The organism is Taklimakanibacter albus (assembly GCF_016595235.1).
In the GTDB taxonomy this organism is placed as follows: domain Bacteria; phylum Pseudomonadota; class Alphaproteobacteria; order Rhizobiales; family Aestuariivirgaceae; genus Taklimakanibacter; species Taklimakanibacter albus.
The window spans coordinates 1011416-1124063 of the sequence record NZ_JAENHL010000006.1 but is presented as its reverse complement, the minus strand read 5'-3'; the positions used below and the strand labels follow the sequence as shown (position 1 = coordinate 1124063).

111 protein-coding genes, 1 tRNA gene and 2 riboswitches (2 of these 114 cut by a window edge) are annotated in these 112648 nt (G+C 63.5%); of the genes, 35 read left to right on the top strand and 77 right to left on the bottom strand.

Annotated elements, in window-relative coordinates:
* Positions 1-1040, bottom strand: partial view of a bifunctional proline dehydrogenase/L-glutamate gamma-semialdehyde dehydrogenase PutA gene (putA, locus tag JHL16_RS10160; RefSeq protein WP_200184710.1) — the start only. It extends 2113 nt beyond the left edge of the window; only the first 1040 of its 3153 coding nucleotides appear in the window; the start codon lies at positions 1038-1040; the stop codon falls past the left edge of the window.
* A gap of 57 nt (positions 1041-1097) precedes the next feature.
* Between putA and panC the strand changes: the two genes are divergently transcribed.
* Positions 1098-1940 carry a pantoate--beta-alanine ligase gene (gene panC / locus JHL16_RS10155; protein ID WP_200184709.1) on the top strand — a complete coding sequence of 281 codons (843 nt, stop codon included), beginning with the start codon at positions 1098-1100 and terminating at the stop codon, positions 1938-1940.
* Here panC and JHL16_RS10150 read toward each other — a convergent pair.
* Both JHL16_RS10150 and JHL16_RS10145 read right to left on the bottom strand, forming a co-directional pair.
* Positions 1937-2392 (bottom strand): GNAT family N-acetyltransferase, encoded by a 456-nt coding sequence (locus JHL16_RS10150; protein ID WP_200184708.1) that lies wholly within the window; start codon positions 2390-2392, stop codon positions 1937-1939. The two genes, panC and JHL16_RS10150, sit on opposite strands and share 4 nt — an antisense overlap.
* On the bottom strand, positions 2389-2805 hold the full coding sequence (locus tag JHL16_RS10145; protein WP_200184707.1) for a DUF1489 family protein: 417 nt from the start codon (positions 2803-2805) through the stop codon (positions 2389-2391). Before JHL16_RS10145 ends, JHL16_RS10150 begins: the two co-directional genes overlap by 4 nt.
* Positions 2806-2917: 112 nt before the next feature.
* Between JHL16_RS10145 and JHL16_RS10140 the strand changes: the two genes are divergently transcribed.
* The gene (locus JHL16_RS10140; RefSeq protein ID WP_137854832.1) at positions 2918-3121 is read left to right on the top strand and encodes a dodecin family protein; all 204 of its coding nucleotides are present in this window, start codon (positions 2918-2920) and stop codon (positions 3119-3121) included.
* Between the two features lie 2 nt (positions 3122-3123).
* On the opposite strand, the gene JHL16_RS10135 is transcribed toward JHL16_RS10140, so the two are convergent.
* The 7 genes from JHL16_RS10135 to JHL16_RS10105 all read right to left on the bottom strand — a co-directional run bounded on the left by JHL16_RS10135 (position 3124) and on the right by JHL16_RS10105 (position 9174).
* On the bottom strand, positions 3124-3780 hold the full coding sequence (locus JHL16_RS10135) for a glutathione S-transferase family protein (RefSeq protein WP_200184706.1): 657 nt from the start codon (positions 3778-3780) through the stop codon (positions 3124-3126).
* A gap of 16 nt (positions 3781-3796) precedes the next feature.
* The gene (locus tag JHL16_RS10130; protein WP_200184705.1) at positions 3797-4204 is read right to left on the bottom strand and encodes a rhodanese-like domain-containing protein; all 408 of its coding nucleotides are present in this window, start codon (positions 4202-4204) and stop codon (positions 3797-3799) included.
* Positions 4205-4461: 257 nt separating this feature from the next.
* On the bottom strand, positions 4462-5661 hold the full coding sequence (locus JHL16_RS10125) for an MFS transporter (protein ID WP_200184704.1): 1200 nt from the start codon (positions 5659-5661) through the stop codon (positions 4462-4464).
* A 105-nt stretch (positions 5662-5766) separates the two neighbouring features.
* Positions 5767-6516 (bottom strand): ATP-binding cassette domain-containing protein, encoded by a 750-nt coding sequence (locus JHL16_RS10120; protein WP_200184703.1) that lies wholly within the window; start codon positions 6514-6516, stop codon positions 5767-5769.
* Positions 6506-7492, bottom strand: coding sequence for a FecCD family ABC transporter permease (locus JHL16_RS10115; RefSeq protein WP_200184702.1), 987 nt, complete (start codon positions 7490-7492; stop codon positions 6506-6508). Before JHL16_RS10115 ends, JHL16_RS10120 begins: the two co-directional genes overlap by 11 nt.
* Before the next feature lie 31 nt (positions 7493-7523).
* On the bottom strand, positions 7524-8462 hold the full coding sequence (locus tag JHL16_RS10110; RefSeq protein WP_200184701.1) for an ABC transporter substrate-binding protein: 939 nt from the start codon (positions 8460-8462) through the stop codon (positions 7524-7526).
* Positions 8449-9174, bottom strand: a complete 726-nt coding sequence (locus tag JHL16_RS10105; RefSeq protein ID WP_200184700.1) for a (2Fe-2S) ferredoxin domain-containing protein — start codon at positions 9172-9174, stop codon at positions 8449-8451. The genes JHL16_RS10110 and JHL16_RS10105 overlap by 14 nt, the downstream gene beginning before the upstream one ends.
* Positions 9175-9230: 56 nt before the next feature.
* Positions 9231-9439, bottom strand: a riboswitch (cobalamin riboswitch).
* Positions 9440-9523: 84 nt separating this feature from the next.
* Between JHL16_RS10105 and JHL16_RS10100 the strand changes: the two genes are divergently transcribed.
* Positions 9524-10906 (top strand): cation diffusion facilitator family transporter, encoded by a 1383-nt coding sequence (locus tag JHL16_RS10100; protein WP_200184699.1) that lies wholly within the window; start codon positions 9524-9526, stop codon positions 10904-10906.
* 13 nt (positions 10907-10919) lie between these two features.
* Entirely contained in the window at positions 10920-11504 is a 585-nt protein-coding gene (locus tag JHL16_RS10095; RefSeq protein ID WP_200184698.1) for a HutD/Ves family protein, read from the top strand.
* On the opposite strand, the gene JHL16_RS10090 is transcribed toward JHL16_RS10095, so the two are convergent.
* A complete protein-coding gene (locus JHL16_RS10090; protein ID WP_200184697.1) occupies positions 11479-11937 on the bottom strand; it encodes a GNAT family N-acetyltransferase in 459 nt (152 codons plus the stop codon). The genes JHL16_RS10095 and JHL16_RS10090 overlap by 26 nt on opposite strands.
* 80 nt (positions 11938-12017) lie before the next feature.
* Between JHL16_RS10090 and JHL16_RS10085 the strand changes: the two genes are divergently transcribed.
* Both JHL16_RS10085 and JHL16_RS10080 read left to right on the top strand, forming a co-directional pair.
* Positions 12018-12917: a DMT family transporter gene (locus tag JHL16_RS10085; RefSeq protein WP_200184696.1), complete on the top strand. Its 900-nt coding sequence runs from the start codon at positions 12018-12020 to the stop codon at positions 12915-12917.
* A 62-nt stretch (positions 12918-12979) separates the two neighbouring features.
* Complete coding sequence (locus tag JHL16_RS10080; protein WP_200184695.1) at positions 12980-13978, top strand: 2Fe-2S iron-sulfur cluster-binding protein; 999 nt, start codon at positions 12980-12982, stop codon at positions 13976-13978.
* Positions 13979-14041: 63 nt separating this feature from the next.
* On the opposite strand, the gene JHL16_RS10075 is transcribed toward JHL16_RS10080, so the two are convergent.
* On the bottom strand, positions 14042-14296 hold the full coding sequence (locus JHL16_RS10075; RefSeq protein WP_137854845.1) for a heavy-metal-associated domain-containing protein: 255 nt from the start codon (positions 14294-14296) through the stop codon (positions 14042-14044).
* 117 nt (positions 14297-14413) lie between these two features.
* Positions 14414-14809, bottom strand: a complete 396-nt coding sequence (locus JHL16_RS10070) for a cupin domain-containing protein (protein WP_200184694.1) — start codon at positions 14807-14809, stop codon at positions 14414-14416.
* 113 nt (positions 14810-14922) lie between these two features.
* Here JHL16_RS10070 and JHL16_RS10065 point away from each other — a divergent pair, with 113 nt between their 5' ends.
* A complete protein-coding gene (locus JHL16_RS10065) occupies positions 14923-15189 on the top strand; it encodes a hypothetical protein (RefSeq protein ID WP_200184693.1) in 267 nt (88 codons plus the stop codon).
* Positions 15190-15261: 72 nt separating this feature from the next.
* Here JHL16_RS10065 and JHL16_RS10060 read toward each other — a convergent pair.
* Positions 15262-15346 (bottom strand) — tRNA-Leu (locus JHL16_RS10060).
* Positions 15347-15446: 100 nt separating this feature from the next.
* On the opposite strand from JHL16_RS10060, the gene lipB reads away from it, so the two are divergent.
* The gene (lipB, locus tag JHL16_RS10055; RefSeq protein WP_200184692.1) at positions 15447-16124 is read left to right on the top strand and encodes a lipoyl(octanoyl) transferase LipB; all 678 of its coding nucleotides are present in this window, start codon (positions 15447-15449) and stop codon (positions 16122-16124) included.
* A gap of 204 nt (positions 16125-16328) precedes the next feature.
* On the opposite strand, the gene JHL16_RS10050 is transcribed toward lipB, so the two are convergent.
* Both JHL16_RS10050 and JHL16_RS10045 read right to left on the bottom strand, forming a co-directional pair.
* A complete protein-coding gene (locus tag JHL16_RS10050; RefSeq protein WP_200184691.1) occupies positions 16329-16607 on the bottom strand; it encodes an acylphosphatase in 279 nt (92 codons plus the stop codon).
* The gene (locus JHL16_RS10045; RefSeq protein ID WP_200184690.1) at positions 16604-18604 is read right to left on the bottom strand and encodes an acetyl-CoA carboxylase biotin carboxylase subunit; all 2001 of its coding nucleotides are present in this window, start codon (positions 18602-18604) and stop codon (positions 16604-16606) included. The genes JHL16_RS10050 and JHL16_RS10045 overlap by 4 nt, the downstream gene beginning before the upstream one ends.
* Before the next feature lie 130 nt (positions 18605-18734).
* Here JHL16_RS10045 and trmFO point away from each other — a divergent pair, with 130 nt between their 5' ends.
* Complete coding sequence (gene trmFO, locus JHL16_RS10040; protein ID WP_200184689.1) at positions 18735-20144, top strand: methylenetetrahydrofolate--tRNA-(uracil(54)-C(5))-methyltransferase (FADH(2)-oxidizing) TrmFO; 1410 nt, start codon at positions 18735-18737, stop codon at positions 20142-20144.
* On the opposite strand, the gene JHL16_RS10035 is transcribed toward trmFO, so the two are convergent.
* From JHL16_RS10035 to yajC, 8 genes are read right to left on the bottom strand one after another with little or no spacing between them, the layout of a single operon-like run.
* Positions 20128-21846, bottom strand: coding sequence for a DUF4153 domain-containing protein (locus JHL16_RS10035; protein ID WP_200184688.1), 1719 nt, complete (start codon positions 21844-21846; stop codon positions 20128-20130). The genes trmFO and JHL16_RS10035 overlap by 17 nt on opposite strands.
* Positions 21843-23591 carry a DUF4153 domain-containing protein gene (locus JHL16_RS10030; RefSeq protein ID WP_200184687.1) on the bottom strand — a complete coding sequence of 583 codons (1749 nt, stop codon included), beginning with the start codon at positions 23589-23591 and terminating at the stop codon, positions 21843-21845. Before JHL16_RS10030 ends, JHL16_RS10035 begins: the two co-directional genes overlap by 4 nt.
* 49 nt (positions 23592-23640) lie before the next feature.
* Positions 23641-24480, bottom strand: coding sequence for a phytoene/squalene synthase family protein (locus JHL16_RS10025; protein WP_200184686.1), 840 nt, complete (start codon positions 24478-24480; stop codon positions 23641-23643).
* Positions 24477-24863, bottom strand: a complete 387-nt coding sequence (locus JHL16_RS10020) for an Mth938-like domain-containing protein (protein WP_200184685.1) — start codon at positions 24861-24863, stop codon at positions 24477-24479. The genes JHL16_RS10025 and JHL16_RS10020 overlap by 4 nt, the downstream gene beginning before the upstream one ends.
* A 28-nt stretch (positions 24864-24891) precedes the next feature.
* A complete protein-coding gene (secF, locus tag JHL16_RS10015) occupies positions 24892-25887 on the bottom strand; it encodes a protein translocase subunit SecF (protein WP_200184684.1) in 996 nt (331 codons plus the stop codon).
* Between the two features lie 12 nt (positions 25888-25899).
* On the bottom strand, positions 25900-27522 hold the full coding sequence (gene secD, locus JHL16_RS10010) for a protein translocase subunit SecD (RefSeq protein ID WP_200184683.1): 1623 nt from the start codon (positions 27520-27522) through the stop codon (positions 25900-25902).
* Position 27523: 1 nt separating this feature from the next.
* Entirely contained in the window at positions 27524-28597 is a 1074-nt protein-coding gene (locus tag JHL16_RS10005; RefSeq protein WP_200184682.1) for a SecDF P1 head subdomain-containing protein, read from the bottom strand.
* Positions 28598-28649: 52 nt separating this feature from the next.
* A complete protein-coding gene (gene yajC / locus JHL16_RS10000; RefSeq protein WP_137854869.1) occupies positions 28650-28994 on the bottom strand; it encodes a preprotein translocase subunit YajC in 345 nt (114 codons plus the stop codon).
* A 161-nt stretch (positions 28995-29155) separates the two neighbouring features.
* Here yajC and JHL16_RS09995 point away from each other — a divergent pair, with 161 nt between their 5' ends.
* Complete coding sequence (locus JHL16_RS09995) at positions 29156-30031, top strand: ATP-binding protein (RefSeq protein ID WP_200184681.1); 876 nt, start codon at positions 29156-29158, stop codon at positions 30029-30031.
* Between the two features lie 63 nt (positions 30032-30094).
* On the opposite strand, the gene JHL16_RS09990 is transcribed toward JHL16_RS09995, so the two are convergent.
* The 3 genes from JHL16_RS09990 to JHL16_RS09980 all read right to left on the bottom strand — a co-directional run bounded on the left by JHL16_RS09990 (position 30095) and on the right by JHL16_RS09980 (position 32587).
* On the bottom strand, positions 30095-30757 hold the full coding sequence (locus JHL16_RS09990) for a glutathione S-transferase family protein (protein ID WP_200184680.1): 663 nt from the start codon (positions 30755-30757) through the stop codon (positions 30095-30097).
* Between the two features lie 92 nt (positions 30758-30849).
* The gene (locus JHL16_RS09985) at positions 30850-32208 is read right to left on the bottom strand and encodes a LysM peptidoglycan-binding domain-containing M23 family metallopeptidase (RefSeq protein WP_246770850.1); all 1359 of its coding nucleotides are present in this window, start codon (positions 32206-32208) and stop codon (positions 30850-30852) included.
* A 121-nt stretch (positions 32209-32329) separates the two neighbouring features.
* Positions 32330-32587 carry a hypothetical protein gene (locus JHL16_RS09980; RefSeq protein ID WP_137854873.1) on the bottom strand — a complete coding sequence of 86 codons (258 nt, stop codon included), beginning with the start codon at positions 32585-32587 and terminating at the stop codon, positions 32330-32332.
* A 114-nt stretch (positions 32588-32701) separates the two neighbouring features.
* Between JHL16_RS09980 and JHL16_RS09975 the strand changes: the two genes are divergently transcribed.
* From JHL16_RS09975 to JHL16_RS09965, 3 genes are all read left to right on the top strand, one after another.
* Entirely contained in the window at positions 32702-34129 is a 1428-nt protein-coding gene (locus JHL16_RS09975; RefSeq protein WP_200184679.1) for a homospermidine synthase, read from the top strand.
* A gap of 144 nt (positions 34130-34273) precedes the next feature.
* The gene (locus JHL16_RS09970) at positions 34274-34915 is read left to right on the top strand and encodes a DUF6915 family protein (RefSeq protein WP_200184678.1); all 642 of its coding nucleotides are present in this window, start codon (positions 34274-34276) and stop codon (positions 34913-34915) included.
* The gene (locus JHL16_RS09965; RefSeq protein ID WP_200184677.1) at positions 34912-35961 is read left to right on the top strand and encodes a hypothetical protein; all 1050 of its coding nucleotides are present in this window, start codon (positions 34912-34914) and stop codon (positions 35959-35961) included. The genes JHL16_RS09970 and JHL16_RS09965 overlap by 4 nt, the downstream gene beginning before the upstream one ends.
* On the opposite strand, the gene JHL16_RS09960 is transcribed toward JHL16_RS09965, so the two are convergent.
* The 8 genes from JHL16_RS09960 to JHL16_RS09925 all read right to left on the bottom strand — a co-directional run bounded on the left by JHL16_RS09960 (position 35958) and on the right by JHL16_RS09925 (position 44090).
* Positions 35958-37466: an aldehyde dehydrogenase family protein gene (locus JHL16_RS09960; RefSeq protein ID WP_200184676.1), complete on the bottom strand. Its 1509-nt coding sequence runs from the start codon at positions 37464-37466 to the stop codon at positions 35958-35960. The two genes, JHL16_RS09965 and JHL16_RS09960, sit on opposite strands and share 4 nt — an antisense overlap.
* A 2-nt stretch (positions 37467-37468) precedes the next feature.
* Positions 37469-37744, bottom strand: a complete 276-nt coding sequence (locus tag JHL16_RS09955; RefSeq protein ID WP_246770904.1) for a cupin domain-containing protein — start codon at positions 37742-37744, stop codon at positions 37469-37471.
* Positions 37745-37987: 243 nt separating this feature from the next.
* Positions 37988-38353: a cupin domain-containing protein gene (locus tag JHL16_RS09950; protein WP_200184674.1), complete on the bottom strand. Its 366-nt coding sequence runs from the start codon at positions 38351-38353 to the stop codon at positions 37988-37990.
* Entirely contained in the window at positions 38353-39744 is a 1392-nt protein-coding gene (locus JHL16_RS09945; protein WP_200184673.1) for a glycosyltransferase, read from the bottom strand. Before JHL16_RS09945 ends, JHL16_RS09950 begins: the two co-directional genes overlap by 1 nt.
* Before the next feature lie 34 nt (positions 39745-39778).
* Complete coding sequence (locus tag JHL16_RS09940) at positions 39779-40543, bottom strand: ABC transporter permease (RefSeq protein ID WP_200184672.1); 765 nt, start codon at positions 40541-40543, stop codon at positions 39779-39781.
* A complete protein-coding gene (locus JHL16_RS09935; RefSeq protein WP_246770849.1) occupies positions 40536-41396 on the bottom strand; it encodes an ABC transporter permease in 861 nt (286 codons plus the stop codon). The genes JHL16_RS09940 and JHL16_RS09935 overlap by 8 nt, the downstream gene beginning before the upstream one ends.
* A 51-nt stretch (positions 41397-41447) precedes the next feature.
* The gene (locus tag JHL16_RS09930; protein WP_348647191.1) at positions 41448-42503 is read right to left on the bottom strand and encodes a polyamine ABC transporter substrate-binding protein; all 1056 of its coding nucleotides are present in this window, start codon (positions 42501-42503) and stop codon (positions 41448-41450) included.
* A 381-nt stretch (positions 42504-42884) separates the two neighbouring features.
* Positions 42885-44090 (bottom strand): aromatic ring-hydroxylating oxygenase subunit alpha, encoded by a 1206-nt coding sequence (locus JHL16_RS09925; protein ID WP_200184671.1) that lies wholly within the window; start codon positions 44088-44090, stop codon positions 42885-42887.
* Between the two features lie 123 nt (positions 44091-44213).
* Positions 44214-44428, top strand: a riboswitch (cobalamin riboswitch).
* A 43-nt stretch (positions 44429-44471) separates the two neighbouring features.
* On the opposite strand from JHL16_RS09925, the gene JHL16_RS09920 reads away from it, so the two are divergent.
* The 5 genes from JHL16_RS09920 to cobO are packed head-to-tail and all read left to right on the top strand — an operon-like array spanning position 44472 to position 50784.
* Positions 44472-44645 carry a CbtB domain-containing protein gene (locus tag JHL16_RS09920; RefSeq protein ID WP_137854881.1) on the top strand — a complete coding sequence of 58 codons (174 nt, stop codon included), beginning with the start codon at positions 44472-44474 and terminating at the stop codon, positions 44643-44645.
* Between the two features lie 12 nt (positions 44646-44657).
* The gene (locus tag JHL16_RS09915; RefSeq protein ID WP_200184670.1) at positions 44658-45413 is read left to right on the top strand and encodes a CbtA family protein; all 756 of its coding nucleotides are present in this window, start codon (positions 44658-44660) and stop codon (positions 45411-45413) included.
* A gap of 3 nt (positions 45414-45416) precedes the next feature.
* Positions 45417-46454, top strand: a complete 1038-nt coding sequence (cobW, locus tag JHL16_RS09910) for a cobalamin biosynthesis protein CobW (RefSeq protein ID WP_200184669.1) — start codon at positions 45417-45419, stop codon at positions 46452-46454.
* A gap of 47 nt (positions 46455-46501) precedes the next feature.
* Positions 46502-50182, top strand: a complete 3681-nt coding sequence (cobN, locus tag JHL16_RS09905) for a cobaltochelatase subunit CobN (RefSeq protein ID WP_200184668.1) — start codon at positions 46502-46504, stop codon at positions 50180-50182.
* Positions 50179-50784 carry a cob(I)yrinic acid a,c-diamide adenosyltransferase gene (gene cobO / locus JHL16_RS09900; RefSeq protein ID WP_200184667.1) on the top strand — a complete coding sequence of 202 codons (606 nt, stop codon included), beginning with the start codon at positions 50179-50181 and terminating at the stop codon, positions 50782-50784. Before cobN ends, cobO begins: the two co-directional genes overlap by 4 nt.
* A 157-nt stretch (positions 50785-50941) precedes the next feature.
* Here cobO and JHL16_RS09895 read toward each other — a convergent pair whose 3' ends face one another.
* Both JHL16_RS09895 and JHL16_RS09890 read right to left on the bottom strand, forming a co-directional pair.
* A complete protein-coding gene (locus JHL16_RS09895; protein ID WP_200184666.1) occupies positions 50942-51442 on the bottom strand; it encodes a hypothetical protein in 501 nt (166 codons plus the stop codon).
* Entirely contained in the window at positions 51442-52296 is an 855-nt protein-coding gene (locus JHL16_RS09890; protein ID WP_200184665.1) for a hypothetical protein, read from the bottom strand. Before JHL16_RS09890 ends, JHL16_RS09895 begins: the two co-directional genes overlap by 1 nt.
* Before the next feature lie 256 nt (positions 52297-52552).
* On the opposite strand from JHL16_RS09890, the gene JHL16_RS09885 reads away from it, so the two are divergent.
* The 7 genes from JHL16_RS09885 (at position 52553) to JHL16_RS09855 (ending at position 59093) form a co-directional block, all read left to right on the top strand.
* A complete protein-coding gene (locus JHL16_RS09885; RefSeq protein ID WP_200184664.1) occupies positions 52553-53632 on the top strand; it encodes a sirohydrochlorin chelatase in 1080 nt (359 codons plus the stop codon).
* Complete coding sequence (locus tag JHL16_RS09880) at positions 53629-54258, top strand: precorrin-8X methylmutase (protein ID WP_200184663.1); 630 nt, start codon at positions 53629-53631, stop codon at positions 54256-54258. The genes JHL16_RS09885 and JHL16_RS09880 overlap by 4 nt, the downstream gene beginning before the upstream one ends.
* Positions 54255-55460 (top strand): precorrin-6y C5,15-methyltransferase (decarboxylating) subunit CbiE, encoded by a 1206-nt coding sequence (gene cbiE, locus JHL16_RS09875; RefSeq protein WP_200184662.1) that lies wholly within the window; start codon positions 54255-54257, stop codon positions 55458-55460. Before JHL16_RS09880 ends, cbiE begins: the two co-directional genes overlap by 4 nt.
* On the top strand, positions 55457-56158 hold the full coding sequence (cobI, locus tag JHL16_RS09870; protein WP_200184661.1) for a precorrin-2 C(20)-methyltransferase: 702 nt from the start codon (positions 55457-55459) through the stop codon (positions 56156-56158). The genes cbiE and cobI overlap by 4 nt, the downstream gene beginning before the upstream one ends.
* Positions 56152-57921, top strand: coding sequence for a precorrin-3B C(17)-methyltransferase (gene cobJ / locus JHL16_RS09865; RefSeq protein WP_200184660.1), 1770 nt, complete (start codon positions 56152-56154; stop codon positions 57919-57921). Before cobI ends, cobJ begins: the two co-directional genes overlap by 7 nt.
* Positions 57918-58691, top strand: a complete 774-nt coding sequence (cobM, locus tag JHL16_RS09860) for a precorrin-4 C(11)-methyltransferase (protein WP_200184659.1) — start codon at positions 57918-57920, stop codon at positions 58689-58691. The genes cobJ and cobM overlap by 4 nt, the downstream gene beginning before the upstream one ends.
* A gap of 144 nt (positions 58692-58835) precedes the next feature.
* Entirely contained in the window at positions 58836-59093 is a 258-nt protein-coding gene (locus JHL16_RS09855; RefSeq protein ID WP_200184658.1) for a hypothetical protein, read from the top strand.
* A gap of 78 nt (positions 59094-59171) precedes the next feature.
* Here the strand turns inward: JHL16_RS09855 and JHL16_RS09850 are convergent, their stop codons facing one another.
* The 14 genes from JHL16_RS09850 to argS form a co-directional block, all read right to left on the bottom strand.
* A complete protein-coding gene (locus tag JHL16_RS09850) occupies positions 59172-59651 on the bottom strand; it encodes a DUF1203 domain-containing protein (RefSeq protein ID WP_200184657.1) in 480 nt (159 codons plus the stop codon).
* A 45-nt stretch (positions 59652-59696) separates the two neighbouring features.
* Positions 59697-60251, bottom strand: a complete 555-nt coding sequence (locus JHL16_RS09845; protein WP_200184656.1) for a methylated-DNA--[protein]-cysteine S-methyltransferase — start codon at positions 60249-60251, stop codon at positions 59697-59699.
* 46 nt (positions 60252-60297) lie between these two features.
* Positions 60298-61308 (bottom strand): alpha/beta hydrolase, encoded by a 1011-nt coding sequence (locus JHL16_RS09840; protein ID WP_200184655.1) that lies wholly within the window; start codon positions 61306-61308, stop codon positions 60298-60300.
* Between the two features lie 61 nt (positions 61309-61369).
* Positions 61370-62011 carry a protein-L-isoaspartate(D-aspartate) O-methyltransferase gene (locus tag JHL16_RS09835; RefSeq protein WP_200184654.1) on the bottom strand — a complete coding sequence of 214 codons (642 nt, stop codon included), beginning with the start codon at positions 62009-62011 and terminating at the stop codon, positions 61370-61372.
* The gene (gene surE, locus JHL16_RS09830) at positions 62008-62772 is read right to left on the bottom strand and encodes a 5'/3'-nucleotidase SurE (protein ID WP_200184653.1); all 765 of its coding nucleotides are present in this window, start codon (positions 62770-62772) and stop codon (positions 62008-62010) included. The genes JHL16_RS09835 and surE overlap by 4 nt, the downstream gene beginning before the upstream one ends.
* Entirely contained in the window at positions 62772-64049 is a 1278-nt protein-coding gene (gene serS / locus JHL16_RS09825; protein WP_200184652.1) for a serine--tRNA ligase, read from the bottom strand. Before serS ends, surE begins: the two co-directional genes overlap by 1 nt.
* Positions 64050-64133: 84 nt before the next feature.
* Positions 64134-64934 (bottom strand): twin-arginine translocase subunit TatC, encoded by an 801-nt coding sequence (tatC, locus tag JHL16_RS09820; RefSeq protein ID WP_200184651.1) that lies wholly within the window; start codon positions 64932-64934, stop codon positions 64134-64136.
* A 148-nt stretch (positions 64935-65082) separates the two neighbouring features.
* On the bottom strand, positions 65083-65541 hold the full coding sequence (gene tatB / locus JHL16_RS09815) for a Sec-independent protein translocase protein TatB (RefSeq protein WP_200184650.1): 459 nt from the start codon (positions 65539-65541) through the stop codon (positions 65083-65085).
* Positions 65542-65583: 42 nt separating this feature from the next.
* The gene (locus tag JHL16_RS09810; RefSeq protein WP_137854901.1) at positions 65584-65808 is read right to left on the bottom strand and encodes a twin-arginine translocase TatA/TatE family subunit; all 225 of its coding nucleotides are present in this window, start codon (positions 65806-65808) and stop codon (positions 65584-65586) included.
* 119 nt (positions 65809-65927) lie between these two features.
* Entirely contained in the window at positions 65928-67055 is a 1128-nt protein-coding gene (locus tag JHL16_RS09805; RefSeq protein WP_200184649.1) for an ABC transporter ATP-binding protein, read from the bottom strand.
* A 54-nt stretch (positions 67056-67109) separates the two neighbouring features.
* Positions 67110-67985 (bottom strand): SMC-Scp complex subunit ScpB, encoded by an 876-nt coding sequence (gene scpB / locus JHL16_RS09800; protein WP_200184648.1) that lies wholly within the window; start codon positions 67983-67985, stop codon positions 67110-67112.
* 16 nt (positions 67986-68001) lie between these two features.
* Positions 68002-68829, bottom strand: a complete 828-nt coding sequence (locus tag JHL16_RS09795; protein ID WP_137854904.1) for a segregation and condensation protein A — start codon at positions 68827-68829, stop codon at positions 68002-68004.
* A 160-nt stretch (positions 68830-68989) separates the two neighbouring features.
* Positions 68990-71545 (bottom strand): SPOR domain-containing protein, encoded by a 2556-nt coding sequence (locus JHL16_RS09790; RefSeq protein ID WP_200184647.1) that lies wholly within the window; start codon positions 71543-71545, stop codon positions 68990-68992.
* A 16-nt stretch (positions 71546-71561) separates the two neighbouring features.
* Complete coding sequence (gene argS / locus JHL16_RS09785) at positions 71562-73295, bottom strand: arginine--tRNA ligase (protein ID WP_200184646.1); 1734 nt, start codon at positions 73293-73295, stop codon at positions 71562-71564.
* A gap of 195 nt (positions 73296-73490) precedes the next feature.
* Here argS and JHL16_RS09780 point away from each other — a divergent pair, with 195 nt between their 5' ends.
* Positions 73491-73922: an SH3 domain-containing protein gene (locus JHL16_RS09780; protein WP_200184645.1), complete on the top strand. Its 432-nt coding sequence runs from the start codon at positions 73491-73493 to the stop codon at positions 73920-73922.
* A 6-nt stretch (positions 73923-73928) separates the two neighbouring features.
* Here the strand turns inward: JHL16_RS09780 and JHL16_RS09775 are convergent, their stop codons facing one another.
* Positions 73929-75491, bottom strand: coding sequence for a B12-binding domain-containing radical SAM protein (locus tag JHL16_RS09775; RefSeq protein ID WP_200184644.1), 1563 nt, complete (start codon positions 75489-75491; stop codon positions 73929-73931).
* Between the two features lie 56 nt (positions 75492-75547).
* Positions 75548-76735 carry a deoxyguanosinetriphosphate triphosphohydrolase gene (locus tag JHL16_RS09770; protein WP_200184643.1) on the bottom strand — a complete coding sequence of 396 codons (1188 nt, stop codon included), beginning with the start codon at positions 76733-76735 and terminating at the stop codon, positions 75548-75550.
* A gap of 55 nt (positions 76736-76790) precedes the next feature.
* Here JHL16_RS09770 and erpA point away from each other — a divergent pair, with 55 nt between their 5' ends.
* Complete coding sequence (gene erpA, locus JHL16_RS09765) at positions 76791-77120, top strand: iron-sulfur cluster insertion protein ErpA (protein ID WP_200184642.1); 330 nt, start codon at positions 76791-76793, stop codon at positions 77118-77120.
* Positions 77121-77122: 2 nt separating this feature from the next.
* Positions 77123-78076: an aldo/keto reductase gene (locus JHL16_RS09760; RefSeq protein WP_200184641.1), complete on the top strand. Its 954-nt coding sequence runs from the start codon at positions 77123-77125 to the stop codon at positions 78074-78076.
* A gap of 4 nt (positions 78077-78080) precedes the next feature.
* Here the strand turns inward: JHL16_RS09760 and JHL16_RS09755 are convergent, their stop codons facing one another.
* Entirely contained in the window at positions 78081-78665 is a 585-nt protein-coding gene (locus JHL16_RS09755; protein ID WP_200184640.1) for an alpha/beta hydrolase, read from the bottom strand.
* Between the two features lie 165 nt (positions 78666-78830).
* Here JHL16_RS09755 and JHL16_RS09750 point away from each other — a divergent pair, with 165 nt between their 5' ends.
* Complete coding sequence (locus JHL16_RS09750; protein ID WP_200184639.1) at positions 78831-80423, top strand: PAN domain-containing protein; 1593 nt, start codon at positions 78831-78833, stop codon at positions 80421-80423.
* 96 nt (positions 80424-80519) lie between these two features.
* Positions 80520-81290 carry an exodeoxyribonuclease III gene (gene xth / locus JHL16_RS09745; protein ID WP_200184638.1) on the top strand — a complete coding sequence of 257 codons (771 nt, stop codon included), beginning with the start codon at positions 80520-80522 and terminating at the stop codon, positions 81288-81290.
* 6 nt (positions 81291-81296) lie between these two features.
* Here xth and JHL16_RS09740 read toward each other — a convergent pair whose 3' ends face one another.
* The 13 genes from JHL16_RS09740 to ilvD all read right to left on the bottom strand — a co-directional run bounded on the left by JHL16_RS09740 (position 81297) and on the right by ilvD (position 96117).
* Positions 81297-82196, bottom strand: a complete 900-nt coding sequence (locus tag JHL16_RS09740) for a LysR substrate-binding domain-containing protein (RefSeq protein WP_200184637.1) — start codon at positions 82194-82196, stop codon at positions 81297-81299.
* 35 nt (positions 82197-82231) lie between these two features.
* A complete protein-coding gene (locus JHL16_RS09735) occupies positions 82232-83050 on the bottom strand; it encodes an alpha/beta hydrolase (protein WP_200184636.1) in 819 nt (272 codons plus the stop codon).
* Complete coding sequence (locus JHL16_RS09730) at positions 83047-84153, bottom strand: zinc-binding dehydrogenase (RefSeq protein ID WP_420884533.1); 1107 nt, start codon at positions 84151-84153, stop codon at positions 83047-83049. The genes JHL16_RS09735 and JHL16_RS09730 overlap by 4 nt, the downstream gene beginning before the upstream one ends.
* 6 nt (positions 84154-84159) lie before the next feature.
* Positions 84160-85383 carry an NAD(P)/FAD-dependent oxidoreductase gene (locus JHL16_RS09725; RefSeq protein ID WP_200184634.1) on the bottom strand — a complete coding sequence of 408 codons (1224 nt, stop codon included), beginning with the start codon at positions 85381-85383 and terminating at the stop codon, positions 84160-84162.
* A 7-nt stretch (positions 85384-85390) separates the two neighbouring features.
* Positions 85391-86383: a fatty acid desaturase gene (locus JHL16_RS09720; protein ID WP_200184633.1), complete on the bottom strand. Its 993-nt coding sequence runs from the start codon at positions 86381-86383 to the stop codon at positions 85391-85393.
* A gap of 107 nt (positions 86384-86490) precedes the next feature.
* Entirely contained in the window at positions 86491-87984 is a 1494-nt protein-coding gene (locus JHL16_RS09715; protein ID WP_200184632.1) for a sugar ABC transporter ATP-binding protein, read from the bottom strand.
* A 12-nt stretch (positions 87985-87996) separates the two neighbouring features.
* Positions 87997-89547, bottom strand: a complete 1551-nt coding sequence (locus JHL16_RS09710) for a xylulokinase (RefSeq protein WP_200184631.1) — start codon at positions 89545-89547, stop codon at positions 87997-87999.
* 10 nt (positions 89548-89557) lie between these two features.
* Positions 89558-90583, bottom strand: a complete 1026-nt coding sequence (locus JHL16_RS09705; protein ID WP_200184630.1) for an ABC transporter permease — start codon at positions 90581-90583, stop codon at positions 89558-89560.
* Positions 90580-91572 (bottom strand): ABC transporter permease, encoded by a 993-nt coding sequence (locus tag JHL16_RS09700; RefSeq protein ID WP_200184629.1) that lies wholly within the window; start codon positions 91570-91572, stop codon positions 90580-90582. The genes JHL16_RS09705 and JHL16_RS09700 overlap by 4 nt, the downstream gene beginning before the upstream one ends.
* A gap of 41 nt (positions 91573-91613) precedes the next feature.
* Positions 91614-92918 carry a sugar ABC transporter substrate-binding protein gene (locus JHL16_RS09695; protein WP_200184628.1) on the bottom strand — a complete coding sequence of 435 codons (1305 nt, stop codon included), beginning with the start codon at positions 92916-92918 and terminating at the stop codon, positions 91614-91616.
* Positions 92919-92978: 60 nt separating this feature from the next.
* Positions 92979-93323: a non-heme iron oxygenase ferredoxin subunit gene (locus JHL16_RS09690; protein WP_200184627.1), complete on the bottom strand. Its 345-nt coding sequence runs from the start codon at positions 93321-93323 to the stop codon at positions 92979-92981.
* A 171-nt stretch (positions 93324-93494) separates the two neighbouring features.
* Positions 93495-94379 (bottom strand): tetratricopeptide repeat protein, encoded by an 885-nt coding sequence (locus JHL16_RS09685; RefSeq protein ID WP_200184626.1) that lies wholly within the window; start codon positions 94377-94379, stop codon positions 93495-93497.
* A gap of 13 nt (positions 94380-94392) precedes the next feature.
* Positions 94393-96117, bottom strand: a complete 1725-nt coding sequence (gene ilvD / locus JHL16_RS09680) for a dihydroxy-acid dehydratase (RefSeq protein WP_200184625.1) — start codon at positions 96115-96117, stop codon at positions 94393-94395.
* A gap of 232 nt (positions 96118-96349) precedes the next feature.
* On the opposite strand from ilvD, the gene JHL16_RS09675 reads away from it, so the two are divergent.
* Both JHL16_RS09675 and JHL16_RS09670 read left to right on the top strand, forming a co-directional pair.
* Positions 96350-97471 carry a YjgN family protein gene (locus tag JHL16_RS09675; protein ID WP_200184624.1) on the top strand — a complete coding sequence of 374 codons (1122 nt, stop codon included), beginning with the start codon at positions 96350-96352 and terminating at the stop codon, positions 97469-97471.
* A gap of 2 nt (positions 97472-97473) precedes the next feature.
* Positions 97474-98547, top strand: a complete 1074-nt coding sequence (locus JHL16_RS09670; protein WP_200184623.1) for a M48 family metallopeptidase — start codon at positions 97474-97476, stop codon at positions 98545-98547.
* A gap of 42 nt (positions 98548-98589) precedes the next feature.
* Here JHL16_RS09670 and JHL16_RS09665 read toward each other — a convergent pair whose 3' ends face one another.
* Both JHL16_RS09665 and JHL16_RS09660 read right to left on the bottom strand, forming a co-directional pair.
* Positions 98590-98898 (bottom strand): chorismate mutase, encoded by a 309-nt coding sequence (locus JHL16_RS09665; RefSeq protein WP_246770847.1) that lies wholly within the window; start codon positions 98896-98898, stop codon positions 98590-98592.
* A gap of 12 nt (positions 98899-98910) precedes the next feature.
* Positions 98911-101055, bottom strand: a complete 2145-nt coding sequence (locus JHL16_RS09660; RefSeq protein ID WP_200184622.1) for a ComEC/Rec2 family competence protein — start codon at positions 101053-101055, stop codon at positions 98911-98913.
* Between the two features lie 82 nt (positions 101056-101137).
* Here JHL16_RS09660 and gltX point away from each other — a divergent pair, with 82 nt between their 5' ends.
* Complete coding sequence (gene gltX / locus JHL16_RS09655) at positions 101138-102562, top strand: glutamate--tRNA ligase (protein ID WP_200184621.1); 1425 nt, start codon at positions 101138-101140, stop codon at positions 102560-102562.
* A gap of 97 nt (positions 102563-102659) precedes the next feature.
* Complete coding sequence (gene gltA / locus JHL16_RS09650; protein ID WP_200184995.1) at positions 102660-103955, top strand: citrate synthase; 1296 nt, start codon at positions 102660-102662, stop codon at positions 103953-103955.
* A gap of 173 nt (positions 103956-104128) precedes the next feature.
* Here the strand turns inward: gltA and fabZ are convergent, their stop codons facing one another.
* From fabZ to pyrH, 7 genes are all read right to left on the bottom strand, one after another.
* A complete protein-coding gene (fabZ, locus tag JHL16_RS09645; protein WP_137854935.1) occupies positions 104129-104605 on the bottom strand; it encodes a 3-hydroxyacyl-ACP dehydratase FabZ in 477 nt (158 codons plus the stop codon).
* Positions 104606-104682: 77 nt separating this feature from the next.
* Positions 104683-107052 carry an outer membrane protein assembly factor BamA gene (gene bamA, locus JHL16_RS09640; RefSeq protein WP_200184620.1) on the bottom strand — a complete coding sequence of 790 codons (2370 nt, stop codon included), beginning with the start codon at positions 107050-107052 and terminating at the stop codon, positions 104683-104685.
* A 107-nt stretch (positions 107053-107159) separates the two neighbouring features.
* Positions 107160-108287: an RIP metalloprotease RseP gene (gene rseP, locus JHL16_RS09635; RefSeq protein WP_200184619.1), complete on the bottom strand. Its 1128-nt coding sequence runs from the start codon at positions 108285-108287 to the stop codon at positions 107160-107162.
* A 251-nt stretch (positions 108288-108538) separates the two neighbouring features.
* Positions 108539-109387 carry a phosphatidate cytidylyltransferase gene (locus JHL16_RS09630; RefSeq protein ID WP_200184618.1) on the bottom strand — a complete coding sequence of 283 codons (849 nt, stop codon included), beginning with the start codon at positions 109385-109387 and terminating at the stop codon, positions 108539-108541.
* A 2-nt stretch (positions 109388-109389) separates the two neighbouring features.
* On the bottom strand, positions 109390-110124 hold the full coding sequence (locus JHL16_RS09625) for an isoprenyl transferase (RefSeq protein WP_200184617.1): 735 nt from the start codon (positions 110122-110124) through the stop codon (positions 109390-109392).
* A gap of 41 nt (positions 110125-110165) precedes the next feature.
* Positions 110166-110732 (bottom strand): ribosome recycling factor, encoded by a 567-nt coding sequence (frr, locus tag JHL16_RS09620; RefSeq protein ID WP_137854940.1) that lies wholly within the window; start codon positions 110730-110732, stop codon positions 110166-110168.
* 6 nt (positions 110733-110738) lie between these two features.
* The gene (gene pyrH / locus JHL16_RS09615) at positions 110739-111458 is read right to left on the bottom strand and encodes a UMP kinase (protein ID WP_200184616.1); all 720 of its coding nucleotides are present in this window, start codon (positions 111456-111458) and stop codon (positions 110739-110741) included.
* Positions 111459-111554: 96 nt separating this feature from the next.
* Between pyrH and JHL16_RS09610 the strand changes: the two genes are divergently transcribed.
* On the top strand, positions 111555-112136 hold the full coding sequence (locus JHL16_RS09610; protein ID WP_200184615.1) for an ASCH domain-containing protein: 582 nt from the start codon (positions 111555-111557) through the stop codon (positions 112134-112136).
* Positions 112137-112142: 6 nt separating this feature from the next.
* On the opposite strand, the gene tsf is transcribed toward JHL16_RS09610, so the two are convergent.
* Positions 112143-112648 carry the 3' portion of a translation elongation factor Ts gene (tsf, locus tag JHL16_RS09605; protein WP_200184614.1) on the bottom strand. Its footprint extends 421 nt past the window's final position, so the window shows 506 of its 927 coding nt (coding positions 422-927); the start codon falls outside the window, past its right edge; the stop codon is at positions 112143-112145.

The following is a 112648-nucleotide window of genomic DNA, read 5'->3' as shown; positions in this document are numbered from 1 at the left end:
TTGCGGCCCGTCTGGCTCGCGACATCGGCGAGCCACTGCAGCACCGGCTTGGCGCGTTTGCCATAGGCCTGGACCGCAAGGCCCAAGCCGTTCCAGCCTTTGAGCGAAGGATCGTGGGCGAGACGGCCGAACAATTCGAGAGACAGATCGAGCCGGTTCACTTCCTCGGCGTCGACAGTGAGGCCGACATCGAGCGCCTTGGCCTGACGGGCGAGCTCGACGACACGCGGCAGGAGCTCGGCCATGGTCCGGGCTTCCTGCTTCTCCTCGTAACGCGGATGCAACGCCGACAATTTCACCGAGATCGACGGCTTGCCGAAGATGCCGTCGGCGCCGCCCGAGCCGGCGCGTGATCCGACCACCTTGAGGGCATTCTCATAGGCCTTCAGATAACGGCGCGCGTCCTCCGCCGTGAAGGCGGCCTCGCCCAGCATGTCGAAGGAGAAGCGGTAGTTCTGCGCCTCGAGCGGCTTCGCTATGTCGAGCGCTTCATCGATGGTGCGGCCGAGCACGAACTGCTTACCCATGATGCGCATCGCATGCTTCATCGCATTGCGGATGAAGGGCTCACCCGAGCGCGAGACGAAGCGCTTCAGATAGCTGCCGATATCGGTGGTGGTGCCCTGCCCCAGCTGCACGAAGCGGCCGGTGAGCATGAGGCCCCAGGCGGAGGCATTGACGAAGAGCGATTCCGACTGGCCGATATGGCGGTCCCACTGCTTGCCGCCGATCTTGTCGGCGATGAGCTTGTCGGCCGTCTCGCCATCGGGAATGCGCAAAAGCGCTTCCGCAAGGCACATCAGCACGACGCCCTCTTCGGAAGAGAGCGAATATTCCTGCATGAAGGCGTCGATACCGCCCTGCTGGCGCCGCCCGGCCCGGACCGCCGCGACGAGCTGGCGGGCGAGCTCGGCCACCTGGCGCGACTGCTCGGGCGTCAACCTTGCGTCAGCGCTCAACGACTTGACGAGGGCGGTTTCGTCCGCAAAGAGAAGTTTCGAGATCGGGGCGCGGCTGGGAAGGACTGGGATAGTGGTCATGATGCCGAATGATGCTGTGCGGGGGCCACTGGTTAGCATCTCTGAGGCAAATCGGAAATGACTCTGAACATCGTCCGTAACATTCTAGATTTGCGCAAAGAAACGGCTGGCTGGCGGGCTGAGGGGCTCACTTATGCCGTCGTCCCGACCATGGGCGCGCTGCATCAGGGCCATATCACCCTGGTCAAGGAAGGCCTCAAACATGCCGACCGGGTGCTGACGACGATCTTCGTCAATCCGAAGCAATTCGCCGCCCATGAGGATCTCGGCCGCTATCCGCGCACCGAGGCCGCCGATGTCGCGATGCTCGCGGAAGCGGGCGCGCATCTGGTCTTCGCGCCGGCGCCTGAGGACATCTATCCGCCCGGCTTTGCGACCAGCGTCGTCATGGCGGGGCCCGCCAAGGTCGGGCTCGAGGACAAATACCGCCCGCAATTCTTCGACGGTGTCGCCACCGTCGTCGCCAAGCTCTTCACCCAGTCCGGGGCCGATTTCGCCATGTTCGGTGAGAAGGACTATCAGCAACTGATGGTGGTGACGCGCATGGCCCGCGACCTCGATCTGCCGATCAAGGTCATCGGCGTGCCGACGGTCCGCGAGGAAAGCGGCCTCGCCCTCTCCTCGCGCAATGCCTACTTAAGTAAAACCGAGCATCATCAGGCGGCGGGCCTGCATCAGCGGCTCGTCAATGCCGCCCGCAAGATCAATGCCGGCCAGAAGCCGAGCCGCGCCACGGCGGCGGCCAGGCGGTCGCTGGCACTGCTGGGCTTCAAGGTCGATTACGTGGCGGCCCGCAATGCCGAGACGCTCGCCCTGCCCAAAAGCCCCGACGAGCCTCTGCGCCTCCTTGCGGCGGCCTGGCTCGGCACGACGCGGCTCATCGACAATATCGCGGTTTAGAGTGCCTTGGCCAGGATCAGCCGGCCTTCACTGCCGAAGCCCAGGCCTTCATAGAACTTGCCGAGATCGTGGGCGTCACGCGCATAGGGTGTGACGGTGACCTGGTAGAAGCTGGCACCGCGGTCTTTGAGGAAGTCCTCGATCGCCTGGACAAGCCGGCGCGACACGCCTTTGCCGCGCCAATCGGGCAGCACATAGAGATCGCCCATCTCCGCACCCCAGCCGAATTCGACGCCGAATTCGAGCGACACGGTGGCGACGCCGATGGTCCGACCGTCCGCCTCGGCGATGAACAGGCCGCAGGTGTCGAGGCCGGCCAGGGTGGCGGTGTTCCGCTCAATGATTTCGTCCGGCGTGTCGAACTGCTCCTCGCGGAAGAAGCGGATGAGAAGCTTCGTTGCCTCGCTTAGATCATCCTTTACCGTCAACTGGCGGATTTGGGCGGCGCTCATAGGAGGCCGAGCTCGAGGAGCTCCTTGCGCATCTTGGGCGGAATGTCCTTGGCCCGATCACCCTTGGGCAGATCGCGCGGGGCGTCCTCGTCCTTGAAATAGCGCCAGCCCTGGAAGGCGCGGCGCGGTATCGGCTGGACCGGGAATATCTGGTGCTTGAGCTCGATGCGGCAGCGCTCGATGCCGTCCTTGCCGGTCACCGGCACGAGGTCGGCGATCGGTGTGCGGCAGAGTACGGCGCCGCGGATCACCCAATAGAGTGAGCCGCCGGGGATGATCTCCTCCTTCCGGCGCGGAAACATGCGGGTCGTATGGCTGAACTCGTCGCGCCCGGCTTTCGAGTCCTTGAGCCATTTATACATGTCGTCGATGTCTTCGCTGCCGACGGAGAGCTTGATGATGTGGAGAGGCATGGTCCGGTCAAAATCTATGAATGGCCGGATATTATGCTACGATCCGCCCCCGCGGACAAACGCCCGCCTTCGGGTTTTCCGCAAATTGGTGTGAATAACCGGGAGATTGACCATGAGCGTCGCCAAAGTCATCGAACTCACCAGCGCCTCCTCGAAAAGCATCGAGGACGCCATCGAACAGGGCATCAAGCGCGCCGATCAGACGCTCGACCAGGTCGAGGGCGTGTGGGTCCAGGACATCAAGGCGACGGTCAAGAACGGCAAGATCGCCGAATGGCGCATCAATATGAAGGTGACGTTCCTGTTGAAGAACTAGCTTCAGGCAACCTCGACGTCGTCCAGGACCCATTTCTCCTGGAGCGCCGCCTTCTTCCAATTCTGGAATGCGGGCGTCGCCAGGACGGCATCCATATAGGCGCGGCTTTCGGGCGACACCTTGATGTCATAGGTGTCGAAGCGGGTCACCACCGGCGCATACATGGCGTCGGCATTGCCGAAGGCGCCGAACAGGAATCTGCCCTTTTTGCCGTAGGACTTCCGGCAATCACGCCAGAGGCCATCGATGCGCGCGATGTCGGCCTTGACCTCCTCGCTCAACGAGATCGCCTTGCGCGGCCGCTTCAGATTCATCGGACAGGCGTTGCGCAAGGCGGCGAAGCCGCAATGCATCTCATTCGCCATCGAGCGCGCCGCGGCGCGGGCGGCCTTGCCGTCGGGCCACAGCCGGCGGTCGGGAAACATCTCGGCCAGATATTCGAGGATGGCGATCGATTCCCAGACGGTGAGCTTGCCGTGCTTCAGCACAGGCACCTTGCCCGCTCCCGAATGCTCGCGGATGCGCCTTTTGGTGTCGGGGCGCTGGAGCGGGATGATCGATTCCTCGAAGGGAATATGCGCCATGCTCAGTGCCATGAAGGGCCTGAGCGACCAGGACGAATAGTTCTTATTGCCGATGACGAGATGGAGCTTCGCCATAGGACCTCCCCTTTTGTTATTTGCGGGCCGGCAAGCTTTCGATCGTGCCGCCCGCCGCTTTCCAGGCGGTGAAGCCGCCTTTGAGGTTCTTGACCGGCTTGAGACCCATTGCGGTCAGCGTCGCGCCGGCGAGCAGCGAGCGCCAGCCCGAGGCGCAATGGATGATGAAGGTCTTGTCCTCGGCGAAGATGGGCTTGTGATAGGGGCTTTCGGGATCGACCCAGAATTCGAGCATGCCGCGCGGCGCATGGAAGGAGCCGGGAATGCGGCCCTCGCGCTCGAGCTCACGGATGTCGCGGATGCAGACGATCACGACGTCGTCGCGTTTCGCCAGGGCGATCGCCTCGGCGGCGCTGACGCTGTCGACTTCGGCCTCGGCTTTCGCCATCAGCGCCTTGTAGCCCTGGGTGATGTTTTGCGGCATGGAGGACCTTTTGGAAGGCGGCTACACTCGCGCTTCCGATGGGTCCCGGTCAAGCGGGAAGAAGATCAGATATGCCCGATGCGGCCCACGACCACGAGGGCCATGGCGAGGACGGCCACCAGATAGAGATAGAAGATCGCCGGGACCCTGGCGCGGGCGTGACGCATACGCAACATGACACACACTCCTGAGACCGCCCTTATCTCACGAGAATGTTAAGCAGAAGTTCAGACACGCTTAACCGGTTGTTCACCCTATCACATGGTGCGCGGCAGATAACGCCAGGCGACGAAGCCGACGACCGCCATGAGGGCGCCCAGTATGTAGAACACGGTGCCGAGCGGAAAATAGAGCAGCACGAAGGAAAAGATGAAGGACGGCAGGAGATCGGAGAGATCGACGTAACTTCGATAGACGCCGGTCATCTGCGGGCGCTCATGGGCGCGCACCGAGCGCAAGTATGGAATGCCGCCAACGCCATCGAGCGCCGAATTGGCGATGGCGCCGACGAGCAGAAAGGCGCCGGCGAGGATGGGCGCCTCAGTCCCGGCATATCCGGCGGCAATGGCCGCGACCGCCGCGACGGCGAAAGAGAGCGAGATCACCTTGCGCACGCCGGTGCGCTCGGAGATCTTGCCGAAGAGATAAGCGGTGCCGAGCACGAGCTGGCTGAGCGAGATCAATATTCCGCTCGCCTCCTTGCCGAGGCCACCCTCGATCATCAGAAGCGCGCCGTAGATGAAGAAGGTCGACCAGAAGCAGGAGCGGCCGAACGCGATGAACCAGGCGAGCCTGAGGCGCGGCTGGCTGACGAAGCGGCCGACATTGGCGAGCGGGTTCTGCGGGCCTGAAGTGGCGGCGCGGATGACCGGATGCGCGTTGAGCCTCAGATACCAGAAGAAGGTGAGCACCAGGATGCTGCTGGCGATGCTCAAGGCCTGCGGCGCCCAGGCGCCATAGGTCTCATAGAGCCACACGCCGAGAAACGGGCCAATGGTCCAGGACGCCGCCGAAAAGGTGAGCCGCATCGGCTCGGAGCGGACGAGATCGGCCTTGCGGATATGATCGAGGATATAGAGCGACAGCGAGATGTTGAGCGTCGCGGTGCCGATATTGCGCAGATACATGCCGCCGACCTGGCCCGGCAGCGTGTGCAATGCGAAAGCGAGCGAGGCGACGATGAGGCCAATGATACCGATCGTATAGATCCAACGGCGCGGCACATGGCGGAACAGGATGGGCAGGCTCAGCGTCGAGACGAGGACGGCGATGCTCACGCAGGTGAACAGTACGCTGACCTTCTGGCTGCTCAGCAAGAGATCATGCGCCTGGACCGAAACCACGGTGGCGACGAGCGCCCGGGCAAAGGACTCCATCGCAAAAAGAGACGCGAAGGCGAAGGCCCCTCGTCTCGGCGGCGCGGCGGTCCAGATGGCAGGGGAGGCTTCGGAAGCCATAAAGGGGGAACTCGAATAAGGTCCCGACACAAGCCCGGCGCGCCCGGATTCGCAAGGAAATTCCGGACAGATCATGCATGCGCCGCCCTCATGGCTTGAAGGTGGTCAGATAGGCCCGGAAATCTCCAGCCGCCCCGCCTCGAATGTTCCCGCGACCCGGTAGGTTTTGGCGAGACTCCGCCGGTCGAGCACCCTCGCCATCTCGCCCTGCCCGACCAGCCGGCCGCCGTCGAGCAGCATCACCTCATCGCAATAACGGACCGCCAGTCCGATATCGTGGAAGGAAGCGAGCACGGTGCGCTGCCGCCGTTTGACGATGTCGAGCAGCTTGTACTGGAAATGCAGGTCAAGATGATTGTTCGGCTCGTCGAGGAGATAGATATCGGGATCGAGCGCCAGCAATTGCGCGAAGAACAGGCGCTGCTGCTCGCCGCCCGAAAGATGCGCCGCATCCTCCCCGGCGCGATGGGCGAGATCGATCATTCGCAGCGCATCGTTGGCGCGCTCGCGCACTTCGCGGCTGGGCAGCGCCAGCGGCAGAAGACCGAGCTCCACAACTTCGAGGAGGCTCATGCCCGAAAGCGACACCTTCTCCTGCACCAGGGCGCCCACTTTCGCCGCATAGACGCGCCGGCCCCAAGCATGGACCGGCCGCCCGTCGAGCTCGACCTTGCCGGCATTTGCCGTCTCGGCGCGGTAGAGGATCTTGAGCAGGCTCGATTTGCCGGCGCCATTAGGCCCGAGCAGCCCGTAGAAGCGGCCACGCTCGAGCGTGAAGGAGATATCCTCGAGCAGGATCGCCCTGCCCTTGCGCAGTGAGATTCCGGAAACCCGCAGGATGGGCTCAGACGCCACGGCGCATCCTCCTGAGAATGATGATGAAGGGCGGTGCCGCGAAGAGCGCCAGGAGTACGCCGAGCGGCAGTTCCTGTGGCGCCAGCACGGTGCGGCAGAGGAGATCGACCAGCACCAGCACGATGGCGCCGATGAGCAGCGCCAGCGGGATCAGCCAGCGATGCGTCGCCCCGATCAGGAGCCGCGCCAGATGCGGCACGATCAGCCCGACGAAGCTGACGATGCCGGCGGCGGCGACCGCGAGCCCGGTGAGCAAGGCGGCGGCCGAGAAGAAGCCGATGCGCAGCAGGCCGACCGGCACGCCGAGCGCGGTCGCACGCTCATCGCCGAGCAGCACCGCATCGAGCATCGGCGCGCACAGAAAGGCGACAATGGCCAGAAGCGGCAAGGTCACGGCGAGCGGCAGGAGGTCCGGCCATTTGGTCCCCGCCGCCGAGCCCATCAGCCATTGCAGCGCCTGCTGGGTCACATGCGGCTCGGCGATATGGAGAAAGAAGGCGGTGATCGATTGGAAAAACAACGACACCGCTGTCCCCGACAGAATGAGCATGAGGCGGTCGAGATTGCGGCCCGGCGAGAAGGACAGGCCGAGCGCGACGAGGAAGGCCAGCATGGCGCCGCCGAAGGCCAGCACCGGCAGGCCGATCACCGAGACGAAGACGCCAGGCAGCCAGATGATCGCCGCCGCAGCTGCCGCCGAGGCGCCCGAGGACAGGCCGAGCAGATAGGGATCGGCGAGCGGATTGCGCAGCAGCGCCTGCATCAGGAGGCCGGCCAGCGTCAGCGCGGCGCCGACCAGCGCCACCATGAGGACACGCGGCAGGCGCCACTCCCACACGATGAGCTGCAAGGCGGGCTTTGCGTCGGGCAACCTGAACAGCGCCTTGAAACGGTCGTCCCAGGTGAGATCGGCGGTGCCCCAGAAGACCCCGGCCAATCCGGCGAGGAGCAGCGCCATGACGACGAGCGCGAACAAACCGGGGCTTCTGAATGAGGCGACGGTCACCCTATTTCAGCGCCGCAAGATCGGCGCCGAGCTTTTCCACGCCTTCGACGAAACGCACGCCCAGCAAGGTCTGCGAGAACGGGAGCACGATGAAACGTTCGGCCTTGACCGCGTCCAGCTGCGAGAGCACCGGATCGTTCTTGAGATGCTTGATCTTCTCTGCAGCTGTCGACCATTCCGCCTCGATCAGCACGATCACCTGCGGATTGGCGGTGACGACTTTCTCCCAGGCGAGATCGGCCCAGCGGCCCTTCACGTCGGCGCCAATATTCTTCAGCCCCACGGCATCGAGCAGCAGCGCCGGCGTGCCGCAGCAGCCCGCCGAAAACGCCGTCTCGGTGCCGGAGTCGAACAGGAAGGCGGTACGGCCGGCGCCGGGATTTTTGCCGGCGACCGCGGCGAGCCTGGCCTTGATGTCGTCGGCCAGCGCCTTGGCCTTGTCCTCGGCGCCGAACAACGCGCCGATGCGCTCGATATCGATATAGAGCGGAGCCGTCGTGATCTTCACATCGTCGGGATGCAGGTTGCGGCATTCGGCATTGACCACATAAGTGCCGATGCCGAGCGCGTTCCATTCGGCTTCCGCTCCGAGCCGCTTCTCGCCGAAAGCCGAGGCGAAGCCGGCGAAGAGGAAATCAGGGCTTTCGGCCATCACCACTTCGCGGGCCGGATATTGCTTGGCGATCACCGGCACCGTCTTGTAGGTGGCGAGCCAGCGCTCGGGGATCGAGTCATCGAGATAGGCGGTGCCGATCAGATGGCGCTCAAGGCCGAGCGCCAGCATGATCTCCGTCGCCTGCTGGTTGAGGGTGATGACGCGGCTCGGCGCCGCCTTGAACTTCGATGTCGCGGCGCAGCTTTCGATGGCACGTTCCTGCGCCAGAGCTGAGGGAGCGGCGAGCGCCAGGAGGCCCGCAACGAACAGGCTAAACAATCTCATGATGTCTTACCTCGTGGATGATGAGTTCGGGAACGGAAGTGCCGCGAGCGAGCGCGGCAGCGAAACGGGTGACGTCTTGCGTTGTCGCGAGCCGGTACCAGTGGCCGGCCGGATAGACGGCGACCAGGGGGCCTTGATTGCAGGGATAGAGACAGCCGGTCAGCGCGATGAGGCAGTCGTCATAGATGCGTTCCCGCCGCAACGCGTCGACAAGCGCGTCCTTGACCGAGCCCGCCTCGCGGAAGCTGCAGCGCGGTCCGGTGCAGACCAGCAGGTGATGCCGGAAGGGCGGCGGGTCCTGCCAGCCGGGATTGTCGAGCCCGGCCTCCTCGGGCGTGATGCGGCGCGCTTTACCGGCATTGGCGAGTGTCGCCTTGGCGACGGCGGCCATGACCTCGTCGGCGCCGACCTGGTCGGGCGCCAGCGTCAGCTCGATTGTCGGGTTCTTCGTCAGCCAATGCCCGAAGGCGCCGTCGAGCCAGGCGCCGAGACTGTCGGAAAACGGCAGTCCGACGGGCTGTATGAGAATAGCGCGGGCACCATTGCGCACCAATTCATCGAGCGCCGACATCGGCCCCGCCTCGGCGCCTTCCATACGCGCGACGCGCGCCGGCAAGGTGGTCGCCTGGATCAGCCCGGCCTTGAGCGCGCGCAGACGCTTGGCGCTCACATAGGCCTGGCTCACCAGATAAAGGATGGCGTCAGGCGACATTGCCCGACAATGTGTGGAGTAACATGCCCTGCCCCTGCCGGCGCACCTCGTCCGGCGATTGGTTGATTGCTACGGCAGGTCTCCTGACTCACGGCTCTGGCGCGCTTCGCTCCTTCCCAGCCTTTTCGGGCCAGTGGTGATCGCAAAGCGCTTGCCGCTTACAGTTGCGAGGGCAGCCACGGTCTTGGCCCCTGATGGGTAGTCCGCACCGTGTTCCCTTTTAATCCGCCATGGTTGGGCGGAACCGTGTGGCGTTACTACGGAACGGCGCCGGCCGGGTCAAGACTTGTTGCGCGAGCAGTGAATAAACCGGGTTCACCTTTCGCCGCCCCGGGATTAGGAAGCTGATATGGCCCAGTCCGAAAAACAATCCGTCGCGCTCATCTCCATGGCAGCGAGCGCCGGTCTCGCCATCGCCAAGCTGGTGGCGGGGCTGCTCACCGGATCGCTCGGCATCCTGTCGGAGGCGGTGCACAGCTTCACCGATTTCTGCGCGACGGTGATCACCTTCTTCGCCGTGCGGGTCAGCGACAAGCCGCCCGACGAGCTGCATCATTACGGCCATGCCAAAGTCGAGAGCATCGCGGCCCTGGCCGAGACCGCTCTGCTTCTCGGCACCACGGCCTGGATCGCCTATGAAGCGATCCACCGTCTCATCTCCGGCAACACTGAGATCCTGCTCACCTGGTGGGCGGCGGCGATCATCGTCGTCTCGATCATCGTCGACTTCTTCCGCGCCCGCGCCCTGAACCGCGTCGCCAAGGCGACGTCGAGCGAAGCGCTCGCCGCCGATGCGCTCAACTTCACCTCCGACATGTGGAGCTCGATGGCGGTGCTCGTCGGCCTGGGCGCCGTCTGGTTCGGCTTCCCGGCCGCCGACTCGATTGCCGCCCTCCTCGTCGCCGGCGTCATGGCGGTGATCGCGCTGCGCCTCGGCAAGCGCACCCTCGACACGCTGCTCGATGCGGCACCCGGCACCGCCACGAGTGAGATCCGCAAGATCGTTGAGGCGACGCCGGGCGTCCTGGCGCTCGAGCGCCTGCGTGTCCGCCCGGCCGGCGCCACCCTCTTCACCGGCGTCGTCGTCACGGTGCCCCGCACCATGCCGGTCGACGACATGATCGCGCTCCGCGAGCAGCTCAGCCAGAATATCCGCGCCAGCTATCCCAATGCCGATGTGACCGTCACCACCGATCCCGTGGCGCTCGACGATGAATCGATCTCGGTGCGGATACGGCTCATCGCCCACCGGATGAACCTCGCCATTCATCATCTGACCATCCAGCGCGTCGGCATCCGCACCGCGGTCAGCTTCGATCTCGAAGTCGACGGCCGCATGTCGCTGCTCGACGCGCATGAGAAAGCGACGGCGCTCGAAGTCGCGATCCGCGGCGAGCTCGGCCAGGATGTCGAGGTCGAAAGCCATATCGAACCACTGCCCGAGAAGGTCCTGCCCGGCGAGGACCTGCCGCCTGAGACCCAGAAAGAGATCGAGGAGCTGCTGCGCCGTCTCGCGGTGACAGAGACGCGGGTCAGCGACATCCACAATGTCCGGGTGAGGCGCAACAGCGAAGGCGTCTTCGTGCATTATCACTGCCGCTTCGTCCCCGAAGAGGCGGTGGAGACGGTGCATGAGGTCATCGACCGCATCGAGCTGGCGCTGCAGCATGTCAGACCTGAGATCCGGCGCGTGATCGCCCATGCCGAACCCATCGGCTACGCCTTGCATTGATGGAAGGAACATCATGAAGATCCTGCGCCGCGACGACTACAAGGTTATGCCCTGGAAGAATGGCGGCGGCATCACGACCGAGATCGCGGTCGACCCGCCCGAGGGCGGCTTCGGCGGCTCAGGGTTTACCTGGCGCGTCAGCATCGCCGATGTGGCCTCCGATGGCCCGTTCTCGAAATTCGCCGGCTATGATCGCCATATCATGCTGCTCGAAGGCAAGGGCATGCGGCTCGAGACTGAAGAGAGCGGCCCGCTCGATCTGGCGGTGCCCTATCGCCCCGTCGCCTTCTCCGGCGACTGGACGGTCTCCGGCCATCTCACCGACGGCCCGGTGCGCGATTTCAACCTGATGGTCGCCCGTGCCCGCGGCAAGGGATCGCTCAACTGCCAGAAGCTTTCGGCGCCGCTGCCGCTGATGGCGATCGGCGCCACCCATCTCATCCACTGCATCGACGGCGAATTTTCCGTCGGCGGACATTTGCTGGGGCCTGGCGAGACCGTGATCCTGACCGGGAATGAGAGTGTGGTTCTCTCGCCCTTGTCCGACGACACGCTCATCGCGCATTGCACGATCACCACGGCCATGGCTTCCGCATGAAACGCAGGTATGGCGTGCGGATGGCGTTGCGCTCATAGAAGCGCTGCAGCTTCGCGTCCGTCTCGTCGACCATCCAATAGACCTGCGCGGCGCCACGCTCATCGGCCTCGGCATAGAGCGCCTTCAGCAAAACCTCGCCCGCTCCCTGTCCGCGCGCAGTCTCGTTCACGAACAGGTCCTGAAGGAAGGCGACATCCGATCCGGTCCAGGCGAAGGGCGCGAAGCTCACCGTGGCGAAGCCCAAGGCCTCGCCGTCGCTGCTCCGGGCGAGCAGGATGATGAGTCGGCTGTCGGGATCGAGCGCCAGCCGCCAGCTGCGCTCGCTGACCTCGGCGGGAACGGTCCCCTTCATATGTCGCTGCCAGTCGCCCCACAGCCTGATCCAGTCGGCCTCGTCCTCCAGCCTGGCCCGCGTGACGCGAATGGTGTCCATGTTCCTGCCCGGTTTGCGTTGCCCCTCTATCCCATGGCACAGTTTCAAAAGATCCGGACAGGGGCAAGCGCCATCAGAGCATGAAGACCGAGACACTTGCCAAGCTGGCCTGCGCTTATTCGGGCCTCGTCTGGGGCCTGTTCTGGATTCCCGTCCGCAGCCTGGGCGAGGCCGGCATCGACGGCCTGTGGGCGACCTTCTTCTTCTACGCCGTACCCTTCGTGCTCGGCCTGCCCTTGCTCCTGTTGCGTTGGCGCATGGCGGTCGACGGCGGCTGGCGGCTGCAGCTTTTGGGCTTCGTCGCGGCGCTCAGCCTCGTCCTCTATTCGGTCTCCATCCTCTATACGGATGTCGTCCGTGCCACGCTGCTGTTCTATCTGACGCCGCTGTGGAGCACCCTCCTCGCCCGTTTCTTTCTCGGCGAGCCGATCACCGCCTTGCGTTGGCTCGCCATGGCGATCGCCATTCTCGGCATGCTCGTCATCTTCCGCGCCGATACCGGCATTCCCTTGCCGGAGCAGCCCGGCGACTGGATCGCGCTCATCTCCGGTTTCCTCTGGTCGGTCGCCTCGATCCTGTTGCGCCTCGATCGGAAGAATCATGCCTTGGATCTTCTGGTGCAGAATTTTGTCTGGTCGGCCCTCGTCGCGGCCGGGCTGCTGCTCGTCCTCGGGCCGGGCCTCGCCGGCTCGCCGCCGCTTGCCACCTATCTGGCGCAACTGCCCTGGCTGGTGCCGACCGTCATCATCGTGGTGATGACCGGCGTCTACGCCTCGATGTGGGGCACGCCCAAGCTCAATCCCGGCCTGGTCGGGCTGCTGTTCATGACCGAGATCAGCGTCGGCGCCACGACGGCCGCCATCTGGTCCGGAGATCCCTTCGGCTGGCGCGAGGTGGTCGGCATCATATTGATCTCGAGCGCCGGCATGCTCGAAAGCCTGTGGGATATCTGGCGCGACCGGCGCTCGCAGGCGGCATGATCGCCTGTTGACCTTCCAAGCGCGGCAACCTTTAGAGAGCGCTCTCCAATAAGGAGAAGCATATGCCGCAATTGACGCTCCCTCAGATCGAACGGCGCCTGACCATGGCCGAAGGACAGACGATCCTGGAGGCGGCGCTGGCGGCCGGAATCCCCTATCCCCATAGCTGCACAGCCGGCCGCTGCGCCGCCTGCAAGTCGAAGCTCCATGCGGGCCAGGTGACGCTGAAACCGCATACACGTTTCGCGCTCACCGATGACGAGAAGGCGCAAGGCCTCATCCTCGCCTGCCGCGCCATTCCTGAAAGCGACGTGAGCGCCAGCTGGCTCAGCGAGGCGCCCCTCGATGCCGCAAGCCCGCCGCAAGGGGCCGAGGTCATGGCGATCGCGCAGATGACCCACGACATCCGCCGCCTCACGCTCAAGCTCGATGACCGGGCACGCTTCCGCTTCACCGCGGGTCAATATCTCAAGCTCACCGTCGATGGCGCCCCGGCGCGCCCCTATTCGATGGCGAGCCGGCCCGATGAGGAGCTGATCGAGCTTCATGTCCGCGCCGTGCCGGGCGGCCGCACCAGCTCGCTCATCATGTCGACGCTCAAGGCCGGCGACCGCGTCAGCGTCGAAGGCGCCTTCGGCTCGGCGTTCTTCCGCGACGCGCATGAGGGACCGATGATCGCGGTGGCGGGCGGCAGCGGCCTGGCGCCGATCAAATCCATCGTCGAAACCGCACTCGCGGCCGGGAGAGATGCTCCGATCACGGTCTATTTCGGCGCCAGGGCCGAACGCGACCTTTATCTGGTCGAGCATTTTCGCGGGCTGGCGGCGCGGCACGGGCAAGTTGCCTATCACGCGGCCCTCTCGCAGGAGGCCGTGGCGAATTGCCGAAGCGGCCTCGTTTCCGAGGCGATCGCCGCCGATCAGTTATCGCTTGCAGGCGCGAAAGCCTATGTCGCCGGACCGCCGGCCATGGTCGATGCCGTGCAGACCGTACTCGCCGCGCAAGGCGTCGCACCGGGCGACATCCATGCCGACAGCTTCTTCACGCCCGAAAACATGTAGTTGAAAATGAAAAGAGGCCGAAGCGTCGCCGCCTCGGCCTCTCAAGTTCAACGAGCCGTTGTCTCAGGAGACGACGGTCGAGGCATAGCCCGCTTCGGCGATGATGCCGCCAACGGCCTTGGCGTCTTTCGCGCCGTCAACATAAACGATGCGGCTCGCCGTGTCGGCATGCACGGAAACGCCCGGGAAGGTCTTGGTGAGGGCGGAAGTGATCACGCCGGCGCAGTGGCCGCAGGTCATTTCCTGGACATGGAAGGCGAGGTCGGCCTTATGGCTGGCCGCCTTCGGGGCATCGGCGTGACGATGTGCTTCGCACATGGAATCTCTCCTTATCGATCTTGCGGCTGGTCCGCTTCGCCCTTTCTGCAAGCTTCCAGCTTGGCAAGGTCAAGCCCCTTTTGGACCAATATGCCGTGCAGTGGGCGCCATGTTTCTTCAGCGCCCGTCGTCACCCGGCATCCACCGCCTCACCGGTTCTTCCTTGCCCTCCGCCTGCGCCTCGAAGACCGGTGATGCCAGAACCGCGTGAATATGCAGCGTGCCGGTGCCGCTGTTGCGGAAGCTATGCCTGCGCAGCGCCGGGACGATGAGCGACTGTCCGGCCGTCACAATGGCGCTCTGATCATCGAGCCACATTTCTGCCTCGCCTGAAAGGACGGTCAGCACCTCCTCGACCGGATGCGCATGGACCGGCGTACCGGCGCCGGGCGCCACCCACTGCTCGAAGATGCAAAGCTCCGTGGCCCCAGTCAGCGCCGAGATGAGCATGCGGGTTTCGACACCGGGGCGCCATTCCTCGCGCGGGTGATCGGCATGGTCGATGCGCAACATGGCGCTGGCTCCTTGCGACAGCCCCCCGTCCGCCAGCATGCCGCATTTACCGGCGCGCGCAAATTGCCCCTCATTGACTCTGCGTCATGGCGAGAGCTACGCCTTGCTCACTCATGCTCTGCCGCGCCCTCGCCGCGTTTGTCTTTCTCTGCCTGGCCGGTGTCGCCTGGGCTCAGGACAGTTCGCCGTCGCAGGACGAGAGCCAGGATGCCTCCTGCGATCCCAACTATGCCGGTAAATGCGTGCCGATCGCCTCGGACGTCGATTGCGCCGGCGGCGGCGGCAACGGGCCGGCCTATGTGAGCGGACCCGTAAGAGTGGTTGGCGAGGACATCTACAAGCTCGATCGCGACGGTGACGGGATCGCCTGCGACAAATAGAAAAGCGCCCCTGGGGGCGCTCTCAAATCCCTTGAGTACTGAAATACAATCGATTGAAATTATTATCTAAATTGGTGCGGCCAAGAGGACTCGAACCTCCACGATGTTACTCGCTAGCACCTCAAGCTAGTGCGTCTACCAATTCCGCCATGGCCGCGAACCATTGGAAGCGCGCGGTGTGTAACAGGCGGGTTTGGCGAAATCAACCCCCGCGAACAATCCTTTTCGCTGCCCCTCACAAAGACTATCTAGAAGCCATGAAGCCCCGTGCCAGTATCGCTTTTTCATTGAAATCAGTGCCTTCCGCCCGCTGGGAGGTCACTTCCGGCCTCACCCCTTACGCCGACGCCCTTACCCGCATGGAGCGCGAGACGCTGGCCATCGCCCGGGGCGATTCTCCCGAGCTGATCTGGCTCCTCGAGCACCCGCCCCTTTATACCGCCGGCACCAGCGCCAAGGACGAGGACCTGGTCGCCCCCGGCCGCTTTCCCGTCCACAAGACCGGGCGTGGCGGCCAATATACCTATCACGGTCCCGGCCAGCGGGTCGCTTATGTGATGCTGGATCTGCGCAAGCGCGGCCAGGATGTGCGCGCCTTCGTGGCCGGGCTCGAGGCCTGGCTCATCGACACCCTCGCCGCCTTCAATGTGACGGGCGAGCGGCGCGAGGACCGGGTCGGCGTCTGGGTCAGGCGGCCCGACAAAGGCCCCGATATCGAGGAGAAGATCGCCGCCATCGGCATCCGCGTGCGCCAGAGCGTGACCTTTCACGGCATCAGCCTCAATGTCGAGCCGGATCTCTCGCACTTCTCCGGCATCGTGCCTTGCGGCGTCGCCGAGCACGGCGTGACGAGTCTGGTCGATCTGGGACTGCCGGTGACCATGGAAGATGCGGATGTCGCGCTCGAAGCCGCCTACCGTCCGATCTTCGGGTAGCGGCGCTTGCAATCCCGCGCAAAGCCGTGCGAGTCCACTGTCAAAAAACCAAGCGATCCATCCGGGAAATATCGCTCGAAATTCCCTGCTCCAGGCCCGCGCGGATTGCTAACTTACTGAGATTGTTCAGATGCGCCCGCGTTTTTCCGAAATTTCCCTGTTATTCCCTGCAAATCCCTGTATCCGGCCTGTATCAGCGAGGGCCTATGCGGTCGGGCGCACCGAGAAATCGGGCCAGTGCTCATCCGGGACGGCAGTCGCGACGACCTCCGACACCACAGCACTCCTCGGTCCCCGCCAGCAGTCTCCGAGCATCTGGACCACCTTGTCCTCGTCGCCCTTGAACACCGCTTCGACCGACCCGTCGCGGCGGTTGCGCACCCAGCCCTGGAGACCGAGCTCCTGCGCCCTTCTCAGGGTCCAGGCGCGGTAGCCGACGCCCTGCACGCGCCCCGTTATGGCGGCATGCAGGATCTTGCTCATGCGAATTCCATGATGACGGCATCGACCGCCAGGCTGTCGCCTTTCTTGACATGGACCTTCTTGACGACGGCATCGCGCTCGGCGCGCAGGATGTTCTCCATCTTCATCGCCTCGACGATGGCGAGCGGCTCGCCCGCCTTGATCTCCTGGCCGTCCACGACCGCGATCGAGACGACGAGACCCGGCATCGGACAGAGCAGCTTCTTCGAGGTGTCGGCCGCCTTCTTCTCCGGCATCAGGCGCGCAAGCTCAGCCTCGCGGCCGGAGAACACATGGGCATCGACGCTTACGCCCCGATGCGACAGGCGGTAGCCGTTGAGGATCTTGCGCAGCAGCACCGAAACCGGCTTGCCGTCGATCTCGCCGCGCCACACTTCCTGCCCCGGCGCCCAGGCGCTCTTGACGAAACACGGCTTGCCGTTGTCGAGGGTGAGCACACGCTCGTCCTCGCTCACGATCGAAACCGGCAGCCAGTCATTGGCGCCGAGCCGCACTACGCGATCCTGATCGTATTTCACCTTGCGGCCGTTCATCTGGCCGCCGATGAGGCGCTTGCGCCGGTTCTCGACATGGTCGGCCATCACCGCCACGGCGGAGAGGCGCGCTTTCAGCTCCTGCGTCAGCTCGTTGCCGGTGAAGCCGCCCTGAAACTCCTCGGCGATGAAGCCGGTCGAGAGCTCGCCTGATTTCCAGCGCTCGTTCTCCATGATCGCGGAGAGGAACGGGATATTGTGCTGGATGCCGTCAACATAGAATTCATCGAGCGCGGTGCCCATGGCGGCAATCGCCGTGGCACGGTCGGCCGCGTGCGTGCAGAGCTTGGCGATCATCGGATCGTAATAGATCGAGATCTCGCCGCCCTCGAAGACGCCGGTGTCGTTGCGCACCGTGATGCCGTCCGCGGAACTCTCCTTGGGCGGACGATATTTGATGAGGCGTCCGGTCGAGGGCAGGAAATTGCGATAGGGATCTTCCGCGTAGACACGGCTTTCGACCGCCCAGCCTTTCAGCTTCACGTCCTTCTGCGCCAGCGCCAGCTTCTCACCGGCGGCGACCCGGATCATCTGCTCGACGAGGTCGATACCGGTGATGAGCTCGGTCACCGGATGCTCGACCTGCAAACGCGTATTCATCTCGAGGAAAAAGAAGGAGCGGTCCTGGCCGGCGACGAATTCGACGGTGCCGGCGGAATCGTAATTCACCGCCTTGGCGAGCGCCACCGCCTGCTCGCCCATCGCCTTGCGCGTCTTCTCGTCGAGCAAGGGCGACGGCGCCTCCTCGATAACCTTCTGGTTGCGGCGCTGGATCGAGCATTCGCGCTCGCCCAGATAGATGACATTGCCGTGCTTGTCGCCCAGCACCTGGATCTCGACATGGCGCGGATTGACGATGAACTTCTCGATGAAGACGCGATCGTCGCCGAAGGAGGACTTCGCCTCCGAGCGGGCGCGGGCGAAGCCGTCCAGCACTTCGGCGTCCGAATGGGCGATGCGCATGCCCTTGCCGCCACCGCCGGCCGAGGCCTTGATCATCACCGGATAGCCGATCTTCTGGGCGATCTTTACCGCTTCCGCCTCGTCCTCGATGATGCCGAGATGGCCCGGCACCGTCGACACCTTGGCGGCGGCCGCTGCCTTCTTGGATTCGATCTTGTCGCCCATCGCGTCGATCGCGCCGGGGTTTGGACCGATGAAGGTGATGCCGGCCTCGGCGAGCGCCCGCGGGAAGGCCGAGCGCTCCGACAGGAAGCCGTAACCCGGATGGACGGCCTCAGCGCCGGTCTTCTTGCAGGCCTCGATGATCTTCTCGATGACAAGATAGGATTGGGCGGCGGGTGCGGCGCCGATGGCCACCGCCTCGTCCGCCATCTCCACATGAAGAGACGCAGCGTCAGCTTCGGAATAGACAGCGACGGTCTTGATGCCCATACGGCGTGCCGTCTTGATGACCCGGCAGGCAATTTCGCCCCGGTTGGCGATCAGGATTTTCTTGAACATCGTTCCTCCCAGAAACCCGATTCGTCATAGCGGCTCCCGACGTGCACGTAAACGCCAAGCTGACCGGTGTGGCGAAACATGCTAGACTCCAAGTTGGTATTCCGCGGTCCGGCATGATAGGTCCCCGGCCATGACACTCAAACCCATTCATATCATCGGCGGCGGGCTCGCCGGCAGCGAAGCGGCGTGGCAGGCGGCGGAGGCCGGCGTGCCGGTCGTCCTCCATGAAATGCGCCCCGAGCGCATGACCGACGCCCATAAGACGCACGGCCTCGCCGAACTCGTCTGCTCCAACTCCTTCCGCTCCGACGATGCGCAAAGCAATGCCGTGGGCCTCCTCCATGAAGAGATGCGCCGCGCCGGCTCGCTGATCATGCGCATGGGCGACCATCACAAGGTGCCGGCGGGTGGCGCGCTCGCCGTCGACCGCGACGGCTTCTCGGAAGGCGTGACCGAAGCCCTGGAGGCGCATCCCCTCATTACCCTGGCGCGCGGCGAGATTCAGGGCCTGCCGCCTGAAGACTGGGATAATGTGATCGTGGCGACGGGCCCCCTCACCTCACCGGCGCTGGCTGAAGCGGTCCAGGCGCTCACCGGCGAACAGGGCCTCGCCTTCTTCGACGCCATTGCGCCGATCGTCCACCGCGATACGATCGACATGGATATCGCCTGGTATCAGTCGCGCTACGACAAGCAAGGTCCGGGCGGCACCGGCAAGGACTATATCAACTGCCCGATGACGCGTGAGCAGTATGAAGGATTCATCAGCGCGCTGATCATCGGCGACAAAGCCGACTTCAAGGAATGGGAGAAGTCGACGCCCTATTTCGACGGCTGCCTGCCGATTGAGGTGATGGCGGAGCGTGGACCTGAGACTTTGCGCCATGGCCCGATGAAGCCGCGCGGCCTCACCAATGCGCATCAGCCCGACACGAAGCCTTATGCCGTCGTTCAGCTGCGCCAGGACAACAAGCTCGGCACGCTCTACAACATGGTCGGCTTCCAGACCAAGCTCAAGCATGGCGAGCAGGTTCGCGTCTTCAAGACCATTCCCGGTCTCGAAAATGCCGACTTTGCGCGGCTCGGCGGGCTCCACCGAAACACCTTCCTCAACAGCCCCAAGGTGCTCGATGAGCGCCTGCGCCTGCGTGCCGCGCCGCGTTTGCGGTTCGCCGGCCAGATCACCGGCGTCGAGGGTTATGTGGAAAGCGCCGCGATGGGCCTGATGGCGGGACGCATGGCGGCGGCCGAGCGTTTGGGACGTGACTTCACCCCGCCGCCCGCCACCACGGGCCATGGCGCGCTCATCAATCACATCACCGGCGGCCATATCGAAACCACTGACAACAATACCGGCTCGTTCCAGCCGATGAATGTCAATTTCGGCCTCTTTCCGCCGGTCGATATTCCGAAAGGCCCGGACGGCAAGAAGCCGCGCGGCAAGGACAAGCAGGTCGCCCGCAAGCACGCTTACACGGCGCGGGCGCTACGCGACTTCGATCAGTGGCTCGGCCTCAAGCCCGCTATTGCCGCAGAATGAGCCAGAAGGTCATACGGAAGTCGCGCTGCTTCTCACCAAGGGTGCCGGAAGCCTCGCTGACGACAAGAGACATGTTTGGATCGACTTCATGGACATAGGCCTGTATCCGGTCAGGCGCGGTAGCGGCTTTGAGCTTCTCCATGAGTGGTTGAAGTAGGATATCCCACTTCCGTTGTCCCACGGTCACAAACAACGTGTGACCGTCACTTTCGGCATAGGCGCCTCCCCTCGGCATCACGCCGGGAAACATGCTTAATTTGACGGGTCCGATCAGACGGCTTTGCGTACCGACGTCCTGCGTTAAAGGCAGGTCACCATTGAACCTCACATCGTCGTGTTCGCGCACATAAAACTCGATCTTCAAGCGCGCCCGAATATCCCGAAGGAGATTTCCTTCCGTGCTGTTCGGCACAAAGGGATCATCCCTGCGGCCCGCGAAAAGCGGTCTGATCCGCGCAAGTCCGTTCAATTGGCTCAAATCCGAGAGCGCCGCGCCAATTCTGTTGTTTTTAGCGGCGTTCCATACAGGCTGTGTGTGAAGAAGCTTTCCCTCGGGCGTGAGTGCCTGCTCGGCCTTGAGCAGGCCGATGAGACGTGTCGCCTGACTTGCTGCCGATGTTTCCTTCGCACCCCAAGGGCCGAATGATCCGATTATCAGCAAAACGGCCAAGCCACCAAGCAACAGGCGTATATCGGCTTCTTCGCGCCGCACCAACCAGTAAACCGCGGCGCTTGCCAACCACACCGCGACGAGAAAAACTCCGTAGCGTTCGGGCGTCAGTCCAAGCGCGGCAACACGCTCCCATGCGGCCCAGGTGAACAGCATGAGTGGTATTATTGTGAGCCAGCCCCAGTTGCGCAGAAAGAGGCGGAGAAGCACAGAACCGTCGTTGCGCCAAGGCCATGCGAGGACCCAACTCATCGATCCCAGCAGGACGAAGAGCATTGTCAGCCACGTAATGATACCATCCGGCAATCCGTAGCCAAACAAGCCGCCGAATGCATAGGAATGCAGCACGACTGCATAGAGCAGAACGACCGGTATCAGGAGGTAGTTGAGGCATAGAAGCAGCGCGCGTTCCACCCGCCCCGGTTCGGATTGGATACCTGCTCCGTCGGCCTTGGGACCGTCCGGCAGGAATGCCAGGAACGCCAGCGGCGATACGAGAAACAGGCTGGCCACGATTGTGCGGTATTCGAGCAGGAGATCCACACTGCGAAGAAACTCCACCTCTCCGAGGGGAGCGAGAGCGAAACGGAAGATCTGCCCTACTATGATCGCGAACAGAGCTGCCTGCGTGAGATCAAGCGCGAAACGCCATGTCGCGCCTTGCGAGATGCCAGCACGCAGAGATCCGCTGATGGGTAAGAAGGCGGCCAGCCCGAGTATCAGCAACAAGGGTACGGTTGCAAAGCTCTTCGCCTGAAAGACCAGCATGGCGGCCACGAAGCCGGCGATAATCGCAAACAGGATATCGGCGAGGCCGGTGAATAGCCTGCTGCGCGCAAAATAATGCGCTGAACACGCCGCAAGCATTCCGGCCAGGCACGGGAGGATTATGTCGTTTCCCCACATTGCCCAACCGTGCCGACCGGGCGGAACTGGAAAGAGATTGGCATAGATCGTTCCCAGGATAGCGATAAGCGCTGGTACCGGGAAACGCCACAGAACCGCCCGGAGGCCGGGAAGGAAACGGCTCATTTGAGAATGAGCCAGAAACCCAGATTGACATAACCCGGCTTGTCGCCGATCTCGCCTGACGCGTTGATGATGACGAGCGTCAGGCCGGGCTCCGCTTCGTAGATGACGGGCTTCTGCTGCGCGAGTTGCGGCTGCGACGTGGTCTCGGCTTTGACCTTCTCCATCAGGGGCTTTACCGGGAGCGACCATGTCTGCGCGCCGACCATGATCTCGAGCGTCTGACCATTGGTCTTGGCCCATACCTGATCCGGCCTGTCGGCCGCATTCATGGTGACCTGGATCGGGCCGACGAGACGGCCCTGCCCGCTGATGTCGCGGATGAACGGCGCGCCGGCGCCGAAGCTCACCTGATCGGTGGCCGGCGTGTAAATGTCGAGGCCGAGGATCTTGCGGATATTGCCGAGCGCGCCCCATCTGTCCATTTGATCGGCGAAGGGATCGTCCTTGCGGCCGGCGAAATAGGGTTTGAGCTTGTCGAGGCCGCCCATGCTGCTCAAGGTCCACAGGATGGTTTCGATCTCGCGCTTGCCGTCGGGGCTGATCGTCGGCGGCTGATCGACGATCTTGTTCTCGGGCGTCAGGAGCTTCTCCGATTGGAAATAACCGACGAGGCGGCCGAACTGGCTTTCGATCGAGAGATTGTTGGCGCCCCAGGGACCCGCCGACCCGATCAGCACCAGGATGGCGAAGCTGCCGAGCAATGCCCGCATGTCGGCGCGGTTGCGCCTTATCGCCAGATAGAGCGTCACCAGAGCGAGCCATACCGCGATGAGGGCGATACCGTAGCGGTCGGGCGTCACGCCATAGGTCGAAATGCGTTCCCAGATGGCGATCACCAGCAGGATCACCGGCACGATGGTGAACCAGAACCAGTAGCGCATGAAGAGGCGCAGGAGCACGGTGCCGGTTTCGCGCCAGGGCCAGGCGATCAGCCAGGTCGCGGTGCCACCGACCGCGAAGATCGACACCATCAGGCCGATCTGGCCTTTGGGCAGCGCGCCGTCGAGCAGGATCTTCACCGCATAGGCGTGCAGGATCAGCGTATAGACGACGGCGATCGGCACCATGATGTAGTTGACGAGGACCGAGACGCCGCGCTCGATGAGCGTGTCGCGCCCGCCGCTGAGCGCCACCTCTTCATCGAGCCGCACCGGCATGAGGGAGAGGCCATAGAGCGGCGCGATCAGGCTCGCGGCGGTCGCCCAGACATGTTCATGGGCGCGCCAGGGCAGATCGACATTGAACAGGAATTCGAGGCTCGCCAGGATGGCCGAGATGCCGCCCGCGAAGATAAGCCCGACGATCACCGCCAGCACGACGGCGAGGCCTAAGCGCAGATTGAACAGCCAGAGCGCGCCCTGCTTCGCATCGCTTCTCAGGAAGCCGGCGATCATCAGAAGCGGCAGGAGCCCGGCGAACAGGAAGAGATGGGACGATCTCAGATAGACGTCCCAGAAAGCCAAGGCGCCGGCGACTATCGCCACGACGAGCGCCAGGAGCAATTCGGTGAGGCGCGACAGCCCGCGCCCTTGCGCGAAATAATGCGCCGCCCCCGCCGCCATGAAAGCCGCGGCCCCGCCCAGATAGACCTGATTGTCCGATACCGTCCCGTTGCTCACGAGCGTGGCGACGTCGAGATTGGCATAGACGCAGAGGAGGACGGAAAGGAGAGCTGGAACGGGAAAGCGCGCCAGGGACGCCGAAAGATCCGGGACCAGGCGATGCAGGCGGTCGGCGAAGCTCATGAAGACTCCGTGGCTCAGTCACAACAACTGTGAGGGCTCGATTGTGGCGTTACAATGTCTGGGATCGCGCCTTTCTATAGAGCGTCCACTGGCGTCGCCATTGGGCGATCTCGGCGATCTCGGTCAAGGCTCCCGTCCCCAGCCCTGCGAGACGGCTCAGATAAAGACCCGTGAGGCTCGCCGGCAAATAGGCCGGAAAGACTTGCGGGGTCAGCACGCCAGAGAGGGCGCGGGCCTCTTCCAGGCGCTTCGCCGCATGCGCGCGCAAATCGGCGAGCACCTTGCCGATCGCCTCGGGCTCACGCCCGGACAGGAGATGCGCCGGCGTCAGGCCGTGCTTCGCCAGAAGGTCAGTCGGCACATAACATTGCCCGCGCTTGCGCTGCAGCGGCAAGGATCGCATCAGGCCGGTGATGCCCAAAGCGACGCCGGCCAGGCCGGAGATGTCGCCGAGGCTCCGCGCCCGTTCTTTATCGAGGATCATCGCCGCCAGCTGGATCAGCATCGCGGAGGTTTCGCCGAGATAGCCTTCGAGCTGGCCGAGGCTCGGCATCGGATCGTCATAGAGATCGAACTGCCGGGCCTCGATCATATTGAGGAGCGCCTGCTTGGGCAGGCCCGCTTCGGTGATGACTGGCGCCAGCGCCTCGATGACCGGATGGCCCTGGCGCTCGCCGGCATAGGCGGCCTCGATGGCGTCGGCCCACCATCTGAGCCGGATCTCGCCAAGCGCCGCCTCGCTCACCGTCTCGCGGATGCGGGCGATCTCGATATTGAAGGCATAAAGAGCCAGCAGCTGCGGGCGCTTCGCGTCGGGCGCCAGCAACGTGGACAGATAGCGGTCCTTGTCGCCCTGGCGCACCAGCTCATGGCAATAGTCGGCGCTCATCGCACCTGATCGACGGCGATCAGCGCCGCCCAGATATCGCGGTTCTCGCCAAGCAGGATATTGTAGGTGCGGACTGCCGCCCCCGTGGTCATCAGCTGAAGGCCGATGCCGGCCTTGTCGAAGGCTTCGAGAAGCGGCCGCGATGGAGCCGGGGCAGCGATGCCGGTGCCGAGGATGAAGGTATGAGGCCGCCTGGGCGCCTCCAGTATCCGCGCGAAATCGGCCGGCGAAACATCGGCGTAGCGCGTCGCCGGCCAGGCATGCATGCCGTCGCCCAGGATCATCAGCGATCCCTGATGCGACATGCCGCCGAACCGGAAACCGCCATTCCCATAAGCCTCGATGGGCGCCCGATGGGGAAAGAAGCGGTCGTCCTCTGCCATGATGCTCAGAACGGGCCTGAGCGCCGGCTCACGGGCGCGCCGGGGCCGGCTTGCCGCTCGCTTTCGCCGCCGGCTTCGGGCTGGCCTTGGCCTTCTCCTCTTGCGCCGTACCACCGATCTGGATCGCGTCGCGATTGACGCCCAGGAGCGCCAGCAGCGAAGCGGCCGAGAAGATCGATGAATAAGTGGCGACGCAGACGCCCCAGATCATCGCGAGCGTGAAGCCCTTCAGCACCTCGCCGCCGAAAATATAGAGCGAGATCAGCGCCAGAAGCGTGGTGACGGCGGTCAGAAGGGTACGCGGCAGCACGCTGTTGACCGAGAAGTCGATCAGGTCGGCCAGCGGCATCTGCTTGTATTTACGCAGGTACTCACGGATGCGGTCGAACACGACGACGGTGTCGTTGAGAGAGTAGCCGACGATGGTGAGGAGCGCCGCGATGATCTGCAGATTGAATTCGATCCGGATCAGCACGAAGAAGCCGATCGAGAGGAGCACGTCATGGAGCAGCGACATCACCGTCGCGATGGCGAACTGCCATTCGAATCTGAACCATATGTATATGAGGATGCCGATGATGGCGATGAGGACGGCGAAGATACTCCATTCCGCCAATTCGCCCGAGACCTTCGGGCCCACGACCTCGATCGAGAGATATTCGACCCCCGTCCCCAGGATTTCCTTGACCTTGGTCTGGACGTCGCGCTGCACGTCCTCGCCGCCTTCGATGGTCGGCAACCGGATCAGCACCTCATGGCCGCCGGTCCCGTATTCCTGCAGCTCCGCCTCGCCGAAGCCCAGACTGTTCACCTTGGAGCGCAGCTCGTCGAGATTGGCGGGCTGTTCGGTGCGGATGACGAAGACGGTGCCGCCCTTGAAGTCGACACCGTAGTTGAGGCCGACGAAGACGAAAAGCAGTATCGACGCCAGACAGGCGATGCCGGAGGCGAAGTAGCCATACCGGCTCCACAGCATGAACCTGACTTTGGTGTCGTCCGGAATGAAACGAATGGGTCTGTACATGTGACTATCCGCTTACAGCGGAACCTCTTTGGGCTTGGCCGTCCTGACCCACCAGAAAACGATGAGCCGGGTGACGGTGAAAGCCGTGAAAACGGTGGTGATGATGCCGATGGCATGGGCGATGGCGAAGCCGCGTACCGGCCCCGAGCCCACGCCGAACAGAACCACGGCGGCGATGAAGGACGTGATGTTCGAATCGAGAACGGTGGCGAGCGCCGCCCTGAACCCGGTTTCGATCGCATTGAACGCGCTTCGCCCGTGTCGCCATTCCTCGCGGATGCGCTCATAGACGAGCACATTGGAGTCGACCGCGATGCCCATGGTGAGCACGATGCCGGCGATGCCGGGCAAGGTCAGCGTGAAGCCAGCCACCGACATGATGCCGATGAGCAGGATCAGGTTCACGATGAGCGCGACATTGGCGAAGATGCCGAACAGCCCATAGGCGATCAGCATGAAGCACATGACGGCGATGAGCGCGATGACCGAGGCGATGGCGCCGGCCCGGATCGAGTCGGAGCCGAGGCTCGGTCCCACGGTGCGCTGCTCGACCGCGATGAGGCGCGCCGGCAGCGCGCCGGAGCGCAGCACGATCGCCAGGCTGTTGGCCTCCTCGACGGTGAAGTTGCCGGAAATCTGCCCGGTGCCGCCGAGAATGGGCTCGTTAATGCGCGGTGCGCTGATAATCTGCTGGTCGAGGATGATGGCGAAGGGCTTGCCGACATTATCGGCAGTGAGCTTGCCGAAGCGCAGAGCGCCCTTCTGGTTGAACTTGAAAGAGACGATCGGCTCGTTGGTGCGCGAATCGAAGCCCGACGAGGCATTGTTCAGATCGGCGCCGTCCACGGTCGCGGCGCTCGAGGTCTGCACCCACATGATCACCGGTTGCGTCTGGGCCTGCGCGTTCTCCGCCTTCATCGGATAGGCGGCGCAGTCGGGCGGCGGATTGTCGGTCGCGGCGGCGGGCTGGCTTTCGCAGACGAGCTGGAAGGTGAGTTTCGCCGTCTGGCCGATCATCTTGACGACCTGATCGGGGTCGCCGACGCCCGGCAACTGCACGGCGATACGGTCCTTGCCCTGGCGCTGGATGGAAACCTCGGCGATGCCGGTACCGTTGACGCGTTTGTCGATGATGGCGAGCGACTGGTCGACGGCCTGGCTTACGCGCGCCTCAAGTCCCGCATCATTGAAGGAGAAGACGAATTGCTGGCCGGTGCGCTGAAGGCTGAAAATATGGCTCGCCACCCCCGTGCCGAAGAGACCGGTATCGAGCGGCTGGGTCAGATTGCGCAGGACTTGATTGGCCTTGTCGGTATCGGCGGCATCGGTGATCTGCACCGCGACGCCGGTCGGCGTGCGGTTGAGCTTGTAGCCGATGCGCGCCTCGCGCAGGACGGCACGAACGTCACCCATCTGCTGCACGATCAGCGTGTTGATCAGCTCCTTGCGGTCGACCTCCATGAGGACGTTGGACCCGCCCTGCAGGTCGAGGCCGAGCGTCAACGGGCGCAGGATGGTGTATTCACGCAGCTTGTCCTGCATGTCCTTGGTCAGGACATTGGGCAGCGCAAAGGCAATGCCGACCACGATCGAGGCCAGGATGGCGAGGACTTTCCAGCGGGAGAAATAGAGCATCTTAGAGGTCCGACCCTTTCGCCGGGGCGCTGCCGGCGGATTCGTTTGCGGCGTCTATATAGACCAATCGCGCCGGCAAGGCACCGGAACGCAGGGCGATTGCGAGGTTATTTGCATCTTCCGGGGTGAAGTGGCCGGAAATCTGGACGGAGCCGCCGAGAATCGGCTCGTTGATCCGGGGCGCGCTGACGACCTGGCCATCGAACACGATCGCCATGGGCTTGCCGACATTCTTGGCCGTCAGCTCGCCGAAAAGCTGGGTGCCCTGCTCGTTGAACTTGAAGGTGATGATCGGCTCTTTGGTCGTCGGATCGGTCTGAGCTTCCGAATTGGTGAGATATTTGCCATCGACACCCGCCCAACCCGCGGTTTGCACCCAGATCATCTGCCCGGAGCTGACCTTCAGCGGATAGGCCGCGCAATCCTCGGGCGGCTGGCCCGCCGAGTCCGTCGGCTGGTTGTCACAGATCATCTGGAACGCGAAAATGCCCGTCAGGCCAAGCGCCCGTTTCGCCTGATCTGATATTCCCTGCCCGGGCAGTTGAATGAGGATCCGGTTGAGCCCCTGGCGCTGGATGGACAGCTCGCTGATGCCGAGGGAGTCCAGTCTGCGGTTGAGAACCTCGAGTGCCCGATCGGTCGCCTCACTGGTCCTGATCTCCATGGCAGGATCGGACAGGCGGAAGCTGAATTGCTGACCGGTGCGTGACAACTCGAATGTCGGGACATCGGCGCCGGTCACGCTGGTGACCGGCTGGGTGAGCCGGCTCAGCAGCCCGTGCGCCTTGTCAGCGGCAGCGGCCTCGGTAAACGTCACCTGCACGCCATCGGCGGTCCGCTTCAGGCCGGCATAGCCGATTGCCTCGTGGCGCAGAAGGGCGCGAACATCGCCCACCTGCTGGGCGATCAGCGTCTCGCGCAGTTCCTTGCCGTCGAGCTCCATCAGGAGGCTGGTGCCCCCTTGGAGATCGAGGCCCTGTGTCATCGGCCGCAATCCCGTATACGCGTTGAGCATGTCCTGCCACGGCTTTGGCAGGACATTGGGCAGCGCGAAAACGACGCCGGCGAGCACCACGGCCAGGATGGCGAGGACTTTCCAGCGGGGGAAATGCAGCATGCGGCTCGACTTATTTCTTGGCCGTATCGTCTTTGACCGGTTCGCCCTTGGCGCGGACCTCGGAGATGGCGCTGCGCACCACCCTGACCTTCACATTCTCGCCGACCTCGACCAGAAGCTCGCGCTCATCGACCACCTTGGATACCCGGCCAATGAGGCCGCCCGATGTCACGATGGTGTCGCCGCGGGCCACCTTGCCGATCAGCTCCTGATGCTCCTTCTGGCGCTTCTGCTGCGGCCGGATCAGGAGGAACCAGAACACCACCATGATCATCACCAGGGGCAGAATCATCCCGATGAAGTCACCGGTGCCCGGGCTCCCCGTGGCCTGGGCAAAAGCGGGGGTAATGAACATAAAGGACGTCTCCTCTGAGCGGCGAAAAAGGCGGGGATTGAGGCCGCCCGGTTTGAGTTCAGGGGTATATAGCGCCGAACCCAGCCATTGCAACCGGCTGGAACCGCCTATGCGCCCCGGCTTCTTGTCCCTGGGAACCGGGGACGCTATGGACCTGCGCCATGTCCAAAGACCCCGCCAATGACGAATTCGTTACCCTTCTGAGCCGGATCGCCGTCGCCCTCGAGCGGCTGGCCCCGGCCCCGCCCCCCGCCTCGGACCTCGGCGCCGCCGCGGCCTTTATCTGGAACGCGCAACAGCGCCGGCTGGAGCCGGTGGCCAAGGTCAACCGGGTGGATATCGATCTCCTGCGCGGCATCGACCAGACCCGTGACATCCTCATCGACAATACGCGCCGTTTCGCCAAGGGGCTGCCGGCCAACAACGCCCTGCTCTGGGGCGCCCGCGGCATGGGCAAGAGCTCGCTGGTCAAGGCCTCGCACCACCTGGTCAACGAGGAGACCGGCGGCAAGCTCAAGCTGGTCGAGATCCATCGCGAGGACATCGAAAGCCTGCCGCAGCTGATGACGCTGGTCCGCGCCAATCCGGCCCTCTATTTCATCGTCTTCTGCGACGACCTCTCCTTCGATGCCAATGACACGTCCTACAAGTCGCTGAAAGCCGCGCTCGAAGGCGGCATCGAGGGGCGGCCCCTCAACATGATCTTCTACGCCACCTCCAACCGCCGGCACCTGCTGCCGCGCGACATGATGGAGAATGAGCGGTCGACCGCCATCAACCCGTCGGAAGCCGTCCAGGAAAAAGTCTCGCTCTCCGACCGGTTTGGCCTCTGGCTCGGCTTCCACAACTGCTCGCAGGACGAATTCCTAAGCATGATTGAGGGTTACGTGAAACGCCTCAATCTCAAGGTCAAGCCGGAAGACGTCCGTGCGCAAGCCATCGAATGGACCGCCACCCGTGGCAGCCGCTCGGGCCGCGTCGCCTGGCAGTTCGTCCAGGACCTCGCCGGCCGGCTGGGTGTGAGAATCGAGGAATGAGCGCTGGCACCCTTGCGGTTTCACACCAGCAAGAGCGCCTAATTTATTGAAATGGCTTAGAGTCTAACCCAGCGTCTTTTCATTGGCATTCCACTCTTCGATGGAATTGCCGACCGGGACCATCGCCCATTTCCGGTAGGCGGGGCGCTGCTGCAGCGCCTCGAACCAGCGTTTGATGTTCGGCGTATCAGGACGGCTGCAATCGAGCTGCGAATAGCGCCAGTAGAGCACGCCGAGCACGATGTCGCCGAAGGAGAAATCCTCGCCGGCGAACCAGGTCGATGCGGCGAGCCGCTTGTCGGCAATGGCGAGAACCGTGGTCAGCTTGGCGCCGGCGTCGGCAACCGCCTTGTCATTGCGCTCCGCAGGCTTCACCCGCACCAGATTCCAGAAGATCGCCGAAATATGCGGCACGACATTGAGCTGCTGCCATTCCATCCATTGCTCGGCCGCGGCGAGCGCCTTGGGCGCCTTCGGTCTGAGGCTGCCCTCGCCGTAGCGCGCCGCCAGATACCGCACGATGGCGTTCGATTCGAACATCGTGATGTCGCCGTCGCGCATCACCGGCACCAGTGCGTTGGGATTCATCTCGAGATAGGCCGGATCGCGGGTGCCGCCGAAGCCGCCGCCCACCGTGTGGCGCTTGAAGTCCAGCCCGAGCTCGTCGAGCGCCCAGATCACCTTCTGCACATTGCTCGAACTGCGGCGTCCCCAGATCTCGATCATGTCAGGCTCCCTGCTGAAAGCGCGTATCTATCGCACGCAAAAGCCCGGCCGCAAGGCCGGGCTTTCGTTACTCTCGAAAACGATACGCCGTGTCAGTTGGCGGCGGTCGAGTTGTTGAGGAAACGCATCGGGTCCATCGCGGTGGCGCCCTTGCGGACCTCGAAGTGAACCTGCGGGCTTGTCACCGAGCCGGTCTGGCCGGCCTTGGCGATGACATCGCCGCGCTTCACGGTATCGCCGCGCTTCACGAAGAGGTCCTTGTTATGGGCATAGGCGGTCACCCAGCCGCCGTCATGGCGGATGAGGACGAGATTGCCGTAGCCCTTGAGCTCGTTGCCGGCATAAGCGACGACACCGGCTTCGGCCGAGCGCACATCCGTGCCTTCCGGCACCGCGATATTGATGCCTTCGTTACGCAGGCCGCCCGGCTTCGAGCCGTAGCCCGAAATGACCCGGCCCTTGACCGGCCAACGGAAGGTCAGGCTGCCCGCTTCCTGGGCCGGCTGGGTGTCCGACACCATCTGCTGCGGCTGCTGCTGGATCGGCTTCGGGGCGGCCGAGGCCATATCCGTGTCGGCATCGTCGGCCGGTTCATTGGCGGCGACATTGGTCGAAGGCTGCGCGGCGCTCGGCGCCGTGGTCGACGGCTTGGCGGCGATCACCGGGCCTGCGCCCGAGCCACCCTTCGGAATGCGCAGGGTCTGGCCCTGGCGCAGTGCGGTGTTGTTGTCGAGACCGTTGAGCTTGGCGATGGCGAAGGGATGCACGCCATAGCTGCGGCCCAGCGAATAGAGGGTTTCGCCGGCGCGCACCGTGTGCTCGCCGCCGCCCGCCATCAGCGTGCTGCCCGGCTTGGCGTTGGCCGGCTGGGGCGCAAAAGCCGTGTCGCGGCCCGGAATGCGCAGGTTCTGGCCGACGCTCACCGAATAGGGAGCCGCCAGATTATTGGCGCGGGCCAGCTCGCCCACCGACAGGTTGTTGGCGCGAGCGATCGAATAGAGCGTCATGCCCGGCTCGACCCGAACCGAGCCCGATTTGGCCTCCATGGCCGGCTGCTGGTCGTTATAGGACGGCTCGGTCTGGGCCGACTGGTAATCCTTCGGCTGCAGGCTCGGCTGCTTGTAAACCGGCTTGTAAGTCTGCTGGTAGTTGTAGCCGTTGCTGGCGTAATTGCTTTCGGACGCTTTGCTACCGCTGGCGCCCAGCGGGCGGCGCGAGACCGTGTCACGGTCGGAGGCCGAAGCCACGTCCGTATCACCCCCAGCACTGCCGCCGCCCTGGACCTTTTTGGGTACCGAGGCGGTGTAGATGGAGTCGTCCGATGAGGAGGAGGAATCGGCGAAGCGGTCTACCGAGCCGGAACAGGCCGAAAGCAGAACGGCGGCCGCTACACTGAGAAGGAGCGACGCTTTCGACGGGAACCCGACGGCGCGCACGGAAGAGGAACGCATACCCAAAACTCCAGAAACCAACTGACAAGGGAACAATGCCTTGTTTAGGTTAAGGGAGCGTTTATTGGCTCAAATACGGGGAAAGTTTTAGGCAGATCGCCCCGGAAAACCGGCTGCTTCCTCAGATGCAGCCCAGTGCCCGCCTCTCGCTGTGGATCTCTTTGCGCTCGGCCCGCGCCCGATCGAGCTCGGCTTCGACCTCGGGGCCTGGATGGTGCTTCTTCCGGTACTGCAGGGTCGTGTCGATGTATTTGATGACCTGGCCTTCCTGGCGCGCCAAGCTCACACATTGCTGGTAGCTTGGCTCATCATTGCCATAGCGGCCCGCGCAGGCGCTCAACAGCATGGCAGCCGAAAGAAGGAGAAGTGATTTCTGCATAGGTCCCGAACCCCGCCTGTTTCGGGGGGAAGCTAGCGCATTTTCTGGTGTCATGCGACAAAACTCTCGGCTAAAGAGCGGCAATCCCCAACTTCAACGGAGTGCTTGCATAAAATGACCCTTTGGCCACAACACGCGACCTGGAACGGCCCCATTGTAATGATCGGTCTCGGCTCGATCGGGCGGGGCACCCTCCCCCTCATCTTGCGCCATATCGCCTGTGACCGGAGCAAGTTTACGATCATCGATCCAGATGATCACAACAAGCACATTGCCGATAAGGAAGGCATCGCCTTCATCAAGAAGGGACTTACGCCGAAGAACTACAAGTCGGTGCTGACGCCGCTTCTGACGACCGGCGAACAGGCCTTCATCGTCAATCTGTCGGTCGATGTCTCCTCCATCGAAATCCAGAAGCTCGCGCAGCAGACGGGCTCGCTCTATCTCGACACGGTCATCGAGCCGTGGCCCGGCTTCTATTACAACAGCAAGCTCGATAACGCGGCGCGTACCAATTACGCGATGCGCGAGCATCTCCTGGCCCTCAAGGAGAAATACAAGGGCGCGCACACCTCGGTCTCCTGCTGCGGCGCCAATCCCGGCATGGTCTCCTGGTATGTGAAGCAGGCGCTGCTCGACATCGCCGACGCCACCAAGGTGAAGATCAAGGAGCCGAAGACGCGCGCCGAATGGGGCAAGCTCATGAAGCGCCTCGGCGTCAAGGGCATCCATGTCGCCGAGCGCGACACGCAGCGCGCCAAGAAACCGAAGCCGTTCGACACCTTCGTCAACACGTGGTCGGTGGAAGGCTTCATCTCGGAAGGCCTGCAGCCGGCCGAGCTCGGCTGGGGCACGAACGAAAAGAAGCTGCCGCCCGGCGGCAAGAAGCACAAGACCGGCTGTGGCGCCGCGATCTACATCACGCGCCCGGGCGCGGAAACCAAGGTGCGTTCCTGGACGCCGACTCCCGGCCCGCAATATGGCTTCCTCGTCACCCACAATGAGGCGATCTCGATCGCCGACTATTTCACGGTTCGCGAGGGCCGCAAGGTCACCTACCGGCCGACCTGCCACTACGCCTATCATCCTTCCAACGACGCGGTGCTGTCGCTGCATGAGATGTTCGGCAATGGCGGCAAGAAGCAGTCGAATATCCACATCCTCGAAGCCGACGAGATCCTCGACGGCCGCGACGAGCTGGGCGTCCTCATTTATGGCCACAAGAAGAATGCCTATTGGTACGGCTCGCAGCTCACCATCGAGGAAGCCAAGAAGCTGGCGCCTTATCAGAACGCCACCGGCCTCCAGGTGACGAGTGCCGTGCTCGCCGGCATGGTCTGGGCGATCGAGAATCCGAAAGCCGGCGTCGTCGAGACCGACGAGATGGACTTCCGCCGCTGCCTCGACGTGCAGCGGCCTTATCTCGGCCAGATGACGGGCGTCTATACCGACTGGAACCCGCTCCAGGATCGCCAGACGCTGTTTGCCGAGGACATCGACAAACGCGATCCCTGGCAGTTCACCAACATCCTGGTGAAGTAAAAATCATCCCCTCTCCTACAGTAGGGAGAGGGGATATTCTCCCTGCCTGCCCCAATATAGTATGTCCTCCACGGACATTTTGGGCAGTGGCATGGTCTTTCGTTCTACAAAGCAACATCGAATCTCCGCTGTGCGGTGCCCGCCGTGAGGCCGTGGCAACATGCTGTCTCGTCTTTGGCCGGGCGGCCGGCGACCGACTCCGCTTTATGGGGATCGCTTCTGGCGCTGCATGAATTTCTCGACATCTCCAAGGCCGGCTGCGCCGACAAGCGGCACCGGATCATGCTGCATCATCATGACCTCGGTGGCCGGATAGCGGCTCAGGGCTTTCCGAGCCTCAACGATGTCGACGGACTGGTCAGGCAGCATGTCCGCGAGGATCTGGGCCACGAGGCGAGTTTTGCCGACTGGATGGACTGCGTCGACATTCCGGCCCTGCCCCTGCCCATCTTCCGTCGAATTGCCGGTGGTCCGGAAGGCGTGGCGAACATGGTAATCACCCACTTGCCCGCGGAACGCTCGGAGGCTGCCCACCGCGTCGCACAGCTGCTCTTCCTCCCCAAGGCCCATGCGCCGGACCTGCCCGATAGCTGTCTCGCCGTCCTCATGAACAGCGTCGGACCGTTCGTGGTCCGGCAGGTGATGGGACCGCCCGTCATCGAGTGGATCGGCGGCCGCCGCGTAGTGACGGATTGGGGCTGGATCGCTGAAGCCGTCATCATGGCCTGCTTCGGACGCATCCCGGATTTGCGAGAAATCGTGGCTTGTGTCAAAGGAGAACCATGACCAAAGTCGCACAGCTTTCCGAGACCGACTATGTCCGCTTGCTACTCGATCATGCCGATCGTCTCCGCAAACTAGGCTCTGAGCCCCTGGCTGTCGCCTGCGCCACCAACAAGTTCAACGACGGCGATGATGATGACTACTGGTCAGCCGTGCAGATCGGCCATGGCTATTGGGAGCAGTCCCTGTTCTTCGAGAATGAATCGCGGAACCACAGCACCGCCAAGCATAGCGACGATGCCGAACCAGCTTTTGCGTTAGGCCGCGAGATCATAGTGAGTCTTGAAAAAGAGGAGTGGCGGCGGGCAGGCGAAGATATACTGGCGCGAGTTCCAGGGTATTACCCCGGGGGCCTGGGCTACATTTATGCGCTTATCATTCAGTACGATCAGGTTTGGCTTTGGGTTGGTGCACCGAATGATCCCGAGGCCTTTCTTTACGCCTGCCACTCGTCCGAGCTGGTTTTGACCGCCATCGATAAAGAGCGCCTAGATCAGTTCATCGGAGCACCAAACCTGCTCTTTCCCGAAAGTTTCCGGCAAGGTTCATTACCCTTCCTGTCACCCACAGCGCAGGCTCACTTCCGCCCCCGGATCACCGAACAGGCTGCATCACAGGAGCTTGGACGACTGGTCGATGACGTCGTCACTCAGCTTCGTCGCGTGACGGCTACACCGGTCGCTTTCTGGCTGGCGCCCTGTGATCCGGATTTTGTTATAAAGGCTGATAATACCGTGGCTGTGTCCAAGATCATCAATGATCTCGATCCGTCGAAACTCCGCCAGCTTTTTGAAAGAGCAACAGGGCTCGATACGCAAGAGAACAATGCACGGGGAAGAGCGGTCGGCGGCGCCGGCGGCATCGTCTTCACGGTAATCGGAATGGCGGTTACCGTTGTTTTCGAGATATTTGTGTTTTCCCTGGATCGGACGAAGGGCCTTACATTCGAAGGATACAGCCACCGGCGCATCCCGAATGGTCAGATCGAAGGACATCAATATCTTGCGTTAGCCGATCCCGGCTTCTTTGAGCCTGTCGCTTCGTCTTAAGCGCGGCCCTTTCCTTTGTAGAACCAGTCTTTCGGATAGGGATACCACCAGTCCTGGACGGTGGGCTCGTGGTCGATGACGACCATCTTCGAGCGCCGAAAAGCGTCAAGCCCCTGACGGCCCAGCTCGCGGCCGAGGCCCGACATTTTCCAGCCGCCGAAGGGCAGCGCATCATTGTCGATGAGCGGGTTGTTGACCCAGACCATGCCGGCTTCGAGCATCTCCGCCGCCTGCATCGCCTCTTTCAGGTCGGTGGTGAAGACAGAGGCGCCGAGGCCGAAATCGCTGTCATTGGCGAGGCCGAGCGCTTCTTCGAAGGACGACACTTTGCAGATCGCCGCGACCGGTCCGAAGATCTCGTCGCGCATCACCGTCATTTTCGGCGTGCAACCGGTGAGGATCGTCGGCTCGTAGAACCAGCCGACATTGCGCTCGGGCGGCACGCGGCCGCCACAGACGATCGTCGCGCCCTGCTCTTTCGCTTCACCGACGAGGCGGATCACCTTGGCGCGCGCGGCTTCCGACACAAGCGGACCGATTTCGGTTTCCTCGAGGCCGTGGCCGATGCGCAGCTTGCGCGCCATCTGGGCGAGCCGGTCGACGAATTCGTCATGCACCTTCTCATGCACGAAGAAACGCTCAGACGACGTGCAGATCTGGCCCGAGAGATGGAAGGCGGCCATGGCGGCGCCCGGCACCGCGACATCGAGCGGGGCATGTTCCGAGATGATCATCGGATCATTGCCGCCGGCCTCGATGATGCAGGGCTTGAACTGCTCGGCACAGGCCACCGCGACTGCGCGTCCGCTCGCAACGCTGCCGGTGAAGGCGACAGCATGGGTGTTGCGCGAGCGGATCAGCGCCTGGGCCACATCGGCGCCGCCGGTGAGGCAGGAGACGAGGCCCGGCGGCAGGACCTTGCCGAAATGCTCCATGAAGGCCAGCGTGCACAAGCTCGTCGCCTCCGCCGGCTTGATGATGCAGGCATTGCCGGCGGCAAGCGAAGCCGCCACCGTCCAGCACATCAGGAGGATGGGGAAGTTGAACGGCATGATGTGGACGGAGACGCCATAGGGCTCGTAGCGCGAGAACTGGAACGAGCCCGCCTGCGTCGTGCCGGCCACCTTGCCGGCATCGTCGCGCGCCATCTCGGCGAAATAGCGGAAGGCCGGTGCCACATTGAGAAGCTCGCCCACGGCTTCCGGATAGGGCTTGCCCATCTCCAGCACCATGAGGCGGGCGACGTCATGCATGTCGGCCTTGGCGATGGAATCCGCCAGCTCATGCAGCAGTCGTGCCCGCGTCTTGGCATCGACCCGTTTCCACTTGCGCTGCGCGTCAAGCGCCTCGATCGCCGCATCCTCGGCGAGCGCCGGAGTAGCGAGCGCGATACGCCCGGTGATGCTGAGATCGGCCGGGTTGACGATATCGCGGAACTTCACCCCGGCCGGGACGGCCCAGTCATTGGCGCGGAAGACCTGGCCGGCCGCGGGATCGAAAGCCATGGCTAGCGGATCATGTAGACTTTGCGGATCGTCTCATGCACCCGGCACGTGCCCTTCCAATCCTGCGGGAAGAAGGCCGTCGTGTCGGGGCCGATCTCGATGACGTCACCGCTTTCATGCGTGTAGGTGCAGCGGCCGGTGAGGAAATGGCAGAACTCGTCCTTGGTGACATGGCAGTTCCAGTAACCCGGCGTGCAGATCCAGATGCCGGTCTCGCTCTGGCCTTCCGGTCCCTTGTGCAGGACGATGCCGGAGGTGCGGGACTCGCCTTCGATCATGGTGGGGATGACTCCCCAGTCCTTGAACGGCCCCGGATAATTCGCCGGATCGACGATATGCGGCGCGGATGAATTCAGATTGGTCGGCATTTTCTCTCCTATGAATCTCCCCTCTCCCCATTTCGTCATTCCGGCGAAAGCCGGGATCCACAAAAGCCCCACAAGGCGGTCGGCGCCTCCCGGATTTGCTTATTCAATGGGCCCCGGCTTTCGCCGGGGTGACGGTTGAGGAGCATGATGTTCCTAACTCAACATATACACATTGCGCATGGTCTCATGGACCACGCAAATGCCGGTCCAGCCGGCGGGGAACAGCACCGCCGTTCCCGGCACGATCTCTATCTTCTCACCTGATTCATGCGTGTAGGTCGCCCGCCCCGAGACGAAGTAGCACAATTCGTCGCGCGGAATCGACAGCGGCCAGGTGCCGGGCGTGCATTGCCAGAGGCCCGATTCCGGCCGGCCATCAGGCCCCTTGTGCAACAGCACGCCGTCGCTTTTGGAATTGCCGGCGATCGGGTTGGCCTGATGACCCCAATCCTTGAGCGGCCCCGCATAGTGCGCGGGGTCGATGACATGGGGAGCGGTCGACTGAAGTCCCTTCGACATCAGGCGGCCTTCTTGCGGCGCAGGAGGCCGTCGATGACTTTCGCCGCCTTCACCGGACCCTTCTGCTTGCGCATGTCCTTGGACGTCTTCTTGAGCTTCGCTTTCATCTTCTTGTCGGTGAGCATCCTTGTGATGCGGTCGGCCATGACGTCATCCGTCCACTCGTAGCGGTCGAGCTTGAAGCCGTGGCCGGTCTCCTCGACACGCGTCGCATTGTCGTGGCCGTCCCAGACATAGGGCATGATAATCGCGGGCTTGCCGAAATAGAGGCATTCGGTGAAGGAGTTGTTGCCGCCGTGATGGATCACGGCATCGACCTGCGGGATCACCGAAGGCTGCGGATACCACTTGTCGATGAGCACATTGGCCGGAATGTCCGTATACTGATCCATATAATCGCCGACATTGACGAGCGCGCGGACCGGCAGCTTGCCGATGGTGGTGATCAGCCGCTTGAGAAGATCGACATCGCCCGAGCCCAGCGAGCCGAAGCTCACATAAAGCAGAGGCTTGTCGTTGTTCTTCTTGAATTTCGGCACTTTGTAGGCGGCGTCCTTGCGCACGCAGCCTTCCAGATACTGGAACTGCTTGGGCGACAGCCTGTGCCGACGCTTGAACTTCACCGCGGAAGGATAAAGCAGCAGGTTCATATGCGGCGAGGCCTCGAAGAACTGGCCGAGCGGATAGGCCTTCTCACCGACGCTCTTGAGGAAGCCGTTGAAATTCTCATGGATCGGCTTGATCACCTCGTTGAAGCGCTTGCGGTAGGAGGCAAAACCCTTCTTGTCCTTCTCGCCGCAGCCCGACAGATGCGGCGGGATATCCGGGTCCTCGATCTCATTCTCCGAGCAGGAGATGATGCGCACCCAGGGTTTCTTGTTGTCGCGGGCATAATGCTTGATCGCCGGAAACAGGATCACATTGTCGACGCAGACGACATCGGGCTTGATCCGGTCGAGCACGCCGGGCAGGTCCTTCTCCGCCCATTTGGCGGTTTCGACGATCATCTCCCAGCAGCCCTTCACGTAATTGTCGATCTGGTCAAAGGGCGTTTTGCGGAAATTCGGGATATGGCCGTTGATGAAATCGACCCAGAACTTGGCCATCTCCTCGGGCGGCAGCGGCTCCGACAGATTGACCGGGTGGGCTTCGAAGCCATACCCCTTATAGACATCGAGAAAACCCGGATCCGACAGGAAGACCACCTTGTGGCCGAGCTTCTCCAGTGCCTGGCCGATACCGACCGAATTGAGCGCCGGGCCGAAAGCGGCCTCCGGGAATAAAGCGATGACCTTCTTCGGCTTCTTCACCGCCTTGCGCGCCGGTTTCTTCGCGACGGCTTTCTTCACGACCTTCCTGGCCGCCTTCTTCTTCACTGCCTTCTTCGCCATGATGAGATCCCTCTTGCCTCCACTTTAACAGCTATCACGTGCCCGGCACACTGCCGCGGTTGAAACGTTGCGCCGTCAGCACCAGGATGAAGCTGACCAGCAATATGATCGTCGCCATCGCATTGATCTCGGGTGTCACGCCAAAGCGGATCATCGCATAGATCTGCATCGGCAGCGTGGTCGAGCCCTGCCCGGCGCCGGCGGTGAAATAGGCGATGATGAACTCATCGATCGACAGCGTGAAAGCGAGCAAGGCCGCGGCGACCACCGCCGGCCAGATGAGTGGAAAGGTGATCTTGCGGAAGGTCGTCAGCGCTCCCGCCCCCAGATCATAGGAAGCCTCGGTCAGCGACCAGTCGAAGCTCTTGAGCCTGGCGCGCACCACGGCGCAGACAAAGGCGATGTTAAACACGACATGCGCCAGGATGATCGAATGCAGGCCGAGGGTGAACTTCACCATCGTGAAGAAGGACAGGAGGGCTATGGCGAGCACGATGTCGGGAATGATCATCGGGGTGAACAGCAAGGCGTCGAGGCTCGCGGAGGCCTTGCGGCGCTCGACGCCGAGCGCCAGCAATGTACCGATGGTTGTGGCGATGAATGTCGAGATAATGGCGACGATCAGCGAGTTCTTGGCGGCGGCGATGATCTTCGGGCTTTCCAGCAGCCTTCCGTACCAGTCGGTCGAAAAGCCGGTCCAGGCGGTCGGCATGCCGGCCTTGTTGAAAGACAGGATCATCAGCACGGCGATCGGCGTGTAGAGGAACACATAGATGAAAGCGAGATAGGCCTTACGCATGGCCCCGCCCTTCCCCACGCGCCCGGTTGGCGGCGATGGCTTGGGCGAACAAAAGCAGCAGCATCACGGCGATCAGGAAAACCGAAAGAGCCGAGCCGAAAGGCCAGTCGCGGGCGGTCAGGAACTGGTCATAGATCAGGTTGCCGACCATCTGCAACTTGCCGCCGCCTAGGAGGTCTGGGGTGATGAAATTGCCGATCGACAGCACGAAGACGAAGACGGCGCCGGCGGCGACGCCAGGCGCGGTCAGCGGCAGCGTGATGCGCCAGAATGTGGTGAGCGCACCGGCCCCCAAATCGCGCGAGGCCTCGGCATAGGACGGGTCGAGCCGCTGCAGCGCCGAATAGATGGCGAGGATGACGAAGGGCACGTAGTTGTAGACGAGGCCCAGTATGACCGCGAATTCGTTGTAGAGCAGCGGCAGGGGCGCGCTCGTCAGCCCGAGCCATTGGAGAAAATTATTGGCGAGGCCGGTTGGGTTGAGCAGCACGATCCAGGCATAGGTGCGGATCAGGTAATTCGTCCAGAAGGGCAGCATCGCCATGAACAGCAGCGCCGTCTGATGGCGCGGCGCCGATCTGGCGATGGCATAGGCGGCCGGATAACCGATCAGCAAGGCGAAGAAGGCGGCGAGCCCGGCGATGCGGGCGGAATCGAGGAAGATCGACAGGTAGAGCCACTCGCCGGCGCGGGTGAAATTGGCGAAGGTGAAAACCGACCAGTCGACGCCGCCATAGGTGCCGCGTTCATAGAAGGCGGTCACGAGAATGATGGCGCAGGGCACCACCATCAGAACACCCAGCCAGACAAGGCCGGGAAGCATCAAAAGCCAGGAAGCCAGTCTTTGCGGCATGACACCGTTTCGGGGAGCGGAAGTGATCTCCGCTCCCCTGAGGTTGTTCGCTTATTTTGAAGAGGTGATCTCGGTGACGACCTTCGAGAAGGTCTTCATGCCGTCGCCCAGGTCACGCAGCTGCTCATATTTGAGCAGATCGGCGGGCGCGATCGCCATGTTCGGATATTTCTCGAGCATGGACTTGTCGATCGCGTCCATGCCGGCCTTGTTGGGCGTCTTGTACATGATGTTCTCGACCACCCATTTGCCGGTGTCGGCCTTCAGGATGTAGTCGAGGAATTTGTAAGCGGCGTCCTTGTTCTTGGAGCCCTCGACCATCACCATGGTGTCGACCCAGAGATCGGAGCCTTCCTTGGGCACCACATATTTGATCTCGGGCTTCTCAGCGATGCCGTAATTGCACCAGCCGTCCCAGGCCTGAACGAGCGAGGCCTCGCCCGAAACGAGCTTCGAATAGAAAGTCGTATCGTCATAAGCGAGCAAGGTCTTCTTGGTCTCGATGAGGAGCGCCTTGACCTGGTCGAGCTTGGCCGGATCGATCTCGTTGACCGACATGCCAAGCGCCAACTCGCCCGCCGCCATCAGCCAGCGGTCGGTCGACAGCATGGTGGTCTTACCCTTGAGATCATCGGCGGGCTTCAGAAGATCGTTCCAGCTGGTCGGCGCCGTCTTTACGACATCCGAGCGGTAGCACAGACCCGTGGTGCCCCAGGCATAGGGAATGGAGAAGGTGTTGCCCGGATCATGCTTGAGCTGGCCGGCCTCGGGATAGAGATTGGCGAGATTGGGGATCTTGGCATGATCGAGCTTCGCCGCAATGCCGAGCTTGTTGAGCGCTTCGGCGAAGGGCGAGGAGACGAAGAGCACGTCATAGCCCTCGCCTTTCGAGGCGACGACCTTGCCCATGATCTCCTCATTGGTCGCATGCACCGCGACCTCGACCTCGATGCCGGTCTCTGCCTTGAACTTCTCCGGCAGGTCCTTCGGCATATAGCCGTCCCAGTTGGAGATCACGAGCTTCTCGGCGGCCTGAGCGAGGCCTGAAGCCAACAGCATGGCGGCTCCCGCCACACAAGCGGCGGACATGATTTTACGCAGTTTCACGGTACCCTCCCTTATGGATTCTTATGGCCATGACTGTGCCATGCCCGGCTTCGAACCCGCAAGGGGGGCGCGGGATGAGAAGGTTGGCCGGATCAGGAGACGCGCCTATGCTGCATTGATGAGAAGGCACAAGGATGATGAAAAACGAGAATTCCTAGTCGTCCATGACTATAGGATGGGCGGATTTTGGGCGATCATGCGCGCAAGATCGCCCGAGGAAATACATGCGAAGTACCAAGACGTGACGATCCTCGAAAGACGCCCGTCCTGGATGACGAGGGTTGAATATCAAAGCATGAGGCGCAAGGACGCTTACGATATTGACGGGCCTGAGGTCTGGATGCCCTCACTTCGACGAGAACAGAAAACTTAAGTCTCTGGTCAGCTCCGGCTGGCGAGCAGTGTCTGGTTGATCGTCTCGACCTGCCCCTTGGCCGGCTCGCTGACGAGCGCCGCCACGGGGATAGCGGCACGCAACGTGTCGTGATAGTCGCGCACGCCGGCCTCGAGATCGGACAGGATCATATTGCTGAAGCCCGAGGACTGCATCGATTCCCACGACCATTTGATCAGCTGGGCATCCTCGGCGCCGGTGACACGGTCGATGCGATGCGCCAGATAGCGCGCCACCTTGGCCTCACGGCGATCGTCGCGCGGCGCATAATAGGCCATGCGCTGCACGGTCTTGCCCACCTCGACCGGCAGCTCCTGATAATAACCGACGAGATCGGGATAAAGCATGATCACCAGATTGGGGAACATGCCGAGATAGACCCAGCGGCCTTTCGCCTCGTCCGGCAGATGCGCCATGTCGGGGCGGTGCTTCACATAATTGCGTACGCTCCAGAAGCGCGGCGCCACGCCGGTGATGCGGCCTTCCGAGCGGGACACGCCGGCATGGGGCCGGCCGTCCTTATATTGCTGGCCATAGAGATCATGCAGCGCCGGATGGGCGATCGGCACGTGATAGCCTTCATTGTCGACGTCGCGCACGGCCTTCCAGTTCACCTCCAAAATGTCACGCGTCTGCGGTGAATAGGGCTTGATGTCGGCGAGCCTGTAAGGCGCCACTTCCTTCTCGTGCTCGGCCATGAGGCTCGCGACCGAGCCTTGCGGACCCGGCTTGAAGCGCACAAAGACGAAGCCCTGCCAGATCTCGTGCTCGAGCGGCACCAGGCCGTGGGTCACGGGGTCGAGCTTGGGGAAAGTCTTGGCCTTGGGCACGGCGCGCAGCGTGCCGTCGAGATTATAGGACCAGCCATGGAACGGGCAGACCATGGCGCTCTTGCAGCGGCCACTCTCGCCCGCCACCACGCGTGAGCCGCGATGCCGGCAGACATTGTGGAAGGCACGCACCAGCTTGTCCTTGCCGCGCACGATGAGGGCACGCTCGCCGGCGATGTCGAAGGTCGTCCAGTCGCCCTCCTGGGGCACGTCGCTCACATGGCAGGCAAGCTGCCAATGGCGGCGGAACAGCTCGTCCTGCTCGAGCTGGAAGAGCTCCTTGTTGAAATAGGTCCAGGGAGGCAGGCCGGCACGCTCGTCGTCACCGAGACGGGTTGGCGCCAGAGGATTGATCGCATCCATTTTTTGCCTCCTTTCTAATTGAACGTTCAATCAATATAGCCTGACGAGGCCTCCGAGGGCAATAGGAACAGACTGCTGGAATAGGTCTGGAAAAGCCGAAGCTTGACGGGCGGTTACGCCCGTGGCACCCATGCAGGACGCGGTGTTTCGATGCCATACGGCTAGAAACCGAACAGGGAACACGGTGCGGATGACCCAAATCGGGGCCAAAACCGTGACTGCCCCCGCAACTGTGAGCGGTGAGGACGCATGCAGACTAGGCCACTGGGAAACCGGGAAGGCCGCGTGCTTCCGCCCGAACCGCAAGTCAGGAGACCTGCCGCGACCACCGAGGGCCCTGCCCTCACTTTGATTTTTGAGCACACGGAGGGTGTTACGCTCATGACGACCGACCGGATTTCTACTTCCCTTTCGCTTTCCCAGCGCGTGGCCGCGGGAATCAGCGCCATGGTTTTTGGCGGTTTCCTGATTTTCGGCGTGGGCCTCGCCCAGGCGGATAACCTGCACAATGCGGCGCATGACACGCGCCACTCCATCGGCTTTCCCTGCCACTAAGCAGGTCTCGACATGATTGGGCGGGTTTTGCTCGCCGCGCTCCTCGCAGGGATCGCGGCCGGCTTGTTTTATGGTGCGATCCAGCATGTGCGGCTCACACCATTGATTCTCGAAGCCGAGAAATATGAAAATGCCGGCGACGGTCATTCGCATGACCATGCCGCCGCAGCCACCACGACAGACACGACAGCGGCGCAATCCGCTCCGGCAGAGACCACGACGGCACAATCCACCCCTGCTCCCGCCGAGGAGGAAGAAGGCTGGGCCCCGGCCGATGGTACTGAACGCACTTCCTTCACGTTCCTCGCCAGCATCATTGCCGGCACCGGCTTCGCGGCATTGCTCGCCGGCGTCAGCCTGTTGAGCGGAACCCGCATCACGCCGCGCAATGGCGTGCTGTGGGGCATTGCCGGCTTCCTCGCCGTGCATCTGGCCCCTGCCGCAAGCCTGCCGCCCGAGCTTCCGGGCATGCCGGCTGGTGATCTCCTCCTCCGCCAGGTTTGGTGGGTGGGCACGATCGCGGCAACCGGCATCGCCATCTGGCTCTTCACCCAGCGCACCGAAATGTGGGCGAAGGTGGCGGCCGTGGTGCTGGTGGCCATTCCTCACATCATCGGCGCGCCGATGCCGCCGACCCATGAAAGCGGCGTCCCGGCGGTGATCTCGGCGGCCTTCGCAGCCAATACGCTTGCCGCAGCCGCGCTCCTGTGGATCGCGATCGGCGGCTTCCTCGGTCTCGCCATGGACCGTTTCGTCAAAGAGGCTTGAAGAATGTCGCTTCAAAAAATACCCGCCACCGTCATCACCGGCTTTCTCGGCGCCGGCAAGACGACGTTGATCCGCCACCTCCTGCAGAATGCCAAGGGACGGCGGATCGCCCTCGTCATCAATGAGTTCGGCGATATCGGCGTCGATGGCGAGATTCTCAAAGGCTGCGGCGACGAGGTCTGCCGTGAGGAGGACGTCGTCGAGCTCGCCAATGGCTGCATCTGCTGCACGGTGGCGGATGATTTCGTACCGACGATGAAGAAGCTGCTCGAGCGGGACCACCCGCCCGAGCATATCGTCATCGAGACCTCCGGCCTGGCGCTGCCGCAGCCTCTGGTGCGGGCCTTCAACTGGCCGGAGATCAAGTCACGCGTCACGGTTGACGGCGTCGTCACGGTGGTCGATGCCAAGGCGCTCTCCGAAGGCCGCTTCGCCGATGACGAGGAAGCCGTTGCCGCCCAGCGCGCCGCCGATCCCAATCTCGATCACGAAAATCCGATCGAGGAGTTGTTCGAGGACCAGCTCAACTGCGCCGACATGATCGTGCTCAACAAGACCGATCTTCTCCAGACGCACGAGACGGAGAAGCTCTCAGGCGATCTCAAGGGCCAGATCCGCAAAGGCGCCAAGCTGGTGCCGGCGCAACATGGCGCACTCGACGTGGCCGCTCTGCTCGGTATCGCTTCGGCAGCCGAAGACGACATGCATAACCGCCTCTCCCATCACGAGATGGAAGGCGAGGTGCAGCATGATCACGACGACTTCGTCACCTTCTCCATGTCGCTGGGGCCGATCGCCGATCGCGAGAAGCTGCTCAAACGCATCGAGGACCTCATCGCCGAGCACGATATCCTGCGGCTCAAAGGTTTTGCCGCGGTCGAGGGCGCCGCGGGCCGTCTGCTGATCCAGGCGGTTGGCCCCAGGCTCAACAGCTATTTCGACCGGCCCTGGCGGGCGGATGAAAAGCGGTCGAGCGAAGTCGTGGTGATCGGTCTCAAGGGACTGGACCGGGCCGCGATCGAGGCCCGCCTGAAGGGGTGAGCCATATCCTCAGGTTGAGGAGCAAAAATGAATCAGATTGAACGCTGATGCATCTTCTCGCCGCCCAGACCGGCGTCATTGACGGGGCCGCCGAAGCCATCGATCTCGCCCAGGCGCCGGGCGATATCGTCGTGCTGTCGGCAGCCGATAGCGAACTCGCTTCTCTGGCCCGCGCCTGGGAAGCGGTTGCGCCGTCCGGCACGACGCTGCGGCTCGCCAACCTGCTCACGCTGCAGCACAATCTCTCCGTCGACCTCTATCTCGAAAAGACACTGCGCCATGCAAGGCTGATCGTGCTCAGGCTGCTGGGCGGCGCGCGATACTGGCCCTATGGCCTGGCCGAGATCGAAGCGCTGGCGCGCCACAACGGGATCAAGCTCGCGGTGCTGCCGGGTGATGCCCACCCCGATCCCGCCCTCAACGACCATTCGACCCTGAGTCCCGCCGAGTGCGAGAGGCTGCGCCAGTATCTCGTCTCCGGCGGGGAGCTCAACGCACAAGGCTTTCTGCGGCTCTGCCTCAATCTCCTGGAGCGCGGCGAAGCGCCCTCGCCCGCGACCGCGCTCGCCAAAGCCGGCCTCTACAAGAATAACCAGATCGGCGATGCGCCGATGGCGGCAATCGTCTTTTATCGGTCGGTCCTCGAAGGTGCCCAGACCGCTCCCGTCGATGCGCTGATTTCAGCCCTCAAGGCGCGCGGCATCGACAGCCTCGCGCTTTATGTGACGAGCCTCAAGGATGCGGCGAGCGCGCAATTCATCGCGGAAACCTTCGACGCGACGCCGCCCGACATCATTCTCAATGCGACGGCTTTCGCCGTCTCCTCGGGAAGCAGCGCCATCGATACGCCTTTCACACCCTATGACTGTCCGGTGCTACAGGTCGTCTTCGCGGGCTCGGGCGAGGCAAGCTGGCGCGACAGTGCGCAAGGCCTGAGCGCGCGCGATCTCGCCATGAATGTGGTGCTGCCCGAGCTCGACGGGCGGGTCTTCACACGCGCCGTCTCCTTCAAGGCGGATGATCACTGGGACGAACGCACCCAATGCCGGATCGTCACCTATCGGCCGGTGCCGGACCGCGTCGCCTTCGCCGCCGATCTCGCCGCCGCATGGGTCGGTCTCAGACGCACCCAACCCTCCGACCGCCGCGTCGCCATCATCCTCGCCAACTATCCCAACAAGGATGGCCGCATCGCCAATGGCGTCGGCTATGACACGCCGGCGAGCAGCATCGCGATCCTCCGTGCGCTGATGGACGCAAGTTACGATGTCGGTGACATCCCGTCCGACGGCAACGGGCTCATCGAGGCGCTGCAGCGTGGGCGGACCAACGCGCACAGACATGACAGCGCCACGACGCTCGCCGTCGCCGACTATCGACGCCATTTCGCCGCTTTGCCAGCGGACGTGCAAAGCGCCATCACCGAACGCTGGGGCACGCCGGAACGCGATCCGTTCTTCGCGGGCGATGCTTTCGCACTGCCTGTCCTCGTCTATGGAAATGTGGCGGTCGCGATCCAGCCGGCGCGCGGCTACAATATCGACCCCAAGGCAACCTATCACGACCCGGCTCTGGTGCCACCGCATGGCTATCTCGCTGCCTATTTCTGGCTGCGCCATCACTTCGGCGTCCAGGCGATCATCCATAACGGCAAGCATGGCAATCTCGAATGGCTGCCCGGCAAGGCGACGGCGCTCTCGGCTTCCTGCTACCCGGAAATCGCCTTTGGTCCGATGCCGCATCTCTATCCCTTCATCGTCAACGACCCAGGCGAAGGCACGCAGGCGAAACGCCGGTCGGCGGCCGTCATCATCGATCACCTGACGCCGCCGCTCACGCGCGCCGAAACCTATGGGCCGCTTAAAGATCTCGAAGCCCTGGTCGATGAATATTATCTCGCTTCCGGCCTCGACCAGCGCCGCCTCGCGGCCCTGAAGCGCGACATTCTCGACCTCACCCGCAGCCAGCGGCTCGATGTCGATGCCGGTTTCACCGGCAATGAAAACAGCGACCTGCAGAAGCTCGACGCCTATCTCTGCGACCTGAAAGAAGCGCAAATCCGCGACGGGCTGCATATTCTGGGGGCCTCACCCGAAGGCCGGCTTGAGACCGATCTCCTCGTGGCGTTGACCCGCGTGCCGCGCGGGCTCGGCGAGGAGGCCGACCAGTCGCTCATCCGTGCGCTGGCCGGCGATCTCGGTTTCACCGACTTCGATCCCCTCACCTGCGATATGGGTTTGGCTTGGGCCGGCCCGCACCCTCCTGCCCTCGCTGCAATCTCCAACGATCCGTGGCGCAGCCAAGGCGATACGGTCGAGCGGCTCGAGCTGCTCGCGGCGCGCTGTGTCGAAAGCCGCGCAGGCATCGGCCCGCAATCGGACAAGGTCATCGCCGAGATCACCCGCAGCATCGCGCCGCGCCTGCGCAGTTCCGGCGAGAACGAGATGGCCGCCGTGCTCAAGGGCCTTGATGGCCGCTTCGTCAAACCCGGCCCCTCCGGCGCGCCGACACGCGGTCGGCTCGATGTCCTGCCCACGGGGCGCAATTTCTATTCGCTCGACAACCGCACCGTGCCGACGCCGACAGCCTGGACACTGGGCCAGAAATCGGCCGAGGACCTGCTCGCTCGTCATTTCCAGGATTTCGGCCGTTATCCCAAGGCGCTCGGCCTCTCGGCCTGGGGCACCTCCAATATGCGCACTGGCGGCGATGACATTGCGCAAGCTTTGGCGCTCATCGGCGTGAAACCCGTCTGGGAGCCGTCGAGCTGGCGGGTGACCGGTTATGAGATCATCCCGCTGCCCCGCTTGGGCCGGCCGCGTATCGACGTAACTTTACGCATATCGGGCTTCTTCCGTGACGCTTTCCCGGCGCAGATCGAATTGCTCGACAAGGCCATCCGCGCGGTCGGACAGCTCGATGAGCCGGAAGACGATAATCCGATCGCGGCGCGCATGCACGGCGAAGCAAGGACGCTGGAGGCCAACGGCGTCGCCGCGGCCGACGCCTCGCATGTCGCCGGCTACCGTATCTTCGGGTCGAAACCCGGCGCCTATGGCGCGGGCCTCCAGGCGCTGATCGACGAGCGGTTATGGGCCGAGCGTGGCGATCTCGCCCGCGCCTATATCACCTGGGGCGCTTATGCCTATGGCGCGCGTGATGAAGGCGCCAATGACGAGCGGGCTTTCAGCGAGCGCCTCAAACGCATCGAGGCCGTGGTCCATAACCAGGACAATCGCGAGCACGATCTGCTCGACTCCGACGACTATTATCAGTTCGAAGGCGGCATGAGCGCCGCGGTCGAGGAGATGTCGGGCACGCGTCCGCGCGTCTATCACAATGACCATTCCCGTCCCGAACGGCCGGTGATCCGCACCCTCGAGGAAGAAGTCGGCCGCGTGGTGCGCTCACGTGTCGTCAATCCGAAATGGATCAATGGCGTCAAGCGCCATGGCTATAAGGGCGCCTTCGAGATCGCCGCGACGGTCGATTACATGTTCGCCTTCGCGGCGACGACGGGCGCGGTCGCCAGCCATCATTTCGATCTCGCTTATGATGCTTTTCTCGGTGACGAAGCGACACGCGATTTCATCGCCCGCAACAATCCGGCCGCGCTCAAGGAAATCGCCGAGCGGCTCGAGGAAGCCATTGCCCGCGGCTTGTGGACGCCACGTTCCAATTCGGCCTATGCCCAGCTCAAATTGTTCAAGGAAGGACATCTCCCATGAGCGAAGATGAAAATGCCCGCCATCACGACAAGATGCAGAAGAAGAAGGCGGCCCGCGACAAGATCATGGCCGGCAAGACGATCGAGAAAGGCCTGCTCATCGTCCATACCGGCAAGGGCAAGGGCAAGTCGACCGCCGCCTTCGGCATGGTCTTCCGCTGCATCGGCCACGGCATGAAAGCCGGCGTCGTGCAGTTCGTCAAAGGCGCCTGGGCGACGGGCGAGCGCAGCGTGCTGGAGAAATTCCCCGAGCTGGTGACCATCAAGGCGATGGGCGAAGGTTTCACCTGGGAGACCCAGGACCGCGAGCGCGACATCGCCCATGCGCGCGCCGGCTGGGAAGAAGCCAAGCGCATGATCGCCGATCCCGATTACAAGCTCGTGCTGCTCGACGAGCTCAATATCGTGCTGCGTTATGATTATCTCCCCGTCGAAGAGATCATCGAGACCTTGCGCAACAAGCCGGCCGACAAACATGTCATCGTCACCGGCCGCAATGCCAAGGAAGAGCTGATCGAGATCGCCGATCTCGTCACCGAGATGGAACAGGTGAAGCACCCGTTCCGCTCCGGCGTGAAGGCGCAGATGGGGATCGAGTTTTAGTCATACGGGCCGCCTCTCCCGTTGACCTCACCCTGAGGTGCGAGCGAAGCGAGCCTCGAAGGGTATGCTTCAAGGTTCTCGCTCTATCCTGAGGGACGCTTCGAGGCCCGGCTGCGCCGGGCATCTCAGCGTGAGGGTGTTGTGCGAGGGCGTTGCGCTAGCACTGCCAGCCTTTCTCCGAGCGCAGCGACTTCGTCACATGGCCGACGATCGCGTCGAACTCCTTTTTCCGGCTGGCGGGATATTCGAGTCTGACATGATTGGCGATCTGGCCGTCACAGGCCTGGATGATCTTCTCGAAGACGATCTGATCACCCTTGGTGCCTGAGAAGGCGTACCAGTCCCTTTTGCCGGCCGTATAGGAAATGTCCCAGCCGTCCTGCTTGTCATAGGAGACAAGGCGCCCGGCATATTGCGCGAAGCTCTCGTCTTCGAGCGAGACGGCCAAGGAGCCCCAGACGGCGATGGTCGCGTCGCCTTCAGGCGAGGTAAATCTGCGGCCGTCGTCATTGGTGGGCGCCTCGCCTTCCTTGTAATCGGCCGGGATGTCGGCGGTGGCGCCGAAGCGCTCATTCACATAAGTCCGCCATTCGGCCGCCAAGGCGGCGCCGGTCAGCATCGCGGTCAACACCAACGCGACATACCACGGCTTCATCATCAATCCCTTCCGGTCTGGCTCTGCTTCAGGCTGCGGATGATATTGCTCAGATCCTGCTGAGTCTGCTGCGGCACACCGGCCGCCGGGCGGGCACCCTGGCGCGGCTGCGCCGAAGGCTGCTGTCCACCCTGGCTGCGCGTCTGCGGCTGCGGGCCGCCGAAATTGGTCACATAGACGGGCGACGGCGGCACGGCGCGGATCGGCGCCATGGCGATATTGAGGGTGTGGACATCCGCGCGGCCGGCGGCGAGGCCGGCGCTGCCGCCCAGCTCATAGTCTCCGATCCGGATGATGTTGTAGCCGGGATCGAGACCCGCCCCCGCCTCGATGCCGAATTCGATGATGTAGCCCATGCCGTCGGTCTGCTGGGCGATGCCGGCCGCCTCGATCGCTTCGGCGGCACGGGCGATCCAGGTCTTGAGGCCGAGATGGCCTTTGAGCAGCGGCTCGGGCCCGCGCTCCGGTTTGAAGCCGGCACATTCGGCCTGGTTCAGGCCGGCCAGCGTGGTCGAGAAGGTCACCGATGAGACGCTCTGGGCCTTGGCGGCGCGCCGCGCATTGGCGCCCATATGGAAGCTGTCGGTGACCTGGATGGGCACCAGGATCTGCGCCGTGACGCCGCCGCTCTTGGCCTCGGTGACATCGAGGGTCAGCTCGATGCCGGCGGCCCAGTCCTTAAGCCAGGGATGGCGGCCGGCATTCTCGGCATAGGCCGCCGCCAGCTCGCATTTCACATTGCGCAGGATGTCGGCGACGCCGACACCCCGTTCATAGGGCAGGCTCGGCACCGAGGCGCAGGCCGCCAGCACCATGAGAAAGCCCAAAGCCGATAATCTGCGAATCGCCAGAATCAATTCCTCACCTGACGTAGAGCTACAGCCCTGCCCGCTGTCGCTCAATCCCCGCCGGACGTCGCGGCGGCGATTGACCCGGGAACCCGCCCCCGCTAGGTGTGCGGGCACGCAAGACAAGCAGCGTTCCATACAAGGAACTGAAAGCAAGTCCGGTGCGGCCGACCCAAATCGGGGGCCAATGCCGGAGCTGCAGCGAAAGCCCGGCACACTGTGCCTGGAACCCTGTCCTTTCTTGCGCAACGAAAAGGCAGGACCCATGCAGACGAAAACCGGTGTGATGTTGTGCGGCCATGGCAGCCGAGACGAAGATGCCGTCCAGGAATTCGCCGTCCTGGCCAAACATCTGAAGAGCCGGTTTCCGAACACCCCCGTCGAGTTCGGCTATCTCGAATTCGCCACGCCGATCATCCGCGACGGCCTCGACAGACTGCGCGCCGAAGGTGTCGACAAGGTGCTGGCCGTGCCGGGCATGTTGTTCGCCGCCAGCCATGCCAAGAACGACATCCCCTCGGTGCTCAACACCTATGCCGTCAAGAACGGGCTCAAGATCGATTACGGCAAGGAGCTCGGCATCGATCCCAAGATGATGCGCGCCGCCGCCGACCGCGTCGAGGAAGCCCTGCGCGACGCGCCCGGCGATATCGGCCGGCATGAGACGCTGCTGGTCGTCGTCGGCCGGGGCGCCTCCGATCCCGACGCCAATTCCAACGTCTCCAAGGTAACGCGTCTGTTGTGGGAAGGCTTCGGCTTCGGCTGGGCCGAGACCGCCTATTCGGGCGTCACTTTCCCGCTGGTCGAACCGGCGCTCGAGCACGCGGCGCGACTCAACTACCGCCGTATCATCGTCTTTCCGTATTTCCTCTTCACCGGCATCCTGGTGCAGCGCATCTATGACGCGACCGATGCGGTGGCGAAGCGTTATCCCGGCATCCAGTTCATCAAGGCGCCCTATCTCAACGACCACCCGGCGGTGATCGACACCTTTGTCGAGCGGGTCGAGCAGATCGTCACCGGCGAGACGGCGATGAACTGCCAGATGTGCAAGTTCCGCACTCAGATCCTGGGTTTCGAGGCGGAAGTCGGCGCGCCGCAGGAGAGCCATCACCACCATGTCGAGGGCATCGGCACGGGCAAGGCGGATGATGACCACCACCATCATCACGGGCATGATCACCATCATGATCATGGCCACGACCATGACCACCATCATCACGATCATGACCATCATCACCACCATCATCATGGCGACGGCCATGACCATGATCACGGGCATCACCACCATCCCTATCCGCATGCCGACCATCCGCTCGGCCCCCGGAGCATGAAGAAGACGTGAGAGACTATTTAAGCGATCCGGCCGAGATCTACCGGCGTTCCTTCGCGACGATCCGGGCCGAGGCCGATCTCTCCGGCTTTGCCGTGGCGGCGCGCCCGATCGCCGAGCGGGTCATCCATGCCTGCGGCATGACCGATATCGTCGGCGATCTGCGCATCTCAGGTGATCTGCCCGGTGCCATTGCCGGCGCACTCAAGGCGGGAAAGCCCATCTTCACCGACAGCGAAATGGTACGTCAGGGCATCATCGCCCGGTCCTTGCCGGCAGGCGTCGAGATCATCTGCACGCTGAACGACCCCAAAGCGCGCGAGCTGGGTCTCGGCCGGCAGATCACCCGTTCGGCCGCCGCTGTCTCGCTCTGGCTGCCGCGCCTCAAAGGCGCCGTGGCCGTCATCGGCAATGCCCCGACCGCGCTTTTCGCCCTGCTCGAGGCGCTCGATGCCGGCGCAGACAAGCCGGCCGCCATTGTCGGCATGCCGGTGGGCTTCATCGGCGCGCAGGAATCCAAGGACGAGCTGGCGGAAAATCCCCGCGGTGTGCCCTTCGCCACCCTTCTGGGCCGGCGTGGCGGCTCGGCCATGGCGTCCTCGGTCGTCAATGCCGTCGCGACGGAACTCTCCCCATGAGCAAGTGGCTGACCATCCTCGGCATGGGCGAAGACGGGCTCGACGGCCTGTCGCCCCGCGCTCGCACACTTCTCGATGGCGCCGAGGTCATCGTCGGTTCCACGCGGCTCTTCGGGTTGATCGGTGATACGAAAGCCGAGCGGCATGAATGGCCGCAGCCTTTCAGCGCCGTCGTCGACCGCATCAAGCCCTTGCGCGGGCGCGCCACCGTCGTGCTGGCGACTGGCGATCCGCTCAATTACGGCGTCGCGCGCAAACTCATGGAGATCGTGCCTTTCGCCGAGATGGAGATCGTACCGCATCTCTCCTCCTTCAGTCTCGCCGCCGCGCGGATGGGCTGGCCGCTCGGCGATTGCGACACGATTACGCTGCATGGCCGACCGGCCGCCAATCTCGAAGCCTTCATTCAGCCCGACGCACGGATCCTGGCGCTGACCGCCGATGCCTCGACGATCCCGGAGGTCGCCCGCCGCCTCGTCGCGCGCGGCTATGGCCTGAGCGACATCACTGTGCTCGAGAATATGGGCGGCTCGCGCGAGAGTCGCGCCACCTTTCGTGCCGATGAAGTATTGCCGCGCGCCTTCTCGGATCTCAACACGCTCGCCATCCATTGCCATGCTAAACCCGGCGCTGCACTTCTGTCGTGCGTGCCGGGCCTTCCTGACGACGCCTATCTCCATGACGGCCAGCTCACCAAACGCGAGGTGCGCGCCGCGACCCTCGCCGCGCTCGGTCCTTATCCCGATGCGCTTCTGTGGGATGTCGGCGCGGGCTCGGGCTCGATCGCCATTGAATGGATGCGGGCCGCCCGCGGCGCCCGCGCCATCGCGTTTGAAAGCCATGCCGAGCGCCTCAAGATGATCGGCGAGAATGCCGATCGGCTCGGTACCCCACGCCTTACCGTCATCGCCGGCGCGGCGCCGGCAAGCCTCAAAGGCCAGCCTCGGCCCGATGCTGTCTTCATCGGCGGCGGCATGGGTGTTCCCGGCGTCTTCGAAGAGAGCTGGGCGGCGCTCAAATCCCAAGGCCGCATGGTGGCCAATGTGGTGACACTCGAAGGCGAGCTGCATCTCGTCGACCTGCAGGAGAAACATGGCGGTGAACTTGCCCGCATCGAAGTCTCGCATCTCGACCGCATCGGCAGCCTGCGGGCGCTCAAGCCGCGCATGCCGGTGCTGCAATGGCGGGCGGTGAAACCATGAGCGGCACGTTCTACGGGCTGGGCGTTGGTCCCGGCGATCCTGAGCTCATCACACTCAAGGCCTGGCGCATCATCTCGCATGCGCCGGTCATCGCCTATCCGGCCGCCAACGGGAATGAGAGCCTCGCCCGCAAGATCGCGGCGCCCTTCATCCCTGAGGACGTGACCGAGCTCGCCATCCCGGTGCCGATGCGGCGCGAACGTGAGCCGGCGCAGGAGGCCTATGACGAGGCGGCGAAACTCATCGCCCGGCATCTCGACGACGGCAAGGACGTCGCCTTCCTGTGCGAGGGCGATCCCTTGTTCTATGGGAGCTTCGCCTATCTGCTCGACCGGCTCGCCGGGAAACATCCGACCGTGATCGTGCCCGGCATCACCTCCATCACCGCTTGTGCCGCCCAAATCGGCCGGCCGCTCGCGGCGCGCAATGATATCCTGAAAGTTCTGCCCGGCACGCTCGACGCCGAACGCCTCAAGCAGGAGATCACCGGGGCGGATGCCGTCGCCATCATGAAGGTCGGCCAGCATTTCGAGAAGATCAGAGGCGTGCTCACCGAGCTCGGCCTTGCCGAGCGCGCCACCATCATCGAGAAGGCGACGCGCGAGGACGAGCGGATCACGCGGCTCGCGGACGTACCTGCGGGCGAGCGGCCCTATTTCTCCACCATCCTCATCTATCAAGGGAGCGAGGCATGGTGAGGCCGCCGGCGATCTTCATTCTCGGCGCCTCGGCTTTGCCTCTGGCACGCCAGCTCAGGGATGCCCTGGGCGGTGATATCCACGGGCCGCACTGTGTCGATGGCCCCGATCACGCTTATGCAAAAGCGACCGCTGCACTGCAGGACCTGTTCAAAGACGGGCGGGCGATCGTGGCGCTCTGCGCGGCCGGCATCGTCATCCGTGCTTTGGCGCCGATCCTTGCGGACAAGCGGGAGGAGCCGCCGGTGCTGGCGCTCGCCGAAGACGGCACGTCCGTCGTACCGCTGCTCGGCGGCCATCACGGCGCCAATGAGCTGGCGCGGCGGATCGCCGGCATCACCCGGGGCCATGCCGCCATCACCACGGCGAGCGATCTGCGCTTCGGCGCCGCCTTCGACGATCCGCCGGAAGGCTGGACCCTCGCCAATCCGCAAGACATGAAGGACTTCGTGGCGCGCCTCCTGGGGGGCGCGAAAGTCACGATCGACGGCGCCCTGCCCTGGCTCGACCTGCCCTCTGTGCCCGATGCCGAGCTCACGATCACGGCGACGCATAAGACCGTCACGGGCTCGCCAACGCGGCTCGTCTACCATCCCAAGGTCCTGATCCTGGGCGTGGGTGGTGAACGCGGTGTCGGCGCTGACGAAATGATCGCGCTCGTCGAAGACACCCTCGCACAGCATGGGCTGGCCAAGGCTTCGCTCGCAGCGATCGGCTCGATCGATCTCAAGGAGGACGAAGCAGCGATCACGGCGCTCAGCCGTCATCTCGGCCTGCCCTTCCGGGTCTTCAGTGCTGCTGAGCTCAACGCATACTCACCGCGGCTCAAGACACCTTCCGCGGTGGTGATGGCGGAAGTCGGCTGCCCGGGTGTCGCCGAAGGCGCGGCGCTGGCGGCTGCCGGCCCTGACTCCGAACTGATCGTCGCCAAGACCAAATCGAAACGCGCCACCTGTGCCGTGGCGCTGAGCCCCGCGCCTTTGACCGAGCTCGCCGGGCGCCCACGCGGCACGGTTTCGCTGATAGGCCTCGGCCCGGGTGATGCCACTATGCGCAGCCCGGAAGCGAGCGCGGCTCTGGCCCGCGCCACCGACTGGGTCGGTTACGGCCTCTATCTCGACCTTGCCCAGGATATGAAAGCCGGACAGGCAGAACACCGCTTTCCGCTCGGCGGCGAAGAGGACCGGGTGCGCCATGCGATCGCGCTCGCCCGGGAAGGCCGCCAGGTGGCGCTCATCTGCTCGGGCGATCCCGGCATCTATGCGATGGCAGCGCTCGCTTATGAACTCATCGATCTCGAGCCGGCGCGTATCGCTGTCGAGGTGCTGCCCGGTATCTCGGCCTTCCAGGCCGCGGCGGCGCGCGCCGGCGCGATGATCGGCCATGATTTCTGCTGCGTCTCGCTCTCCGACCTGCTCACGCCCTGGGAGGTCATCGAGAACCGCCTTCATGCGGCGGCGCAAGGCGACTTCGTCACCGCCTTCTATAATCCGCGCTCGCTCAAGCGGCGCGACCAGCTCGACCGCGCCATCGCCATCCTTACGCCGCACCGCCAGCCGGACACGCCGGTCATCATCGCCAGCAATCTCGGCCGGCCGGAGGAGACGGTGCGCATCGTGCCGTTGAAAGACTTCGACACCAAAGTGGTGGACATGCTGACCCTGGTGATGGTCGGCTCCTCGCAATCCAAAGCCTTCCAACGCGGCGACGGGCGGACCTATGCCTATACGCCGCGCGGCTACGCCAAGAAGAGACAAGCATGACCGTACATTTCATCGGCGCCGGTCCGGGCGCTCCCGATCTCATTACCTTGCGTGGCCTGAAACTGATCCAGAGCTGCCCGGTCTGTCTCTATGCCGGCTCACTCGTGCCGGAAGAGATCGTCAAGGCCGCTCCCGAAGGCGCCCGCGTCATCGACACCGCGCCCCTCCATCTCGACGAGATCATCGCCGAGATCGAAGCCGCTCATCAGGCCGGCCAGGATGTGGCGCGCGTCCATTCGGGCGATCCCTCGATCTACGGCGCCATCGCCGAGCAGATGCGTCGCCTCGACAGGCTCGGCATTCCCTATGACGTGACGCCCGGCGTGCCGGCCTTCGCCGCGACGGCGGCGGCGCTCAAGGCCGAGTTCACCCTGCCCGAGATCGCCCAGACCATCATCCTCACCCGTACGGCCATGCAGGCCTCGCCGATGCCAGAGATGGAGGCGCTGGAGGAGCTCGGTCGCTCCAAGGCGACGCTCGTCATCCATCTCTCGGTGCGCAATCTCGCCTATGTCGAGCGCGCGCTCACACCGCATTACGGGCCCGACTGCCCGGTGGTGATCGGCTATCGGGTGAGCTGGCCCGATCAGCAGATCATCCATGGTACGCTGTCGACCATCGCCAAGAAGGCGCGCGCCGCCAAGCTGACCCGCACCGCGCTCGTCATTGTCGGCCCGGTCCTGGGCGCCCATGATTTCCGCGATTCGGCTCTCTACGATGCCGGTCACGAGCATGTGCTGCGCAACCGCAAGACAGCGAAATCAATCTAAAACCCAGGAAAATTCGATCCAAATTCGGGATTTTCGAGCATTGTGAGTTTAGCCACAGCGCCCGGCGTCCCTGCGCATTAGCGTCTCTCCATCAAATTCGCACCGGCCAAACAAGAGTCGGGATTCAGCACGAGGAGAGCCGCCATGACACCGCCGATCGAGTCGCCTTTTTCCGACCTGTCGCCCTTCAGCAAACTCACCCGCTGGATGAATGTCAGACGCGAGGCCCGGCGCGCCCGCCAGGACGAGGAGAAAGCCGTCGACCTGCTGCGGACGATGGGGCCCAAGCTCGCCAGGGATATCGGCGTCGACATCAACAAGCTCGGAACGTCCGAGCCGCCCGAACGCAAGATGCAGGAGATCGTCACGCCGTTACGCACCCGGCATCACGATCCGCTTTGACTTCAGTCTCCGTGACCTCCAGCTTCGGCTGGAGGCGCCTGGCCCCATTCCGGTCCGACGCCCGGAATGGGGCTTTTTTTATCCCGCCCGTTCGATGCGCAGCTGATAGCAGTTGTTGAGCGCGGAGCGGACATGGACATAGGCGATGTCCGATCGCTCCAGGATCCTTGCCGCGGCCTTCTCCATGTCCTCAGGGGCCACGATCGTGCCGGTGCCGTAAGCGATCCGGTCATTGGCGTAATAACCCTTGATCAGATAACGCCGGCCGTTCTTGAAGAACATGTCCGGCGTCTCGCTCGTCGCCGCATAGCGCTCGCAAGGTTCGGCGTGAATGAAGATCGGGCCTGACTCGGCATAGGGCTGCAAGGCCGGGAACGGCCGGTAATTCAGAATGAGATAGGCCTCGCCCTTGCCGACATCGCGCTGGCAATGGCGGCAGGGCACGCCATCGCCGTCGGATATATGGCGCTCCGGCGTCTGGCCATTGGCGTCAGGGGCACCGTTCTGAAGGGCGCGGACCTCTTCGGTGTCGAGGGCAATGAAGGCGATGGCGGACATTCGGGATCTCCTTGATCGATGCTCCGATACTGATCCCGCGACGTATCAGAAACCACCCGAAAACAGATCAGCCTGCCGGTTCGTTCGTTCCTTTGCGGGTACGACACCTTCATGGGCGAGCAGCCATTTCTTGCGCGGCACACCACCGCCATAACCGGTGAGCGAGCCGTCGGCGCCGATCACGCGATGGCACGGCACGACGACAGAAATGGGATTGCGGCCATTGGCGAGGCCAACAGCGCGCGTCGCCTTCTTGTCGCCGAGACGAACGGCGAGCTCGCCATAGGAAATGGTCGTGCCGGCAGGAATGCGCCGCAGCTCTGTCCAGACACGCTCCTGAAACGGCGTGCCACCGCCTATGGTCGGCAGAGCGTCGATAGCTCGGATGTCGCCCGCATAATAAGCCCGCAACTGGTCCGAGAAGCCGCACGGATTGGACGTCTCCGCGAAGGTGAACTCGCCGAAGCGATGACGCAGATCCTTCAGATAACGCTCGGGCTGGTCGTCGAATTCGAGCCCGATGATGCGGTCGTCCCGCACCATCAGCAGCATGGGGCCGATGGGAGTCTCGATATGATCGGTGAGGATGATCGTGCTCATGACCAAACCTAGTCCCTCTCCGCTGCTGAGCCACCCGAAAATCGATCTAGCTTGAAAGCGCCTTGGCCAGGATCGGCAGGCTCACATCCATCCGATAGTCGACGGCGGAGTGGTCGTCGGCGAATTCCTCATAAACATGCGGCACACCCAGCTCGGTCAGACGCTTATGCATGCGCCGCGATCCGTAGACGAGATTGTACTGATCGATGTCGCCGCAGTCGATATAGAGGGCTTTCAGTTTCTTCAGCCCTTTCCCGTGCTTCTCGACCAGCGTCAAGGGATCCCATTTGACGTAGTTCGCCCAGCGCTCCGGAATGAGCTCGCAGGTGTCGATCGTTACCGGGAGCCGCACCCCCATATAGGCGCCAGGATCGGGATCATAGGTCGCCGCCATGGCGAGATCCATCAGGATATGCACATCGGCGTCCTTGACCTTGGGCGCTGCGAAGAATTTCTCCAGCCATTTCTGGATGGAATTGTCCGTCGTCGCCAGCGCCCGCAGGACTTTGGGGTAATCCGGGAAGAACAGCAGCTCGAAGCCGACATCACCCGAATGCGAGGCGCCGGCGCTCCAGAAATCAGGATGGAGCATCACTTGCGCCATGGTGCCGTAGCCGCCCGAGCTCTTGCCGAAGCAGCCACGCCGGCCGGTGCCGCCGCAGCCGAATTTCCTCTCGATGAAGGGTACAGCCTCCTCCAGGAGAAAATCGTCCCAGCGCCCCATCACCACCGAGTTGATATATTGATTACCACCAAGCTTGGTAAAGCAGTCGGGGAAGGCCACGACACAAGGCGGCATCGCGCCCGAGCCGATCAAGCGATCAAGCCGTTCGGGGACATTCTCGCCGAAATTCTTCCAGTTGCTGTGCGCCGGACCGCCGGCGGTGAAGCCGACGAGATCGACGAGGAGCGGCAGGCCCTCGCCCGTTTTTCCGGCCGGCACATAGACATCGATGATCCGCTCGGTCGGATCGCCCAGGAGATTGCTCTTCAGCACCTCGCTGTCGACCGTCAGTCGATGAACAGTGCCGCGCGGCAAGGCGAAATCTTTACGCATCGAAGCCCCTCTCAAAAACTCCCGTCGGCCTCAGTCTATGCGAAATTGCAACGTCTCGCCACTAGCTCTCCCGCGCAATGCCTTCGACCAGCGGCACGAAGCGCACCGGCAGCAGATCCTCCTGCGCGTAGCCCTGTTCGTTGCGGGTAATGCGCACGAGGTCCTGGTTCATCGGTGTATCTTCCAGCGGAATGATCATGATGCCGCCAATGGCGAGTTGCTCGGTCAACGCAGGCGGCACTTCCTTCGCTGCCGCGGTGACGATGATGCGATCGAAAGGCGCCTGGTTCGGCCAGCCCTTGGTCCCGTCGCCCACCATCTGTGTGACATTGTGCAGGCCGAGCGCCTTGAAGCGTTCCCCCGCCTCGAGCGCCAATGTGCGATAGCGCTCGATCGTATAGACCCTGCGGCAGAGCGGCGACAGGATCGCCGCCTGGTAGCCCGAGCCGGTGCCGACTTCCAGCACCTTGCAGCGGTCGTGCAGCTTCAGCCGGTCGGTCATGAAAGCGACGACGAAGGGCTGGCTGATGGTCTGGCCACAGGCGATGGGCAATGCCTGGTCGGCATAGGCCATCGGCTGAAACGGTTGTCCGAGGAACATCTCGCGCGGTGTGCGCTCTATCGTTTCCAAAATCTTCCGATCACGGATGCCCTGGTTGCGCAGGGCCATGATCAGCTCGATCTTGCGATAGTCCTCGTTCACATCGTCTCCAGCGCCTTTCGTACCGGCTCGAAGGCGTCAAGCTGCGTCAGATTCATATGGAGCGGCGTCACCGAGATGCGCTTCTCGAAAACGGCACGCAGGTCCGTTCCGGCCGGTGGATTGCCGCGCTCGCGCTGGAAGCCCAGCCAGTAATAAGGCTTGCCGCGCGTGTCGCGGCGCTCATCGATATGGAGCAGATTCTGGTCGCGCTTGCCCTGGCGCGTCACCTCGACGCCCGCCACCTCGTCGGGCCGGCAGTCGGGGAAATTGATATTGAGCAGCACGCCCGGCCCCAAAGGCAGCTCGACCAGCTTCTTCAGCACCGCCGCGCCGTGGCGCTCCGCCACTTCGTAGGTCAGGGCATCGCGATTATGGATGCCGATCACCTGCGACAGCGCGATCGACCTGATGCCCAGCGTCGTGCCTTCCATCGCAGCGGCGATGGTGCCCGAATAGGTCACGTCGTCGGCGATGTTCTGGCCGCGATTGACGCCCGACAGCACGAGGTCCGGCACTTCCGGCATGACCTTGCGCGCCGCCATGAGCACGCAGTCGGTCGGGGTGCCGAGCACGGCGAAGCGCCGCTCGCCGATCTTGCGCAGGCGTAAGGGGTCGGACAGCGACAAAGAGTGCGACGCCCCCGACTGCTCGGATTCGGGCGCCACGATCCAGATGTCGTCGGAGATCGCGCGGGCGATCTTTTCGAGCGACTCGAGGCCTTCGGCATGGATGCCGTCGTCATTGGTCAGAAGAATGCGCATTATTTGGCCTTGATCGTCGTGTCGTTGTTCATATAGGGGCGCAGCACATCGGGGATCGTCACGCTGCCGTCCGGGTTCTGATAGTTTTCGAGCACCGCGATGAGGGCACGCCCGACCGCAACGCCCGAGCCATTGAGCGTGTGGACGAAGCGGGCACCTTTGCCTTCCTTTGGCTTGAAGCGGGCATCCATGCGGCGCGCCTGGAATTCTCCGCATACGGAGCAGGACGAGATCTCGCGATAAGTGTTCTGGCCGGGCAGCCATACTTCGAGGTCATAGGTCTTGCGCGCCGAGAAACCCATGTCACCGGTCGACAGTGCCATGACGCGGTACGGCAGATCGAGCCGCTTCAACACTTCCTCGGCACAGCGCGTCATGCGCTCATGCTCGTCACCCGACTGCTCAGGGCTCGTGATCGAGACGAGCTCGACCTTGGCGAATTGATGCTGGCGGATCATGCCGCGGGTGTCGCGGCCCGCGGCGCCCGCCTCGGCGCGGAAGCACGGCGTCCAGGCGGTCACGCGCAGAGGCAATACGTCCTCCTCCAGCAGCGACTCGCGCACCAGATTGGTGAGCGACACTTCGGCCGTCGGGATGAGCCAGCGCCCATCGGTGGTGTGGAACTGGTCCTCGGCGAATTTCGGCAATTGCGCGGTGCCGAACATGGTCTCGTCGCGCACGATCAACGGCGGCGCCACCTCAGTATAGCCATGCTCGCGCGTATGGAGATCGACCATGAAGCTGCCGAGGGCGCGCTCGAGCTGGGCAAGCTGGCCTTTGAGCACCACGAAGCGGGCGCCGGAAATCTTGGCGGCCGTCTCGAAATCCATGAGGCCCAAGGCCTCGCCGATCTCGAAATGCTGCTTGGCGCTGTTGAGGCGCCTGGGCTCGCCGACGCGCCGGACCTCCACATTGGCGGTCTCGTCGGGGCCGAGCGGCACGTCATCACCCGGAATATTGGGAATGGCGGCCAGCGTCTCGTGGAGCTTCGCCTCGGCGGCCTTGAGAGCGTCCTCCTCCGCCGGCATGCCTTCCTTGATGCGGGCGACCTCGGCCTTGATCTCCTCGGCCTTGGCCTTGTCGCCCTTACCCATCGCCTGGCCGATCTCCTTGGAAGCGGCATTGCGGCGTTCCTGGAGGGCCTGGAGCCTGGCAATCAGGCCACGGCGGGTGTCGTCGAGGGCGATCAGACCCGAAGCCTGGGCGGGCAGCCCGCGCTTGGCGAGCCCCTGATCGAAGGCTTCGGGGTTGTCGCGGATGAATTTGATGTCGTGCATGGCGATTCCTATGGTCGCCGGATGCTATAAAGCGCCCGGCGCCTCAGGCAAAGCCTGAACCACTTTTAGGAATTTAAGGACTAATCAGCCCGATTTGGCCTCTTCGGCCTCTGCCTTGGCAGCCGCCGCGGCGCGGCGCTTTTCGAGGAAACGCACCGCTTGGACCGAAACCTCGTAAAGCGCCATCAGCGGGACGGCCATGGCGATCTGCGAGATGGGGTCCGGCGGGGTCAGCACAGCGGCCACGACGAAGACACCGACGATGGCGAATTTCCGGCCGCTTCTCAGCTGGTCATAAGAGAGCACGCCGATCTGGCCCAGAAGTGTCAGGATGACCGGCAGCTGGAAGCACAGGCCGAAGGCCAGGATCAGCATCATCACGAAATCGAGATAGGACCTGACATCCGGCATCAGCTCGACCGGCAACTGCCCGTCTCCGCCCGTGCCTTCGATCAGGCTGTAGAAGAATTTGATCGCCACCGGCAGGAGGAAGAAGAAGACGAGGCAGGCGCCGAGCAGGAAGAAGATCGGCGTCGCGACGAGATAAGGCCGGAAGGCATTGCGCTCATTGTTGTAGAGGCCTGGCGCCACGAAACGATAGATCTGGATCGCGATCAGCGGAAAGGTGATGAACAGCGCGCCGAAGAAACCGATCTTCAGCTTCACCATGAAGAAGCCGAGCAACTCGGTCTGGATAAGTCTGGCCGAGGCGCCGGTGCCCCATTCGAACGGCTTGACGAGAATGTTGAAGATCTGGGTCGAGAAGGCGAAGCTCAACACGAAGGCCAGGAAGAAGCCGATCACGCAATAGATCAGCCGCCGGCGCAACTCGATCAGATGATCCATCAGCGGGGCTTCGGAGGCGTCGATATCAGCCTGGCTCACGATTGGGCTCCAATCACACAGCCCTCACCCTGAGGTGCCCGGCGTAGCCGGGCCTCGAAGGGTGGCAAACGGCAAGACCTTTGTACCTTGTTCATGCTTCGAGGCTCGCTTCGCTCGCACCTCAGCATGAGGGTTAAGTTAATGCTCATCAGTGCACCACCGGCGGCGTTTCGGACTTGGCCGGCGTCACCTGAGGCTCGACCTGGGGCGGCTCGGCAGCGGCAGCCGCCGGAGCCTCGGCGGGCTTGGCGCCGTTATCGCCGAAATATTTCTTGAAGTCGTCATCCTGCTTCTTGAGATCGGCGGAGAGCTCTTTCGCCACTTGCGGGATCGGGTTGGTGGCGGAGATCGAATTGATCTCCTTCTTGATGTCCTCGACCGGATTCATGGTCTTGAGATTGTTGAGCTCTTTCTTGATGTCGTCGACACCCGCCTCGCGCATCGCCTCATCGAGATGGCCCTGGAACTCACGCGCCATGCCACGCACCTTCTGCATGGTGCGGCCGAAAGCACGCAACACCTTGGGGAGGTCCTTGGGCCCGATGACGATGATCGCCACCAGGACGATCACCATCAGTTCGGTATAGCCGATGCCGAAATCGAACATTGTGGCTCTGCGGCCCTTTTAATGAAAAAGCCGCGCCTCAGCTCAGCTCTGAACCTTGTCGCCGACCTTGGTCTCGGCCGACTGCTCGAGCGTCTTGGTCTTGTCGCCATCCGCATTGGCTTCGGTCGTATCGTCGGCCATACCCTTCTTGAAGCTCTTGATGCCCTTGGCGACGTCACCCATCAGATCGGAGATCTTGCCGCGGCCGAACAGAAGCACGACAACCAGGATCACCAGAAGCCAGTGCCAAATCGAAAGCGAACCCATTTACTGCTACTCCCTTGAACTTATTCAGGGCTTTCCAGCCCGCGTCGCGCGCACTATTGCAGAAAGGGTTAAGCGCCGCAACAAAACTGCCCATCTGTGAGATGGGGATGAACTCATTGTTAGATGGGGTTGGAACCATCGGCCGTAAAGACCAAAGCCTGGGCGGGATCGACGGTGAAGGCCGTGCTGACGCCTTGCTGCGGCGCCAAGGCGGCCGGCATGCGGACCGCGAGCGGCGCTTCCACCCCCTTGAAAACGACCGTGAGCGCGCTGGCATCGCCGATGAAGCGGGAACTCAGAACGAATCCTTCCGGCCCGAGGCCTGACGGCCCCAGCGCGAAAGCTTGCGGGCGCAGCATGACCAGCACCGCTTCGCCATCGGCGCATCCCGGCGCGGGGAAAGTTCCCACCGGTGTTTCGGCAAGACCGCCGCGCACCCGGCCGGTCAGCTCGTTCATGTCGCAGAAGAAGCGTGCTGCCTCGGCATCGGCGGGCCGGCCATAGATCTCGGCCGGCGTGCCGGCCTGGATGAGGCGCCCCCGCCGCATCAGGAGAATGCGGTCGGCAAGCCCAAGCGCCTCGATCGGATCATGGGTCACCAGCATCGCGGTGGCGCGGGTTTCCTTGAGCAAGGCCAGGGTCTCGGCCCTGACGCTGTCGCGCAGACGCTGATCGAGGCCGGAGAATGGCTCATCCATCAACATGACCTGCGGGCGCGGCACGATGGCCCGCGCCAACGCCACACGCTGCTGCTCGCCGCCCGACAGCCGGTGCGGATATTCGTGCTCATAGTCGGCGAGCCCTACCCGTTTCAGCGCCAGGCGCGCTTCCTTCACGGCATCGGCACGCTTCAAGCCGCGCAGGCCGAAGGCGACATTGTCGATGATGGAGAGATGCGGGAACAGCGCGAAATCCTGGAACATCAGGCCGATATTGCGCTTCTCCGGCGGAACGAAACGGCCATTGCCGGCCATCTCCTGATCGTCGATGAGCACGCGGCCGCTCTCGGGGCGCTCGATGCCCGCCGCAATGCGCAGGAGCGTCGTCTTGCCGCAACCCGAAGGGCCCAGCAGACAGACGATTTCACCCGGCTTCAGATCAAAACTGACGTTGCGGACAGCCGGAATCGGGCCGAAGCTCAGGCTCACATTGTCGAAGGTCAGCCGCCCGGCGAACGTCGCCGCCGCCGTGCCGCGCGGGCCCCAATGATGCGGCCGCGCCGTTTCGGTGGATTCTGCCGTATTCATACGGGCGGTGTACACTATCCGCCGGGCATCGGCCAAGAAGGCCGACTATCCCGGTCAGGAATTGGGTTCTTCCGGCTTGGGCTCATCGTCCCCTGCCTCGTCGCCCTGCTCGCTTTCCTCAAGCTCGGCCTCGAGCGGCTCGGGCAAGGACGGCTCGCCCTCCTCCGCCAGGACCTCGTCCTCTTCCGGCAGATGCATTTCGAGCGGCGACTCCTCGGTGCCGTCGAGCGGATCCTCATCCGGGGCCAGTTCGTCCGACATCTTGGGCACCGGCATATCGAAGCCCGGCGGCATGGTGGTGTCGAGGAGGCCCGCACCGCGCAGTTCCTGCAGGCCCGGCAGATCGGCAATTTCGTTCAGGCCGAAATGGCCCAGGAATGCCGCGGTGGTGCCGTAGGTGACCGGCCGGCCGGGCGTGCGGCGGCGGCCACGCATACGCGTCCAGCCGATCTCGAGCAGCGTGTCGAGCGTACCCTTGGAAATGGCGACGCCACGGATTTCTTCGATCTCGGCGCGCGTCACCGGCTGGTGATAGGCGATGATCGCCAGCGTTTCGAGCGCCGCCTTGGAAAGACGCTTCTGCTCGACCGCCTCGCGGCGCAAGAGGAAGCTCAGATCGCTCGCGGTGCGCAATGCCCAGCGCCCGGCGACGTGGACCAGATTGACGCCGCGATTGGCATAGTTGGCCTGCAGGTCCTCGAGCAGCGCGGGAAGATCGGCGCCTTCCGGCAAAGCGGCGGTCAATTGCTCCGTGGACAGAGGTTCGGACGCGGCGAACAGCAGCGCCTCGACGATCCGCAGGTGATGGCTGCGGTCGGCGCGCGGATGCATCGTCACGACATCATTCGTCTCCGGCATGGTCTCTTCCGCCACCTCCACTACCGGTTCCTCGGTCTCGACATCATTCACAATTGGCTGTGGCCTTGTCATGACTTCTACTTCCTTCTTACGCGGCGCTGGCGCGCCGGCGCATGTAAATAGGCTCGAAGGCCCGGTCCTGCCTGATCTCAATCACCCCTTCGCGGGCAAGCTCGAGGCTCGCGGTGAAGCTCGAGGCGATCACCGTGGTGCGACCTTCCGGCGTCGCGAAATAATCGGCGAGCCAAGTATCGAGGCTGCCCCAATTGTCCATGCGGCCGACCAGGCGTTCGAGAATCTGGCGCGCATCCTTGATCGACCACGCTTTGACGCGCTTGATCGTATAGGTGGTGTGGCGGGCCAGCTTCTGGCGCCGGTTGGTATAGGCCTTGAGCAGGTCGATGAGATTGTCGGTATATTCGACGCGGGTATCGAAGACGAGCTTCTCCGGCTCGCCGCGCTCGAACACGTCGCGTCCCAACCGGTCGCGGGCCATGAGCTTGGCGGCCGCATCGCGCATGGCCTGCAGCTTCTGCAGGCGGAACGACAGTTGCGCAGCCAGATCCTCGGCCGGCATTTCCTCGTCGCCGGGCGCGCGCGGCAGGAGTAGCCGCGACTTCAGATAAGCGAGCCATGCCGCCATGACCAGATAGTCGGCGGCGATCTCGAGACGGCGTTGACGCGCCTGCTCGATGAAGGCGAGATACTGCTCGACCAGCGCCAGCATCGAAATCTGCGACAGGTCGATCTTGTGCTGGCGTGCGAGGTCCAAGAGCAGGTCCATGGGACCTTCGAAGCCCAGGATGTCGACGATGAAGGTCTCTTCATCGGCGGCCGGCTCAGGCGCAGCCTCCTGGCGGACCGGGCCTTCGCCGTCCGGCCATTTGGTTTCGGGTGTGTTCTCTTCGCTCGTCATCTTCGTGCAATCGCTTTCGTCCGCTTGTCGCAAAAGCGGAGGTGATTCGCCTGCCCCAGTACAGATTATCCCCAGATTCCAAGCTTTTCGAGTAATCGCTGGATTTCAGCTCAGGCCGGCCCGCACGCGGCCTGGCGATGACACTTTCTTGACGGCAGGCTCAGTTGCCACGCACCAGGCAGTCGCGCTCGCCGCCGGCGATGAGCGAATCACATACTTTGGAGGCCTGGGCCCTGGAGGCCATCGGGCCGACGCTGAGCCGATACCGGGAGCTGCCGGCAACCGTCGCCTTGACGATACGCGGATTGAAGCCGCTCAGCACGCCGCCATGCTTGGCGCGCAGCCGGTCGAATTCGGCCTGGGCTTCCGCCTCGGAGCGGAAGGAGGCGAGTTGGGCCGTGAAGCCGCCACCTGACGGCTTGGCCTTCTGCACCGGCTGCTCGGGTTCCGGCGCCGGGATCGGCTGCGGCGCGGGCGTGATCGCGGCGATCTGCTGCGGTTCGCTGCCGGACGAGTCGGCCTGAACGGCGTTCGGGTCCGGCGCATTCGCCCAGTTGCCGGAGGCGCCGCCACGCACGGCATTTTCGGCGGCCTTGCCGGTCAGCTTGCGCTTGCCGGTCGGGCCGCTGCCGAGGCTATTGAAAAACGATTTGGATTTCTGCTCGCTCGCCGCGCTCTCGGTCGCTTGCGGGGCCGGCTCGGGTTGAGCGATCGGCGCCTCTTGGGTCGCGACGGGCTGCTGGGCGGGAGGGACAAGAACGAGGGGCTCAACGGCGCCATCGGAGCCCGTATCCACGGCATCCTCGACGGCGGCGGTCTTCTTCACCGGCTTCTTTTCAGCCTTGAGCTTAGGCTTGGCCGGTTGCGCTGGGGGCGGAAGCTCTTCGGGGTCACTCACCACCTGCTCCGCCGCCGGCGGTGGTGCCGATGCAATCTGTTCCGTGGCCTTTGCGAGTTGGCCAGGGACCGGCGCCCCGCCATCGGCCGCGGTGGTCGAGGCGGGCTCCGGGGCCGGAGCCGTGTTTTGATCCACGGCTCCCATGGCAGCAGTCTGCTGGTTCGAATTGTTCTGCAACGAGCCCTGCTGGTCGGTCGCCCCTGGCGGGGGCAGCGGCAGAGGCAGCGGCTCGCTCGAATTGTCCTGCGTACCGCTCGACGGCGTGGGGAGAGGCGCGGCGCCCTGTCCCTCATTGCTGCCCGTCGGCTCGACCGCCTGGGGCTGCTCCTGTGTCGGCACCACCTGGTTCTGGTTGCCGTTCACTTCGTCGTCGCCGAGGATCCGGTCATAGATCTGCTTGCGCTGGGCGTCGGTCGTCGGGTTTGTGCCCGGCGCGCTGCCCAGTGATCCGCCGGTGTTCTCAGGCGCCGTCTTCGACGATGAGTCCGGCGCCTCGATGACCGGCACGTTGCCGTTATTCGCCTGGCCCGGATTCTTCATGTAGGTCAGGTAATAGTAGATGATGCCGCCGGTCAGGACGATGCCGCCGATCAGGATCGCCAGAAGCCACGGCCAAGGGCCGCGACGGCGGCGTGGTTCGGCCTCGTAGCCACCTTCCTCATAGTCCCGATAGGCGCGGTTGTAATCCTGCGCCGAGGCGCGCCGGCGCTGCGGGCGCGGCGGTTCCTCATCCTCGAATACCTCGTTGACATCCTCGTCATAGGCCGGCGCCGGAGCCGGCTGCTGACGGCCGCGCGCCGGGACTGGGGGCCGGCGGCGATAGTCCGGCAGCGACGGCCCGTCGAGCTCGTCGCCATAGGCCTGCTGCGATACCGGCGGAAGCGCCGGCGGGCGGCGATAGGAGTCATATTCGCGATTGACCGGCGGCTGGGGCCGCGGTGGCGGTGGCGCGTCACGACGGGCCAGCGGGTCCTCGCGGAAGGCCGCGGTATCGGCATAGGGCCGGGATTTCGGCGTGAAGCCGCCACCTGCCGGCGGGTCGAGCGAGCGATAGTTCGGAACCGGCGGCTGCGGCGGCGTGCCGTAGCGAGGTTGAAAAGCCGGGCCGGCGGCCGGCGGCGGGCTCGCCTGCGGCTTTGCCGGTTGCGGGCGCTGCGGCTGGGCCGCGGCGTTGCCGCCCAATGCCGGACGCGGCGGGGTCAAAGGCGGCGGTGCCACACCTCCCCCCGTCTTGCCGGAGAAGGTCGGATATTCGCGCTCGGGCGGCGGCGGAGCTGCCGGCACGGTCTCACGCTTGTCCTTGGCCAGTTCCTCGGCCGAGAAGCTGAATTTGGGCCGTTCGGGCTGGGCCGGCCGCTGGCTCTGCGGTGGCGGCGCTGCCGGCGGCGCGGCTTGCACCGGCGGCGGCGTCATCGGCCGGTTGCCCCCACGCGCTTGCGCAACACGCTGTTCGGCCAGCCGCTCGGCGGCCTGGCGCTCGGCACGCAGGCGGTCGCCCAGTCCGGCGGCTCCCTGCGGCAAAGGCGCTACCGGGCGCGGCTGCGGCTTGGGCTGCGTCAGGGGCGCCTGGGCCTGTGGCGCCTGCCTCGGCGGGACACGGGGGGCCATCGGCGCCGGGGTGCGCGGCGCCATCGGCGCCGGCCGGGTCACGGGCTGTTGGGCCTGTGCCGGCTGCGGCGCGCGCGGGGCCGGTTTCACCGGTGCGGCTGACGGTTTAAATTCATCGGAAATTTTCGGCATGTCCTTGCCAGAGCTTCCCATGCCCAATCTTTCACGCCAGCGGGCCTTGCCGGGACTGTTCGAAGTATCTTGATCCATCCACCTGTTCCCGCGTCTACATTTCCTCTACGGGCTTCACTCCGAGGATTCCTAGGCCGTTTGCTAGAACATAGCGAATCACGCGCAATAAAGCGAGCCGTGCAAGGCTAGTTTGCATGTCGGAACCCAAAATAAATCTTAATTGCGGCGACTCTTTGCCCTTGTTCCAAAGGGCATGAAAATCGCTAGCCAGATCATACAGATAAAAGGCTATCCTGTGAGGCTCGTGAGCCACGGCGGCGGCCTCGACAAGACGCGGATATTCACCGATCCGGCGGATCGCCTGCAGCTCCGCCTCGTCGACAAGCCTTGAAAAATCGGGCTTCTCGGCGCTTTCGGCGAGGCCGCCGGCATTGCGGAAGACCGAGCAGATTCGCGCGTGGGCGTATTGCACATAGAAAACCGGATTGTCCTTCGACTGTTCGGTGACCTTCTTGAAGTCGAAGTCGAGCGGCGCCTCGTTCTTGCGGTAGAGCATCATGAAGCGCACGACGTCGGAGCCCACCTCCTCGACCACTTCGCGCAAGGTGACGAACTCGCCGGCGCGCTTCGACATCCGGACCGGCTCGCCGTCCCGGAACAGCTTCACCAGCTGGCACAGCCGCACGATGACCTTGACGGACTTGTTGCCGGCATTGGCGGCGCCGATCGCCTCCAGCCGCTTCACATAGCCCGCATGGTCGGCGCCCAGCACATAGACGAGCTCGGTGAAGCCGCGCAGGATCTTGTGGCGGGAATAGGCGATGTCGGAGGCGAAATAGGTATAAGAGCCGTCCGACTTGATCAGCGGACGGTCGATGTCGTCACCGAACTGGGTGGCGCGGAACAGCGTCTGCTCGCGGTCCTCCCAGTCCTCCGGCAACTCGCCCTTGGGCGGCGGCAGACGGCCTTCGTATATCAGGTCGCGCGCCCGCAGATCCTCGACCGTGCGATCGACCTCGCCCGAGGTGTGCAGCGATTTCTCCGAAACGAAGACCTCCTGGCGGATATTGAGTGTCGCCAGATCCTCACGGACGAGATCCATCATCATGGCGACCGCCTTGTCGCGCACGATCGGCAGCCACGCCGCCTCCGGCATGTCGAGCAGCGCCTTGTCGTGATCGAAAGCGAGCGCCTGCCCGACCGGCTTCAGATAGTCGCCGGGATAGAGACCTGACGGGATCTCGCCGATATCCTCGCCCAGCGCCTCGCGGTAGCGCAGATAGGCGGAGCGGGCCAGCACATCGACCTGGGCGCCGGCATCATTGACGTAATATTCACGCGCGACCGCATAACCGGCCCGGCTCAGAAGCTCGGCCAGCGCGTCGCCGAATACGGCGCCGCGGCAATGGCCGACATGCAAGGGACCGGTCGGATTGGCCGAGACATATTCGACATTGACCTTCTCGCCGCCACCGATGGCGGAGCGGCCATATTGAGGGCCTTGCGCCAAAGCGGCGTCGAGAAGCTTCGGCCAGAAGGAGGCCTTGAGGCGGATATTGATGAAGCCCGGACCGGCAATGTCCGTGGACTGAATATCGGGATCGGCGACGAGACGGTCGGCCACCAGCTGCGCGATGGCGCGCGGCTGCATGCCGGCGGGCTTGGCCAGCACCATCGCCGCGTTGGTGGCGAGATCGCCATGCGCGGAATCACGCGGCGGCTCGACCATCACGCGGTTGAGATCAAGCCCCTGTGGCAGCCTGCCTTCCCGCGCCAGAGCGTCGATCGCGGCGCGGACATTGTGCTGGAAATGGGCGAAGAGGTTCATTTAACTCTACGAGCGATAAAGGTTTTCTGTCCGGCCCTGCCCTAGCGGATGCGCCTGCGGGCGTCAAACGATAGCAGCGGCAATGACGTCTCGTCATTTACGATGAGGCGAGATAATCCGCCAGCCTGAACCGAACAGGATGACCACGTCGCATACGCGTGATAGCAATCGAGTGCAATGATTCCGGAGCCTTTCATGCGCCTCAATCACCTGAAATCACCGCTCGCGGCCCTCGCCTTCAGCCTCGGCCTCTTTGGCGCCGGCACGGCATTCGCGGCCGAAGCCTACACTGCCACCGACCTCAATGTGCGCACCGGTCCCGGAACCGAGTTCGACCGCGTCGGCACGCTGCCGGCAGATTCGGGCGTCGATGTGATCGATTGTCAGGACGGCTGGTGTCTCGTGCGCGGTCGTGGTCTGCGCGGCTGGGTATCGGCCAACTACCTGGCCCGCGGCGAGGAGCCGACCAAAGTCATCGTGCTGCGCCCGGAGATTTATATCAGCCCCGGCTACACCTACCGGCCGCATCACTGGCGCCCCAGGCCGCCGCATCGGCCACGTCCGCCGCACCGGCCGCGCCCGCCCAAGAAGTGCAAGATCGCGCCGGGCTTTCCCTGTCCGCGCTGAGCCCTTCTAATAGGTATTCACCAGAGGCTTTTCGCTCGTTGTGAGTCTGCGGATGAATTTGTGCATGTGCCAGTGGATGGCGCATTTGAGCGCGTAGACGCGCAGGAGTGACGGCTCGGGCCTGGCTTTGAGGAACTCCCAGAAGCGCCGGCGATAGACCTGGCGCAAGCCGCTGTCGGGCACCTTGGCAAGCACGCGCAGCATCAGGCCGATCGATTCGGCCCATAGCCGCACTTCATGCGCGCGGTGCATCCAGGGATGCGTCACCGCATAATCCTTCCAGGCGCGGTCGATGACGATGCCGCCGTCGCGATAGAGGTCGTCGACGCGGTCGAAATAGGCTTTCGGCTCGTAGAGCCCGGCCATCAGCCGCACATAACCCTGGCTCAGCGCCGCGCGGCTCATATTGACCGGATGCACATTGGTGCCATGCGCGGGGTCGTCATCCTCATCGAGCCGGCCCGCCGCCTTGAGCCGGTCATAGAGTGGCGTGCGCGGAATGGCCGACAGCATGCCTACCATCGCCGTCGAGATACGCGCCTCGCGCAGGAAACGTTCCTGGGCGGCAAAAATATGCTCGTCATCATTGTCGAAGCCGAGGATCATCCCGGCCCACACTTCCATGCCGTGGTCCTGAATGCGCCGCACCTTCTCGGTGAGACTGCCGCCTTTGCGCAAATTCTGCAGCTTCTTGGCTTCTTTCAGCGATTCTTCATTCGGGGTCTCGATGCCGACGAAGACGGCGCCGATATTGGCCTCGACCATCAGCCGCATGAGCTCATCGTCGTCAGCGAGATCGATCGAGGCCTCGGTCACGAACATCAGCGGATAGCCGTTGCGGCGCTGCCAGGCGATGACCTCGTGAAGCACCTCCTTGATCGCCTTCTTGTTGCCGATGAGATTGTCGTCGACGATGAAGACCAGCGGCAGCTTCTGGGCCTTGAGCTGATCGAGCTCGGCCAGGACCTGGGCGGACGCCTTGACGCGCGGACGCCGGCCGAAGATCACGATGATGTCGCAGAACTCGCACGTGAAGGGGCAGCCGCGCGAGAACTGCACCGAACCGAAAGCGTAGCGGTTCATCTTGAGGAGATCGAGGCGCGGCAGCGGGATCTTGCTGATGTCGGTCTTCTCGGCCTGCTCGTAGCGCTTCTGGACAGTACCGGCCTCCCAATCCACGAGGAATTGCGGCCAGGTCTCCTCCGCCTCACCGACGAAGATCACATCGGCGAGGTTGCCGAAATAGTCCTCCTTCACCGAGATCCACGGGCCGCCCACCACCGTATAGGCTTGCCGTCGCTTGAGCTCGGTCAGGATCTCACGCATGCGGTGGCGCTGTACGATCATGCCGGTCAATGCGACGATATCGGCTCTGGCGCAGCGGTCGAAATCGATCGCCTCGACATTCTCGTCGATCAAGGTGATGCGGTGCGGCTCGGGCGTCAGCGCGGCGATCAAGGGCAGCGCCGCCACCGGCATATTGGCGCGCTTGCCGAGAAGCGGCAACGCATGTTCCAGGCCCCAGAAGGAGATTTCGAATTTCGGGTTGATGAGGACGATGTCGGCCATGGGTCTCTCCACACGCGCCTCTCGCATGGAAGATTAGCGGATTTCCTACCCCGTTGCTACCGGAACAGCGGGTCGAGATCGAACAGCTTCTTATGTTGGTCCAGAGCGTAACGATCGGTCATGCCGGCAATGAAATCGCAGACCTGGCGGGCGAAGCCGCTTTTGTCGTCGGTGAAGGAATCCTCGCGCCAGTCGACCGGCATCAGCTTCGGGTCGTTCATATAGGCTTCGAAGAGATCGCGGATGACGCGCTGGGCCCGTTCCATGATGGCGATGACCCGCTCATGGCGATACATGCGGTGCGACAGGAAACTCTGCAGCACGCGGTTCTTCTCGCGCATCTGGGCGCTGAAGGTGATCACCGGCGTCCGCATGCCCCTGACCTCATCGGCCGAGGCCGGCTTGAAGGCCTTGAGCTGCTTTGTGCTCTCGGCAAGCACGTCGGCCACCATGGCCGAGATCAGCCGGCGCACCGTTTCATGGATCATGCGCGGCCGCTCGAGCTTGGGGTATGCCTTCAGCACCTGCCCCAGGGCTGCCCCGACCAGCGGATCGTCACCGAGATCGATGACATCGAACAGGCCGGCACGCAGGCCGTCATCGATATCATGGGCGTTGTAGGCGATGTCGTCGGCGATGGCCGCCGCCTGCGCCTCGGCCGAGGCGAAAGATGCGAGCATCAGGTCATGCGCCTCGGCATAATCGATGATGGCGGCCGGCAGCCCGGTCTCGCGATAATGGCCCAGCGCATGGCCCTCGCCGTCGATCAGCGGCCCATTGTGCTTGACCAGGCCCTCGAGCGTCTCCCAGGTCAGATTGAGCCCGTCGAAGGCGGCATAGCGGCGCTCGAGCCTGGTCACGATCCTGAGGCTTTGGGCATTGTGGTCGAAGCCGCCATGATCGTGCATCAGGCGGTCGAGCTCGCGCTCGCCGGCATGGCCGAAGGGCGTGTGGCCGAGATCATGCGCCAGCGCCAGGGCTTCGGTCAGGTCCTCGTCGAGCCGCAGAGCGCGGGCGATCGAGCGGGCGATCTGGGCCACTTCGATCGAATGGGTCAGCCTGGTGCGGTAGTGATCGCCCTCATGATAGACGAAGACCTGGGTCTTATGCTTGAGGCGGCGGAAGGCCGAGGAATGGATGATGCGGTCACGGTCGCGCTCGAAGGGCGTACGTGGCGGCGCTTCGGGTTCCGGCGTCAGCCGGCCACGGCTCTTGCCCGGATCTGACGCATAGGGGGCCCGCATTTCCGCTCATGCCCCCCTGTTGACAAGCGGACCGGGGCGCACGACATATGTGACCATGACGGATACGGTTTCCATAACTTCCCGAGCGGCCACCCGCATCAAGGACATCATGGCCGGCCATCCCGGTTCCGCGGGCTTGCGTGTCGCGGTCGAAGGCGGCGGCTGCTCCGGCTTCCAGTATGACTTCAAGCTCGACTCCCAACGCGCCGATGACGATCTGGTGATCGAGAGGGACGGCGCCACCGTTCTGATCGATTCCGTCTCGCTCGTCTATATCAACGGGTCGGAGATCGACTTCGTCGACGACCTGATCGGACGCAGCTTCAAGATCAACAACCCGCAGGCCACCATGTCCTGCGGCTGCGGCACTAGCTTCTCCATCTGATCATGCAGAAACGCAAGATAGGCCGTTCGGACCTGATGGTCGCGCCCTTGGGTCTGGGCGGGAATGTCTTCGGCTGGAGCGCCGATGAGAAAGCCTCCTTCCAGGTGCTCGACGCCTTCGTCGCGGCAGGCTTCAACCTGATCGATACGGCGGATGTCTATTCCCGCTGGGCCGACGGCCATGAAGGTGGTGAATCCGAAGCCATCATCGGCAAGTGGATGAAGGCCCGCGGCAACCGCGCCAATGTCGTGCTCACCACCAAGGTCGGCTCGGAAATGGGGCCCGGCAAGAAGGGGCTCGCAAGCGGTTATATCAAGAGCGCGGTCGAGGCTTCGCTGAAGCGGCTGCAGACCGACTATATCGATCTCTATCTGTCACATTGGGAAGATCCGGAGGCCGATCCCGCGGATACGCTCGGCGCCTATGCCGATCTCGTCAAGGCCGGCAAGGTCCGGGTGATCGGCAATTCGAACCACAGTGCGGCGACGATGCGCGACATGCTCGCGATCAGCGCCCGGCATAGCTGGCCGCGTTTCGAGAACCTGCAGACCCATTACAATCTCTATGACCGGGCGGGCTACGAAGCCGAGCTCGAAGGCTTCTGCGTCGCCAATGAAATCGGCGTGACCAGCTATTTCTCGCTCGCCAAGGGCTTTCTGTCGGGCAAATACCGCAGCCCCGCCGACTTCTCCAAGAGCGCGGCACGCGGCGATGGGATGGGGACATATCTCAATGAGCGCGGCTTGCGCATCCTCGCCGCCCTCGATGCAGTTTCAAAGGCCCAGGGCGCCACACCGGCACAGGTCGCCATCGCCTGGCTGATCGCCCGCCCGAGCCTCGTCGCCCCGATCGCCAGCGCCACCAGCGTCGCGCAGTTGCAGGATCTCATCAAGGCGACGGCGCTCGATCTCAGCTCATCCGAGATCGCACAACTCACCGAAGCGAGCGCCTCCTAAGCACTCACGAGATCATCGATATCGGCATGGTCGGCGGATCCAGGCCGACAATATCGCGCGCCACTTCCCTCATATCGTCATTGAGCTGATGATTGCGTCCAGGGAGACGTCGAACCACCGCTTGCGGAAGAGCCTTCATGTACATGTCGAGGTGGAGAACGGGAACGACCTCGTCCTCGTCGCCGTGGTAAAGAAATAGAGGAACATCGCGTGGACAGCGGTCGGCCGCATCCTTGGGCAGCGCCACTTCGTCCCAATGCCAGAAGTCGTGATCATGCCAAAAGGGACCGGCGATGAGAAACACGCCCGCGATCGATAGCTTCGGAGCTCGATCGGTCAAGATTTTGATCAGAACCGAAGCCCCAATCGAATGGCCTACGAGGATCGCGCCCTCGCCCATATCCGCCGCCTCATCCAGGATGACGCGTTTCCAGCTCTGGTAGTCAGGCTCCCCCTCATTGGGCATGGCCGGATAACGGACGTCATAGGCTGGCCCGAGCCTGCCGCGCAGGCTAGTCGCGAGCTTCGCATCGTCCCGGTAAGCACCTTCGCCGCCGCCCTGAATCAAGAGAACCTGATGTGACATCATAGGCCTCGCAGATCGTCGCGATCAAAGAACCGCTTGCATTATTGCATCGGTTTGAGAAATTGCAACGAGGCCCCCGTCAGCAAACTGTAACAATCCTCCCCTCCTGTTTGGTGCTCACGATCCTGTGATAGGGTCGCGAGTGAGTCGTTAATGGGGGTTATCCTGGTGAGCATTCTAAGCCGTATCTTCGTACTATTCGGCCTTCTCTGTCTCGGTGCCGTCACCGCGCAGGCTCAGGAATGGAACACCGACCGGCCCGGTCGCGACATACGCGACCTCGATCTGTCCGCCCCCGATTTCAATCTCTGCCGCCAGGCCTGCGACAGCAACAGCTCCTGCAAGGCCTGGACCTATGTCAATCCGGATGTCCAGGGTCCGAAAGCGCGCTGCTATCTGAAATCCGCGGTACCGGATCCGGTCGCCAATAATTGCTGCGTGTCGGGTGTCAAGGCGAACGATACGTCCGACCGCGAAGATATCTGCCGCGACTATTCGGTGCGCGCGGTGCAGCAGAATGACGAGAATCTGCGCTTGCGCTGCAACTTCACCGGCGCCGGCTGGCAGTCGAACCGCGATCAGCATTTCAACTGGTGCATGACCGCGAGCCGCGCCGACCGTGAGCGCGAGGATCGCAACCGCGTCACCAAGCTCGCCGAATGCCGCTCTGGCGGTGGCGGCGGCGGTGGCGGTGGTGGCCGCGAGGACGAGTGCCGCGACTATGCCGAGGAAGCGGTGACCACTGCGCGCGAAGCCCGCGATCTCGGCTGCGGCTTCTCCGGTCCCCGCTGGTCGCAGCGTTATGGCGAGCACTACAGCTGGTGCCTCAGTGCGACGCGCGAGCAGGTGCGCGCCGAGCGCACCGGCAGGACGGCCGATATGCGCTCCTGCCGGGGTGGCAATGACGGCGGCGGCGACCGCGCCGAGACCTGCCGCGATTATGCCGAGGAAGCCGTATCGCAGATCGCCGACGCGCGCCGTCGCAATTGCGGCTTCTCGGGCGCCCGCTGGCAAGGCGGCTACAATGTCCATTACAACTGGTGCATGAGCGCCAGGCGCGGCGAGCGCGAGGCTGAATCGCGGGCGCGTACCGACGAGCTTCGGCGCTGCCGCTCGGGCGACAGCGAAGGTGACCGTGCCGAGGCCTGTGGCGACTATTCCCGCCAGTCCATGGCGCAGATCCGCGAGGCCCGCCGGCTCGGCTGCGGCTTCACCGGAGCGCGCTGGCAGCCCAGCACCACTGCTCACTATGAATGGTGCATGACGGTGCGCCGCGCCGACCGTGAGGCAGAATTGCGCGCCCGTGAGCGCAGCCTCGATCGCTGCCGCGCCGATGCCGGCGGTGGCGGTGAGGAAGACGCCGGCTGCGTCGACTTCGCCAACCGCGCGGTGCGCCAGTCGCAGCGCAACCGGGCCCTTCGCTGCGGCTTCGAAGGCCAGCGCTGGCGGCCTGATTTCGACACGCATTATTCCTGGTGCCAGTCGGCGCCGCAGCGCGCTCGCGTTCGCGAGGATGCGCGGCGCGACGAGCTCCTCAATCTGTGCGCCGCAAAGCCCGACAAGGCGCAGGAGTGCCGGCGTTACGCCAATCTCTCGATCGAGCAGCAGCGCACCAATCTGAGCCAGGGCTGCGGCTTCTCGGGGCCGCGCTGGCACACCAGTTACGAGGATCACTTCGTGTGGTGCATGGACGCCTCGGGCGGCAAGCGGCTGGCCGAGATCGCGGCCCGCGTCGGCGCCCTCCTCGCCTGCACGAGGTAAATTGTCAGCAGTCGCCTGAGCGAGCCGCATCGAGGCTTGCTCAGGCGCGCGATCCCCGGCAAACAAGGAGCAGTTTCTTCTTTCTCCGAGTGCCCCATGCTGATCGCCACCTGGAACGTCAACAGCGTCAAAGCCCGTCTCGAAACGGTCATCGCCTGGCTCAAGGAAGCCTCACCCGACGTCGTGTGCTTCCAGGAGCTCAAATGCGAGGACAAGGCCTTTCCGGCCCAGGCCTTCGAGGAGCTCGGCTACAATCTCGCCGTCCACGGCCAGAAGACCTATAATGGCGTCGCCATCCTGTCGAAGCTTCCCTTCGACGAAGTCAGGACCAGGCTTCCCGGCGATGACGGCGACGAGCAGGCCCGTTATGTCGAAGCGGTCGTCTCCGGCATCCGCGTCGCCTCGATCTATCTGCCCAACGGCAATCCGGTGGCGAGCGAGAAATATGCCTACAAGCTTTCCTGGATGGACCGTCTCATCACCCATACGAAAGGCCTTCTCGCCTACGAAGAGCCGTTTGTGCTGGCCGGCGACTACAATGTCATCCCGCAAGCCATCGACGCCAAGAATCCGGCCGACTGGGTGAATGACGCACTGTTCCTGCCGCCGACCCTGGCGAAATTCCGTGAGCTGATCAATCTCGGCCTCACCGACGCGGTGAGGACGCTCGATCCCGAGCCCGGCCTCTACACCTTCTGGGACTACCAGGCCGGCGCCTGGCAGAAGAACAACGGCATCCGTATCGACCATCTGCTCCTGTCGCCGCAAGCCGCCGACCGCCTGCAATCGACGCGCATCGACAAACATGTGCGCGCCTGGGAGAAGCCGTCGGACCACGTGCCGGTGCTGGCGCAGTTCGGCGCCTGAGGAAGTTCAGCGCTCGGTCTCGGCAAGCGGAGGCGGTGACGCCTCGGTGCGGGTCTCTTCGGCAAGCTTCATGAAGGCATCGATCTGGCGCAGATGCCGGCGTGCCCTGAGGCACATGGCGAAGGCCTCGGTATGCGCTTTGTGATCGACGATGCGCAGCGGCTGGAGCCGGCTGTCGGGAACGAATTCAGTCTCCGACACGATGCCGATGCCGAGACCCGCGGCGACTGCCTCGCGCACCGCGTCGCGGGAGATTTCCATGACGACCTTCGGGCGTACCCGCTGCCGGGCCAGCGCCTCTTCAAAGACGCGCCGCGTCATCGAACCCGGCTCGCGCAGGATCAAACGCTGCCCGTCGAGCTCAGCCAGCTCCAGCTGATCCCGGCCGCTCCACGGATGGCTTTCATGAACGAAGACGATGACCTCATGCCGCCCGAGCGAGATCATCTCGAGACGCGGATCGTCATAGTTGAAGCCGAGCACGGCGACATCGACCTCGTAGTCGAGAAGCCTTCGATAGATGAGATCGGAATTGCCGCTTTCGACGAAGACCTGCGCGAGCGGATGGTTCTCATGGAAGTTGGCCAGGAGCTTCATGACGAAGAACGGCCCGACGGTGCCGACCCTGAGCTTGCCGCTCACCTGCCCGTCACTGGCGCTCAGCAGTTCGACCGCCTGCTCTTCCAGCGAAAAGATCTGCCGCGCGATGACGAGCAGCGCCTCACCCGTTTCGGTGAGCTTGAGGCCGCGCGGCGAGCGCAGGAAGAGCTTGACGTCGTAAGTCTCCTCCAGCGCGCGGACCTGCGTCGTCAGCGTCGGCTGGCCGATATTGAGGAATTCGGCGGCGCGGGTGAAGCTCAGCTCACGTCCGACCGCGTAAAAGGAGCGTAATTGGCTGAAATTCACAAAATTAAGCTTGCGGCCGACCATCGCGCTGTCGGCTAATCTGGCGCGATGAAGGTCTGGAAGTGATCCACAAGCTCGCTCCGGCTCTGCATGAAGTCGCAAAGGATATCGTAGTGATGGCGATGCTTCAACTGAATGAGCCGGGCCTCGCCACCCTGCGCCGACCAATGCGCGGCATAGGCCCGCGATTGCGCCTGGAACGCCTCCGTTTCGGCGGAACCGACCACTGCCAGCAGCCGGCCCCGGCAATGATCGATCCGCAGCGGGCTGAACGCCGCGGCGGCTGCACTGTCCAGGCCCAGCATCCCGCCCAGTGAGGTCGTCAGCAGCGGTTCCAGATCGAAGATGCCGCTGATCGCCAGACAACCGCGCGGCGGCCCGTGCGGTGACCAATCCGTGGCCGCGAGGAGCGCTGCCAGGTGACCACCCGCCGAATGGCCGCACAGCGCCCAGAAGCGTGGATAGAGGCCCATTTCCTCGATCGCCGCCAAAGCCGCCGCGGTCCCCGTCCGAACGCTTTCGCACAGGGCGGAAAAGGAGATATCCGGAAGCAACGGATAGCCGATAATCGCGACCGAGCATCCCTGCTCAACGAAGGGTCTCGCCACGAAGCTGAAAGACTCCTTCGCCTGGCTGCGCCAATAGCCGCCATGGATGAAGATCAGGACGGGACCGTGAGGCGTTCCCGGAAAGAGATCGAAACGCTGGCGCGGATGCGTGCCGTAAGCGACATCATTCCGGCACAGCAGAGCGGCGCGGGTTTCGGCACTTCTGTCGGCGAAAGAGCGATAGATGGCCTCGCGCTCCGGATAGCGATGACGGAAGACATAGCCTTCCTCGGCAGCGCCCGTCATTCGAAGACGATTACGCTGCGCAGAGCCGCACCGCTTTTCATCATCGCGAAGCCCTGATTGACCTCCGCCAGGCTCAGCCGATGGCTGATCAGCGGATCGATGACGATCTTGCCTTCCATGTACAGATCGACGAAACGCGCCAGCCCGCTGCGGCCTTTAACACCGCCGAAATAACTGCCTTTGAGCTTCCGGCCATAACGCAGGCCGACAGGCGGCACGGCGAGCTCGGCGCCTTTCGGCTCCACGCCGAGAAGCACGCAGCTGCCCCAGGCCGGCGCCGTCGAGTCGAAGGCCTGGCGCATTACCGGAATAAGGCCGGTGCATTCGAAGACGACATCGGCGCCACCTTCCGTGAGGTCGCGGATGGCTTCCACGGTGCGAGCCCCCTCCATGCTGGCGTCAATGAATTGCGTCATGCCCAGGGAGCGACCGAGATCCATGCGGCTGGCATTGATGTCGATTCCGATGATCTCTGCGGCACCGGCAAGACGGGCGCCTTGGATCACATTGATGCCGATGCCGCCCAGGCCGAAGATCGCGACACGGTCGCCGGCCCTGACATCGTCGAGCGCCGCCCCGATGCCGGTGGTGACGCCACAGCCGAGCAGGCAGGCGCGGTCGAGTGGCGCGTCGGCGCGGATCTTCGCCAGGGCGATCTCGGGCAGAACCGTATAACGCGAGAAAGTCGAGGTGCCCATGAAGTGATGGACCGTCTCGCTCTGCCGGTGAAAGCGCGCCGAGCCGTCCGGCATGACGCCCTTGTCACGGGTCGCCTTGATCGACCAGCAGAGATTGGTCCGTCCGCTCGCGCACATGCGGCAAGTGCCGCATTCGGGCCCATAGAGCGGAATCACGTGATCGCCGGGACGCAGTCCCGTCACGCCCTTGCCGATCTCGATCACACTGCCGGCCCCCTCATGCCCTGGAATGAGCGGATAGACGCAGGTCGCGTTGCTGCCGTCGAGCGCCGTCAGATCCGTGTGGCACAGTCCACTCGCGGCGATCTCGACCAGCACCTCGCCTTCCCGCGGCGGCTCGACCCTGATCCGGTCGATGACGAGGTCTTCCCCCGGTCTCACACAAATAGCGGCGTCGCATTCGATCATGATCTATACCTCGACGAGCGCGGCACCGGTGCGGAAGCCCTTGGCCAGAAGGTCGGCCTGATCGACAGTGGCTCCCGATCGCATGATCTCGCGCGCCATCCGGATGTCGCGGCCGCAGCCGATTCCCACCGCACCGCGCAGAGCGCCGCTCTCGAGATAATAAGCGAGATAACCGCGCACACCGATGGCGCCACGCTCCAGCACGTCAAGTCCCGGCGAAGGCGTGCCGGCGATCTGGATGTTCCAATCATATTGATCGGTCCAGAACCATGGCACTTCACCATAAGACTGACGATCGCCACAGAGATTGGCCGCGACAATGGCGGCCAGATCCTCGGCGTTGCGCCAGGATTCGAGGCGCTGGCGCGTGCCGAATCTCACATTGTCATGACGCGCCACATCGCCGACGGCGCTGATATCCGGATCGCTGGTCTCGCCGCGCGCATTCACTACAATGCCGTCATCGACGTCGAGCCCCGCGGCCCGAGCGAGGCCGTCATTGGGCGCAGCGCCGATCGCCACCAGAATTTCATCAGCGGAAATGTCGGTGCCGTCATCCAACGCAACGGCCACTGTCTCACCAACGGACTCCGCGCGCACGATCCGGCGCCCACAGAGAATCCTGACCCCCGCCGCGCGATGCGTCGAACTCAGCCACAGCGCCAGGCGCTCCGGCAGGAGACGCATCAGCGGACGCTCGCCGGCCTCGACGATGGTGACCTCGACACCCCGGCCAATCGCGCTCGCCGCCACTTCGAGCCCGATCAACCCGGCGCCGACGATGAGCAGCCGCGTCCCCGGACACAGACGCGTGCGCAGCCGCAGGGCGTCTTCGAAGCTGCGCAGATAGGAGACATGGCGAGTAATTTCGGTGAGTGCCGGCAGGCTCCTGGGCGTCAGTCCGGTGGCGAGGACCAGATGGCGGTAAGGCAGAACCTGGCCATCATTCATTCTGATGCGGCGCCCGGCGCGGTCGATTTCAGTCACCTCTTTGCCGAGATGAAAGGTGACGCCGATCTCCTGCCAGCGCGACGGTGGGATGAGATAAGCGTTGGCCACCGGCTCAGGTCCGGTCAGGCAGGCTTTGGAGAGCGGCGGCCGTTCATACGGAAACTCCATCTCGCGTCCAACGACATGGATCGGCTCCTTGAAGCCGCCATGGCGCAGGCGCTCCGCCACGCGCCCGCCCGCATGCCCGCCGCCGACGATGACGACATCCTTGGTCATATCGCCCCTATTCGCCCGCCGCCATTTCGCGCTTTTTGCCCTTCAGCACTTCGCGCAGGATGTCGCGATGAACCTGGAAATAGCTCCGGCTCACACATTCGAGATGCGGCGAGACATGTTCATGGAGCTTGCCGAGCGCGTGGAACGGCACCGAGGAGGCCAGATGATGCTCGGCGTGATAGGGCATGTTCCAGTACAGCAGGCGCAGGACCGGATTGGCCAGAGTGGTGCGCGTATTGGCGAGAAGGTTCGGGCTCTCCTCGGCGCCGGTATGCTCGGCCATGCGGATGGCGCGCAGCACCGGCTCGCCCAACATGCGCGGCAGGAACCAGTAGATCAGCGCGATCGTGCTGCCGGTCCAGATCGAAACCGCGACGATCGCCAGATAGAGGGCGCACATGATGCGGATCTCGCGGCTCACATCGCCAAAGACGGATTCGGGCAGAAACTCCCGTTCCTCCTCCGAGAAGCGACCGAGACAGCCGCGCCACAGCGTTCCCACCAGTTTCGGCCAGAAGGAAAAGCCGGCGATCTGGCGGAGATAATCGCCGAACGATGTCGGGAACGGCACGATGTCGGGATCGTGATCCTCATGCTGGGTGTAGGTGTGATGCGCCGCATGCCGGTATTTGAAATAGAGGAACGGCCGCATGGTGAGGAAGGCGACGATGAAACCCAAAGCGTGATTGAGCCAGCGCGACTGGAAGGCGGTGCCATGCGAACATTCATGCAGCGGCGCGAAGAGTAGTACGATGACGATGCCATAGAGAAGCATGGCCGGCACCATGAGCCACCAGGTGCCGCTGCTCAGATAGACGGCGCCGACGCCTAGCGCCAGGGCGGATATGTGGACGGCGAGCCGGATGAGGCCCGGCGCATTGGCGCGCACGCGCAAGGTCTTCAAGGCATCGCGCGATATGATTTCAGGGCCGGTCAGAGGCCAGATGCGGCTACCGATCCCACCGATACCGGCGAAGCTTGCTGAATCATTCCCTTGCATGGTCACATTCCTCGTTTCGATCTTCCCGACCTGCCTTAAATGCGGGGTATCGGGATTGGAAATTCATTGTTTCGATACGGGCATCGGTTTCGGCGACGTGCGGTCCGTCACATCACGGCGCAGCGCGCGATGCCCTCGACGGAGAATTCCGGCCGCTCAAAATGCCCGGTGACGCGCCCGCGGCTCATGACGATGATGCGGTCGCTGATATCCATCAGCTCCTGCAGCTCACTGGTGATCAAAAGCACCGCCTTGCCCTGCCGGGTCAGCTCATCGATGGCCCGCCAGATCTGCGGCTTGGCGCCGACATCGACGCCGCGCGTCGGATCCTCGACCAGGAACACCTCGCCGCCGCGGGCGATCCACTTGGCAATGACCAGCTTCTGCTGGTTGCCGCCGGAAAGCTCGCGCGCCGCTTGCGACAGGCTCGCCACCTTGGTGGACAGCATGCGGATCATCTCCCAGGCGAGGCCGTCCTTCTTTCGCCGGCGCAGGAAACCCAGCGCGGAAAAACGCCAGAGCATGGTCAGCGCGATATTGTCGCCGACACTCATCGGCAGCACGAGCCCCTCGCCCTTGCGGTCGGCCGGCAGGAAGCCGAAGCCCTGGACGATCGCCTGGCGCGGCGACCGCGCCCGGCATGGTCTATCGCCCACGCGGATCTCACCCCGGTCGACCGGCAAGGCGCCGAACAGAGCGCGCATCACAGCTTCGCGCTGGCAGCCGAGCAGCCCTGCGATTCCCAGGATCTCGCCCTTGCGGATCTCGAAGGAGACATCATCGAACAATTTGCCGGCACCGAGCGAGCGCACGGCGAGCGCCACCTCGGCCGTGCCGCTGGTGCCCCGCTCGATCCGGTTCGGCGCCGGATCGCGGCCGACCATATGCCGGATCACCACCGCCTCGCTGGACTCCGCCGCCGGCAATGTCGCGACGGCGCGGCCATCACGCAGAACGGTGATCCGATCAGCGAGCGCGAAGACCTCCGCCAGGCGATGCGATACATAGACGATGCCGAGACCCTTGGCCTTGAGGTTGCGGATGATGGCCAGGAGATGCTGAACCTGGTCGTCATTGAGCGAGGCCGTCGGCTCGTCGAAGATCAGCACTTTCGGATCGCTGACCAGAGCGCGGCATATCTCCACGATCTGCTGCTCGTTGAGGCTGAGCTCGCCGGTGGGACGGGCCGGGTCGAGATCGACATGGATGGCGCCCAGAATCCGGCGCGCCTCCTGATACATGGCCTTGCGGTCGGTGCGGCCAAACCGGCCCTTCGGCTCCTGCCCGAGCAGGATGTTCTCGGCCACCGTCAGATTGGGGCACAGGACCAGCTCCTGATGGACCAGCGCGATCCGATGCGCCCGGGCGACGGACGGATTGCGCAGCATGACGGCCTGGCCATCCCGGCGGATCTCGCCGCTGTCGGGCAGCTGGAGCCCATTGATGATCGACAAGAGCGTTGATTTGCCGGCGCCGTTCTCGCCGACCAGCGCATGGACCTCTCCCGGCAAAATATCGAAGCTCACATCGGCGAGCGCCACGACGCCCGGAAAGGCCTTGCGGATCGCCCGCACCTCGAGAAGCGGCGCATGCTCGCTCATCACCCTTCCCCCTCAGCCGGAATGGTAGCGGTCGACGAGTGCGCGATGGGCATCCATGTCGCCGCGCACATGCTGGTAGAAGGACGACCAGATGTCGAAGAAGGCCCGGTACCGCTCATGCAGCTTGGGATCAGGATCGATGGTCTCCTTGATCCTGACGATCCGGTCGAGCGGCTCGACGGGCGAGCTGTAGATGCCCGCCGCGGTGCCGGCGAGAATGGCATCGCCGATCGGCGCCGCCTCGCCGATATCGGGCACCTGAAGCGGCACATTCACGACATTGGCGGTGATCTGATTCCAGAAGCGGCTTTTGGTCGGCCCGCCATTGAGAATGAGGCCATCGACGGCGACGCCGGCTTCGCGGGCGATACGGATGTTGGAATAGAGATCGAACGCCACGCCCTCGATCAGCGCCCGGATGAAATGCGAGCGCGTCGTCGTCGGGCGGATGCCGAAGAAGGCGCCGGTGGCGTTGCTGTGCCAGTTGGGCGACAGCGTATTGCCGAGATAAGGCAGATAGAGCAGCCCATCCGAGCACGGCGGAACCTGCATCGCCTGCGCCGTGAACAGGTCGAAGACATTCTGCCCCATCCTTTCGGCGAGGCGCCATTCGCTGTCGCCGAACTGATCGCGGAACCATTTCAGCGACGCGCCGGTGAAGGCCATCGGACCGTCGAACATGGTGAGACCCGGCAGCACATGCGGCCATTTGAGAATACGGTATTCCTCGACCCGCTGCTCGGTCGGGATCATGATGCCCAGATTGGAGCCGGTGCCCATCGAATAATAGGCCTGGCCGGCCTTGGTGACGCCGACGCCGAGCGCCGCCGAGCTGATATCGGTGCCACCGGCCGCGACCAGGGTGCCTGCACGCAGGCCGGTTTCCTCCGCCGCCTGGCGCGTCACCTCGCCGACGAGTTCATGCGAGCGGTAGAGCCGCGGGAACATCTCGAGCGGAATACCGATCGCATTGGCAATGCCCTCGTTCCAGCTCTCCTTCTGATACTCATAGGCATAAGCGAGCCCGGCATCACCGGTATTCATCGTAAAGTTGCCGCACATGCGGAAGGTGCAATAGCCCGACGGCGACAGAAATTTGTGGATGGCCGAGAAGATATGGGGCTCATGGCGCTTGATCCACAGCGCCTTGGGATCGATGAACCACGGCGCGATGCGGTTGCCGTTGTTGCGGTTGATCGCCGCCTCGCCGACCCGCGTCCTGATGTCCTCGCATTCGGGCTCCGAGCGCGCATCCATCCAGATCATCGCCGGGCGCAGCGGCCGGCCCTGATCGTTGACCGGCAGGGTGACGCCGACCAGGCCCGACAAGGCCACGGCGGCGATGTCATCGGCGAAGCGGCCCTGATCGAGGCATTGGCGAATGGCCGACACGACGGCCGACCAATAATTACCGGGCTCCTGCTCGGCCCAGCCCGGAAAGGGATGGAAAAGCGGATGCTCTTTCGACCCGAACGCGACAAGCTTGCCGGTATTCGTATCAAGGATGGCGGCCTTCACATTGGTGGTGCCGATGTCTATTCCGAGGGTGAGATGACCGCGCAAGTTGAACTCCCTAGCTGGATGCACGCGGACGGCCGATGCGGGAAAGCGCGACCGCGGCGATGAGCACTGTGCCGACAATGAGATTCTGATACCAGGTGCCGATGCCCCAGATGGCCAAAAGATTGAGGCCCGAGGCGAAGACGAGACTGCCCAGCAATGTGCGCCATGGCGAGCCGACACCGCCCGACAGCGCCGTGCCGCCGATCACCGCGATGGCGATGGCGGTCAGTTCGTAGCCCGAAGCCAACGGCGCATCGACCGATTTGAGCCGCGCGGTGAACAGGATGCCGGCGAGCGCGGCGCAGAAGCCGCTGATCATGTAAGCCAATACGACGAAACGCTCGGTCCTGATGCCGGCATAAAGCGCCGCCCGCTCGCTGCCGCCGATCGCATAGAAGCGGCTCCCGGCAACCGTGCCGTTCACGAACAGGATCAAGGCGACGAGCACCGCCAGGAAGACCAATGTGCTGAAGGGGATGCCGAGGACCACCTGATCGCCGATGAAGGCGAAAACGGGCGAGCGCAGATAGTAAGGGTGGCCGTCGGTCAGCACATAGTTGAAACCGCGCAGCGCGGTCAGCGACACGAGCGTCATGATGAAGGGCGCGATGCGGAAATAGGCGATGCCGATGCCGTTGACGGCACCGACGGCGCAGCCGGTGACGATCGCGATGGCGAGGAACGGCAGGCTCGGCCCAGCGTAAGTATTGCCTTTCACCAGCCAGCGCAGGCCGAGGCCGTCGCCCAGCAGCACCATGACCTTCACCCCCACCACGATCGAGAAGATCATCGTGGCGGCGACCGACAGGTCGATACGGCCGGTCAGCATGACCACCGTCATGCCAAGCGCCAGCAGGCCGAAGACCGACACACTGCGCAGGAGATTTTCGATATTCTGGCCGGTCAGATAATATTCCGACGTCACGGCGCCGGTGACGATGATCGCCGCGATGAGCCACAGCAGCGGCTCGGCGCGCAGCAACGTCACCAGCGAAGGAAAGCTTGCGGATGAACTCTTGAGAGTAGCATCGCTCATTTGCCGGTCCCCCGCTTGAGCGCATCCGGCAGCACGACGGCCAGAATAACGGCGGCGATCGCCACCTGCTGGAGATAGATGCTGACGCCCAGCTGGTTGAGCAGATTGTTGACGACGCCGATGATGAGCGCCGCCACCAGGGTTCCGGTGATGGTGCCTTTGCCACCGGAAAGGGCAGCGCCGCCCAGCACCGTCACCGCCAGAACGCTGAGCTCGATCCCCTCGAAGCCCGACGGGTTGATATAAGAGAGCCTGGCGCTGTCGAGCATGCCGGCGAGCGCCGCGCAGAAGCCGCATAGCATGAACACCGCAATCCGGACGGCCGCCACATTGATGCCCGACAAGCGCGCCGCCTTGACATTGCCGCCGGTGGCGTAGAGCGCTTGCCCGAAGATCGAGAAGCGCGTCAACGCGATGGCGAGAACCGTCAGGACGAGAAGAATGAGCACCGGAACCGGCAGCCCGAGCAGAGTGCCGCGGCCGAGCCAGACATAAGGTCCGATGCTTTCGGGATAAAGCGCCTGGCCGCCAGAGGCGATATTGGCCAGCGCCCGGGCGATGCCGAGCATGCCGAGCGTTGCGATCAGGGAGGGGATGCGCAAACCGGCGACCAGGATTCCGTTGATCAGGCCCAGGACGAGCCCGGTGAGAAGCGTCACACCGATGACGAGCACCGGCGATCCCGTCGGGATCAGGATACCGCCCAACACACAAGCGAGAATGGCGACGCCGGCGATCGACAGGTCGATCTCGCCGGCGATCACCACCAGCGTCATGCCGATGGCCATGACACCGATGGCGGCGACCGCCATCAGGATCACCTGCAGGTTGGCGGGCGCCAGGAAGGACGGCGTCACGAGCTGCGCCGTCAGAACCAGCAGCAGAAGGATGGCAATGCGGCTCAAACCGCCGATCTGCGCCCGGAACGGAGCCGGGTGCCTGATCGCAGGCGCGGAACGCGCCGCATGGGTGTCGTCGACAGCGCTCATGCTGCTGACCCTGACATGGCTGATGCTCCCGTCGCGTGCGGTCAGCTGGCCACTTCCGGACCATAGGCATAGGGCCATTCGTCCGGTGTCAGTGTCTCGATGCCCTCGATGGTCATCTTCTCCCGCGTGATCATCGGCAGATTGGGCGTCAGGATGAGCTTGGGCGGCGCCTCGGGCAGCAGTCCCGCCTTGTGGCCGATATGCGCGATGACGGCGCGGATGCCGATGTCGCCGATGAGCGGCGTATAGGGCGCCACCATGTCCATATTGCCGGCGCGGATCTCCTTCAGCACCTCGCGGGCGTCGTCATTGGCGAGGATGATGATCTTCTTGCCTCCGGGCGCGCTGTTGAGCCGTCCTGCCTCGCGCACCGCATCGAGGGCGCCCATCGCCTCCTCGCCGCCGGTATTGAAGATGATCGCGATGTCCTTGAAGGCCTGCAGCGCATCGGCGGTCGCCTTGAAGGCCAGGGTGCGCTGGCTGTTGGTGTGATAGTTCGCCAGGACCTTATAGTCGGGGCTGTTGCCGATCACTTCCAAATAGGAACCGGTGCGGATCGAGTCCGCCGTGCTGCCGAGATCCTTGCGATTGCAGATCATGGCGCCCGCTCCCGCCGCGGCGTGCTGGAGATAGAGTCCCTGCTGCAGGCCGTTGGCGTAGAAGTTGCCGAGAACTTCGGAACTGATCACTTCCGAGGACGTACGGCGGTCGAGGCTCACCACCGGTATGCCGGCGGCGATGGCGCGGTCGACCGGCGGTCCCATCGGCGCCTCGCGCGAGGGCCACAGCACGATGCCGTCGAACTTCTTGGCGATCCAGGTATCGATCACCTGCCCCATCTTGTTGTCGTCGAACTCCGCGTCGATGACTTCGAGCTGGACATTGGGGTGGCGTGCCGCCTCCCAGGCCGCCGTGTCCGCGAGGCTGATCAGCCAGGGATGGTTGAAGCCGTGGAAGACGAAGCCGATGCGATAGGTCTTGGCCTTGTCGAGCACCGGTCCCTCGTTCATCGGCAGATAGTCCGTGAACGGCGCTTTGATCTGAAGCTTGCTGTAAGGGCCGGTGAAGCTCGCGCCCATGCCCGGCTTCCAGACGAAGCCGCCGGCGAGATCGCCGACCGGGTAGACATCGAGATAGTCGCGGAAACCGTCCTTCTCGAACAGCGCCTTGATGTCGGCATTGGCCATGGCGGCCTTGGCGGCATCGGAATATTTCTTGATCAGAGCATTGAGAAGATCGTGCACCGGCGCGGCGCTCGCAGGTGTGCTGGCGAGACCCGGCAGTGCGGCGGCGCAGGCTAGACCCGCGGCGCTTTTCAAAAGCTGGCGACGTGAAACGGCTGGCATCGATTTCCTCCCATGGGGTTATCCGGAGATCTTTCTCTCGGATGGTTGCTTCGTGGCGGCTTATCCTCCATCGACGAGGACATAGACGGTCCCCTGCTCGATCTTGGTCTGATAGGTCTTCAAAGCTTCGGTGACGGGCGGCGACAGCGGCTTGCCCGTGGGAATGTGGAACAGGCCCTGGTGCAGCGGGCATTCGATGGTCTGGCCGTTGATGTAGCCTTCGGACAGGAACGCATGCGCGTGGGTGCAGATGCCCGCCGTCGCGTAAAAGCGACCATCGAGATTGTAGAGCGCGATGCAGGACTGGTTGTGCTGGATGCGGGTCGCGTCATTCGGCGCCAGGTCGGCGGCACGGATGGCGGCCACCCAGACTTGCGATTGCCCTTGCGCGTCGACCTCTCCCATCACGTCCCTCTTTGTTTTCGTTCGTCCGGTTTTCGTTTCCTTTCGCTTGGCGCGCAAATTCATTGTTCCCATGGCGATATCTATGGCGGCGATAACGCGCGCATCCGCCGGCGATGCCGCCGCGGTTGAACAACTTCGCAGGTGATTGTGCTCGGGAGAGCGGACGCCCGATTATTCCGGCGTCTGATTGGCCTCGTCGTCGGCCGGATACTGGTCGGCCCAGACGGTGGCGCGCGCTTCCGCCTCCAGCCTTTCGGCCTCGGTCGTCTCGGCCAGCATCTTGTCGAGCTGGTCATAGATGCCGGGCGCCTCGCCCGGGCGCGTCGTCGAGCGGGCGAGCAGATACCACATGATGGCGCGGGTGCGGTCGCGGCGCACCACCTCGCCCTTCCAATAGAGATCGCCGAGGGAGGCCTCGGCCGGCGCATAACGCTTCTTCGCCGCCGCCAGGAGCCAACGCAGCCCCTGCTCCGGCTGCTTGCGCATGCCCTGGCCGCGCAGCGCCATGACGCCCAGCGCATATTGCGACGCCGGATGGCCATAGGTGGCGGCGAGACGATAGATGCGGTTGGCGCGGTCGAAATTCTGATTGACGCCCGCCTCCTTGCTGCCGGTGCGGTAAAAATCCGCAACCCGCACCAGGGCATCGACCATGATGCGGAGCCGGTTCTGGTCGCTTTCCTCCGAATCGAAGGCATCGGCGACACGGCCGTAATAGGAGAAGGACTTGGCGTCGTCGCGCGGCACACCGCGGCCCAGGCGATACATGTGGCCCAGATACCAGTCGGCGACGATGTTGTTGTCGTCGGAAGCGCGCTCGAAATATTTGCGCGCCTTGGCGAAGTCGCCCTCCTTATAGGCCCGCTTGGCCTTCTTCAGGTCGTCGGTCCAGAAGGGGATGAAGTCGAGGTCCGGCGTCTTGATGTCCGGCGTCGCCGGCATATAGGAGTAGAAATCGGAGGTCCAGCCGCCATCCTCGGCGCGGGCGGAATCGAGGTGGAAGGCGAGCCAGGCGGTGATCACCGCAACTGTCGCAACTACTCCACGCGCCCACATACTCGCGCGCCGATTATATATCGGCGTAGCAAACACCTTCGTGCAATCCTCCGGGATGGGTCACAGCACCGCCCACAGCGGGACCAACCTGCTGCGCATATTTCCATAGCGCGCCGGCTCCATAGCCATGTTCGCGCGGCTTCCAGTCCTTTTTACGGCGAGAAAGTTCCGCAACTGTGACATTCACATCGAGGCTCCCCGTCTCGGCGTCGATGGTGATGATGTCGCCGTCCTTGATCAGGCCGATCGGACCGCCGAGCTGGGCTTCAGGCCCGACATGGCCGACGCAGAAGCCGCGGGTGGCGCCGGAAAAGCGGCCATCGGTGATGAGCGCCACCTTGTCGCCCATGCCCTGGCCATAGATCGCCGCCGTGGTCGCCAGCATCTCGCGCATACCAGGGCCGCCGCGCGGGCCCTCATAGCGGATGACCAGCACCTCGCCTTCCTTGTACTGGCGGTTGGTCACCGCCGCGAAGCAGTCCTCCTCGGTATCGAAGCAACGAGCGGGGCCTGAGAATTTCAGATTCTTCATGCCGGCCACTTTGACGATGGCGCCGTCCGGCGCGAGATTGCCTTTCAGCCCGACGACGCCGCCCGTCCGGGTGATCGGGTTATTGGCCGGACGCACGACATCCTGGTCCGGATTCCATTTCACCTTGGCCATGTTCTCGGCCACCGTCCGGCCGGTCACCGTCAGGCAGTCGCCATGCAGGAAGCCATGGTCGAGCAGCGTTTTCATCAGGAGCGGAATGCCGCCCGCCTCGAACATGTCCTTGGCGACATATTTGCCGCCCGGCTTCAGGTCGGCGATATAGGGCGTGCGTTTGAAGATCTCGGCGACGTCGAAGAGATCGAACTTGATGCCGCATTCATGGGCGATGGCCGGCAGATGCAGCGCCGCATTGGTCGAGCCGCCGGAGGCCGCCACCACGGTCGCCGCGTTTTCGAGCGCCTTCAGGGTCACGATATCGCGCGGGCGGATATTGCGCGCGACGAGCTCCATCACCTTTTCACCGGAGGCGAAGCAGAAGGTGTCGCGGATCTCGTAGGGGGCGGGCGCGCCACAGGAATAGGGCAAAGCCAGGCCAATCGCCTCGGCCACCGTCGCCATGGTGTTGGCGGTGAACTGGGCGCCGCAGGAGCCCGCCGAAGGACAGGCGGCCTGCTCCAGCGTCTCGAGGTCGGCATCGCTCATCCGGCCGACCGAATGCATGCCGACCGCTTCGAAGACGTCCTGGATGGTCACCGGCCGACCCTTGAAGGTGCCGGGCAGGATCGAGCCGCCATAGATGAAAACCGAGGGCACGTTGAGGCGGACCATGGCCATCATTATGCCCGGCAAGGACTTGTCGCAGCCGGCGACGCCGACGAGCGCGTCATAGCAATGGCCGCGCATGGTCAATTCGACCGAATCGGCGATGCATTCGCGCGACATGAGCGAGGCCTTCATGCCCTGGTGTCCCATGGCAATGCCGTCGGTGACCGTGATGGTGCAGAATTCGCGTGGCGTGCCGTTGGCGGCGGCAACCCCGCGCTTCACCGCCTGGGCCTGGCGCATGAGCGAGATATTGCAGGGCGCGGCCTCGTTCCAGCAGGACGCTACGCCGACCAAAGGCTGATTGATCTGGGCCTGCGACAGGCCCATGGCGTAGAGGAAAGCCCGGTGTGGGGCCCGCTGCGGACCTTCAGTCACATGGCGGCTGGGGAGTCTTGTTTTTGTTATGGTTTTTGCATCCATAGTCTGTCCGTGTCGCCGCCCCTGAATCCGGCTCATGTCCCATTTTGGGGCTGTCTTGCATCCCGACAGCTTCCCGGACATAGGGTTATTGGCAAAATTTGGCGGATGGAAGGTTGATTATGGCAGGCTTTGGGGCTTACTTAACAAAAGCTCGCCCTGTGACATTTCTGCAACATTCTGTTACTTAAGCTTGCAGAGCTGGAAAACTGGTTGCAAGGACGGCGGGAATACCATGGATTTTAAGGCAGTTGACGCGGCGGGGGCCGGCGCCGGCACCCCCATTTCCATCGAATATGTCGATAAACCGGGCCTCGGGCGGATCGCCCTCATCAACGCCCTGCTCTTCGTGGTCACCCTGACCATTTACCGCTTCTGGGCAAAGACCAATGTCCGCAAGCATATCTGGGGTTGCGTCCATATCAATGGCGAACCTCTCGAATATACCGGCCGCGGCGGCGAGCTGTTCCTGGGGGCGCTCATCGTCTTCGGCCTGTTCTTCCTGCCGGTCATTATCCTCCTCATGGTGCTGCAGCTTTCGCTCGGGCCGGAGCATCCCCTGCTCATCGTCGTCAACCTCCTCCTCTTCCTGTTCTTTCTGCTGTTCTGGGGCATGGCGCTGTACCGGGCGCGGCGCTATCAGCTGTCGCGCACCTTGTGGCGCGGCATCAGGGGCGCCCTTGTCGGCTCGTCCTGGACCTACAGCCTCCTCTATTTCGCCACCAGCCTGCTCAGCGGCATGACCCTCGGCTGGTCGACCCCGGCGATGAATCTCAACCTGCAGGAACGTATGACCGGCGACATGCGCATCGGCACCATGCCGTTCCGCTTCCGCGGCCGGGCCGGACCACTCTACGGCCCCTATGCCGTGTGCTGGGGGATATCGTTCGTCGCCCTCATCCTCCTGGCGGTGCTGATCGGCTTCAGCATCTATGGGCTCGGCGATTGGCCCAGAACGGTCCTGGACGACAAGCCCAGCGCCGCATTCAGCATCCTCATCGTCTTTGCCTTCTTTGCCGGCTTCTTCGTCTTCGGGGCGCTCTACTCCATGATCTGGGCGTTCTACACGGCGCGCGAGATCGCGATCTTCGCCTCCTACACCACGCTCGACCAGGCGCGCTTCACGATCGCCGCGACGGGCTGGAGCTTGATCGCCCTCATTATCGGCAATCTGCTGCTGGTGATCTTCACGCTCGGCATCGCGACACCCTTCGCGCAGCAGAGGCTGGTGCGCTATTTCTGCCGCCGCATGTCGGTCCAGGGCACCGTCGATATCGACCGGATCATGCAGTCGCGTGAAGCGGTGGGACGCACCGGCGAGGGTCTCGCCGACGCCTTCGATGTGGGAGGCATCTGAGCATGCGGACCGATGCGCGCTTTTTCGACGGCGAGATCGCCCGCGATCACGCCGTTTCCCTGGAACTGGTGCCGGACGGGCTCGCCATCGGAGGCCCGGAAGTCACGCCACGTGTCTGGAGCCTCGCCGGCCTCGCCGCCGTGGCGCCGATGCGCGCCGGCTACCCGCTGCGCCTCAGCCATGAGGCCTTCCCGGGCGCCCGCCTCGTCATCACCCAGGAGAGCTTCGCCCGCGAGCTCGTCCGTCTCGTGCCGCATCTCGCCGGCGGCCCCAATCTCAAGCGCGCCGGCCGACTCGCCGCGATCATCGGCGCGAGCGCCCTCGCCGCCATCGCCGTCCTCTATCTCACCCTCTCCTATGCCCCGCAGTCGCTGGCTTTCATCCTGCCCGACAGCTGGCGCAAGAATCTCGGCGACCAGGTCGAGGCGAGCTTCGCCGGTGACGGCAAGCTCTGCGCCACGAGCAGCAGCAACGCGCTGCTGCGCACGCTGAGCGCCCGTCTCATGGAGGACAACCCGGACGCGCCGCCCTTCGAGCTCAAGGTCTACGATCTCAGCATGCTCAATGCCTTCGCCTTGCCCGGCGGGCGCATCGTGATGACGCGCAAGCTGATCGATGCGGCCCGCAGCGCCGACGAGGTCGCCGGCGTCCTCGCCCATGAGATCGGCCATGTCCAGCACCGCCATGCCGAAGCGCAGCTCATCCGCGCCATGGGCATCGAACTCCTGCTCCAGATCGTCTCGGGCGGCGGGGATTCGATCAGCGGTTTTGCCGGCCTGCTGGCGATCCTGCGCTTTTCGCGCGACGCCGAGCGCGAGGCCGATTCCTATGCCCAGGACATGCTGGTCAAGGCCGCCATCGATCCGACGGGCCTCAAGCGGTTCTTCGAGGAGCTGAAGAAGCTCGAGGGCAAGGGCGATTCGGGTGGCCTGTTCGGCACGATGACCGACATCATGTCGACCCATCCGGTGACCGATGAACGCATCGACGCGATCAAGCCTCTGCCGCAAGGCGTTACGGCGCGCCCCACGCTCAATGATACCGACTGGGCCGGCCTCAGGAAGATTTGCGGCTAGATATCAAAACGTTAGTGAGGAATTTTCGAGAGACTCTTTAAATTAAATCTGCCGCTCTTCAAAGGCGATGAACTGTTCGATCATCTCGCGCCACACGGCCACCGCAAGATCAGGCTCGACATCGGCCGCGACGGCGAGTTTGCGGATATGGGCCAGAACTTCATCGATCCGCGCCGGGATGCGCGCCGGCAGCTGGGCCGTGCGCTTGATCTCGATGACCTCTTCGACACAGCGCTGACGCTTGGCAAGCAGCGCCACGAGCTCGCTGTCGACGCCGTCAATGCGCCGACGCAGCTCGGCGAGCGCGTCAGCGGCTTTCTGCTGATGCTGATCGGTCATGGGCAGAGCCATGCACTTTTCACCTTAGGGGCGCGATGTGTCCTTGCGACGCGGCTCAGGCATAATTACCCAAGGTCGCTCACCCTGAAGATCCCGCGCCGTTTCGATGCGAATGGTATCGCCGTCGATATAGAGGGCATGGGCGCCCTTGCGCCACACCGAGAAGCGGTCGATGCGCAGCCTCACCGACCGGCAACGGCCGCGCAGCGGAAAACCTGTGACGAGGATGTCCGCCTCGGCACAAGGCAGCGCCATGGCCGGCACCTCCTTGCCCACATAAACCACCCGCGTGCCCTGGATGCTCGTCCGGCAGACATCCTCGACACATGTCCAGCCGGGACGGCGCGCCGCTTCCGCCGGCTGTGCGTCGTCGCCTTCCTGACGCAGCCACTGGCTCACGGCAAAGCGTCCCCGCCGCGCCTGGACCGGGATGAGGTCGCCCTCCGCCCCGCGCGCCGCCATGGTCTTGGCCGCTGTCTCAACATGGATATCAGGATCCTCTCTCAACCATATGAATATAAACGAGATTAGTGACAGGAGTAGGGCCGCGCCGCGAAGCGGACCACGGGTCAGGCAGAGGACGATCGCCGCCAGGCCCAGCAGGATGGCGCTGGGCAGCGGCAGCGCCGGCACCATACCCTGCGCCTTGGGCAGGCCCGCCACCCAATCCGAAACCGCCTGCACCCAGACGAGGCCCCAATCCATGGCGCGCAGCGGCCCGGCTTCCAGGCCCAATGGCATGGCGAGAACCGAGAACAGGGCCATCGGCATCACTAGGACGGACATGGCCAGAAAGGCCAGGAGATTGGCGATCAGCCCATAGGGCGCGAGACGGCCGAAGTGATAGGCGGCGGCAATCGAAGACAGGCCGCCTGCGGCCAGCGAGGTGAAGGCGGCCGCTGAAACGCCATGATACCCCCACCGCCATAAGCGCCCGACCGGACCATAGGCAGGCTCCTCCTCTTTCAGCCATTTGCTCCACACCTCATGGAAGGCGAGAATGCCCATGACCGCGAGAAAGGACATCTGGAAGCTCGCGCTGAGCGCCGCCTCCGGAAAGGCGACCAGGATGATCAGGGCGGCGATGGCGAGGTTGCGCAGCGACAGAGCCGGCCGGTCGCAGAGAATGGCGATGAAAATCACCGCCAGCATGATGTAGGAGCGCTGGGTGGCGACCGATGCATCCGCCAGAATCATATAGGCGAAGCCCATCGCAAGCCCTGCCACGGCGGCCCATTTCTTGATCGGATAGGACGTGGCAAGCGCCGGCGACAGCGCCAGCACGGCGCGCACCAGCCAGAAGCACAGGCCCGCCACCAGGGTCATATGCAGGCCCGAAATAGAGAGGATGTGCGCCAGTCCCGATGTCTGGAGGCTGTCATTCACCGCGCGGGGGATACTGCCCCGTTCGCCGGTGATCAGCGCCTCCGCGACGCCGCTGCGCTCAGGCGGGATCACTGCGCGGATACGCTCCCCGATCGCATCGCGCAGATCCTGCACCGCCGCCTTGAAGCGCAGGCGCCAGGATGCATCGCTGCCCTCGATCGCAATGTCGCCGTAGAGACGGCCGGTCGCACCGATGCCCTGGAACCACAAGGTCCGGCCGTGATCATAGCCGCCGGGAATGACGGGGGACGGCAGAGGGAAAAGCTGGGCCTTGGCCTTGACCACCTGCCCCGGCCGCAATCGCGTCCCGCCGGATAGGGTGAGGCGCACCAGGGATGGCAGGCGGGTGACGCCCTTGCCTTCGAGCGCCAGGATACGCAGGACCACCGCCCCCCGCTTGGGGCCACGAAGCTCGAAATCCTCGACTACGCCGGTCAGCACGACCTCACCGGTCGGCGCCCTGATTGCGGGATTCGCGACCCATTCGGTCCTGAGCTTGGCAAGGCTGAAGCCCAGAAGCGCCAGCACCAGGACCGTCGCGACAAGACCGCGCCTTATCCGGACCAGCCAGAAGAGGAACGCCAGGAACAGAAGGATCACGCCCAAGGCCCATGAAGGCGGCTCGCGCGGCAGGGCGAAATAGCCCCAGATGCCGGCCATCAGGCAGACCGGCGACCACAGGAATAAGGTGCCGGACTGGCGGGCGACAAGGGTGCCCAGCCAGGCGCGCCAATCAAGCCTTGCGCCTTGCTCCGCGCCGACATCCTGAACCCAGTCCGCCACGCACCGCCCCTTACACAGGCCGGGGCTCTATGCTAAGCCCCGCCCAACATCCCGAACCCCATATTTGCCAAGAAAAGCGGCCATGTCATCGTCCGTCATCACACGTTTTGCTCCCTCGCCCACCGGCTTCCTCCATATCGGCGGCGGCCGCACCGCTCTGTTCAACTGGGCCTATGCCAAGAACCGCGGCGGCAAGATGCTGCTGCGCATCGAGGATACCGACCGCGAGCGCTCGACTCCGGAAGCGGTCGACGCCATTCTCGATGGCCTGACCTGGCTCGGGCTCGACTGGGATGGTGAAGCCGTATCGCAATATGCGCGCGCCTCGCGCCATCGCGAGGTGGCCGAGATCCTGCTCGCCAAGGGCCATGCCTATCGCTGCTACTGCAGCCCCGAAGAGTTGCAGGCGATGCGCGAGAAGGCCGAGGCCGAGAAGCGCCCGGTCCGTTATGACGGCACGTGGCGCGACCGCGATCCCGCCACCGCGCCCGCCGGCGTCAAGCCGGTGATCCGCTTCAAGTCGCCCCAGCAGGGCGAGACGGTGATCGAGGACCACGCCCAGGGTCGCGTCGTATTCCAGAACAAGGAACTCGACGATCTCATCATCCTGCGTTCCGACGGCAACCCGACCTACAATCTCTCCGTCGTGGTCGATGACCACGATATGGGCGTGACCCATATCATCCGCGGCGTCGACCATCTCACCAATGCGGCGCGCCAGACGCAGATCTACAAAGCGATGGGCTGGCACGTGCCGGAGATGACGCATGTGCCGCTGATCCATGGGCCGGACGGCGCCAAGCTGTCGAAGCGCCACGGCGCGCTCGGCGTCGAGGCCTACCGCGCCATGGGCTATCTGCCGGCCGCGATGCGCAACTATCTCGCCCGCCTCGGCTGGAGCCATGGCGATGACGAGATCTTTTCGACCGAGCAGATGGTCGACTGGTTCGGTCTCGATGCGATCGGCAAGTCGCCCTCGCGCTTCGATTTCGTGAAGCTCGAGAATCTCAACGGCCACTATATGCGCGGCACGCCCGATGCCGAACTGCTCGCGGCTTTCATCACCTTCCTGCCGCATGTCGCGGGCGGCCCCGAAATGCTCGGCCGCATCGATGCCGGCATGAAAGCGAAACTGCTGCGCGCCATGCCGGGCCTCAAGGAGCGCGCCAAGACTCTCGTCGACCTGATGAAGAGCGCGCAGTTCCTGTTCGCCGAGCGTCCGCTGACGCTCGACGACAAAGCGCGGCAGATCATGGCGGATGGCGGCGTCGCCGCGCTGACGGCGCTTCTACCGGTGCTTGAGGCAACAGAGTGGAATGTCCAGAGCGTCGAGGCCGCCGTCAAGGCGCATGCGGAAGCAACCGGCGCCAAGCTCGGAAAGCTGGCGCAACCCTTGCGCGCGGCGCTCACGGGAACCAGCACGTCACCTGGTATCTTCGATGTGCTCGACGTTCTCGGCCGCGCGGAGTCATTAAACCGTATTGCGGATGCCCTTAAGTCTGGTTGACCGTCATGGTGCACTGCAATAAACTTTGGTCATATAACGGATAACGGCAGGGACAGAAGATATGACAACAACAGCCGCGACCAAGAAAACCGCAGATGTGGCGCAGACCTCCGCCACCCTCACCATAGACAACAAATCGTATGAGCTTCCGGTCCGCAAGGGAACGGTCGGACCCGACGTCGTCGATATCGGCCATCTCTATCGCGATGCCGGTGTGTTCACTTACGATCCGGGCTTCACCTCGACGGCGGCGTGCGAGTCCGACATCACCTATATCGATGGCGATGCCGGCGTACTGCTCTATCGCGGCTATCCGATCGACCAGCTCGCCGAGCATGGCGACTTCCTCGAGACCTGTTACCTGCTCTATTACGGCGATCTCCCGACGCCCGCGCAGCGGCGCGAATTCGAACATGCGATCACCATGCATACGATGATCCATGAGCAGATGGCACGCTTCTATCAGGGCTTCCGGCGCGATGCGCATCCGATGGCGGTGATGGTCGGCGTGGTCGGCGCGATGTCAGCCTTCTATCACGACTCGACCGACATCAACGATCCCAAGCAGCGCGAGATCGCGTCACGCCGCATGATTGCCAAGCTACCGACGATCGCGGCGATGGCCTTCAAATATCACATCGGTCAGCCCTTCGTTTATCCGAAGAACGAGCTGTCCTATGCCGCCAACTTCCTGCGCATGTGCTTCGCCGTGCCGTGCGAGGAATACAAGGTCAACCCGATCCTGGCGCGTGCCATGGACCGCATCTTCATCCTGCATGCCGATCACGAGCAGAACGCGTCGACCTCGACGGTCAGGCTCGCCGGTTCGTCCGGCGCCAATCCCTTCGCCTGCATCGCGGCCGGCATCGCCTGCCTGTGGGGTCCGGCGCATGGCGGCGCCAATGAGGCGGCGCTCAAGATGCTGGAAGAGATCGGCGACGCCAACAAGATCCCGGAATTCATCTCCAAGGTGAAGGACAAGAGCTCGCATATCCGCCTGATGGGCTTCGGCCATCGCGTCTACAAGAACTACGATCCGCGCGCCAAGATCATGCAGAAGACGGCGCATGAGGTTCTGGGCGAGCTCGGCATCAAGGACGATCCGCTGCTCGACGTGGCGCGCGAACTCGAGCGCGTCGCCCTCAATGACAGCTACTTCATCGAGCGCAAGCTCTATCCGAATGTCGACTTCTATTCCGGCATCATCCTCCGGGCGCTCGGCTTCCCGACCAGCATGTTTACTGTGCTCTTCGCGGTGGCGCGCACGGTCGGCTGGATCGCCCAGTGGAAGGAGATGATCGAGGATCCGTCACAGCGCATCGGCCGGCCGCGCCAGCTCTACACCGGGTCGCCGCAGCGCGATTATGTGCAGATGAGCAAGCGCGGCAAATAACTGCCCTCTAAAACTGGACGATGATGGCCGGGCCGAAAACCCGGCCATTGTCTTATGAAGGTGGACGAACCACCCGCTGCTCATCCGGCTGTTCCGGAGGCTCGCCCAAAGCGAGACCGTGCTGAGGCCCCTCGAACGCAGTCCAGTGCGGAGATAGATAACGACGGCGGCGCCTACTGGCCGCGCTCGTTCATGAGCATGGCGCCGATCTCAGCCTCGGCCACCTTCTTGCCGTCGACGATCGCCTCGGCCGCGTAGCGCCAGACAGGCGGGCGCCGCTGGATCAACTTGACCGGGAAACGCACCGTGTCACCCGGCACCACCGGCTTGCGGAAGCGCGCCTTGTCGATCGACATGAAGAACACCAGCTTGCCGGCATGCTCGTCGCCCAGGTGATTGAGCACCAGGGCGCCGGCGGTCTGGGCCATGCATTCGATGAGCAGCACCCCCGGCATGACCGGCCGGCCGGGGAAATGTCCCTGGAAGAACGGTTCGTTCATGGTCACGTTCTTGATGCCGACGCCCGATTGCTCGCCGTCGAGATCGACCAGGCGGTCGATCAGCAGGAACGGATATCGATGCGGCAAAAGCTGCATGATCCGTCCAATATCGGCGCTCCCCAGCGCTCTCGGTTCCCCAGTGTCAGGCATGCCGTACATCCTCAAACGACAACGGACGGCATCTGGTGCCGTCCGTTGCAACCTTTATCGCTTTGCCGGTGCTCAGTCTAGAAGCGCGTGCCGACCGAGAAGCGGAACAGTTCTTCCTCGTCATAGTCAGCCTTGATCAGCGGATAAGCGACGTCAACGCGGAGCGGACCGAAGGGCGACTGCCAGATCACGCCGGCGCCGACTGACAACCGCAGCTCGGGCGTATCATGCACTTCGCATTTCTGTCCCGCAGCGGGCTTGTTCGGATTAATCCGGCAAAGGCCATTCGCCGTCGCGGCCATCGTATCTTCGGGCGCACCGAAGACCGTACCGAAGTCAGAGAAGACCGCGCCTTCCAGGCCGAATTCCTCCGGCAGACCGAGCGGGAAAGTCGTCTCGACCGTGCCGATGGCATAGGTCTGGCCGCCGATCCCGTCCGAATCGCCGCGGGTATTGTCCATGCGCGGGCCGACACCGCCACGCTTGAAACCGCGGAAGCTGTCCGAGCCCTTGAAGAAGCGGTCCTGGATCGGAATGTCGTCGCTGGTCAGCGGCTCCATATGGCCGGCATTGGCCTCGAGCTTCAGCACCACGCCGTCGAACAGCAGCGGCATGAAGTAATAGGCCGAGGTGTCGATGCTGGCATAATAGACGTCGCCGCCAAGGCCCGCGACTTCGAGCGTGCCCTTACCGCGGAAACCCTTGGTCGGGCGCGACGGATTGTCGAGGTCGTCATAGACATAGGCGCTGGCGACGGACGACTTCCAGGTCACGCCTTCCGAGTCGAGGATGGCGGGCGACACGTCGGCGCCGTCGTCGATGGTGATCTCGCGGCGGGCCAGCATGTATTTGAAGCTGAGCGACTGCCATTCGTCGAGACGGAAGCCGGTGCGCAGCGCGCCGCCATAGCGGGTGCTGTCATAGCTCGTCGTGTCGGTGTCGCTCGACCGGGTGGCGAAGAGATCGACGCCCGCCGACAACGGCATGTCGAGGAAATACGGCTCGGTGAAGCTGAAATCGACCTGCTGACGGTCCCAGCTCAGCTGGGTGTCGAGGCGGACATTCTGGCCACGGCCGAGCAGGTTGCGCTCGCTGACGCTGATACCGCCGATGACGCCGTCCGAGGTGGAGTAGCCGGCCGTCAGGTTGAGGGAACCGGTCGACTTCTCGACCACTTCGACGATCAGCACGACCTTGTCGGGCGCCGAGCCCGGCTCTTCGCGCATGTCGATCTTCTCGAAGAAGTCGAGAGACGTCAGGCGGCGGCGGCCACGCTCGACCAGCACGCGGTTATAGGCATCGCCCTCAAAGAGGCGGAGCTCGCGGCGGATCACCTCGTCGAGGGTGCGCGTATTGCCGATGATGTCGATGCGCTCGATGTAAGTGCGCGGACCTTCGGTGATGTTGTAGGTGATGTCGAGGGCGCGGTTCGGCTCGTCCTTCTTGATGTCCGGCTCGACCTTGGCGAAGGCGTAGCCCGCCTTGCCGGCCTCGATCGTGATGTTCTCGACCGACTTGTCGACCTTGGTCGCGTCATAGTCCTCGCCGGGGCTCAGCTGGACGGCCTTGCGCAGCTGTTCTTCGTCGAGATTGGTGTCGCCTTTGTTCACGGCGACGCTGTTGACCTTGTAGAGCGGGCCCTCTTCCACCGTGAAGGTGATGTAGAAGCTCTCGCCATCGGGGGCCAGCTCGGCATCGGCCGAAATCACCCGGAAGTCGGCGAAGCCGTTCTTCAAATAATAGCGGCGCAGCAGTTCCTTGTCGTAGTTCAGCCGGTCGGGATCATAACGGTCCGAGGTGGACATGAACTTCCACCAGGAGTGCTCCGTGGTGGTGATCGCCGAACGCAGGTCGCTGTCGCTGAACGCCTCGTTGCCGACGAAGGTGATGGCCTTGACCTTGGTCTCGGCGCCCTCGGTGATCTCATAGATGAGGTCGACGCGGTTCTGGGGCAAACGGATGATCTTGGGCTCGACGCGGGCCGAGTAGAAGCCCGAGCGGCGATAGACGGCGATGATTCGCTGGACGTCGCTCTGCACCTTGGCGCGCGTGAACATCGTGCGCTCTTTGAGCTCGACTTCCTTCTCGAGATCCTTGTCCTTGACCTCGCTGTTGCCTTCGAAATTCACCCGATTGATCATCGGGTTCTCTTCGACGACCACGACAAGATTATTGCCGCGCCGGAAAATCCGGACGTCGGAAAACAGGCCGGTCTGGAAAAGGGTCTTCAGCGATTCGTCGATCTTCTCGGAATCGAACTGGTCGCCCGCCCCGATCTGCATATAGGAAAGGACGGTTTCCGCCTCGATGCGCTGATTGCCCTCGACGATGATGCGGCCGATGGCTTGAGCCTGGGCTGTCGACACAAAACCCTGAGGCGCCATGACCGGCAGGGCGAAGGACAACACGCACGCAAAAACCGCGACAATGACTGACTGGTAACGCATCCCTTGTATTCAATCCCCTGCTACGCGTAGTTCCCGAAGAATCCCCTCACCCGGGTTGCTTTTTACGCTCTTTCCGAATGAATGCAAATGAAGATTTTTGCCTTATTTCAATAGGCTAGGTTTCTCATAGTGGCCCTTAGAAGGTCGTTGATATTGCCGATCAGCATGATGAAAATAATGACGGCAAATCCAATTCTGAAGCTCCATTCCTGAGCCTGCGGCCCCAAAGGTTTACGGCGGATAGCCTCCAGCGCGTAGAACACGAGGTGGCCGCCATCCAGCATTGGAATAGGAAACAGGTTAATTAATCCGATACTCACCGAGAGCACCGCGATCATGTAGACGAGGACGAGAAATCCGACCTGCGCGGCGTCTCCGGTCAGCTTGGCCATGGTCCCTACGCCACCCAGCTGCGAAACGCTGTCGCGCCCGACGATCAACCGGCCGACATATTGCAGCGTTCCCACCACAATGCGCTCGATCTCTCCGCCAGCCATGTTCAGGGCGCGCGGCAGCGGCACATTGTGGAGATTCGAAGGATTGTCGCTGGGCCGGGCGCCGATCCGTCCGATGGTGATCTTGCCGAAGAAACCTCTATCCTCGACCGACGACTGCGGAATCACGGTCAAAGTCAGCGGGCTGCCGGAACGATCGATGTCGAAGTGCAGGCTCTTGCCGGCGCTCTGGCTGACGATGGCGATGATGTCGACGAAGCTCAACACCTCCTCGCCGTCGATCCTGAGCACGGTGTCATTCGGCTGGAATCCAGCCTCCTGGGCGGCCGATTTGGGCATGATCTCGCCGAGCTGCGGCCCGAGGACTTTATCTCCCATGAAGTAAACGGCGAACAGCAGGAACGCCAAAACGAAATTCGCCACCGGACCGGCCGCGACCACGAGCGCCCGCTGCCAGATGGGCTTGCCGTGGAATTCGTCGGGTTTGGGCGGTGATTCCGGATCAGGCATGCTCGCGGCATTGGCGTCGCCGGCGAACTTCACATAGCCGCCAATCGGCAGCCAGCCGATCTTCCAACGCGTGCCGTACCGGTCGTACTTGCCCCAGATCTCACGGCCGAAGCCGATCGAGAAGGCCTCCACCTTCATGCCGCACAGCCGGGCCACTTTGAAATGGCCGTATTCGTGGACAAAGACGATGACGGTCAGCGCGACGAGCAAAATGACGGCATAGGCGCCGTAGGAGAAAATGGTTGCCGGTAAGGTGGCGAGAAAGTCCATCGTGATATCCTGTTTCAAATACCGGGCACGTTTCCCGGCCCCGCCATTATCCGCAAAGTGCGTGCCAGTAACGCGCATCCCGGCGAAATGGAAATCACTTCGCCGAGAAGGATTCGCGCCAAATCAATACCTTGAGGCATATCCTGACCGCCAAAGTCTTCAACTTTGGCGGATGTGCCCTAAGCCTTTGGCGTAAACGACTTATTAACCACGAAACGCTGTCATTGCGACAACATTTCGACAGTCTATGGTTAGCGGCCAAAAAGTTCGTTACCGGCGCCGATATAACCCGAAACGATGACGACCGCGGCCAGCACCAGCGAGGCGGCAACGAGCCCGTCCACCCGGTCGAGAACGCCGCCATGGCCGGGAATGAGGCGACCCGAATCCTTCACCCCGTAATGGCGCTTGAGCGCCGATTCGAAGAGATCGCCCATCTGCTCCACGACGGCGAGCACGCCCCCCAGGAGGCCCAGGAGGATGACATCGGCAAGGCCCGCGCCATAGGCGACCGCGGCCCCCACGGCAGCCGCGCCGGCGATGGCGCCCCACAGCCCGGCCCAGGTCTTCTTGGGCGAAATCCTCGGCGCGAGCTTCGGACCGCCGATGACACGGCCGGCGAAATAGGCGCAGATATCAGCCGCCCAGACCACCGCGAAGAGCCACATCATGGCGAGCATGCCCGCCTCGTTCTCGCCCCTCAGTATGACGAAGGCCATCGCCGGCAGGCCGATATAGGCGACACCGGAGACGACCCAGAGGCTGAGGCGGCGGTGCTGGGCGAGCGCCAGGAGAAGGCTCAAGACCCAGATGACCGCAATCACACCAAGCGCCATATGCCAGCCATGCGACAGCGGCAGGAAGGCGCCGCACAGAGCGGCCGCCGCATGCAGCGCGAATTGCGAGGAGCTGCGATCGTGGACGATGTTGGTCCATTCATGCGCCATCATGACACCGAGCAGCGCCACCAGGAGATGGAACCAGGCATCCCCCAGCCAGACATCGACCAGGACGGCGGGAATCAGTATCGCCGAGGACAAGGTGCGGATGCCGAGATCGCGCCAATTGGCGCCCTGGGGCGCGCCGGTCGTCTCGGCCATGGTCAGGCCGACTGCGCCTGGAGCCCGCCGAAGCGCCGCTCGCGCGTATGGTATTCGGCAATGGCGCGCTGCAGCGTCTCGCGGCTGAAATCCGGCCAGTATTCGTCGACGAAGACGAATTCGGTATAGGCGCACTGCCAGAGCAGATAGTTGGAAAGACGCTGCTCGCCGCTGGTGCGGATCAGGAGATCGGGATCGGGAACGCCTTCGGTGGCGAGGAAGCTGCCGAATAATTCCGGCGTGATGCTGTCGGGCGCGATCCGCCCTTCCTTGACCGCAATGGCGAGATCGCGGGCGGCGGTGGTGATTTCCTGGCGTGAGCCGTAATTGAAGGCGACGATGAGGGTGAGGCCGGTATTGGCCCGGGTGCGCTCCTCGGTCTCGGCGATGAGCGCCACGATATCGGCGGCAAGCCCCTGGCGCTCGCCGATGATCCTTATACGGACATTCTCGCGGTCGAGCTCGGCGACGTCCTGGCGCACGAAATGGCGCAGCAGGTCGAGCAGGAAGGACACCTCCGCCGGCGGGCGCGACCAGTTTTCCGAGCTGAAGCTGAAGATGGTGAGATAGCCGATGCCCATCTCACCGGCGGCGCGAACCGCGGTGCGCAACGCCTCTACGCCCTTGCGGTGGCCGGCCGAGCGCGGCAGGCCACGGGCATGCGCCCAGCGGCCATTGCCATCCATGATGATGGCGACGTGCCGCGGCACTGGAGTTCTGCCCCCAGGAACAGTCATCAACGGACCCTCATGGCCACGCATTCCGGCGGACCTGCCGCTCAGACCTGCATGATCTCGGCTTCTTTGACCTTGAGCGCCGCGTCGATCTCCTTGATCGTCTCGTCGGTCATCTTCTGCACTTCATCCGACTTCGTACGGTGCTCGTCCTCGCCCATATGATGATCCTTTTCGAGCGACTTCAAGTGATCCATGCCGTCACGCCGCACGTTGCGCACCGCGACGCGGGCCTTCTCGGCATATTGATGGGCGACCTTGACGAGTTCCTTGCGGCGGTCCTGCGTCAGATCCGGCATGCGCAGGCGGATGACCTGGCCCTCGGTCTGCGGGTTGAGGCCCAGATTGGAAGCGCGGATCGCCTTCTCGACGGCGATGACGAGGCCCCTGTCCCAAACCTGGATCGACAGCATGCGCGGTTCCGGCACGGTGACAGTCGCCACCTGGTTGAGCGGCATCGAGGCGCCATAGGCGTCGACATGGATGGGATCGACAAGGCTCACCGCGGCGCGTCCGGTGCGCAAGCCGCCGAAATCGTGCTTCAGGGCATCGACCGCACCATGCATGCGCCGCTTGATTTCTTTGGAGTCGAATGGAGTTGGTTGTGCCATGGTGGTTCAGTCTCTCGTCACTATCGTAAATTTACCCGAGCCGTTCAGGACCTGGAGCACCGCGCCGGGCGCGCGGATGGAGAACACAATTACCGGAATCCCATTATCCCGCGCAAGCGCGATGGCCGCCGGGTCCATGATGCGCAGATCGCGCGCCAGTATCTCGTTGAAGGTGATGCGATCGAAACGCTCGGCCGATGCGTCCTTTTTTGGGTCAGCCGAATAGACCCCATCGACGCTGGTGCCCTTGAACAGCGCGTCGCAGCCCATTTCGGCGGCCCGCAGCGCCGCCCCGGTATCGGTGGTGAAGAACGGCAGGCCGGTGCCGGCGGCGCAGATGACCACCCTGCCCGCCTCGAGATGATGGACCGCCTTGGCCCTGGAATAGGTCTCGCAGACCGTCGGCATGGCGATGGCCGACAGCACCCGGGCGTCGATGCCCTTGCCCTGGAGCGCGCCCTGCATGGCCAGCGCGTTCATCACCGTCGCCAATATGCCCATGTGATCGGCGCTCACCCGGTCCATGCCCTTGGCCGCCTGCGCCATGCCGCGGAAGATATTGCCGCCGCCGATGACCAGGCTCAGCTGGACGCCTGTCTGCAAGGTTTCCGCGACCTCGCCTGCCACCCGCTCGACGGTCGCAAGATCGATGCCGAAGGGCTGCGAGCCCATGAGGACTTCGCCCGAGACTTTCAGGAGGACGCGCTTGAAGGCGAGCTTGGCCATGTTCACCCGATAGGAATAATGGAAAGACTTGAGGGAGATAGCATATTTTTCAAGCAGGCTAACGCATTTCGTATTAACTCCGGAACCGGAGGTCAAATGCTGTTCAAAACCGCCATCCTCGAAGGTATCCGCGACGGCAGCATTACTTTGGCCTTCCGGCGCTGGCCGCGCTCGCGCGTCAGGGAAGGCGGCGAAGTCCGCACCGCGCTCGGCGTCGTCGCCGTCACCGGCATAAAGGCGATCGAAGCCGAAAAAATCAGCGATGCGGAGGCCCGCAAGGCGGGCTATGCGGGGAAAGCGCAACTTCTGGCCGAGCTCGCTAAATTCGGCAGCGGCGACGTGTTCAGGATCGCGCTGCGTTTCGTTGGCCAGGATCCCCGCGTCGCGCTCAGGAAACAGGCGCCGACGAAGTCCGATGAAACGGACATCGCCAAACGTCTCGCGCGCCTCGACAAAGCCAGCAAGGACGGGGCGTGGACGCTGAAAGTACTGGACTTGATCGCCGGCCATCCGGCGGTGCGGGCCGCCGATCTGGCGGCAAGGCTTTCCTGGGAGACTCAGCCCTTCAAGATTAGGGTCAGGAAGCTCAAGGAGCTCGGTCTCACCGAAAGTCTCGAGACCGGCTACAGAATATCGCCGCGCGGCGCCGCCTATCTCAAGGCAGCGCCGCGGGCATGATCTTGATCAGACCGCTGCCGCCTTGGCGACTTCGGCGGCGAAATCGTCTTCCTTCTTCTCGATGCCTTCGCCGAGCTGCATGCGCACATAGGCGTTGAGCTTGACGGGGGCGCCGGCCTTGTTGCCGAGCTCGGCCAGAAGCTGGCTGATCGACTTGCCGGCATGATCGCCATGGACGGAAGCCTGCTCCAGGAGGGTGTTCTCCTTGGCATAGGACTTGAGACCGCTCTCCATGATCTTCTCGAGCACCTTCTCGGGCTTGCCGGCATTCTTCTCGGCGAGAATGGCCTTCTCGCGCTCGAGCGTCTCTTTCGGCACGCCGGCGAGGTCAAGGGCGACCGGATTGGTCGCCGCAATGTGCATTGCCAGTTCCTTGCCGAATTGCGCGAGCTCGTCCTTCTTACCGGTCGATTCGAGCGCCACGATCACACCGATCTTGCCGAGGCCCGGCGCGATCTGGTTGTGCATGTAGCTGCCGATGACGCCGTCGGTGACGGAGACCACGGCGGTGC

What these genes read in the sequence shown, in the direction of transcription:
- panC (WP_200184709.1), top strand. Translation starts at nt 1,098, where the DNA reads ATGACTCTGAACATCGTCCGTAACATTCTAGATTTGCGCAAAGAAACG.
- JHL16_RS10150 (WP_200184708.1), bottom strand. Translation starts at nt 2,392, where the DNA reads ATGAGCGCCGCCCAAATCCGCCAGTTGACGGTAAAGGATGATCTAAGC.
- JHL16_RS10145 (WP_200184707.1), bottom strand. Translation starts at nt 2,805, where the DNA reads ATGCCTCTCCACATCATCAAGCTCTCCGTCGGCAGCGAAGACATCGAC.
- JHL16_RS10140 (WP_137854832.1), top strand. Translation starts at nt 2,918, where the DNA reads ATGAGCGTCGCCAAAGTCATCGAACTCACCAGCGCCTCCTCGAAAAGC.
- JHL16_RS10135 (WP_200184706.1), bottom strand. Translation starts at nt 3,780, where the DNA reads ATGGCGAAGCTCCATCTCGTCATCGGCAATAAGAACTATTCGTCCTGG.
- JHL16_RS10130 (WP_200184705.1), bottom strand. Translation starts at nt 4,204, where the DNA reads ATGCCGCAAAACATCACCCAGGGCTACAAGGCGCTGATGGCGAAAGCC.
- JHL16_RS10125 (WP_200184704.1), bottom strand. Translation starts at nt 5,661, where the DNA reads ATGGCTTCCGAAGCCTCCCCTGCCATCTGGACCGCCGCGCCGCCGAGA.
- JHL16_RS10110 (WP_200184701.1), bottom strand. Translation starts at nt 8,462, where the DNA reads ATGAGATTGTTTAGCCTGTTCGTTGCGGGCCTCCTGGCGCTCGCCGCT.
- JHL16_RS10105 (WP_200184700.1), bottom strand. Translation starts at nt 9,174, where the DNA reads ATGTCGCCTGACGCCATCCTTTATCTGGTGAGCCAGGCCTATGTGAGC.
- JHL16_RS10100 (WP_200184699.1), top strand. Translation starts at nt 9,524, where the DNA reads ATGGCCCAGTCCGAAAAACAATCCGTCGCGCTCATCTCCATGGCAGCG.
- JHL16_RS10095 (WP_200184698.1), top strand. Translation starts at nt 10,920, where the DNA reads ATGAAGATCCTGCGCCGCGACGACTACAAGGTTATGCCCTGGAAGAAT.
- JHL16_RS10090 (WP_200184697.1), bottom strand. Translation starts at nt 11,937, where the DNA reads ATGGACACCATTCGCGTCACGCGGGCCAGGCTGGAGGACGAGGCCGAC.
- JHL16_RS10085 (WP_200184696.1), top strand. Translation starts at nt 12,018, where the DNA reads ATGAAGACCGAGACACTTGCCAAGCTGGCCTGCGCTTATTCGGGCCTC.
- JHL16_RS10080 (WP_200184695.1), top strand. Translation starts at nt 12,980, where the DNA reads ATGCCGCAATTGACGCTCCCTCAGATCGAACGGCGCCTGACCATGGCC.
- JHL16_RS10075 (WP_137854845.1), bottom strand. Translation starts at nt 14,296, where the DNA reads ATGTGCGAAGCACATCGTCACGCCGATGCCCCGAAGGCGGCCAGCCAT.
- JHL16_RS10070 (WP_200184694.1), bottom strand. Translation starts at nt 14,809, where the DNA reads ATGTTGCGCATCGACCATGCCGATCACCCGCGCGAGGAATGGCGCCCC.
- JHL16_RS10065 (WP_200184693.1), top strand. Translation starts at nt 14,923, where the DNA reads ATGCTCTGCCGCGCCCTCGCCGCGTTTGTCTTTCTCTGCCTGGCCGGT.
- lipB (WP_200184692.1), top strand. Translation starts at nt 15,447, where the DNA reads ATGAAGCCCCGTGCCAGTATCGCTTTTTCATTGAAATCAGTGCCTTCC.
- JHL16_RS10050 (WP_200184691.1), bottom strand. Translation starts at nt 16,607, where the DNA reads ATGAGCAAGATCCTGCATGCCGCCATAACGGGGCGCGTGCAGGGCGTC.
- JHL16_RS10045 (WP_200184690.1), bottom strand. Translation starts at nt 18,604, where the DNA reads ATGTTCAAGAAAATCCTGATCGCCAACCGGGGCGAAATTGCCTGCCGG.
- trmFO (WP_200184689.1), top strand. Translation starts at nt 18,735, where the DNA reads ATGACACTCAAACCCATTCATATCATCGGCGGCGGGCTCGCCGGCAGC.
- JHL16_RS10035 (WP_200184688.1), bottom strand. Translation starts at nt 21,846, where the DNA reads ATGAGCCGTTTCCTTCCCGGCCTCCGGGCGGTTCTGTGGCGTTTCCCG.
- JHL16_RS10030 (WP_200184687.1), bottom strand. Translation starts at nt 23,591, where the DNA reads ATGAGCTTCGCCGACCGCCTGCATCGCCTGGTCCCGGATCTTTCGGCG.
- JHL16_RS10025 (WP_200184686.1), bottom strand. Translation starts at nt 24,480, where the DNA reads ATGAGCGCCGACTATTGCCATGAGCTGGTGCGCCAGGGCGACAAGGAC.
- JHL16_RS10020 (WP_200184685.1), bottom strand. Translation starts at nt 24,863, where the DNA reads ATGGCAGAGGACGACCGCTTCTTTCCCCATCGGGCGCCCATCGAGGCT.
- secF (WP_200184684.1), bottom strand. Translation starts at nt 25,887, where the DNA reads ATGTACAGACCCATTCGTTTCATTCCGGACGACACCAAAGTCAGGTTC.
- secD (WP_200184683.1), bottom strand. Translation starts at nt 27,522, where the DNA reads ATGCTCTATTTCTCCCGCTGGAAAGTCCTCGCCATCCTGGCCTCGATC.
- yajC (WP_137854869.1), bottom strand. Translation starts at nt 28,994, where the DNA reads ATGTTCATTACCCCCGCTTTTGCCCAGGCCACGGGGAGCCCGGGCACC.
- JHL16_RS09995 (WP_200184681.1), top strand. Translation starts at nt 29,156, where the DNA reads ATGTCCAAAGACCCCGCCAATGACGAATTCGTTACCCTTCTGAGCCGG.
- JHL16_RS09990 (WP_200184680.1), bottom strand. Translation starts at nt 30,757, where the DNA reads ATGATCGAGATCTGGGGACGCCGCAGTTCGAGCAATGTGCAGAAGGTG.
- JHL16_RS09985 (WP_246770850.1), bottom strand. Translation starts at nt 32,208, where the DNA reads ATGCGTTCCTCTTCCGTGCGCGCCGTCGGGTTCCCGTCGAAAGCGTCG.
- JHL16_RS09980 (WP_137854873.1), bottom strand. Translation starts at nt 32,587, where the DNA reads ATGCAGAAATCACTTCTCCTTCTTTCGGCTGCCATGCTGTTGAGCGCC.
- JHL16_RS09975 (WP_200184679.1), top strand. Translation starts at nt 32,702, where the DNA reads ATGACCCTTTGGCCACAACACGCGACCTGGAACGGCCCCATTGTAATG.
- JHL16_RS09965 (WP_200184677.1), top strand. Translation starts at nt 34,912, where the DNA reads ATGACCAAAGTCGCACAGCTTTCCGAGACCGACTATGTCCGCTTGCTA.
- JHL16_RS09960 (WP_200184676.1), bottom strand. Translation starts at nt 37,466, where the DNA reads ATGGCTTTCGATCCCGCGGCCGGCCAGGTCTTCCGCGCCAATGACTGG.
- JHL16_RS09955 (WP_246770904.1), bottom strand. Translation starts at nt 37,744, where the DNA reads ATGATCGAAGGCGAGTCCCGCACCTCCGGCATCGTCCTGCACAAGGGA.
- JHL16_RS09950 (WP_200184674.1), bottom strand. Translation starts at nt 38,353, where the DNA reads ATGTCGAAGGGACTTCAGTCGACCGCTCCCCATGTCATCGACCCCGCG.
- JHL16_RS09945 (WP_200184673.1), bottom strand. Translation starts at nt 39,744, where the DNA reads ATGGCGAAGAAGGCAGTGAAGAAGAAGGCGGCCAGGAAGGTCGTGAAG.
- JHL16_RS09940 (WP_200184672.1), bottom strand. Translation starts at nt 40,543, where the DNA reads ATGCGTAAGGCCTATCTCGCTTTCATCTATGTGTTCCTCTACACGCCG.
- JHL16_RS09935 (WP_246770849.1), bottom strand. Translation starts at nt 41,396, where the DNA reads ATGCCGCAAAGACTGGCTTCCTGGCTTTTGATGCTTCCCGGCCTTGTC.
- JHL16_RS09925 (WP_200184671.1), bottom strand. Translation starts at nt 44,090, where the DNA reads ATGGATGCGATCAATCCTCTGGCGCCAACCCGTCTCGGTGACGACGAG.
- JHL16_RS09920 (WP_137854881.1), top strand. Translation starts at nt 44,472, where the DNA reads ATGACGACCGACCGGATTTCTACTTCCCTTTCGCTTTCCCAGCGCGTG.
- JHL16_RS09915 (WP_200184670.1), top strand. Translation starts at nt 44,658, where the DNA reads ATGATTGGGCGGGTTTTGCTCGCCGCGCTCCTCGCAGGGATCGCGGCC.
- cobW (WP_200184669.1), top strand. Translation starts at nt 45,417, where the DNA reads ATGTCGCTTCAAAAAATACCCGCCACCGTCATCACCGGCTTTCTCGGC.
- cobN (WP_200184668.1), top strand. Translation starts at nt 46,502, where the DNA reads ATGCATCTTCTCGCCGCCCAGACCGGCGTCATTGACGGGGCCGCCGAA.
- cobO (WP_200184667.1), top strand. Translation starts at nt 50,179, where the DNA reads ATGAGCGAAGATGAAAATGCCCGCCATCACGACAAGATGCAGAAGAAG.
- JHL16_RS09895 (WP_200184666.1), bottom strand. Translation starts at nt 51,442, where the DNA reads ATGATGAAGCCGTGGTATGTCGCGTTGGTGTTGACCGCGATGCTGACC.
- JHL16_RS09885 (WP_200184664.1), top strand. Translation starts at nt 52,553, where the DNA reads ATGCAGACGAAAACCGGTGTGATGTTGTGCGGCCATGGCAGCCGAGAC.
- cbiE (WP_200184662.1), top strand. Translation starts at nt 54,255, where the DNA reads ATGAGCAAGTGGCTGACCATCCTCGGCATGGGCGAAGACGGGCTCGAC.
- cobI (WP_200184661.1), top strand. Translation starts at nt 55,457, where the DNA reads ATGAGCGGCACGTTCTACGGGCTGGGCGTTGGTCCCGGCGATCCTGAG.
- cobJ (WP_200184660.1), top strand. Translation starts at nt 56,152, where the DNA reads ATGGTGAGGCCGCCGGCGATCTTCATTCTCGGCGCCTCGGCTTTGCCT.
- cobM (WP_200184659.1), top strand. Translation starts at nt 57,918, where the DNA reads ATGACCGTACATTTCATCGGCGCCGGTCCGGGCGCTCCCGATCTCATT.
- JHL16_RS09855 (WP_200184658.1), top strand. Translation starts at nt 58,836, where the DNA reads ATGACACCGCCGATCGAGTCGCCTTTTTCCGACCTGTCGCCCTTCAGC.
- JHL16_RS09850 (WP_200184657.1), bottom strand. Translation starts at nt 59,651, where the DNA reads ATGTCCGCCATCGCCTTCATTGCCCTCGACACCGAAGAGGTCCGCGCC.
- JHL16_RS09845 (WP_200184656.1), bottom strand. Translation starts at nt 60,251, where the DNA reads ATGAGCACGATCATCCTCACCGATCATATCGAGACTCCCATCGGCCCC.
- JHL16_RS09840 (WP_200184655.1), bottom strand. Translation starts at nt 61,308, where the DNA reads ATGCGTAAAGATTTCGCCTTGCCGCGCGGCACTGTTCATCGACTGACG.
- surE (WP_200184653.1), bottom strand. Translation starts at nt 62,772, where the DNA reads ATGCGCATTCTTCTGACCAATGACGACGGCATCCATGCCGAAGGCCTC.
- serS (WP_200184652.1), bottom strand. Translation starts at nt 64,049, where the DNA reads ATGCACGACATCAAATTCATCCGCGACAACCCCGAAGCCTTCGATCAG.
- tatB (WP_200184650.1), bottom strand. Translation starts at nt 65,541, where the DNA reads ATGTTCGATTTCGGCATCGGCTATACCGAACTGATGGTGATCGTCCTG.
- JHL16_RS09810 (WP_137854901.1), bottom strand. Translation starts at nt 65,808, where the DNA reads ATGGGTTCGCTTTCGATTTGGCACTGGCTTCTGGTGATCCTGGTTGTC.
- JHL16_RS09805 (WP_200184649.1), bottom strand. Translation starts at nt 67,055, where the DNA reads ATGAATACGGCAGAATCCACCGAAACGGCGCGGCCGCATCATTGGGGC.
- scpB (WP_200184648.1), bottom strand. Translation starts at nt 67,985, where the DNA reads ATGACAAGGCCACAGCCAATTGTGAATGATGTCGAGACCGAGGAACCG.
- JHL16_RS09795 (WP_137854904.1), bottom strand. Translation starts at nt 68,829, where the DNA reads ATGACGAGCGAAGAGAACACACCCGAAACCAAATGGCCGGACGGCGAA.
- JHL16_RS09790 (WP_200184647.1), bottom strand. Translation starts at nt 71,545, where the DNA reads ATGGATCAAGATACTTCGAACAGTCCCGGCAAGGCCCGCTGGCGTGAA.
- argS (WP_200184646.1), bottom strand. Translation starts at nt 73,295, where the DNA reads ATGAACCTCTTCGCCCATTTCCAGCACAATGTCCGCGCCGCGATCGAC.
- JHL16_RS09780 (WP_200184645.1), top strand. Translation starts at nt 73,491, where the DNA reads ATGCGCCTCAATCACCTGAAATCACCGCTCGCGGCCCTCGCCTTCAGC.
- JHL16_RS09775 (WP_200184644.1), bottom strand. Translation starts at nt 75,491, where the DNA reads ATGGCCGACATCGTCCTCATCAACCCGAAATTCGAAATCTCCTTCTGG.
- JHL16_RS09770 (WP_200184643.1), bottom strand. Translation starts at nt 76,735, where the DNA reads ATGCGGGCCCCCTATGCGTCAGATCCGGGCAAGAGCCGTGGCCGGCTG.
- erpA (WP_200184642.1), top strand. Translation starts at nt 76,791, where the DNA reads ATGACGGATACGGTTTCCATAACTTCCCGAGCGGCCACCCGCATCAAG.
- JHL16_RS09760 (WP_200184641.1), top strand. Translation starts at nt 77,123, where the DNA reads ATGCAGAAACGCAAGATAGGCCGTTCGGACCTGATGGTCGCGCCCTTG.
- JHL16_RS09755 (WP_200184640.1), bottom strand. Translation starts at nt 78,665, where the DNA reads ATGATGTCACATCAGGTTCTCTTGATTCAGGGCGGCGGCGAAGGTGCT.
- xth (WP_200184638.1), top strand. Translation starts at nt 80,520, where the DNA reads ATGCTGATCGCCACCTGGAACGTCAACAGCGTCAAAGCCCGTCTCGAA.
- JHL16_RS09735 (WP_200184636.1), bottom strand. Translation starts at nt 83,050, where the DNA reads ATGACGGGCGCTGCCGAGGAAGGCTATGTCTTCCGTCATCGCTATCCG.
- JHL16_RS09725 (WP_200184634.1), bottom strand. Translation starts at nt 85,383, where the DNA reads ATGACCAAGGATGTCGTCATCGTCGGCGGCGGGCATGCGGGCGGGCGC.
- JHL16_RS09720 (WP_200184633.1), bottom strand. Translation starts at nt 86,383, where the DNA reads ATGCAAGGGAATGATTCAGCAAGCTTCGCCGGTATCGGTGGGATCGGT.
- JHL16_RS09715 (WP_200184632.1), bottom strand. Translation starts at nt 87,984, where the DNA reads ATGAGCGAGCATGCGCCGCTTCTCGAGGTGCGGGCGATCCGCAAGGCC.
- JHL16_RS09705 (WP_200184630.1), bottom strand. Translation starts at nt 90,583, where the DNA reads ATGAGCGATGCTACTCTCAAGAGTTCATCCGCAAGCTTTCCTTCGCTG.
- JHL16_RS09700 (WP_200184629.1), bottom strand. Translation starts at nt 91,572, where the DNA reads ATGAGCGCTGTCGACGACACCCATGCGGCGCGTTCCGCGCCTGCGATC.
- JHL16_RS09695 (WP_200184628.1), bottom strand. Translation starts at nt 92,918, where the DNA reads ATGCCAGCCGTTTCACGTCGCCAGCTTTTGAAAAGCGCCGCGGGTCTA.
- JHL16_RS09690 (WP_200184627.1), bottom strand. Translation starts at nt 93,323, where the DNA reads ATGGGAGAGGTCGACGCGCAAGGGCAATCGCAAGTCTGGGTGGCCGCC.
- JHL16_RS09685 (WP_200184626.1), bottom strand. Translation starts at nt 94,379, where the DNA reads ATGTGGGCGCGTGGAGTAGTTGCGACAGTTGCGGTGATCACCGCCTGG.
- ilvD (WP_200184625.1), bottom strand. Translation starts at nt 96,117, where the DNA reads ATGGATGCAAAAACCATAACAAAAACAAGACTCCCCAGCCGCCATGTG.
- JHL16_RS09675 (WP_200184624.1), top strand. Translation starts at nt 96,350, where the DNA reads ATGGATTTTAAGGCAGTTGACGCGGCGGGGGCCGGCGCCGGCACCCCC.
- JHL16_RS09670 (WP_200184623.1), top strand. Translation starts at nt 97,474, where the DNA reads ATGCGGACCGATGCGCGCTTTTTCGACGGCGAGATCGCCCGCGATCAC.
- JHL16_RS09665 (WP_246770847.1), bottom strand. Translation starts at nt 98,898, where the DNA reads ATGGCTCTGCCCATGACCGATCAGCATCAGCAGAAAGCCGCTGACGCG.
- gltX (WP_200184621.1), top strand. Translation starts at nt 101,138, where the DNA reads ATGTCATCGTCCGTCATCACACGTTTTGCTCCCTCGCCCACCGGCTTC.
- fabZ (WP_137854935.1), bottom strand. Translation starts at nt 104,605, where the DNA reads ATGCCTGACACTGGGGAACCGAGAGCGCTGGGGAGCGCCGATATTGGA.
- bamA (WP_200184620.1), bottom strand. Translation starts at nt 107,052, where the DNA reads ATGCGTTACCAGTCAGTCATTGTCGCGGTTTTTGCGTGCGTGTTGTCC.
- rseP (WP_200184619.1), bottom strand. Translation starts at nt 108,287, where the DNA reads ATGGACTTTCTCGCCACCTTACCGGCAACCATTTTCTCCTACGGCGCC.
- JHL16_RS09630 (WP_200184618.1), bottom strand. Translation starts at nt 109,387, where the DNA reads ATGGCCGAGACGACCGGCGCGCCCCAGGGCGCCAATTGGCGCGATCTC.
- JHL16_RS09625 (WP_200184617.1), bottom strand. Translation starts at nt 110,124, where the DNA reads ATGACTGTTCCTGGGGGCAGAACTCCAGTGCCGCGGCACGTCGCCATC.
- frr (WP_137854940.1), bottom strand. Translation starts at nt 110,732, where the DNA reads ATGGCACAACCAACTCCATTCGACTCCAAAGAAATCAAGCGGCGCATG.
- pyrH (WP_200184616.1), bottom strand. Translation starts at nt 111,458, where the DNA reads ATGGCCAAGCTCGCCTTCAAGCGCGTCCTCCTGAAAGTCTCGGGCGAA.
- JHL16_RS09610 (WP_200184615.1), top strand. Translation starts at nt 111,555, where the DNA reads ATGCTGTTCAAAACCGCCATCCTCGAAGGTATCCGCGACGGCAGCATT.